The following is a 115,343-nucleotide window of genomic DNA, read 5'->3' as shown; positions in this document are numbered from 1 at the left end:
AAATGTCCGCCTTGTGGCCGCGCATGTTGTAGCTGGGGTTGTGGCCTGCGGCGAGCAGCCTGGGGTAGTCCGCGCTGGGTGAGCAGCCGTTGTCACTCGTGACGATGAAGAGCGTGTCCTTGGCGATGCCTGCATCCTCCGTGGCCTTCATGATCTGGCCGATGGCGTCGTCGGTTTCCATGACGAAGTCAGCGTAGAGGCTGATGCCGCTTTTGCCCTGCCACTTTTCACTGGGAAGGATTGGGGTGTGGGGAGAATTCAGCGGCAGGTAGAGGAAGAACGGCGCATCTTGTTTCGCTTTCGACTCGATGACTTTTTTCGCCTCACGCGTGAAAGTGGGCAGCACATCCTCGCCACGGAAGCCAGGGGAACCGGGGCCTTCGCGGGTGTAGCTCATGCGACCGCCGGCGTTCATGGCGAGTTTCATTTTTTCCGTGGGATTGGCCACGACGTGATCGTTTTCGATGAAGCAATAAGGCACCATATCCAGCGAGGCGCTGATGCCGAAGTAGGTGTCAAAGCCCACGCTGGTGGGACCGTTGGTGATCGGCTTGGTGTAGTCCACGTTGTTCACCTGATCGGCCTTTTCGATGTTCAGCTCCTCCGTGGGCCCTGTGCGCACCCAGTCCATGCCCAGGTGCCATTTGCCCACGCAATGCGTCGTGTACCCCTGCTGCTTCAGCATGGCGGGAACCGCCAGCCTCCCCTGCTCGATCAAGCGCGGGCTCAGACCGCCGAGCACGCCACTCTGCAGCTTCGAGCGCCAGGCGTAGCGACCCGTCATCACACCATAGCGCGTAGGCGTGCAGACGCTGGAGCCTGAATGCGCATCGGTGAAAATCATGCCCTCCTTGGCGAGACGATCGAAACTCGGCGTGGCGATCTTGCCTTCGGGATTGAGGCATTTCACGTCGCCATAACCAAGATCATCGCAGAGGATAAAGATGATGTTGGGTTTGTCGCCAGCACTGGCCGTGACGGCGAGAGCGAGGCACAGCAGGGTCGTGAGTAAAAGGAAGCGGTTCATTGGTTGAACCGCATTCAACGCGCTCAACCCTCCGAGCTATCGAGATATTCCAGGGCCTTGGAAAAACTGGCCTGGGTGAGGAAATGATTCAGCCGCGGCGGCAGCTGGGCGCGCAGTTTGAGATGCTCGGCCCCAAGCTCCTCCGAGACCTGTTTCAAGGCCTCCAGATGCGCCGCCGGATCACGGTCCCGAAACGCATGGTCGGCGATGAGAGCGAGGCGACGCTGAAGAAGAGCGCGCAGTGAATCAAACGAGTTCATGGTTACTGGTTCTTGTGGCGATAGTAACTGACCACCAGTTTTTCGCCGGGTTCCACCTGAAAGGAATATTGCTTGAGCAGGTCCGACAGGGTTTCGAGCATCCAAGGGTAGGTAAATGTAGCCCCGTTTTTGGTGAAAAGAATGTCATCGGCCAGATACACAGCCGAGTGAACCACCCCGCCGGAAGGTTTGGAAAAGAAAGCGATGTCTCCATAGCGGGGATCCCCTGCGGCAGGAATGTAATCCTCCTTCAGCTTCTGCATGAAGTGCGCAGGATTGCTCATCTGCTGGTCCGCCACATCATTAAAAAAGTTAAACGGAGTCCAGTGGCAGTCACGCAAGGGGGCAGGACCGTTCAACGGATTGTCCGGCATGGGATAAACAAACAGCTGGGAGGAGGGCAGCGGCGGCAGCAGGGTGACGACACCCAGCATTCCACCGTTGGGAGCGTCCGCGATGGATTCGAAAATCGTGCGCACGTCCGTTCCCTTGATGCCTTTGCCCCAGTAGTTTGCCAGGGCGTTGATGTCCATGCCCTGCTTGATGCGGAGGCGCATGGTCAGCGTGCGCTGACAGGTCAGTCCGCGCATGAAATCCCGCTTTTCCTCATACGTCGGCAGCTGGGCCAGCACCACCGAGAGCCCGCTGAAGACCAGGTAGTCGCCATGCTCGCAGCAGAGCTGTTTGAAGAGCATCAGAGTATGCTCACCGCTGGGCGCATTGCCAAAGCGATCCCCCAGCGTGTCCTTGTGAATGAAGGTGATCTGGCCGCGGTTTTCAGGGTGCTGCAACAGCGCCTGGTAGAGCTTCTTGCGCGGTCCGGCGGGCAGAGCGAGAAGAGTCTTTGAAGCAGGCCGCATTTCCATGCCCTGAGCGTTTTGCACCAGCACATCCGGCTCCATCAATTCTGCCCGCAGACTGGCCGGCATTCCGGTGGATTCGAGCAAACGCTCCACCTCGCTGTAATGAGCATTGGGAAAGACCCAGACAGTCCCGTTTTCTTCGAGCTTGCGCAGCGGCAAAAGTTCTTCGGGCGCGGCGATGGTGAACGGCGTGTAGTAAACCTCCCCCCAAGGGCCTGGGCGCAACTGATCCCCCAGCACGGCAGCAGTGAAGCTGCCGGATTCCTCTGCGTGATCATACCATTTCATCAACGCGGCACCCAGCAGAATGCCTATTGTCAGTAAAGCAGCTCGTGAGAGGTTTTTCTTGAAGGATGTCTCTGACTTTATGGGCGCTGCTTCAGTACTCGGCATTCAGTTTTTGGGGGCGCGCTATGTGCCATAGAAACTACGTGCCTCCAATCTGAATCCTCTTCATTTTTTGCGGTTGCTTGAGGCAGCCCTACCTTGCTCAGAGTATTTAGGCGCCCTTGAACAAGGGAATGATTGGCGCAGGCCGATTTAAGCGTCCCACCGAACACGCTTCAGAGCTTCGGCAGCGGTGGCTTGATCGGAGCCATCTGGCCGCTGACGATGCCATGGGCTTTGGTTGGGCGTTTGTAGATTTTGTCACCGCAGGCGATGAAAAGCTCGCTCAGATCTTTGCCGCCGAAACACACGTCGAGTGGCTGTTTCGGAGTCGGGATGATGAAGTTCACGCGGCCGGCTTGATCACAGACCTGGATGCCCAGCGAAGTGGCGACGTAGAGCCAGCCGTTGGTGTCCACGCAGAGAGCCGCCAGGTATTTCCGATCGATCGGAGCCGCTCAAGCCGACACAGCCATTCGCCGTTGCTGCAGAGGTGCGGAGATGCTTGGTGCAGCACTCGACAGTCATCCTGTCATATCGACCGGCACGCAAATCTGCGTCTGGTCAGGCGAGAGACACGGCTGCGGCCCGGGGCCCCAGCCACCGGTGAAGCGATTGCGCAAATCACCAACAGTGCCATCTGCCCTGCTCCAGAAAATCATGTTCTCGCTCCAGTCCGTGGCATAAGTGGCGCCATCTGAACTGCAGCAGATGCTGCGCATATTTGGAGCATCGTTAAGCGTGCCTTGTTTGATGATTACTGGATTTCCGAGCTGATCTCCATCGGCATTGATGGTGACCAACCGGTCCGCATTTTGGTGATTTTCGGCTCGAGAAACGGCAAGACGCAGATTGCCATTCTGTGTCACGGCGGCGGCTCGAATGCCTGACCATTTGGTTTTGACCTCGCTGAGTGAGTGATCTTTCACCCGATAGAGTTTGCCACCACGATTCAACAGGTACAGCGCACCGTCCTGGGTGGAAAATATCTGCTGGTCGGCCCCGCGGAACTCATCGGAAGAGTTTTGGACTTGTGTCACCCACTCCCCTTCCCCGACCACCTCATACCCCTTCCACTTCGACTCCCCTTTCGCATTCGCTTTGACCTCGATGTTCGTCTGCCAGTCTCGCCAGAGCCAGCGGAGGACGTCGGGGAAGATTTGGGAGGCATGCTTGGCGTTGTGGCCGCCTTCGCCCCAGGCGTGGTTCACGTCGTAGCCGGCCCAGGTGAGGCTGCGTTCCATCATCTGATTGGCCATCCACCAGTCGCCGCAGTAGAGGTTGTTATCACCCGTGCCGGACTGGAGAAAGACGCGGAGAGGCTTGGGCTCGAATTTGCGAACGAGAACGGGCAGTTGGTCCGCGCCATGAATGCCAACATAGGTGCCCACACCGGTGAAGACACGGCGAAAGCGGTCAGGGCGGTGCCATGCCACCATGAAGGCGCAAATGCCGCCGCTGCTGTTGCCGGAGATGGCGGCGTGATTGGGATCGGAGCTGAGCTGGATGCCGTGCCTTTTCTGGATGGCAGGCAGGAACTCATCGAGCAGGAACCGCGAGTAGGTGGGCGAGACGCTGTCGTACTCGTAGCTGCGGTTGAAGCGCGGCAGGGCCTTGTCATTCGCCGCAGGCACCACACCTGGCTTGATGAAGATGCCCACCAGCGGCGGGATGTCCTTTTTAGCAATGAGATTGTCGAAGACGACGGGAGCCTGATAAATCACACCGTCCTGAAAAACCATGAAGGCAGCGGGCTTGGTTTTGTCAAAACCGGCAGGCAGATAGATCTGGTATTCACGCTGGGTGCCGGGAAAGAGGCTCTCCTCCTTCGCCGTGTAGTTTTCTTTGATGAGGGCACCTTTGGGCACGCCCGGCTGCGGCTTGGAATCTTCCGTGAGGGGAAATTCCGGTTCTGCGGTGAATGCCGTGAGGGAAAGAAGCAGGCTGGCGAGGATGAAACGCATGCCCCCATGCTGGCAGAGGCCGCCATGGGCCGCCAGCCTGAATTTGCGCTCGCCATTCCATGAATGAAATACCTATGCCAGGACCTTGAGTTCGGGCTTGTTTCAGCGTGGGCTCCGGCTAGCATGGGGCAGCTTATTTCACCCCCTTCCATCATCCATTTGAAACCCGGTTTCGTTCTCGCTTGCGCACTCGTCAGCGCGGGGCTTGCCATGTCGGCCCCGATGGCCGAGAAGCGCACGGACGATCCCGGGGCAAGTGCTGAGATTTCTCTGCTGCGTCTGAACTATGAACGCGATCTGATCGAAGCCAGCCTCGCGCCGGTCAAAGAGCAGATCACCACGCTGGCCACCTTGGAAAAGCAGTTCGCCGCTGAGCGTGACTACGACGACGCCATCACCGCACGCGATGAACGCAAACGTTTGCAAAACGAACTGGCCCGCCTGGACAAAGAACTGCTGCTGCTGCAAACCCGCGAGCAAGCGCTCAAAAGTTCCCTCCTGCCAGACCGCATCAAGCTTCCGATCGATACCGCCACTCTGAGCGGCCTGCGGCTCGAAGGCGGAGCCATCACCGGCTGGTCCAAGGTCGGTGCCACCGCCACCTGGAAGCTGCCCGCACTGCCCCCCGGCGGATATGAAGTGATGCTGCGCTACCGCTGCGGCACAGCGGAGGGTGGCAAACTGCTGATCAAAGAGGCGCGCTTCACCCTGACCACCAGCATCGAGACCACCCTCAAGGGCCCGGAGGAGCGCAGCGCCGGCACACTCAAGATCAGCGACGGCTCAGGAACGCTGACACTTTCCGCACAAGCGCTGGTCACCGACAATCTCATGCAACTGCTGGCCGTGGAACTCGTGCCGGCCACCCGATGAAGTGCTCACTGCCAGTTTTGATTTTCACGCTGCATGCCTGCACGGCATTGCTGGCGCAAACGCCCGCAGCGGAGCCGGCCGCCCTCACCGCCACACGCACGGCATTCATGCGCCAGGTGATGGCGGATTCGCAACTGCTCACCCAGCAGTACGAGCGTGCGCTGGCCAAAGTGGAAACAGAGGTCGCCACAGCCGGTGACTACGAGGAAGCGCGCGCCATACGCCAGCGGCGCGAGCAGTTGCAGGCGCTCTATGCAGGGACGGTGTCCAGCCTCGCCACCCCCATGCCCCTGACTCAGGCCCGAATGATGGGATCGGCCCAGGCCTCAGGCGAAACGCTGGGCGGCTGGCGCTCCAGCGGCAGCGGCGCGGAGTGGCAGAATTTCCGCCTGATGCCGGGCGGCTACCATCTGGAATTTGAGGCCAACATGAGTGATGCCCCCGTGGCAGGCAGCATCTATGCCTCATCCAAATTTCAGCCACAGCAAAAGGCCTTGTTTGAATTCGACGAGGTGACGCTGCTGGGGATCGCCGCGGAAAATCACCGCACTTTTGAAATCACCCGCAGCACGGATGAGACAACCTTCACCACCGTGCGTGTCGGGCCGCTGACTTTCAGCCGCGCTCCTGTCACTCTGCGCCTCACCGCTGCAGATGGATATCCCGCCAACATCATCCGCATTCGCAACCTGCGCCTGGTGCCCGTCACGGACGCCGCCGGCACAAGCCCAGCCACTCTCCCACAGACCAGTTCCACCAACGCCATGAAGCTGGCCAGCACAACGCTGAAGGACGCCATCGAAACGGCCAGGACCGAAACCGCCGCCAAGTATATCGACGAATTAAACGATCTCGCAGTGACCAAGCCCGCGCTGAAGGGACAGATCAATGCTGAAATCCGCCGGGTGCAGAGGCTGGGAGATCAAAAAGCGCGTCAAACTGGCATCAACGCCATCACCACGACCAGTGGCGACTTCAGTGGGTTTGAAGACATCAGTGAGGCGCGCCTTGCGGATGATGAACCGATTTCCGGTGAACGCTTCATGGTGGTCTACGAAGGCCGCACTGTGATGGTGCGCCTGCTGTGGATCGATTGTGCTCCGCTGGATGAAACTGACCAGTCTGGAGTGAAGCGCTTCGCCAGGCATTTCAACATCGAGAATGAGGATGTGCCGTCCGTGGGTCGTACCGCACGCGAATTCACCGCCAGTTATCTGCGCAACAAGCCCCTGCGTCTGCTCATCCGCCCGGACCGTGACAAAGACGGCACCATGGCCGCACTGCTGTTTCTGCCCAATGTGGGCTTGTATCAAAATGTGCTGGTCAATCACGGGCTTGCCGCGGTGGTGGCGCCTGCGCGCGACCAACAGCACAGCGCCATGGAGCGGGCTTTCCTCTCCACGTTGAGCGCCATTGAAAACACTGCCAAAAAGCGTCGCCCTCCTCCGGGTGCCTGGGCGCTCTCGGAAGAGAATCAGGGAGGGAAGCAGCCATGAAGCACCTGCTCATGATCACCGCGATGTTGCTTGCTGGCCATGCCCTGGCCCAGCAACCGGCAGCTACACCTGCGGCACCTCCACCTGCGGCACCTCCACCTGCGGCACCTCCATCTGCTGCACGACTTCAGCAGATGGAAAGCATCTATCAGAAGGAGCTCAGCGCACGGCATATCCCCCTGCTGGGCAAGTATCTTCTCGAATTGCAGCGGCAGGCCGCCACCGCCACTGACAAATCAGCCTACACCGCTGAGATCGCCCGCATCCAGCAGATCATCAGTGCAGGCGGAGTGCTGGATCTGATCGCCACCCAGCAGGCGCAGTCCGGCACCATGCCCATGCCTGCCACACCGCCAACCCCGGTGCCCATCGAGCAAAAGCAGGCCCTCATCGCGCTATCACCTGCGCTGGCTCAGGAGAGCACTCCCAAAGCACCGGCAGATGCGCAAACCGCCACCATCGGAGAGATCACATGGCGCATCGAATTCATCGCTGCGGGCACCTATGACATCCTGGTGCATTATGCCTGCACGGAACTGCGGGAACCGTTGAAGATCGTGGTCGAGTGCAACGGGCAGAGGCTCGAAAAGGAACTGGAGGTCGAGCGCGTGACCAAAGACGCCCAGACTTTCCGCATCCTGAGGCTCGGCAGCCTCACCTTGACCAGCGACCTTCGCGGCGAAACACTGCGGCTAAGCGCTGGCGATAAAGCCAGCCCGCACCTCATCGTCAAAAGCCTGCTCATCACCCGGCCGCGTCCTCCCGCCCTCAATCCCTAGCGCCATGCGTTTTGTTTTTCCGTTCATCCTTGTTGCCTTCGCCCTGGGCACGCTGCCTTCATGCAAGCGCATCGAGGCCAAACTGCGCCGCCTTGCCGAGCAGAGCGGCGTCACCCCGAAACCGCCGCCGCCCAAACCCGAAGAACCTGTACTGACCGCCGAAGAGCAGGCGATCGAAAAGAAGCTGCAGGAGACCGCGCTGCTGGCGGCCGCCGCACCTGTGCCTGAGGTCCCGGCAGCCCCGGCCTTTGAGCTCAACAAATCCTCCATCGTCTCCATTCTGGGCTACCATGATTTCAAGGATCGTGGCGGCAGCCCCATGCTCATCGCCGCACCCAAGTTTCGGGCGCAGATGCAGGCCATCAAGGACTCCAAGATCCCTGTCATTTCTTACAGTGACATGATGGCCTGGAAGCGGGGTGAAAAGAACATTCCAGAAGAGGCCATCGTCATCACGATGGATGACGGCTGGGAGGGCGTTTACACCTATGCCTATCCGGTTCTGAAAGAGTTCGGCTTCCCCTTCACCATCTACCTCTACAAAAATTATGTCGGCGGCGCTGGCCGTTCAATGAGCTGGGAGCAGATCAAAGAAATGATGCAGCATGGCTGTGAAGTCGGCAGTCACAGCGTCTCCCATGCGAGCCTCAAGAGCCCCCCCAAGAACCTGAAGACGGACGCTGACAAGCAGCAGTGGGTCTTGGGCGAACTCAAGGACTCGCGCGAATTTCTGGAGCAAAACCTGCACATCAAGTGCCTCTCCTTCGCCTATCCCTACGGCAACTTCGATGACACCATCATGGAAACCGGGCTGCAGATCGGCTACGAATCTCTCGTCACCGTGAACGGTCAGAAAGTCACCTGGGACACGCCCAACGGCAAGCTGGGCCGTTACATTGTGCATGGTGACAACGACATCAATTTCAAGCTCGCCACCAGCTTCCGCGGCCGCGGTGATGTGGGTTCCAATAAATTCCTCGTGGCCGATGCCAAGGACGACAAGGGCGAACAGCTCATCCAGCTGAAGCCCAAGCCTGATGCCGTCATCACCGAACGCCGCCCCCTCATCGAAGCGGACTTGAAAAAAATCGGCACCATCCTGCCGGAGAGCATCAAGCTGCGCATCGCCGGTCTCGGCACGGTGCCGGTGGATTATGACCCGGCCACCATGATCGTGCGCTTCCAGTTCCCCTACAAACTGCGCCGGGAGGATTGCGCCTTGAGCCTCAGCTTCCAGCGTGACGCCACCCAGCCAGCCGAAGTCGTGAGCTGGCGCTTCAAGATTGACCTTGAAGCGGCTTACATGCCCCCCTCCACCCCACCCGTCTCACAGCCCTGATTCGTCCCGCCTTCGTGGTTGCCATGCGTAGGCTGCTGCCGACTATCCCGCGCCCCTTACTTTCCCCCGATGTTCTCCGCCCTCTCTGAAAAACTCGAAAGCGCCTTCAAAAAGCTGCGTGGCCAGGCCCGCATCAGTGAATCCAATGTCAGCGATGCCATGCAGGAAATCCGCCTGGCCCTGCTGGAGGCGGATGTGGATTTCAAAGTCGCCAAAGAACTCGTCGACACCGTCAGCAAGCAGTCAGTCGGCGCGGAAGTGCTGCTCAAGGTTTCGCCCGGGCAGCAGATCGTCAAAATTTTCCACGATGAACTGGTCAAGCTGCTGGGCAGTGATGCCAGCGCCCTGAACCTGGAGCCGCCGCAGCGCATTCTGATGACCGGCCTCAATGGTGCCGGTAAAACGACGACCTCCGCCAAGCTGGCCAACTGGCTCAAGAAGCAGGGCCGCCGCCCGTTGCTCCTCGCGCTGGATCTTTACCGCCCCGCCGCCATCAAGCAGCTGCAGGTGCTCGGCCAGCAGCTCAATGTCCCCGTGTTTGCACCTGCCGAAGGTGAAACAGATCCGGTGAAAGCCGCCAAGGCCGCCATGGCCTGGCTGAAGGAACAAGGCAGCGGCATCGCCATCTTCGACACCGCCGGCCGTCAGGATCTCGATGAAGATCTGCTCGCGGAACTCAAGCGCGTGCGTGCCGTGGTGGAGCCGAATGAAGTCCTCCTGGTGGCAGACGCCGCCACGGGCCAGCAGGCGGTGAGCGTGGCGCAGAAATTCAATGCCGCCGTCGGCATCACGGGCCTGATCATGACCAAGCTCGATGGCGACGCCCGTGGGGGTGCCCTGCTCTCCATGCGTCAGGTCACCGGCTGCGCGGTCAAATTCCTCGGTGTGGGTGAAAAGGTCGAGCAGCTCGAGGTTTTCCACCCCGACCGCATGGCGCAGCGCATCCTCGGCATGGGAGACGTGGTGGGCCTGGTGGAGAAAGCCGCCGAAGAGATCGACGAGAAGGAGGCCATGAAGCTGGCCGCCCGCATGCAGTCGAACAAATTCGATTTCACCGACATGCTCGCCCAGCTGCGCATGATGAAGAAGCTCGGCCCCATCGGCGGGATCCTCGGCATGCTCCCGGGCATGGGCAAGATGAAGGACATGATCGGTCCCGACAGCGACCAGCGCATGAAGCACGTCGAGGCGCTCATCCTTTCGATGACGCCGAAGGAGCGGCAGCGTCCGGAAATCATCAACGGCCAGCGCCGCAAGCGCATCTGCAACGGCGCAGGACGCCCGGTGATGGAAATGAACCAGCTCCTCAAGCAGTTCGAAATGATGAAGAAGCTCATGAGCAACAAAGGCATGATGGCCCAGATGATGGGCGGCATGATGGGAGGAGGCGGCGGTGGTGGCATGGGAGGCCTCGGCGGTCTGGGTGGAATGCTCGGAGGCGGTGGCGGCGGCAAAATGCCCAAACTCCCGCCCGGCATGAAGTTCCCCGGCAAATTCTAACCCTCCTTTTTCACATTAGATCATGAGTTCCCCTTTCCGCATCGGAGTCGCCGGAGTTGGCGCCATTGGCAAAAACCACGCCCGCATCATGGCCGAGATCGCCGCCAAGAGCGACGGTGCCATCACCTTCTCCGCCGTATATGACGCCGATCCGGCACGCGCCGCTGAATTTGCTGCACAGTATGGCACCCAGGCCGCCAGTGACCTCGCCGACTTCGCGCAGCGTGTGGATGCCGCCACCATTGCCGTGCCGACGATCTTCCACCGCAAAGTCGCTGAGCCGCTGATGCAGGCCGGCATTCATGTGATGGTGGAAAAACCCATCAGCGAATCCTACTCGGAGGCGCAGGCCCTCATCGAACTCGCCAAAGCCAAAAGCGTCATCCTGCAGGTGGGCCACATCGAGCGCTTCAATCCGGTGCTGCTCCAGCTTGAAGAGCGCATGGACAACCCGCGCTTCATCGAGGCGCACCGCCTCTCCCCCTTCCCGAACCGCAGCATCGACATTGGCGTGGTGCTGGATCTGATGATCCACGACATCGAGATCGTGCTGCATCTGGTGAAGTCAGAGCTGATTCAGGTGGATGCCGTCGGCATTCCCGTTTTGACCAAGCGTGAGGACATCGCCAACGCGCGCCTCAAGTTCGCCAACGGCTGCATCGCCAACATCACCGCCAGCCGCATCAGCCCGGAGAAGATGCGCAAAATCCGCGTCTTCCAGAGCGCGAGCTACCTCAGCCTGGACTACCAGGAGCAGAGCGGCTGGATCTACCGCAAGGACGGCATGCAGATCGTGCGCGAAGCGGTGGAAGTGGAGAAGGACGAACCGCTTAAACTGGAAATCGCCGCCTTTGTCGAATGCGCCCGTCATGGCCGCCGTCCGGTCGTCACCGGGCAGGAAGGTGCCGAAGCCGTGCGCATCGCCTTGGAAATCACCGATCAAATCGAGAAGAACGCTGCGCTGGGCGCCTCATGAACCGCATCTTCATCATCGCAGGTGAAGTCAGCGGCGACACCCATGCTGCGGGACTCCTGCGTGAATTGAAAACGCTGGAACCCGACATGAAGGTCATTGGCCTCGGGGGGCCGAAGATGCGTGAAGTCGTCGGTGAAGGCGTGGAGGACTGGGTCGAAACCGCAGGCGTCGTCGGCCTTTGGGAAGTGGTGAAAATGTACCGCTATTTCAAAGAGAAGATGGATGCCGTGCTGGATTCCATCCTCGATCAAAAGCCTGAGGCGGTGATCCTCGTGGACTATCCCGGCTTCAATCTGCGTCTGGCCAAAAGCCTGCGCACCGCCGGTTACAAGGGCCGCATTCTCTACTACATCAGCCCGCAGGTCTGGGCCTGGAAAAAGGGCCGCGTGAAGACCATGGCGCAGGTGCTCGATCTCATGATCTGCATCTTCCCCTTCGAGAAGGAGTTTTATGAGAAGAGCGGCCTGCGCACCGAATTCAGCGGCCACCCCATGGTGGACCGCGTGGTGACGCTGAAACGTGACTGGAAGCGCGAGCCCGGGTTCGTCGGCTGGTTCCCCGGCAGCCGCCACAACGAAGTGCGCCGCCTGTTTCCCATCATGATGGACGCGGCCAAGATCATTAGGGAGGCCGTGCCCAACGCCCGCTTTGTCGTCTCGGCGGCCAACGAAACGCTTGCAGGTTTCATGCGCAACATGACCGACGAGCACGGCATGCCCGAAGCCAAACGCTGGATCGAAACCGGCACCGTCTATGACCTGATGCAGCGCGTTCAGGCCGGTGCCATCGCCTCTGGCACCGCCACACTGGAAGCCGCCTGCTTCGGCCTGCCCTACACACTGATCTACAACGTCAGCTGGCCCACCTACGTCATCGCCAAGCTGGTGGTGCGCATCAAGCATCTGGGCATCGTCAACATCCTCGCCAAACGCGAAGTGGTGAAAGAACTCGTGCAGGGCGATCTCAACGCGCAAACACTCGCCGAAGCCACGCTGGAATTGCTCACCAACAATGCCCGGCGCGAGCAGTTGCAGCAGGATCTCGCAGATGTCGTCGCCACGCTCGGCAGCAGCGGAGCTTACGCACGTGCCGCCAAAGCGGTGCATGAAGCCTTGTAATGCCTTCAGCGGTTGGTCACTCAACGGCGTTCAAAGTCTGCAGAAGTCATACCATGCTCAAATGAAAACAGGTCTGTTTCTCGCTGCCAGGGCGTGCGGGCTTTCTGGAGCGTAGGTCAGCCGTGTTTGGCGGGCGGAGCTTCCGCTGCCCCAGCGCCCCCTTCGCCAAACCGCCCGACTGCGAGGGGCCTCGCAAGGCTCCAGCGCTTGCCGTGTGCTCAAGGCTGCCAGAACGCTTGCAGCCTCAAGACTCCTGCCTCACGCTCATGGACGGATCCATTCTTCGCACTACGTGCTTCGAAGGACACGCGGGCTCTCGCCACGTCCATCCTACATCCCGGCATGAAGCGCCTGCCCGATGCTCTGCTTGAAATACAGGCCCGTTCATTCAGACTCGTTTTCTGTTTTTAGACACCAATCTGCGGCAGGTTCCAGACGTTCTTGGCGTATTCCAAAATCGTGCGGTCGCTGCTGAACTTGCCCATGCGGGCGGTGTTGTGGATGGCCATCTTCTGCCAGCGGGGCTGGTCACGGTAGGCTTTGTCCACTTCGGCCTGGCAGGCGGCATAGCGATCGTAGTCAGCCATGACGAGGAAGGGATCGCCATGGGAGAGCAGGCTGTCGCGCAGCGGTTTGAATTCGTCCTGGTTGCCGGTGAAGTAGTCGGAGGCCAGCCAGTCGATGCTGAGACGCAGGTCTTCGCTGGCGTGGTAGAAGTCCCAAGGATTGTAGCCCTTGGCATAAAGCTCGGTGACTTCTTCGACGGTGAGGCCGAAGATGAAGATGTTTTCCGGCCCCACTTCTTCGAGGATTTCCACATTGGCACCATCAAGCGTGCCGATGGTAAGTGCGCCATTGAGGGCCAGCTTCATGTTACCAGTGCCTGAAGCCTCCTTGCCTGCGGTGGAGATCTGCTCGGAAAGATCAGCCGCAGGAATGATGCGCTCGGCGATGGAGACGCCGTAGTTCGGGATGTAGATGACTTTCAGCTTTCCATTCACGCGTGGGTCATGATTGACCTTGGCCGCAAGGGCATTGATGGCGTGGATGATGTTCTTCGCGAGGTAGTAGCCGGGAGCGGCCTTGGCGCCGAAGATGAAGACACGGGGCGCCATGTCGAAGTTCGGATCGGCGATGATCTTGCGATAGAGAGTGACGATGTGCAGCAGGTTGAGGTGCTGGCGCTTGTATTCGTGCAGACGCTTGATCTGGACATCAAACAAGGCATCCGGGCTGACGCTGACACCACAGGTGTCCTGAATGATCTTGGCCAGGTGGACTTTGTGCCCACGCTTGATGGCCTGGAATTTTTCCTTGAATGAGGCGTCGTCGGCAAACTTGTCGAGCGCAATGAGCTTGGTCGAATCCTTCAACCAGCCGGCACCAATGGATTCGGTGATGAGGGAGGAGAGCTGCGGATTGCACACATCCAGCCAGCGGCGGAAGGTCACGCCGTTGGTTAGATTGAGGAAGCGCTCAGGATACAGCTCAAAGAACTCCGGGAAAAGGCGCTCGCACAGCAGGCGGGTGTGCAGCGCGGCCACACCGTTGGTGGCGTGGCTGCCCAGCACGGACATGTGCGCCATGCGCACTTTTTTCCCGCCACTCTCTTCGATGAGGGAAAGCGCCCGCTTCTTCTCTCCATCCCCCGGCCAGCGCGCCTCGACGTCACCGTCGAGAAAGCGCTGGTTGATTTCATAGATGATCTGCAGATGGCGCGGAAGCACACGTTCAAACAACGCCGCGCTCCAGGTCTCCAGTGCTTCGGGCAGCAGCGTGTGATTCGTGTAGGAGAAGGTCTTCTGGCAGATTTCCCAGGCCTGGCTCCATTCGAGCTTCTCTTCATCCAGAAGGATGCGCATGAGCTCTGGAATGGCGACGGCGGGATGCGTGTCATTGAGCTGCACGGCCGCCTTGGCAGGAAACTCGCTCCATGGCAGATCGTAACCGCCTTTGAACCGGCGCACGATGTCGGCCAGCGAGCAGGCGACAAAGAAGTACTGCTGCACCAGACGCAGCTCCTTGCCGCTCTCGGTGGCATCATTGGGGTAGAGCACTTTGGAGACGGTTTCGGCGATGGCCTTTTCACGCAAGGCCTCGATGTAGCTGCCTTCGTTGAAGACTTTGAAGTTGAAGTCTTCATCCGCCTGCGCCTGCCAGAGTCGCAGCACGTTCACAGTGTTGCTGTCATAGCCGACGATAGGAATGTCCCACGGCAGACCCAGCAGGCATTTGGTTTCAACCCACTCGTGGTGCGGCCGGCCAAACTCGTCGAATTTTTGGATGGTATGGCCGTAGAGATGCACCGTCTGGCGGTAGGAGGGTCGCGCAATTTTCCAGGGGCTGCCATCACGCATCCACGCGTCGGGATGCTCGACCTGCTTGCCGTTGACGAACTCCTGGCGGAACAAACCAAACTCGTAGTGAATGCCATAACCGATGGCTGGCAGATCCATGGTGCTGAGCGAATCCATGAAGCAGGCGGCGAGACGCCCCAGGCCGCCGTTGCCAAGCCCCATGTCAGGCTCCTTCTGCACCAGGGTGTCGAGATCTTTGCCCATTTCAGAGAGCGCCACTTTGGTGGCATCGTAGATTCCGGCATTGCGCAGATTGTTCTCAAGGAGGCGGCCCATGAGGTATTCGAGCGAGAGATAATGCACGCGCCTCACCCCCTGGGAACGATGCTGACGGCGTGACTGCGTGGCGCGCTCCATGACGCGATCCCGCACGGCGAGCGATGTGGCGACATACCAGTCGTTCTCGCTGGCTGTTTCAATGTAGGCCCCCAGGGTGAAACGCAGGTGATTGGTGATCGAAAGCTTAAGGCTGTCGGTGGTGTTGAGGACGGCGCAGTTGGCGAGGGCTTCCATGGGATAGGCAGAGTTGAGAATGAGTTACCAGGTCAACCACTTGGGAGGATCGACCGGCGCGATGAGGAGAGTGATTTCTCCTTTGGGCGTTTTGGTTTGGTAGTAAGATAGCAGGATGCTTGCCGGGCCACGTTTGAATTCCTCAAACTTTTTCGTCAGCTCCCGTGCCACCACCACCCGATGCTCCGGCGCAGCCTCCGCCAGAATCGCCAGCGTATCGACCAGACGGTAGGGGCTTTCGAAGAAAATACTGGTGCAGTCACGCTGCAAGGCGGCGGTCAGCATGGTGGTGCGGGCCCCTTTTTTGTGAGGAAGAAAACCACCAAAATAAAACGGCGTGGTGGGCAGGCCTGACGCCGCCAGCGCCGTGAGGACGGCGCTGGGGCCGGGAATGCTCTCCACGTGCAGACCAGCCCCGACCACTGCCCCGACGAGGCGCTGTCCGGGATCTGAAACCGTGGGCATGCCCGCATCCGAAATCAGCGCCACGCTGCCCCCCTGGCGGATATGCTCCAGCAACTGGGGAATGCGATGCGCCTCATTGTGTTCATTGAGGCTGATGAGCCGCGCACGAATGTCATGATGCTTGAGAAGCATGCCCGAATGACGGGTGTCTTCGCAGGCCACCAGATCGGCGATACGCAGGGTGTCGAGCGCGCGCTGCGTGATGTCGCGCATGTTGCCGATGGGCGTGGCCACCAGGTGGAGGCCCGGAGCCAAACGCCCCGTGGCGACCACGGGCTCCAGCATTTCATCATCTGCACCGTCTAACTGCTCAGCGGCTGAATCCGGTTCCGACGACATGGTGCGGACAGATGATTACCAGCCTTCGGAAATCTGATCCGAAAGATTGTTGGCCAGACGCTGCGCAGCGTCTTCCAAGAGCTGAGTTTCTGACAGTTGAAGATTGGCTTCAAGGATGATGTAAGAATCAGCAGTGGCGTTGCCCGTATGCAGCACCTTGCCAGAGGCGGTGTCCGTGACGGTGAACAGGCAGGTCAAAGTGGCCATGATCTGCGAGCTGCGCAGAACGTTGTTAAGGTCAGAACGGAACTGGGTGCGGTTGATGTTCGCAACCTTCCCCTGCAGCACCGCTTCAGCCTCGCTTTTGGCCACGATCTGATACGAGCCGTGGTTTTGCAGCTGTTTAATGACCGCGTTCGTCACCAGCGAGGCAAGTCGGGGCTCCAGCGTGAGATTTTCAAAGGTGGGCACCGCGAGCTTGGTGACGTGGCTAAGATGGGCAGGCTTGTGTGCGCCCAAGGTGTAGCCCGCGCAACCGGAGAGCATGAGGCAGCCAGCTGCCAGCAGAAGAAAAAGCGATTTCATCCAAATAATTTAAGAAGTGACCAGCCCAGTAATGGAGTGCTGCAATGCCCGTGCAAGAATTATGACGCGGGCTTCGTCGTGGAAGGCACGGGCGGAACTGGCGGCGCTGGCACCGCTGAACCCGGTGCGCGCGGCAGCATGGAGGGCACACCTGGAGATGGTGGAACAGGCAGCAAGGCCGGTTTTTCAGTCTCAGGCACCGGTGGCAGCAAGGAGCCTGCTCCTGGCGTGGTGGCCCCCGGACGGAGCGGCAGCGTCGGCTCCTGCAAAGGAATCGGCACGAAACCTTCGTCTCCCGTGCGCATTTTCGGCTTCTGGCTGAGGCGGGCCAGCTCCGGAGCCAGCGGACCGACATAATCATCACGCGCCTTCAAGTTCTCCGCCGTCAATGAGGTGTAGTCCTGACCCGGTCCCTTCTTGGCATCTTCTACACCCGCAGGGTCAGCGGCGGCGAGTTCGGCCAGCATGGTGCGCGCCTGGGCGGAAACTTCGGGAGAGCCAAACTTGAGCGCTTCATTGAGATAGATGGCCGCAGCCTTGGTTTTGCCGACACGCTGATAAAACTTGGCCACGGTGAGCGATTGATTGGCCTCGGCGGTGTTGACCTGATGCAGGATCATTTCAGTCTCCTGTTTGCGATCTCCTCCGGGATTGGTGGCGATGTAGGTGCGCAAGGCATCACGGGCGGCCAGCAGGTTGGAGGCATCTTCACTGCGCTGTGCAGCAATGTTGCTGATGGAGCCAATGCGGAACTGCGCTTCAGCCGCCTGGGATGTGTGCGGATAGTTTTCCACCACCTTGTTGTAGGCGGCGACGGCCTTGTCCTTCTCCTTCAGGTCCTGCTGGATTTCAGCGATGCTGAACTGGGCCAGCGGGGCATATTTGCCAAAGGGAGCGTTCTTGATGATCTTCTCGTAGAATTTGATCACCTCAGACGAGTTCATCTTCATGCTGATCAGCAGCATCCCGCGCTGCTTTTTGCCACCTTTCGCCTCTTCGGCGATCTCATACTGCTTCTCGATGGCCTCGCTGAAATGCGGGCTGTCACGGTAGGATTGAATGAAGGTCTGGAACGCTTCAAACGCATCGTCCATCTTGCCGTTGTGACGGATGATGACGGCATTGTGGAAGGAAGCCTCCGCCGCGCTCGGGGTGAAGGCGTATCTTTTCACAATCTCCTGATACAGCCCCTGTGCCTTGCCGACTTTGCCAGCGTTCTCAGCCTGACGGGCCTGCGCCAGCATGGCCGAGGCGGCGAGTTCCTGCGATTCACGCTCGCTGTCCACAGGCACCACCTTGTCCTTCTTGCCTGAAAACGGCCAGAGCGCGGAGGATGCAGTCGTCAAAGCAAGGAATGAAACGGCACATGCCAGAAGGACTGGCAGGCGGGCGTGGGGGAAGAAATTCATCGCCTCAGTTATAAGTTCTAGTTAAGCATGCGTCAAGGTGGCAACACGCCAGTCTCACTGCGCCCTCACGGCCCTTGTTTTGCCCCCGCGCCCGGTTTATGGGACCCCCGTCATGCGCTTTTTGCTGCTTCTCGCCCTCACCTTTCCCATCTTGGCCCAGTGCCAGAAAGTCTCATCCGCCCCGGCTGGGTATCGAGCGCTGCGGAATCTGGACTATGTCGGCGCTGGCGATCCGCGTCAGATGCTCGATCTCTACCTGCCTGAGGTCAAGGCAGACAAACCGCACCCGCTGCTCGTTTACATCCATGGCGGCGGCTGGGAGGCCGGCAGCAAGAATGAGGCGGATGTGCTGCTGGGACTCATCCAAGGCGGCACGCCCTATGCCGGGGCCAGCCTCAACTACCGCCTCACTGACCAAGCCCAATGGCCCGCTCAGATTTTTGACTGCAAAGCAGCCATCCGCTGGCTGCGCGCCCATGCGAAGGAATACAATCTCGATCCCGACAAGATCGCCGTGTTCGGCATCTCTGCGGGCGGACACCTCGTCAGCATGCTTGGCGTCACCGGCGGAGTGAAGGAGCTCGAAGGAGAACTGGGCAAACATTTGGACCAAAGCAGCCGCGTCTCCTGCGTGCTCGACTTCTGCGGCCCGTCCGACTTCCTCACCTTCGGCGGCAAAGGCAGCGTCATCGACCCTGACGATCCCAAAGGTGCGCTGGCCAAGCTCATCGGCGGGCCGCTGAAGGACCGCCGGGAAGAGGGCCGCAAGGCCTCACCCGTCACTTACATCACCCCGGACGACGCCCCCTTTCTCATCATCCATGGGGACAAGGACCCCCTCGTCCCCTACGCGCAGGCCACGGAGCTTGATACCGCACTGAAAGCAGCACACATTTCCTCCACGCTGGTCACTGGCTCAGAAGGCGGCCACGTCTTCTTGAGTGGCCCGCTGCTGGAACGCATGTACGCCTTCAATGCCCGCCACCTGTTCGGCAAAGACGTCCAAATCCCCGAAGGAGCCGTTCCTTCCAAGTAATCCCCCAGCGCAATCGTCCCGGCTGCCCCCCTCTTTTTCAATGACCGACACCGAAATCAAGTCCGCCATCCTCGACATGGGCCGCCGTGCCCGTGCCGCCTCGTATGCCCTCGTCAAGCTGACGTCCGAACAAAAGAACGCCATCCTCGTGGCCATGGCAGACGAGATCATGGCCCGTCAGGAGGCCATTCTCGCCGCCAATGCGCTCGACCTCGCCCGGGCGGAGCAAAACGGACTGAGCAAGGCCATGATCGACCGCCTCACGCTTGATCCAAAGCGCCTCAAAGCCGTGGCCGATGCCGTGCGTGAAGTCGCCCTTCTGCCCGATCCCGTGGGTGAAAAGCTCACCGACTGGACCCGCCCCAACGGCCTGCACATTCGCAAAGTCCGCGTCCCCATCGGCGTCATCGGCATCATCTTTGAGTCACGCCCAAACGTCACCACAGACGCCGCCTCCCTCTGCTTCAAAACCGGCAACGCCACCATCCTGCGCGGAGGCAGCGAGGCCATCGACAGCAACCGCGCGCTTGCCGCCGCACTCCAGGCCGGAGGCGAACGCGCCGGACTCCCGCCCGACAGCATCCAGCTCATCCCCTTCACCGACCGCGCCAGCGTCGAGCACATGGCGCAGATGGATCAATACCTCGACCTCATCATCCCACGCGGTGGCAAAGGCCTGATCGAAAAAGTCGTGGCCACCGCGCGCATGCCCGTCATCAAGCACTACGACGGCGTCTGCCACGTGTATGTCCATGTGGATGCGGATCTCGACATGGCCGCAAACATCATCGTCAACAGCAAGTGCCAGAAACCCGGCGTGTGCAATGCCCTCGAAACCATCCTGGTGCATGAGGATCTCGCCGCCACATTTTACCCGCTCGTGGGTCAGCGTCTCTACGAGGCCGGGGTCGAAATCCATGCGGATGCCACGGCACTGCAGCACCTCGGCGTAGAGGCCCATCCGGCCAGGGAGGAAGACTGGAGCACCGAGTACCTCGACCTCATCCTTGCCGTCAAAACCGTCAGCGGATTGGATGAAGCCATCGCGCACATCAACCGCTACGGCTCCCACCACACCGACAGCATCATCACCAAGGACCGCGCCGCCGCCGAACGCTTCCAGCATGAGGTCGACAGCGCCGTCGTCCTGCACAATGCCAGCACACGGTTCAACGATGGTGGCGAATTCGGCTTCGGCGCCGAGATCGGCATCTCCACGGACAAGCTGCATGCGCGAGGCCCCATGGGGCTGGCCGAGCTGTGCAGCTACAAATACCTCGTGGATGGCAGCGGGCAGGTGCGGGGCTGAGCCCACAATCCATCTCCCCAAAGAGCCAAACCGCCCGAAGCAGCAGTCATGGACAGCGCCTGCCCCTTCCCAGGCATGGCATCTTTCTTGCGCGCATTTGCCCGGCGCCGCGCATCTTTGCTTGCGGTCTCGTGCGTAACCGTTCTCTTTGCAGGGCTTAATTTCCAGCAAGGCCACGCAGTTGCGACAGGCTTTTCATGTCCCTATGAACCCTCTGTTCTCCCGTCTTCTCCCCCTGTTCCTTCTCGCCTGCGCCTCCGCATCGGCGGTGATCCCTGATCCGCTGCCGAAGGCACCTGAACCCATTGATGACATCCTGCGGCTGCAGATCTTCCTGGACACGCAGCTCTTCGGACCGGGCAAGCTGGACGGTCGTCCCGGGGAGTTCACCACGAAGGCGCTGAAGCGTTACCAGAAATCCCATGGGCTGCCTGAGACGGACATGGAAACGCATGCGCTGGACCTCTCCAGCGTGCCGGAGATCTACACCACCTACACGATCCGCGAAGAGGATCTCAAGTTCGTCGGAGAACTGCCCCGCCAGCCGTCCGCACAGAGCAAGAAGAAGTACCTGCCCTACGACTCCCTGCTTGAGTTTTTGACCGAACGCTTTCACTGCGCGCCGGAGATGCTGGAGTTCATCAACAAGCCCCTGAAGCTGGACACCCTCAAGCCAGGCGATGTGGTCAAAGTCCCTGCGGTGCAGCCGTTCCTCATCGAACAACTCACGGAAATTCCCAAACTCCCTGAAGTGCCGGAATTTCTCACTCGCGTCATCAAGATCGACACGCGGGAAAAGGTGCTCGACCTTTGGGACGGTGACAAGCTGCTCGCCACTCTGCCCATCACGCCCGGCAGCGGCCATCTGGCCACCCCGCCCGGCACCTGGCGCATCCTGGGCATCACACAGATGCCCACCTTTCGCTGGGACAAGAGCGTGCTCGAATACGGCGTGCGCAGCGGCAACTTTTACGAACTGCCCATCGGCCCAAACAACCCTGTGGGAGTCATGTGGATCGGCTTGAACCGCCCCGGCATCGGCATTCACGGCACGAACTCGCCGCAGAATATCGGCCGCACTTCCAGCCATGGCTGCATGCGCACCGCCAACTGGGACGTGGTGCGGCTGGTGAAGCTGATCACCCAGGGCATGACGGTGATCATTGAAGGTCCGGCCCCTGAGCCACGTCCGGTCGTGATCGCCAAGGCGCTGCCTGTGGCCCCTGCTCCGCCACCACCCGCACCCAAGCGCGGCTTCTTCTCCAGACTGTTCGGCAGGAAATAGAGATGACGCTCAATTGGGCCGCAGCGTGATGGAACCCGAATCCTTGACCTTCCACCCCTGCGGTGAGCGCGTCATCTGCTCAAACTGCATGGCCCAGTAGCGAATGGTGTTCATGGCATGACCATAGGGCTGATAATCCCGCAGATTGATGAACGTCAGCTTGTCGCTCTCGTTGTCAGCAAACTGGAAGAAGGCCCGGCCTGACACGGAGTCCACCACCTTGCCCTCGATCGCCATGTTGCCTTTGGTGAAATACGCCGCCAGTCCGATCACGGGCGTCACCACAAACTTCAGCACCGTGACCACCGCGTTTCCCTTGGGGCTGGTGGGATTGAGTTCAGTGATCGCCAGTTGCAGCGTCAGCGTATCTTTGCCGGGCTGGCTCACGAGTCGGTAGAGCGGCGTCGGCGAGTGACGGAAGGCGGCCACAAACTCCTCACGCAGGCGCACCGCCACATCCACCTCCCGGCGCTGCACCCCGCCCCAGGCGACCTCGCCGGAAGAAAAGGCCCGGTTCAGCGGACGCAAATAACGCAGCGTCACCGGAGCGATGAAGAGCTTTCGCTTCGCCTTTCCCTGCGCGAGCAGCTGTGGATCAGGCGTGGTCCAGATTTTTTGAAACCCCAGCTGAGCACGGGCATCCTGCGCCAGCCATGGCTGCTCAAAAAAAGGCGACAGACCGACGGGCTGCGCTTTGAGCATGCGATTCGTCGAACTGCATGCAGGCAGCACCAGCAGCAGCGCGAAAATGGAGTGCGAAAAACGCATGGTGGATGAGTCCCCGATAAAGACACAGAACCCCACTGTTCCGCAATACCAGACCATTGCAGCCGTACAAAAGATGCCCTGCCTCAACGGATTTAGCTTTTACCGCCCACGCTTTCTGCCGAACATCGGTCATCAGTCCTTTCATGCCACCAGCCACCGTTCATATCGTGATTCCCTGCTATCAGGAAAGCGGGCGCATCGGACCTTTCCTCACGGAATTGTGCGCGGTGACGCATGAACTCGGAGGCGTGAGCATCCAGGTCGTGGAGGACGGCTCAGACGCAGAGGAGGCTGCACGCATGCGTGACATCGTCACCCCGCTCTGCCTCCAGCACGGGCATCTGCTCACCCCCATGTTTCTGCCTCAAAATCTGGGCAAAGGCGGTGCCGTGTATGCCGGCTGGGATCAGGCTCCTCCGGTGGACTGGCTCGCTTTCGTGGATGCAGACGGCTCCTGCTCCGCCACTGAAGTCGCCAATCTCATCCATCGTGTCCGCCTGCAGCCTTCCCCGCTCACGGCCGTGTTTGCCTCCCGCTGGGATCAGACCAGCTCCAAGGTTCAGCGGCAGTGGAAGCGCCGGCTCATGGGCCGTATCTTTGGCACTCTCGTAGCCACCCTGCTGCGCATCCCCATTCACGACAGTCAATGCGGGCTCAAATTCGTGCCTCGCTCCGCCTATCTGCGCATCGCCCCGACCCTTCGCATTCATGGTTTTGCCTTTGATGTCGAGCTGCTCGCCGCCCTGCATGACAGCGGCTGCGGATTTGAGGAAGCCTCCATCGCCTGGCATGAAACCCCCGGCGGCCATGTGCATTTGATCCGCGACTCGTTCCGCATGGCACGGGATGTTCTCGCTATCCGCAAACGCCGCGCGAAACGCTGATTCGTAGTGCAAGCGTCCCGCTTGCACCATGCGGACAGCCCCGATTTGGTATTACTCCCACTTCAACTCGGTGCCCGCAGGCAGCAGGCGCACAGCACGGGCGATGTCCCAGTTCGTCATGCGAAAGCCGCCGATGCTTTCCTGCTTCGTCATCATGCCGGGGATGCTGGTGCCGTGCAGACCGTAGGGCAGCGGTTTGGGATCACTGCTCTTGGCCAGATTGATCCAGACAATGCCCACCGGATTGTTGGGTCCGGCAGAGAGCCGGTAGGGCACAGTCATCGGTGCGGCAGGATCACCAGTGCTCGATAGACGAGGACGCGCAACGACATCGAGAATCTTCCACGTCTTGCGCCCGCGCAGTCCGGGGCGCGCCGCTGAGACCGGCATGCTGGCAATCACGACGTCTCCCCGGCGAATGATCAGCCGGTTCACTCCCAGCATGCTGGCGGAGATGGGGGCCGCAGGATCGGCGGCAGGCTGCAGGGGCTCCGCCAGCGCATTTTCAATTTCGAACGGCATCACATTCGGCACTAGAAACACCGCACCGGGCACATTGGCATTTTTGACGCCAGGATTGATATGCCGCAGGAACGACTCGGCGGCATGAAACCGCTCGGCCACAAACTCCCATCCGGAGCGGTAGGACATGAAAGTCTCATGCGTCAGCTCTTCAAAAGTGGGTGGCGGCTCCACAGCCTTGCCCTTCTTCTTGCCTCCGGAAGCGCTGCCGGGATGAGGTGAGATCCAGCGCATGTCCGCTGCCGTGAGCACATACTCGACATAGGGGCCGCCAATGGCTTTCATCGCGGCGGAGGGCTTGCCTTCCGGAGTGTGCAACTCTCCAGGATGTGCTTTTTCAAAGGCCTTGTACGCCGCGTCATACACCGGCCCCGCCGTTCCATCAATCGGACCGATGGTGAATCCCTGCCGGTCCAGAAAAGCCTGAATGAGCACCAAGGATGCAGCCCCCCAGGCCGCAGGTGGCAGCGCACGGTGAGGTTTCGTCGCGATCAAAACCGGTGCCTCCTCCTTCACGGGGCTTGGTGCTTTTTTGGGCTTCTCCTTGGGCGGGTTCTTGGCCGCCGCTTTTTCGGCGGCCACTGCGGCAGCGACCATGGCCTTGATGTCACTCTCCCCGGGAACTTTCACCACCTGACCGATGACGATCCGGTCATTCTTCATGTCATTGAAGATTCTGAGCTGGTCCACCGTCACGCCATTGGCACGCGCGATCTTGGTGAGAGAGTCTCCCTTCGCCACCACGTGTTCGATCATCGCCGCTGGAGGACCTTGGGGGGCGACCTTGATCGCAGGCGTTATTTGGGCCCCAGTTCCAGGCGTGAACTGAGCACCGGGCTTTGCCCCAGAAGCTTCCACCGGCACATCCACCGGCAGGCCCCAGCCAGCGGCATCCGAAGGCTCCACCAGCCAAGGCCACTTCACCGCCAGCTCCAACCCGGGCTCAATGGTGGGAATCGCCGGCTTCACCGTTTCCACCTGGGCCATCATCATTCCTGGCAGACAAACCGCCAGCACGGGCACAACACGAAGCCCCCTCGTGAACTTCGATGGCAAAAGTTTCTGCATCATGCGGCATTCAATCCGCATTTGCTGCATTCACAAGTTTCTGTTCACACCGGCGGGGGAAAACCTCCGCGAGTCCTATTTCCCCAGCACCTGCTTCAGCACCTCGATGCAGCGCTCGTTCTGCGGCATGGTGCCGATGCTGATGCGCACCCATTCGGGAAGCTTGTAGGCGGCCATGGCGCGGACGATCACGCCCTTGTCCATCATGGCTTTGAAGACGGCGTTGCCATCGCCGACTTTGACGAGGACGAAGTTGGCGTAGCTGGGGATGTATTCGAGACCCATCTCGCCAAACTGCTGCTGCAGGTAGGCGCGGCCTTCGTCGGTGATGGCCTTGGTCTTGTTCTGGTGCTCTTCGTCGAGCAGTCCGGCCAGCGCACCCGCCTGGGCGATGGAGTTGAGATTGAACGGCTGCCGCGTGCGCTGCAGCACGTCGATGAGCTCCTTGTTGGCAATGCCGTAACCGACACGCGTGCCTGCGAGCCCCTGGATCTTCGAGAACGTGCGCAGCAAGATGACATTGCGCCCCTCGCGAACGTACTTGAGCGTGTCCGGCGGATTGTCGAGGAACTCATAGTAGGCCTCGTCAAACACGACGACGACATGATCAGGGACCTTGGCCATGAAGCGGTCAATCTGCTCCTGGGTGACGAGCGTGCCCGTCGGATTGTTCGGATTGGCAATGAAGACCTCCTTCGTGTTCGGCGTGATGGCGGCGGCCATCGCATCCAGATCATGCACGTAGCCGGGATCCGGCACTTCAATGGTGTCAGCACCAAACACCTTGGCCATGAGCTTGTAGACCAGGAAGGCGTGCTCGGCGGTGATGATGTTGTCGCCGGGCTTGAGGAAGGCGTGGCCGATGAATTCGATGACTTCATTCGAGCCGCAGCCCATGATGATGTTGCCCATTTCCAAGCCGAATTTTTCCGCCAGCGCGTTGCGCAGCTTCCACGAAGCGCCATCCGGATAGATATTGACCTCTTTGACGGCCTCCTGCATCGCCGCAATGGCCTTGGGCGACGGCCCGAGAGGGTTCTCATTGGAGGCGAGCTTGATGATGTCCTCCGGCTTCAGGCCGCGTTCACGGGCCACATCTTCGATGGGCTTGCCGGGTTCGTAGGCAACGAGGTCTTTGAGCTGTGGGTTGGCGTAGTTCCAGATGGACATGGTGGGTGGCTTGGAGATCCTTTTCTTGGACTGGGATGGCGGCGAAGGCAAGTCCGTGTAAAGTCTTCATGAGACTTCGTTTAATCACCCATGCCAATCCAGCTTCCCGACACCACGGAACTCCTCCAATCCCTCGGCACCGCCACCGGTCTGGGGCTGCTCGTCGGCTTGCAGCGCGAGTGGGTGCAAAACCGCGTCGCGGGCATCCGCACCTTTGCCCTGCTGACGCTCCTCGGCGCGCTGACCGGCCTGCTTGGCAATGCCTACGGCAGCTGGGTGATCGCGGCCGGGCTGCTCGCCTTTGCCTGCATCGTGGTGTTTGGCACCTGGCTCAGCCTGGCCTCGCGTGAGCCGGACTCCGGTCTCACCACGGAAATGGCGATGCTGGTGATGTTCGTCGCGGGCATCATCACCATGCTCGGGGAGCGGCTCATCGCCGTCATGATTGCCGGTGGCGTCATGGCGCTCCTGCAGAGCAAGAAGGCGCTGCATGCGATGGTGCGGCGCTTTGGTGAGGATGATCTGCGCGCCATTGTGCGTCTGGTGCTGCTGGGCCTCGTGATTCTGCCCGCGCTGCCGAACCGCGAGATGGGCTATCTCGGCGTGCTCAACCCTTTTGCAATCTGGCTCATCGTGGTGCTCATCGTGGGCATCAGCCTTGCAGCCTACATGGCGGAAAAATACCTCGGCGGCTCCGAAGGAGCCGCCTTGGCGGGCATCCTGGGCGGGCTCATCTCCAGCACCGCAACGACGGCCAGCAGCGCACGTCGCAGCAAAATTTCCACTGCCGGCAGCCTGTCGCTCGCCTCCATGGCCTTGATTGCCTCCGCCGTGGCGTTTGTACGCCTGCTCGGGGAGGTGGTGATCGTCGCTTCCGATCACATCCGCGAACTTCTGCCACCGCTCATCGCCATGATGTTATGGGTCGGGCTGATCGCCGCCGTGGCGCATCGGCTGGCAGCACATGCCGACTCAGAACCGGTGGATGAGCCCCCACCGTCCGAACTGAAAAATGCAGTCGTCCTCGGTCTGCTCTATGCGCTGGTGCTGGTCATCCTGGCCTACACCCGCCAGCACAGCAGTTCCGCCGGCATGTACGTGGCTGCATTTCTTGCCGGCCTCCCGGACATGTCGGCCATCACGCTCTCCACCTCACGGCTGGTCAACACGGGGCACCTCGAAACATCCGTCGCCTGGCGCATGATTCTCGTCGGCGGCATGGCCAATCTGTGTTTCAAAATGTTTTTTGTGATCGCCCTCGGTTCACGTGCCTACATCAAGCCTGCATTGCTCGGTCTGCTGCTGTCGGTCGCAGGAGCCGGGGCTATTCTGGCGTTCTGGCCCTGAAGTCTGGCCATCCGCTCAAAGAATGCAGGATGAATCACAACGACATGCTGCTGCACGACGTAAATATTAACCATCATGCCCGCCGAATTTAAAGACTACTACGCCACGCTCGGCGTCGCTCGCGACGCCAGCGCGGACGAGATCAAGAAAGCCTTCCGGAAACTCGCCCGCCTCTACCATCCCGACACCGCCAAGGACAAAAAGACCGCCGAAGCCAAGTTCAAGGAGATCAACGAGGCCAACGAGGTGCTCAGTGATCCGGAGAAGCGCAGGAAGTATGACACCCTGGGAGCCAACTGGCAGGACGAAGGAAACTTCCAGCCCCCACCGCGCGGAGCGGGCGGCCATGAACAGGAGTTCCACTTTGGCGGCACCGGCTTCAGCGATTTCTTCGAGCAATATTTCAGTGGCGGCAGCCGCTATGGCTTCCCGCAGGGCTTTGAAGAAGAAGTCCCCACCGGTGCCGCAAAGAAAGGCCGCGCACGGCGAGGCCATGACATCGAGGGCGACATCCTCGTCACGCTGGAGGAGGCCATGCACGGCACGCAGCGGCCCATTTCGCTGCAAACTGTGAACCGCCAGACCGGTGCGGTGCAGACGCACAGCTTCGAGGTGCGCATCCCGCCCGGTGCCACCGATGGACGCCGCATTCGCGTGCCCGGCCAGGGCGAACCCGGCCACAATGGCGGCCAGGCGGGAGACCTCTATCTGCGCGTGCGCCATGCCGCCCATCCCGAATTCACCACCGAAGAAGCCGATGTGCACCATGATCTCGACCTCGCTCCTTGGGAGGCGGTGCTGGGCGCGGAGGTGATCGTGCCCACCCTCGACGGCTCCATCAAACTGCGCGTCCCCGCCGGCAGCGAAAACGGCCAGAGCCTGCGCGTGCGCGGGCGCGGCCTGCCCAAAGGCAAGTCCGCCGAACGCGGCGACTTCTTCGTCAAACTCCAGATCGTGCTGCCGACCAAGCTCGGCGATGCCGAGCGCACGCTCTGGGAGCAGCTGCGCAGCACCTCCACCTTCAACCCACGCGCCTGATATGAGCGACTTCACACCTCAAACCTACTCGCTGGAAATCCTCGCCGAGACGACCGGTGTCTCCACGCAGATGATCGTGCAGTATCAGGAACACGGCATCATCCATCCGGACTTCGATGACGAAACCATACGCACCCTGCGCCGCATTGAGGCGCTGCGCGAAGCCTGCGAGATGAACCTCAACGGCATCAAGCTGCTCACGCAACTGCTCGATGAAGTCGAGCAGCTGCGCCAGGAACTGCGCATCAGACGCTGAGATCTTACGTGAACTGCGTCACCCCGGGCACCGGCATCGGCGTTGGCTCAAATTTGTCGCCAAACTGCAGATTGTCAGGCGCGAGATCCTGCTTGGAGGACAGCATCGCCAGCGCCACACGCGTGGATTTTTTATCCTTCTCTCCTGCAGGTGCAGCCTCTTCCTTCCAGAGAATCTTCTGCCCCGTGTAGGCGGCTTCACGTCCCATGATGGCAATGAGCGTGCTGCTCATCATGCGGTCTCCGTCATTGATCACCTCGCCTTTGCGGATGGCATTGAAGAGCGCCTGATGCTCCAGGTCATACATGTTCTTCTCCTCACCGCGCCAGCGCCAGCGCTTCTCACCGTCGATGAACGGCGCAGAACCTTTGCCGATGACCAGCTTGCCTTTGGTGCCCTGGATGTTGTCGATGACTTCGTTGTGGCAGCCGTTGATCTGACGGTTGGTGATGTGGCAAAGAATGCCGCCATCCCATTCAAAGGCGCAGTGGAAGTGGTCAAAGATGTTGCCGCCTTCTGCCTGACGCTGGCGCCCGCCAGTGGCGATGACGCTGACAGGAGGAGTGTCCTTCATGGCCCAGCAAATTTTGTCGAGGCTGTGCACCGCCTGCTCCACGAGGCTGTCACCGCTGAGCCAGGAGAAATTGTACCAGTTGCGCACCTGCCACTCCACATCGCCCATCCCGGCGGGGCGTCCTGCCGCAGGCGGCATGACTTTGACCGGGCCGGCATAATAGGTCGCCAGAATGCTGGTGATGTCGCCGATCTGACCTTCATGCAGCCGCTTGTAGCATTCGATGCGGCTGGTGGAGTAGCGCCAGCAGAAGCCCGCCACGAGGTTCAGCTTCTTCTGCTTCGCTTTTTCGACCGCCGCCTGGGCCACACGATAGCCTGCCGCATCCACCGCCATCGGCTTCTCGCAGAAAATGTGCTTCCCTGCCTCGACCGCCGCCGTGAGGTGCAGCGGGCGGAACCCAGGAGGAGTGGCCAGCAGCACCACATCCACGCCGCAGTCGATGAGCTTTTGATACGCATCCAGCCCCGTAAATTTCTTGTCCGGCTTCACATCGACGCGATCTGGAAAACTCGCGGAGAGATTCTTGATGCTGTTCTCGATCTGCGTGTCGAACGCATCCGCCATCGCCACGATTTTGGAATTGTAATCCGCGCCCAGCGCCTGCGCTGCAGCCCCTGTCCCACGGCCACCGCACCCGATGAGGCCGATCTTCAATGTCTCATTCGAGTCCGCCTTCTGCTGCGCGAGCAAGCTGCCTGCGGAGGTGAAAATGGCCGGAGCAAGCAAGGCTCCACCACTGGCATTGAGAAAACGACGACGTGAAAAAGCGGAAACGGCTGGGTCAGACATGGGTACAGAGATTGGTTGCAAACAGAGTTGAGATTTCGGTATGGGAAAGGCAAACCTTTCAGCGAAAGGGCATATTGCCCAGCCCGTCAGCAGGCCATTAGGAAGCCCCTAATGAATGAAACCGAGCACTGAAAAGACATCGCCCGCAAGGGTGCACAGCACCCTCAGACATGCCGTGGGATGATCTTTGTCAGGCCGGATGACTGGGGCGGATGTCCATCGTTGTCGAAATTGCTCAGCGGCTGCGTTTCCACCCGGCTGATTTCGTCATCGGGCGAAGGCTGGAGCAGCGCATCCACCAGGAGCTGCGTGTCTTCCAGAAAGGTCAGCCCGGCGCGGCGCAAAAAGTCCACCTCCGAGGCATGCGTGTGCAGCGTGATCAGCAGGCACTCCCCCTGAAACAAGGCCAGCACAAAGACGCCCTCATAGCCGAACCAAAACGTGTTCACGTCACGGTCGCCACCACTGCCAAAGTGCGCGCGGGCATCATGCAGGGCCTGCAGGAGACGCTCGGCACGAAACTCCTCAAATGGGAGCAGGTTGATCAAAATTTGCCGCCGCCAGCACAGCAGCAGACCATTCACCGAACCAGCATGCTTCAGTCGTTCGAGGGCAGACCTCAGGGAGGGTGTGATAGATGCAGCCATGGGTTTATGCCTCCAGGGAATTGGCACGGGTGAGAAGTTCAAACATCGGCATGCGTTCGCCGATGTGGGCGCCAGCACCGGGATCTTGGGCATCCGTGCCGGCGTCGAAATAAGCAAAATTCAAAGTGAAATCCTCCTCCTGCAGCGTCCCCATCCAGGGCGCTCCCAGTTCCAGGCACTCACCCACTTTCAGTCCAAAGTGCCGCAGCCCTTGGAAATCAGCAGCGTAGTTGTTCACGGCTTCCTGACCGCTGTCACTGGAGACAAGCCCATCTTTCAGGGTGAAGAGTTGCAGGGGGAGAGGGGTTGCCTCGGGTGCGCTCATGGGGATATTCAAGTTGTCCCTCTTACGTCTCAAAAATCCGCTGATGAGGCAAGCATAATCCACGGATGAGACAAAATAGAAATCCCCTGCCCGATTGACACTGCGACCCTTCGCTTTCTTTCGTCCATCTCTGCGCTATCTCTACCTCCCCATGACCGCCGTCGCCCCCAGTTTCAAAATTGGCAATGAAAAGCTCATCAAGGTGCTGCCAAACGCCGCCAACCGTCTCCTTGGCCTGCTCAAAAAGCAGGGCCGCGCTGAAAACGGCGCCCTGCGCGTGGCCGTTGTCGGCGGCGGCTGCTCCGGCCTGCAGTACAAAATGGATCTCGTCGATGGCCCGGCCAACCGCGACATCATGGTCACCTCCAGCGAGGTACGTGTCGTCATCGATCCCAAGAGCGCCCTCTTCGTCTCAGGCTCCGAGCTCGATTACAGCGATGACATCCAGAGCGGCGGGTTCAAAGTGAAGAACCCCAACGCCGTCGTCACCTGCTCCTGTGGTGAAAGCTTCTCCGCCTGAGCCCCATGTCGAACGCCTTTGCCCTCCTCGGCCTGCCGCGCATCGCCGCACTCGATGCCGAGGCGCTCCAGCAGGCCTGGCTGGCGGCCAGCCGCAGCGCGCATCCCGATCAGCCCGGGGGAGATGCCACCCGCGCAGCAGAGATCAACAACGCCTACGAGACCCTTCAGGCCCCCGAAAAACGCATCAAGCATTTGCTGGATTTGCATGCCGTGCCTTGGCGCGCGGTTCCCATCGACGATGCGATGATGTCGCTCTTTGGCCAGTTGGGCCCCGCACTGCAGAGCGTCGCCACTTTTCTCAAGCGCAAACAGACTGCCACATCCGCCCTCGCCAGGGCCCTGCTCGCCCCCGATGAAATGCGGCTGCGTGAACACCTTGAGACTCTCGGCACCACGCTCGATGCCCGGCGCACCACCCTGCTGGCAGACCTGCCCGCCTATGACTCCCGCCTCAGCGCGGGGGACACCACCGCCCTCGCCGACCTGCAAATCCTCCAGGCACGTCTGGCCTATTTCAGCAAATGGCAGGCCCAGGTGCGCGAGGCTTTGCTGAGTTTAATGTGAGCCCTGTTTGCCTTCCGCAGGCACTGGCTCAGCCATGCCCTCGCGCACCCGGCGCAGGCACTCGTCCGGGCTGGCATCCATCGGCAGCGTCAGCGGCTGTGACTGAACGCGCAGATGCCGCACAGCCCCTTCACGGCGGACATGGGTCACCTCGATGTTGTGGGCGGCAAAGAAGCGCACCACGTCCTGATTGCTGGCGTAACGGCTCATGGCTGCAAGGTGGCAGATTAAAAGTCCCCACCACCGCCGAAGTCGCCGCCACCCGAATCACCACCGCTGTCGAAGCCGCCTGAGTCATCGCCAAAACCACCGCCTGAGCTGGTGTAGTCCGTATCGGTGCCGGAGAAGCCGCCATCACTGTGGGACGTGTCCATGGAGTCAGCCCCAAAGGAGGAAGCGGAACTGTGGGAGCCAAAGAATTGATCATACATCCACATGCCGGCAGCAGCGCCGAACATGCTGCCCATCATGTTTTGGAAAAAGCCGCCACCACCATAGCCTGGCTGGCCCATGCCGCCGCCGCCACCGACGCCACCGCCTCCACCGGACATGGAGCGGAACAGCCCGCGGATGAGGCTGAAGCCCACCCAGATCAGCAGCACGATGCCGATCGTCGGCAGCCAGGATGAGCCACCCTCCTTTTGAAAGGCGTGCGCTTTGGAACTGACAGGTCCGGCAGCGCCGTTGCGGTGCGCGCTCATGGTCGTGGAAATGAAATTCACGGCATCAATCAGCGCGTCATCATTCTTCTTGTTCCGCAGCTGTTCGAGCATGCGCTGAATCAGCGTCGTGCGGTCCGCCAGTGTGAAAGCCTGGCGCTGAGTATCCGTGCCCAGGACGACCTGCAGATGCGCAGGCTGTTTCACGAGCAGGATGAAGACGCCGTTCACTTTCTTCGAGCGCGCAAGCTGCTCCGCCCACTGCGAAAAACCACGGTTCGTGGCGGCCTTGTCCGGATGGATCACGGTGGCCTTCATCTCTTCAGGCACCGCGGCGAAGGTCTGCACGGCGATGTCCTTGTGCAGCCGGGTGGAGACGTCGTTGATCGTGCCGGCGGCGTTCACCTTGGCGAATTCAGAAAAGAAGGCTCCGTCATCTTGAATTCCACCGGCGGCAGCGCGTGCACCAGCGGTGCCGAGCAGAAGCGTGGCAGCGAGAGCGGGGAGGAATAAACGGCGTGTGAGTGTGTTCATGGCGGGAGAAGAATACGGCGGGATCATGATCCATGGATACGTGCCGTGCACCTGCGAAACGCGCCTGTTTTTGTAGTCGCTTTCCGGGGCGGCTCAAGTGTGACAAAAACGTAAACAGTGCACAAACACATTACAATGCGCACCTTTACCGGCACACAGGCTGTGTGGACGTTGGTTCATGGAAAAAACAACCTGTCTGGAAGTTCTGAAACAAGGACCCTATGCTTGGAACAGCTTTCTCCTGGATGAAGGCCTCCAATCGGCCTGCTTGAGCGAGGCAAACCTCGGCGGCGCGGATCTGCGCCGCGTGAATCTCGCCCAAGCAGATCTGCACCTCGCGAACCTCAACGGCGCCGACCTCAGCCTGGCCAATCTGCGCGGCGCAGACCTCAGCCTGGCCGACCTCAGAGGTGCGAATCTCAACGGCGCAGATCTCAGTCTGGCCAATCTCGAAGGTGCGGACATGCGCGGGGCCAAATGCACCGGCGTGCAGCTTCTGGGGGCGGACCTCCGTCGTGCGAACTTCCACGACACCGACCTGCGGCGCGCCAATTTTGCCAACGCCAATCTATGCGGAGCAGACCTCAGCGGCACACGTCTGATCCGGGCAAACCTTTTGGGTGCTGACCTCGGCGGCGCAGATCTCACCGGCGTGGTAATGCTGGAAGGCAGGCCCGCTGCCTTGCATGCCAGCGCCTAGCCGGCATGCACAAATTGCGTCTGCTTTGCGCGATTTGGGGACTGCAAGGGTGGGGGTGCTGGGCTCGGATTTGCTAGGAGGAAGGGCGCTCAATCACCCTCACACACGACAACACCATGCCACGCCCCTCTCGTTACTCCCCTGCTGAAAAGGCCGCCATCGTGGCCGCCGCACGTTCCCGGATTCGCCAGGGAGAAAGCTGCAAAGAAATTGCCCGGCGGCTGGGCGTGAATCAGCCCTCCCTCAGCGGCTGGCTGCGTGAATCGACCCTCGACATGCTCTACCCGCCGCTGCCGCCCTGCATGCCGCGCAATCGCTCGGCATGATGTGCGCAGGTCTTATTTCTTCTTCACCTGCCACTGGTCATCAAAGAAATCAGCCGCCACCACCTTGCCGGCAGACTCGGCGCTCGGTGGCTGGGTGATGTCCAGAATGGCCCAGTCAGGGAGCTTGGGGTTTTGCAGTGAGTTGGTCCTGTCATGCGCCTCACGGAAAGTGAGGCCGGAGTTGATCACCACTTCAAAGCCCGGCGATTTCAGACAGGGATAAACCAGGAGCGGCACATGGGTCTTGGCGTCAAACGACTGCCCGCCCATCTCCACCTTCTTCGCGTCCCATTGCACTGGCAGCGATTTGGCCAGCTGCCTGAGGCAGGAATTGGATTCCGGCGTGCCCCAGAAGATGAGGCTTTGCGTTTTGCCGGCTTCGTAAATGTCCCCCACATCCGATGCCTTCACCACACGGGCATCGCCACGCATGAGGCCCTTCCAGCGCTTGAGGAAATGCGCCGCTTCTGCGTTCACCCAGGCATCCACCGCAGGCGAAGATGATTTTCCATCTGGCAGCACCACCAGAAAGCGCTTCATGAAGCTCGCATCCATCGGCCCTGGATGCGCGCCCGCCTTGCCCCCGGCTGGAGTGTCGTGCTGAAACGGCTCTGCATTGCCAAAGTCACGCCACACTCCATTCTCCTTGATCAGCCGGCAGAAAGCCCCCGCCACTTTGGGCCCAGGACTCAGGAAGGTCTCGAACTGCGGTGCCACCGGACCCGCCTTGAGCTTCAGCGTGGTGCCATCAATGTTCACTTGCAGCGATCCCCCGCCCTTCCGTGCCTGCGGCGGTGGATAGAACACGATGCGCGTCACATTCTGCGTCTTCATCTCGATCGTCTGCCCGTCCGTGACCTTGGCTTCGAGCCGTGCCTCCTTCCAGCTCTCCTCCATGCCGTGCAGGTTGAGCCACTTCACGCGGCCGTAAAACGGTGTCTTCGTCTGGATATGGATTTCGTCTGGAAACAGGTTTCGCCCCTTGGCGACCTCTTTCTCAATCCATGCCTGCACCTCCTTGATCGTTTCGGGATGGTACTTGTGCGGCATGCCGGGGCCGATGAGATGAGGCGGGTGCAGGTCCTGCTTCGCCAGCACCTCCATCATGTACTCCGCTGAATCACGCTGCGCATCCACCTCGCCGCTGTAGCTGATCAGAGGCACATTGAAAAAATTCCGCGCATAGTCCGGCACATCATACACACCCCACAGCGTCTGCTCATACCAGGCCGGATACTTTTCCGGCGTGAGTTTTTGATAACGCTTCACATCCGCAAAGCCCGCGCCCGTATGCACGCAGGCCCACTGGTCCGGATAATGCGCGCCCATGTGCCATGCACCCGCGCCGCCCATGCTGAAGCCCGCCAGCGCCACTCGGTTCGTGTCCACATTGAACCGCTTCATCGCATCATCACGGCACTCAAACACATCCGTCTCACCGGCGCTCTTCCAGCCATTGCAGTAACGTCCGAAGGGATGGATCACGATCGTGCCCGCCGGCTGAAACTGTCCCGGCTTCTTCGCCATCAGCTTCGAATACACAAACGGCAGATCCGTGGCGGTGTCTCCCCGTCCGTGGAGCCAGATCCACATGGGCACCGGCTTTTGACCCGCGCCAAACTCCAGGCCTTCCGGCACCTCCACCCCGTACGGCTGTGGTGAATCGTCAATTTTCGAATAGTAGCCCAGCACCTTCTGCCCGCTGCCGTTCATCCAGGGCGTCTCTTTTTTTCCCAGCGACACGATGCGCTTCTTAGCCTCATCGAGCAGCGCCATCGCCTTCTTCACCCCGTCCTCCGGCTTCTTGTCATACCACTCGTCAAACTCCAGTGCGTAGCGCACGGCTTTGAGAAAAATGTCCGCATCCGCCGCACGCGGGTGCTTCTTCACCGCTTGGAAGGACTGAGTCACTGCCGCCAGTTCTTTGGCAATGCCCGCCTCCTGCTCGGCTGAAAGCGCTGCGGTCGGTTTCGGTGGCAGACTGCCTTTGAAAGAGGCCGTGGCACCCGTGGGACTGAGCTGTGCCTGAGCAGCCACCACCCACAGGGAGAGAAAAAGAAAACATTTCATGGAGAAGATTAAACGCCGCCCTGCGCGGTTTTTAACCGCGAGTTGCCGTCTGTTTGATTTCTCCGGTCAGCTCAGCTTCCCTCGAACCCACGCCCCTCTGTTGCGTCTCTACTCAAATGCGCTCAAGCCAGACTGAACATCGCGCATCCAGCGGTGTCAACCATGCCTGATGTTCTGGAGAGTCCGCCCTTGGACTTCCTTCACCCCGCTTTGAGCCAGTTGGCAAACACGCCACTCGGCACCGCAGACACCCCCTCGGCACCCTTGAGCAAGATCTCCCCGCTCTCCACGGCACCGCCAAAAACGCTGAATTCCTGCCGCATAAGATTCTGCAACGTCGTGGGCAAAACCGCCCCCTGACGGCAGCAGAGCAAGACGCCAATGGGCTTGTCGGACAGCAGGCCGCTGACTGTGCTCAGCAACGCACCGAGATCACGCTCGAGCTCAAATCCGCCACGCTTGGCATCCTTGGGAGTGTGCGGATCGATCACGATCAAATCATAGCGGGTCGTTTGTGTGCGTTCACGCTGGGCAAATTTTACCGGATCATCCACGACCCAGCGGATGTCCCGGTTGGCCAGCGTATTGAGCGCAGCATGTTCACGTGCGCGTTTGATCGCGTCTGCCGAAACATCCACGTGGGCCACAGCGGCCCCCGCCTGCGCGGCTGCGAGCGTGAAACCGCCAGCCCCGCCAAAGAGGTGCAGCACACGCGCCGGACGGCGCTGCTGCTCGGCAAAGGCGGAACACTGCGCGCCAACCTTGCCCCACAGTTCCTGCAATTCAGGAGCCAGGCCGCGCACGCCGCCTTGAGGAGAAAGCAAAAAGCGCAACGTTCCGATGCGCAGCTTCAGCGGCTCCTTCACCTCACGCTTCAGCTCCACGGCCTTGCGCCATTCTGCCCCCGGAAGTTTGCGCCGCCACCAGGCTGCATGGGAGGCACGCGAAGAAACAAGCGCGCCCAGCTTTTCGAGCACGCGGCCTCCGCCGCTGTCGAGGAGCTCAAATGATTGATTTTCTGCTTCACCTTCCATGACGATGCTGTTGCTCAGTGCTTGTTCTTTTGACCGGGATCATGACGCGCCTTGCTTCACAAAGGAAGCACGGCAAGCCCCTTCCCTTCCAAGGCCGCCCGCGCCTCCTTGGCGGACTGCGCTTTCAGCCTGCGCTTGTAGCAGCTTCTGAAAAACTTGGAGATGAAATCATTGCCCTGCGGCGGAAACGGCCGCCTTTTCAAGTTGGCCTTGATGCCTTGGTCGCGCAGAAACTTGATGGCCTGGGGCTTCCAAAACTGGCCTTTAACCGACTCGACATAAGACACGACCTTGGGGGATTCGTCGTTCATGTAGAAAAGTCCGGGTTCACCTTCAATGTTGAGCTTCCGTAAACGGCTCTCAGCTGCCCAGATGGAACAACCAGGCTCCAATATCTGATTCAAAAAGGTTTTCTTCCACAAGGACAAATTGAGTCCTGCGCGCAGATTCCCTTTCTCGATCCGGCGCAACGAAGTGTTATGCATCGCTTCACCCAGATCGCCATGCTGGTCCACCGCCAGATACCTGCCACCGGCTTGATCCAATTGCTCAATGCATGCGGTCATCGCGGAACTTTGAATGTCGCGATCCACCAGGAAATCATCAAGCCACACAAAGAGGTTCTCCTCCTTGATGGATTTCAGGGCACCGATGAGGTTGTCTGACCAGCTTTTATCCTCCCCCACAGGAATCGTGACCACCCTGGGATCTTCAAAGGTGCGATGGTTTGAAATGAGATAAACTGGAAACGGAGAGGCCTCCCAGTGCTTGAAGAAAAAATGGAAAAAAATAGGCCATAAATCCGAATAACCGTCGCAGGAAGAGATGACAGTGGCGGCATTCTGCGTGTTGAGATTGAGTGGCATGAAGCTGAATGGAGAATTTAGTACGCTGACGCACAATCCGCAATCTGTTAGCTCACTTTAAATGGTGATCGGACCTCGGCGGCAGGGGCATTGGGGCATGTCCGGCAAAACGATCAAGGGACACAGATGTGCGGGGAATCACATTGAGGCTGAGAGAAGTGCCCTTTTAAGATGAGCTAATTTGGTTGCAGCGTGTTGATTGTCTGCTTTGTAGAATACTGATTTTATTAATTCCTGTAATATTCATACATAAAATGGTGACCTCAGCCGCATCAATTCAACTTTTGCCCCTGATGCAAAAGTAGAGTGGCCCGCCTCCTCATTTGATGCCATTCAATCCATTCCATGAAATCCTTCAGCCGCCGCATACATGATCTTTATGCGAATCTGCGGTCTGCAGTTCGGCTTTACCCGAAAATTGAGTCTTCCCCACCGAATTCGGCCAGCCTCACGGTCATCCCGTTGATCGAAGCCGGCTCGGAGGAGGTCCCCTGCGAATTGGAGGCGCGGTTTTTCAATCAAACCGCAGCCACTTCTGTGATACGGTGGCCCGCAGTCAATTTCCACCACATACGCAACGCCACGGTCGTGGGTGATCAGGCCAGCATTTTCACGCCTGAGGGCAGGTGGCTGCGTGTCTGCCCCAGCTTTGACTTGCTGCCTCTGAGCAAGGTGCGGCAGCCCATCAGCATCGGAGCAAGCAAGGTGACCACGCCGTTGTTTCACCTCTCAGGCAGGGACCACGAAAACCACGGCCACTTTCTCTTTCAGCACATGCCCCGCTGGATGGCGGCGCAAAAGAAAATGCAGGAGTTGAACCCTCATTTTAAAGTTCTGGTCGCCAAAGGCCATCTGAAATGGCAGTCCCGCTACCTGGTAAAAACCGGCCTCACCCAGGACCAGATCATCGAATGCAGCGACGGCACCACCCGCTGCAATGATCTCTTTTATGTCCCACAGCTTCGGGGAGTCCAAGACTGCCTCTCCCGGCCGCAGGACTACCGGGCCATGAACGAATACTTCCATCGTCCTCATGCCAAAACCGGGCCGTCCCTGTTCTTGTCCAGAAAAGATGCTCCCAACCGGTATCTGCTCGATGAACCCGCCGCCATCGCCGAAGTGGAAAAAGTGTTCGGCAGCGTTCGTGTGATTGAGCTCTCCAAGACTCCTTTGGACGAACAGATCGACCTGGTGTCCAAAGCTCCGGTCATTGTCTCTCCGTTGGGACAGGCCCTCGCAGTTTCACTCTTCGCAAAAAATTCAGTCATCATCAACCTGGATGGCGGCACTGGCCCCGACGCATGGGGCGACGCCTTCCGCGACGTGGCCAACATCTGCGGCAATCAGGCCATCTCGTTGTACTCCGGCTCCTCCAGGACCCAGGACGGCTCCTTCACATTTCCACCGCACGATCTCAACCAGATGCTTGAGAAAGTGAAAAAGCTCACTCAGTAGGATGCGCATACTCCTCGTTAAACTCCGCCACATCGGGGACTCCCTGCTGCTGACTCCCACGGTCAAGGCTGTGCAAGATGCCTATCCCGATGCGCAGATCGACGTCGTCGTGCGCGCAGGAACGGAAAGCATTTTGAAAGGCTGCCCCAGCATCCACAAAATCTACACCACGGCCTCGCCCGAAAAAAGCAAACGCTCCGGCGCGAGCTTCTTGAATGATCTGCGGCTGCTTGCAGCAATCCGCGGTGAAAAATACGATCTGGCCGTGGAGATGGGCAACAACGACCGCGGACGCACCATCGTCGGATTGAGCGGTGCCAAAAAACGCTGTGCCAACACCCACGTCTATCAGATCGCCTGGCCATGGAAATGGCTCATGACCCACCTGGGCAGCAGCGAGTGGTCAATCATCCACCGCGCACAGGCCGATTTTTTGAATGTAAAAGACTTCCTGGAACTGCCGCAGCAGGAGCCCGGCCCGCTGATATTCGAAAGAAGCGCCACCACGGCACCGCCATTCCCTCTCGCACCCGGCAAGCCGCTGGTCATCTTCCACCCTGGCACACGCTGGCAGCGCAAGCGCTGGAATGAGAACCACTGGATCAGTCTGGGGACGGCTCTGATCGCGCAAAATCATCAAATCGTCATCAGCGTCGGCCCTGACCCGGAGGAGATCGCCCTGGGTCAGCGGCTGGTCCAGGCCATCGGACCGGGATGCATCAGCACCGAAGGAAAAACCCAATGGAATCATCTGGCATGGCTGCTCTACCAGGCCCGGCTGTTTGTAGGGGTGGACACTGCGGCCATGCATCTTGCCGCAGCCACCGGAACTCCTACCGTGGCTCTCTTCGGTCCTGATTCGGACGCCCGAAACTGGTCCCCCTGGAAAACACCCCACAGGCTCATTCATTTCAATTCAGATGAAGCCAGCACACTCCCGGAGGTCATGGCCGCCGCCGCCGGCTTTCTCGCCCCCCGCCCCCTCAATTCATGAAGCTTCTCGTTTTACCCTTTGGTGATGCGGCTTGCGCCAGCACCCATTATCGGGTGCTCCAGTATCTGGACATGTTGAAAAAGGATGGCATCGAGTGTGAAGTTCTGGCCCCCGGAACCATGCCCTCGCCGGCAAAAATTGCGGAATCCGACACAGTCTTGGTGCAAAAAAAGCTGTTCTCATCTCGTCAGGTGCGAACACTCAGGAAGCACGCGAAGCGGCTGCTGTTTGACATCGATGACGCCACCTGGCATCCCCATGGCCGGAAACACAGCTGGTGGACGCGCTGGCGCACCAACCGCCGGTTGGAAAGCATTGTGCGGGCGGCAGACGTGTCTCTCGTAGCAAATCAATACATCGCAGGGCATCTCAACGCATTGGGTGGCAACGCCCGAGTACTGCCCATGGCCTTGAAAGCCGCAGATTGGCCGCCTTCCAAGGCAGCTGAAAGCACGCGAATCAGACTGGGTTGGTCAGGAGCCCCAGTCAATTTGCACTATCTGGAAGCTCTGGAACCCGTGCTGACGCAAATCATGCGTGAACACCCCGAGGTGGAACTTGCGGTATTTTGCGGCAAACAGCCCTCTTTTGCCAGTTCACTCCCCTATCTGCACCTCCCCTGGCGCCAAGGCGGTGAGCGTGAAGCGGTTCAAAGCTTTCACATCGGTCTTCTGCCGCTGCCGACGGATGATTTCTCACAAGGCAAATCCCCCATCAAAGCGCTGCAGTACATGGCGGCCGGCATTCCCACGATTGCAACACCGCAGGCGGGCTCTCTGGAGATCGGAGAAGGATCGGACAGCATGTTATTCGCTGAGAATCCGCAGCAGTGGAGTGAAAGGCTGCGTCAATTGATCCAGGATTCTGAAATGCGTGGAAAGATGGGCGCGAACGCTCGTGCGGCCTTTGAAGAGCGCTTCTCCTCCACGCGAACCTATTCACGCTGGAAGGACTTCCTCCTCGGAACATGAAGAAGCCCAGTGTCATCGTGTTGTCCGATCAAATCAGCGGCGGAGCAGCGACGCTGGCGAATCTTCTCGCCAGCGATCTTGCAGAGCGTGCGGAGTTCGATGTGGAGCGCTGGCATTTTTCACCGCCGGCACGGAGCGGCTTTTTTCCTGCAAATCTGCGCGAACTTTCGCTCAGCCCAAACCGCAAACGACCCGTTTGGGAACGCGTGGTGAAGAATTTCTCACGCAAACTCGCAGCTCGCTGGCGCAGTCAGCGCCATGAAAGCGCGCTGCTGCGTGCAGTTGAAATCGCCAAGCCCGACCTGATTCACATTCATAACATTCATTCCGCAGATCTGAATCACGGCACACTGCTGAAACTCCCTGCGCACATTCCACTCATCTGGACAATCCATGATTTATGGCCGCTCAAGGCGCATGCCTGCTCCTGGCTGGAATGTGATACGGGAGAACGATATCGTTATGAAATCGGACCTTGGAGCCGCTTTGAGCTGCTTGAGACAAGAAACCGCCTGCTACAGCGTGGCAATTTAACGCTAGTGGCTCCCTCAGCCTACGTGGCTCGGGTGATGCGTCCGCTCACCCGGCGCTACCGCATGCACAATGAAATGGTGCCGCATGTGGTCCGGAAAGAGTTCCTGGTGCCGCAAGACTCTGCAGCCAGCAGAGCCAAATGGAATCTTACGGACGATGTCTTCTGGCTCGGCGTAGGGGCCACCTGGAACAACAACCGCAAGGGCATGGATGTGCTCTGGAATGCACTGTCACAGATCGACTGCAAGGGATTGGGACTTCTTGTGTGGGGGCAGCCGCCGACGATTCCAGAGTTGAGCGGATTGACGGTAAAAATCGCGGGATCCGTAGATTCTGCGGAGACGCTGGCGACCCTCTATGCAGCCGTTGATGCGTTTGTGTGTCCCACGAAAGGTGACACCGGGCCGCTGAGCGTTTTAGAAGCGATGGCAGTCGGCACAGTGCCAGTGGCCAGCAGCGTCGGGGGCATTCCGGAACGAGTGAAACATGAAGAGCGTGGGTATTTGTTCCCCAGCCAAGATGCTGCGGCGCTGGCGGCGCTGATTGAAAAGCTGCGCAGCAGGCAGCAGCCTTTGGAACAGATCGGACATGCAGCGAAACTCAAACCCTTCAATACACGAAGATTTACCAACGCCTGCTCCAAGCATGAACACGACGCAGCCACTTTCGCGAATAGCCGTGACCATTCTTGCCTATCGCCGGGCAGAAAAGCTGGAGCAGCTGCGTCTGGCCCTGCGCAGCTTTCCCACCGCCGAATTGTTTGTGTTTTGCGACGGAGCACGGGGCGAATCGGATGCAGAGGCATGCAAGGAGACGCAACAAGTGGCAAGACGATTTCTGGAGGATCATCCCACAGCCAAGATTGTGGTGCGTGAGCGCAATCTGGGACTGAATCAAAACATTGTGCAGGGCATCACGACCGCCCTGACCGCGGTCCCCTTCACCGTCGTTTTGGAAGAGGATGTCATACCACAGCCTGGCCTGTTTGAATATCTGGCGCAGGCCGAGGCCGCGTATCGCAACGAGGCCAGAGTTTTTTCAATCGCAGCGTTCCATCCCATCGTTAACGACGAGGGACCGCTGACCACGTTTTTTTCCCGGCGCTTCTTCTGCTGGGGCTGGGCCACCTGGGCAGACCGCTGGCAATCCATGCTGCCGCGGCTGAAGGGGACCACATGGCCCTATGAGCACTACTGGCAGATACCGTCCTGTATGGGCACCGACTGCCAGTGGGCACACCGTCAGCATCGAATGGGACGCAAAGCGATGACCTGGGACCGTCTCCTCGCATTGTGGACTTTGAAGCATGACTTGCTCCACCTCTGCCCAAGCACCCGTTTGACGGCGAACATTGGACTCGATGGCTCGGGAGAAAACTGCACGGCGGATGACCCCGCTCAACGGCTCTTTAAAAGCGCGAATTCCGTCGATGGGGCCGTCTGGGAGTTTCCAAAAAAACTCTCGCCAACTGAAGCCATGGATGAAAAAATCCGCGCGTACTTCACCAATAAGTCGCGCGGCTATTGGGACCAAATTCGCAAACGTCTAAATTACGAACTGGCTCGAATGCGCGGGCTGAAGAAATATGGCTTATGACGCCCGACATCTATTACATCCATCGCGGTAAAATCCCCCGTTACCTGCTTTGTTCGATGGAGAACACGCGTGTCTTCAATCCCGATGCGCGCATCTTTCTTCTGGGTGACGCCTCACACCCCCGTTTCAATCGACTGGGTGTCACCTTGATCCCCTTCGACACGCTGCCTCACGAAGATCTCGATTTTTTTCAGGCTTCCTACCGGCACACCTCGGGCAATCCGGAGGCATTTGAGCGCTTTTGTTTTGCCCGGTGGTTTTATCTGCATGAGGCAGTCCGGGCCAATGGAACAGAGATCGCCATCCATCTTGACAGCGACTGCCTGATTTTTGATTCGGCCGATGCGCTGGCGCAAAGGCTCCTGCCTGAAAAGGCCCTGTGCTATTTCGGTCCGGATGGGAACCCGCATCTGGCGCTCTTTCGACCGGAAGGTATTTCCGGAATGGCGGCCACCTTGCGCACGCTTTTCCAGACGGATTATTATCGGGACTGGGCCCAGATGAACTGGAGAGAAATGCGGCGCTTCTTCTGCGACATGGCGGGGCTGGATTATTATGTGCAGCAAAATCCGGGTGCGGTGTTTGATCAAACCGAATGGCCTGATGCCATCGTGGAGCAGACCATGTCCGTAGCCCATGGTTATGCCCTGTGGCCCGGGCGCAAAAAAATGAAGCGCGTGCAGTGGCGGATCGAGCATGACAAGCTTGTCCCCTATCTCACCCGGGTGGTAGACGGCAGCCAGGTGCGCGCTCTGGCGCTGCATTACAAGGGTGCCAGCAAGCGCTACATGCGCAGGTTCAACCGGGTCTCCGATTTCGCGGTGGCTCAAAAAATCCGCTGCTTTTTGAACAATCAGATTCCGCCGATCAATCGCTCGACGCTTATTTTGAAGGGCTCGAATCCGACTTGAGATGATAAAGAAAGTCGTGGTGGCTCATCTTGGCAACCATGTCGTATTCAGGGGACAGGAACGCGTTGATGTCGTCAAAAAAGCGCGCCTCCACCAGAATGTAGCGCGGCTTATACTTGGCGAGATTCATGCCTTTGAGGACCTCCAATTCGTAGCCCTCCACATCCAGGGAGAGCAGATCGATTTGCTTCAGTCCTGTCTGCTCATCCAAAATGGACTCCAAAGTCCGGGCCGGCACTTGAACGGTGTAAGAACCCGCGAGCCTTTTGACGCGAATGCCGTCTGCAATGTGCTGGTCCTCCATCTCCTGAGTCTTCATGGCCCCCTTCACAAGGGACATCAGGTTGGCGTAACGCATTTCAATGAACTTGTCCGTGCAAGTGTTGGAAACGAGCGCGCAGTTATAGACATTGGATTTAGGCCGCTCTTTTTTGCATTTTTGAAAAAGCTCGGGCATCCCTTCCACAAGCACGCCGCGCCAGCCTCTGAACCTCTCCAGGAAGTAGGTGTTGCTCTGTGAGTAGCCGTCATTGGCGCCGGCCTCGATAAAGAATCCGTTGGTGAAATTCAGGTATTTTTCCAGCTCACGATCAATCCCCCCGAGACCTGGATGAGAGTATTTGTCCGAGCCAAACATTTCATGCAGGCGACGCCTGAGTTTCCGCTTAACATTGCTGAACATGCCCATAGTATTCTCCTCTGTGTTGCTATGAAGCCCGCTGCTACCGTGACCAGCAGTCAGGCAATTTCAGGGTCGGGTTTGGTGTGTTGTCGAAATCCAATGGATGGGGGAAAACCAGTTTTTGAGATGACTCCCTCATACGATCCTTTCGCAGAAAGGTAAACTCCATTACTGGCGGAATGGAGAGGCCGTGCTTCACGACGGGGCCGCGGCAGTTGTTGGGGTGTATGTGCACACAAGCATGTGTGTGCAGCAACTTTTCAAAGGCACGTCCGGCAAGTTTGAAAAATCCCTGGTTCCACAGGGCATCCAAGGTGTGAAATTCGATGATGATGATCCTGAACCTGTGCATCAGGTGATCGGAAACATTCAAAAGCGTTTCGTATTCAAAACCCTCGATGTCCATCTGCAGCAGCAAATCGGAGTTTGGTTCCAGATTCGATGACGCCACCCATTCATCCATCGTTATGAAGTCATTTGTTGAATAAGACCCAACAAACTTTTTGATGAAATGGAACTTTTCATGGGTGGATGCCGGACCTTCCACGGATTTGTCGGCCATGAAGACCTGCATGCCTAGATCGGCACAGGATTTTTCAAAATCAGAAACGCTGCACACACCGGGAGAGAGGCAGGCGGAGATGCCAGACAGATCGTCAGGAACCAGATAGCCGCCATCACCATCGGGTCCCATGCGGATCAATTGATGACCAGAGGCACGCGGACGCAAAGCAGCGATAAGACTCTGCATCTGCCCAACACTGGTTTGAGCAGTGACCATCCTCTGGTCAGACTCCAGGATTTTTCGTGCAATTCGTTTTAACAGGCCCATCGTGAAATGAAATGACAGCGGTGATGATGAAATATGACTGACTATGCGCTGCGGGCTCATCCTCGCGCTTGCAGCGGCACGCAAAGAATCAACTTGCTGGAAAAAAAACGAATAACTACACTCCTGTGATGTCTTGGACAATTGTTTTGTGCTCTGAAATCAAGCCTTTTTGGGAAAACCGCATTTGTAGCCATGACTACGCGCTGCAGTTCCCTGGTGCGGGATGGATTCCCTATTTTGCCGAGAAAGTGAAGCAAGCCGGACACACCTTTTTGACGAGTGATCTAGCCCTGCAGGAGATTGCGGAAGGAAAGCTGGCGCCTGAGCGCACGATTTTGATCAGCGGTGAACATGCGAAGCATGGTCTGGAATTGATCAAGCAGGGATGCCAGCCTGGCGTCATGATCTGTGCGGAGTCGCCGATGTTTGCCCGCAAGTTTTATGAGAGGATCCGTTTTTACTGTGATCCTTATCCGATCAAAATTCTTTTCCAGGGCACGATCAACCAGTTCTACCCCAACGACGCTCTGGCGCACCGCACACGATTTGCCATTTACCGCAGGAGTGACGGGTTCTTGCCAAGCCTGCGGTGGTCTGAGCGCAAGCCCATAGCCATGGTGGCGGGCAACAAGTACTGGAGGCACCCTCTGGAACTCAAGAGGCTGCTCAAAAAGCCGGGCAGCATTTTTGGCTGGATCCGCAGCAAGTTATGCCTGAGCAATTCGCCAATCAACCGTCACACGATGAAGCACCAGCTGCACGACTACCGGCTGAGTTTGATCCATCACTTTGCAGGCAAGGGACTCGACCTCTATGGAAGAGGCTGGGATCAAGTCAAGAACCTGCCGCTCGTCTGGCGCCGGCGACTTGGGCCCGTGCTCAGCAAGCTGAGTGCGAAGCAATGCGCGGACAAACACGAAACCATCTCCCAGTATAAGTTTTGCATCGCTCTGGAGAATATTGCCGCGCCGGGTTACCTGACGGAGAAGATCATCGACTGTTTTGTGGCGGGAGTGGTGCCGTTGTACCTGGGTGATCCGGATGTGACTTCACACATTCCTGAAGGAAGCTTTGTGGACCTGCGGTGCTTTAAAACGCTGGCCGAACTGGAGAAGCATCTGAATGAGATGACGGAAGAGCAGGCGCAGGAGATCATCCGGGCGGGAAGAGCCTATTTGGAGAGCGAGGCCGGCCAGGAGCATGACTATGAGGGGATGGCCTCGCGCATATTCGAAAAAGTGGCGAAGCAGTTTTCACTCACTTGAACCAAGTCACCAGTGACTGCAGGCGCTTGCGGATGGTGTTGCGCAGTTTCCCTGGCAGCACTGCTCTCACGAAGCGGTTCATGGTCGTTCTCTTTGCAACTGTGGGCTTCTCATGTGATGCCACCTGCAATTGAGGAAGCGGCACCGCGGGCTGGGAAGTCCATTCATTGTTCAGCAGAGCAGCTGTCAGTTCTTGATAGTACTTCTTCACGTCTGCAGAGCGTCGCTTCTCCCAGAAATGCAGGCAAAGACCAAAGCGCTGGATGAGCAGAGTGCAGTAGTGACCGAGCCAGGCTTCACCCACGGAGGATCTGGCATCTTGCAACACGCTGATCTCTTCGAGAAGTTCTGCGCCTTCGCGGAACATCCGCTGAGTCAAAAAATCGATCTCTTTATCCGGCGTCTGCTGGGCCTCCACCAACATGTACTGGCTGTGGCTGTGCATGAAACCCGCCACGGTTGGGTAGGAAAGATGGTGAACACAGCAGTCATCCGCGTATTCGATGCGCCCCACGCGAGATTTGTCACTGGCGGAAAAATTGGCGTGAATCCGGTCCTGTACTTTTGCGCGAGTGCGATGAACGAGAAACGGGTACTCTGTGACATCGGCCAGTTTTCCGTACGGCGTGTGGACGCCATACATGTAGCGCTTGCGGGGAACGAAGATCAAATCCAGATCCTGCCCGCGCTCCTGAAGAAGATTCCGACAACGCTCAACGAGGCGCTTTGTCGTCATTTCTGATGCCGTTGAAAAATAGATCCATTCACAACTGGCGGCAGCCACCATGGCGTGCAGATCATCCTGCCCCTGCGGTGCAAAAGGAAAGATCACATGCTTGACCTTTGCTCCGTATTCCTTGCAGATGATGCTTGTGCCATCGGTCGATGATTTATCGACAACAACCACCTCATCCGCCCAGGCAACGGCTTGATCCAAGACGGCACGGATGCGCTGCTCCTCATTGTAAACCAAGAGGAGAAAACTGATTTTGGGCGAGGCTGAGGCTTCCATGGTATGAGACTGGCAATAGCGACTAGGTGACTTCCATTCCCGCCGGCCTGGCGAAAGGCTCCATCTGAGAGATCAGCAGACCGGCTGTCATTTCAGGACAGGTGATCGTTTCCTGGAGCCAAAAGCAGTGGTTTTTGGCTGGCAGAAGGATGCTGAAAAGGGCCGAATTACTCATGCGTCATCTGGATGAAAATGCGTGAAGGGATTCCTCACTCAACCACCGCAAAAGACAGCCCTGTGTCCCATTGCACCCGCTGCAATCTGACGTTGGAGATGCCCAGAACATCCGCCAGGGCTTTTGTTTCTCCGGGGTAGGGAACTTGATTGACCTGATCAAAAACAATGACCGCGCCTTTGGGCATCCTCGGCACGACATGCTCCAGCGCCACGCGCGTGGGTTTGTAAACATCCATGTCCAGATGTAGAAGACTCACGACGAGATGCTGGTTTTCGGCGATGAATTTCGGCAGAGTTTCAGTAATGTCGCCTTTGACCAGTTTGATCTTTTGGATTTGGCCGATGAAGCGGTTGGAATCAAAGGCATCGATGGATTCCTTGAAGGATTCCACGTGGTTGTAGGCAAAGCCACCCTTCTTCAAATGGAGGGAAGGACTGTCGCCGGTGACGTCTTCTGCTGTGACTTCGGGGATGCCTTCAAAGGTGTCAAAACCGATGATCTCCCGGGTGTAATTGACAGGCTCGAGGATTGAGGAGAGATGCGCCCAGGTGAAGAGGCTCTGGCCGGAATTGACTCCGAGATCGAGGACGGAGCCATGCACATCGACAATGCGACGGAAGATGTCTGCATGAGCAAGGAACTTGGAGAGCCGCTGCCGACGAACGAAACGGCTGAAGCATTCCAACTTGCCGAAAGAGGTGCCCGGCGACTGATCGAAAAGCGTGCTGTAATGGTCGATGGCCTGAAGGTCGCGCTGGGACTGGCGATTCCATTCAGCCATGATGGATTCGTCATTTTTATGCTGGTTCATAGATTTATCGGCTTGAGTTGTGGGCGGGATTTCTAGAGGTCTTCGAGTGTGTGCAGATTCTGCAGGCGGAACAGCAGGGTCAGGCGAGCACGGTCAGGATTTTGATTCAAGGCTCCGGAATGGATGGTCTTGCTGTGGAAGACAGCGAGATCACCTGCCTGATAGGACTGCGGCACGACGATATCAAGGCGATCCACCTGATCCTGGCTGAGAGTGTAGTCGAATTTATTGACGTCGGAACTCTTTTCAAAGTGGAAGCTGTCTGCCGTGATGTGGGAGCCTTTAGCGATCTGCAGGAGCCCCATGGAAGCGTCTACATTGGAAAGAGGAATCCAAAAGGTGAAGGAGTCCTGGGTGCCGCGATTGTAGAGGTAATCATGGTGCCAGCGGATGTGATTTTTGGAATCTTCAAAGAGATCAAGCCGGACCTGGACTCGAGGCCAGACGCTGATGGCTGTTGTTTTCAAGAGGCTCTGGGACATCTCACGAACCTGGGGAAGAGAGCAGGCTGAGATGATGCTCGGCAACTGCTGGAGACGCTGATAGAGGATGGACTGCCAGTCGGGGCGGCGCTTCACAATTTCTACAAAGGGACGGTCAATCTCTGAGTCTGGGATTCCTGCGGAACTGACGCCGATTCTTGCCCCGACGGCATCGGCCAGAAGCCGAAGTTCGGCATGGATGTTGAGCAGGTTTTCAGGAGTGAGGAAACCTCGGACGAGGTCGTAACCATTTTTATCGCATTCCTGCAGTGTGTTCGTGCTCATGGGTGGTGGCGCATTTATTGAGGGTTGGTGGTAAGCCGGGTTTTAGGTGCTCTCCATGGCCGTGGGTGTGGCCATAGGCTCCATTTCAGAGATGGGCCGACCGAAGGCCATTTTCGGGTAGGCGTTGGCAGAAGTGTCGATCATGACTTCCAGGAGAAAGGGGCCGTCAGCGTTCTGCCAGCATTCATCGAGTGCGGAGTCGAGCATGGCGGGGTCAGCGACCTGGCGGGAGGGGATGCCATAGGCTGTCGCGACCTGGTGAAAGGCTGGCGCGGAATAGCCCCAGAGCGTGGATTGATAACGCTCGTCGAAGTAGGATTGCTGGAACTGCCGCACCATGCCGTGGCAAAGGTTGTTCAGGACGATTACTTTCACGGGCAAGTTCATGCGACGGATTGTCTGAAGTTCCTGAATGTTTAACTGGATCCCCCCATCTCCGGCGATAACGACGACGGGCTTCCCATCAGTGGCGAGAGATGCCCCGATGGCCGTCGGCAGAGCGAATCCCATGGCTCCCATACCGCCTGAGGTGAGAAAGCGCTGGTGGGCCTCAAGCTGGAGTGATTGCGCCGCCCACATCTGATGCTGACCGACATCCACCACATAGGCAGCGGCCTGGGCTGAGCGGGCGGAGAGGAGATGCATGAGGATGTTGGGATTGATGCCCTTCAATTCTTTGAGCTCTTCCGTGTCTGGCCAGGCGGACTTGGAGGCCTTGATCTGCTCCACCCACGACTGCGGCTGAATGCGCCGGCCTGTTTTTTCAATTGCGGCAGCCAAAAAGGGGCGGAGCTCGCTGACGTGAGCATGGCAGCCTTTGACGCGATTGTTCATTTCCCCGGCTTCACAATCGATGTGGTAGATGGTGCGCTGACCTTTGAAGCTTTCGGTATCTGCACCGGTCTGGCGCACATCCAGACGGCTTCCAAGAATGAGCATGAAATCACACTCGCTTACAGCGATGTTTGCCCAGCGGTTTCCATAGCTTCCGATCATGCCCACCCGCAAGGGATCTGCGGCGGGCAAAACATCCACTGCCATGAGTGAGTGGACGACGGGGACGCCCAGCGCATGGACGAGATCACGAAACTGTTCCGTGGCTGCGCCAGAGCGGATGCCGCCGCCTGCCAGAATGAGCGGACGCTGTGCCTGGTCCAGGCTTTTGAGCAACTGCTCCCAAAAAGCGGCCGATGCCTGACTTGGAACCTGTGCTGGTGCTGGGGGGGCTTCCGCAGAAAGTCGGCTGAGGTCTGTGACGACAGCCCGCTGGATGTCCATGGGAATGTCTATGAGCACGGGCCCTGGCCTTCCCTCCGTGGCAAGCTGGAAGGCTTCTTCAAGGCGTGCAGGAAGGTCGGCAACGTTGTTGATGAGCCATGCTGCTTTGGTGATGGGACGAGCCATGGAGACGATGTCGGTCTCCTGGAAGCCAAGCTGCCGGACGGCGAGCTGGCCTTTTTGCTCATGGGTATTGACCTGACCGGTGATGAAAACTGCCGGTGTTGAGTCGAAGTAGCAACTGCCGATGGCGGTCAGGAGATTGGTGGCACCTGGTCCGCTGGTGGCCATGGCGACTCCGGGGATGCCTGACATGCGGCCGTAACCCTCTGCCGCAAAACCGGCCCCCTGCTCATGATGCATGCTGACGATCTTCACGCCGGTGCGCTGATGGAGGGAGTCGAGCAGGAAGGTGATCATGCCGCCGATCAACTCGAACACATGAGTCACGCCGCGCCGCTCAAGATACAGAGCTATGTAGTCAGATGCTTTCATCAAAGGAAGGTACGAAGGGTGCGTTCAAAGCCTTCCGCCGGGGTGCGGGCGGGCTTCCAGCCGAGCTGGGAAATGAGACTAATGTCCGGGCAGTGCACGCTGACGGTGCTGGGCAGATAGCCGTCCTGGGCGCGGTTCTTGTATTCCACCTTGAGGCCACGTTCAGGGAAAATGCCGGTGAGAAGTTCAGCGAGCTCGCGAATGCTGAGCATGCCAGCGGGATTGCCGACATTGTAGGCGCGGCCTCTCTCTCCCTGCAAAAGAGCGGTGAAAAAGCCGCTGACAGCATCGCTGAGATAGCAAAAGGCACGCATGGCGCTGCCATCACTCATGAGGACTAGATTCCTGCCCTCGATAACGTCTCGAACAAGATCGGCAAAGATGCGCCCGTCATCCAGGGACATGCCTGGACCATAGGTGTGAAAGGGGCGGACGATGACGGCGGGCACTTGGAATTGAGCGGCAAAACTGACGGCCAATGTTTCAGCGGCCCGTTTGCTCTCAGCATAACAAGCACGAGAATTCAAAATGTCCAGATAGCCGTAGTCGCTCTCCGCCGTGGGTATTTTTTCTGCGGGCACCTGACCGTAAACTTCGCTGCTGCTGAAGAGCAAGAAGCGCTCGCTCCGCCACTCCTGAGCGCGGCAGAGAGCGTGCCATGTGCCGTTGAGATTGGCCGCCATGGTGCCCACAGGATCAGTGCCGAAGTATTTGGGGCTGGCCTGGCTCGCGGCGTGGATGACGAAGTCACAGGCTTTTTCCACAGGAATGCCTTTTGAAACATCTGCCTCCACCAGCACTAACATGGGGTCCTGAAGGTAGTCTCTGAAGCGTTCGCTGGCTTTAGCCTGGTTCCGAACGAGCCCAATGACCTGACAATCCAGCCTGCGGGTGCGGTTCAGCAGCAGCAGCGTTTCCACCATATAGGCTGGAAGCATGCCGCCGGCACCGGTGATGAGCACGGTTTTGCCGCGAAAGCGCTCCCAGTCCAGATCTTGAGCGGTGATGTGGGCGAGATCTTCTGCGACAACAGAGTGCATGCGAGGGCGGCAGTCTAGGCTGCAAGCTCGGTGAGCAGGCTGCTGTGTTTCTCCCGGTGAAGGAAGAGATAGTTTGTCTCGAGGGTGTCTTCGTTGACTGCCGGGCAGGGGCGCAGCCCGGCGGCGCTCACCGCCAGACAGTCGTAGCCATGACTGCCGAGGAGGTGGATGATGTCATTGGGGTGGTAGTCGAACTGCGCGCACCACTTGCGCAGCATTTCAGTGAAGATGGCAGGGCGGTCTTTGGAGATGAGTTTTTCCGCGCCTTTGAAGACGAAGAGCTCAGCGCCTTCGACATCGCATTTGATGAAGTCGGCGGTCATGTTCAGGTCATCGAGCCTGCGGACGGAGCAGCGGACTTCGCATGCATCTGGAGAGTCCAGATTTCGGGTCATGGAGGCGGCCTCGGAATGGCTGGGGTAGGTGAAAAAGACGAGTTCTCCGTCTTTGTCCGATAGTCCGAGGTTGTGGGCACGCACCTGATCCTGATGGTTGAGGGCCAGGTTTTTCTGGAGAGTGGCAAAGGTGGTGGGAATGGGCTCGAAAGCATCGCACTGCAACCCGGGAAACCAACTGGCCATGGCCAGGCTGTAAAAGCCTACGTTGGCACCAATGTCGATGCAGCGAGCTTTCTCTGCGCCGACGCGCGAAATGACCCGCCGAACGGCTTGCAGCTCTGCTCTTTCATAATCGCCGAAATTCAGCGTTTCGATGGGGGCGATGCGGGTGTCACCCTGCGGGCAGAGGATGCGCACAGGCGGGTCCCTGAACTCCATGACGATGCCATCCGCACGGATGCTGATCTCAGCGAGATTCACCTCCGCCAGCCGCTGGGCATAGCTGAAGAGGAGCTGATGGCTCGAATACATGGCGGTGATGAAATCGTGCTTCGAGATTTCACCTGAGGCGTAAGCCTGGAGGACGGGGGACATGCTCTGCATCAGTATTGTTGGGTGAAGGAGTGGAGGACGGCGATCTCATGGTCGAGCATCGCCTGAGTGAGGCCTGGATAGGTGCCGAGAAAGACCGCCTGATTCATGATGGCGTCGGCGCCGTCCATTTGTCCGACGACGCGAAAGGATTCCGGACGGTCTTTGCGCAGTTGCACAAACACGGGCTGCTTGAGCAAATTCCCACCAAAGAACATGCGATTTCCGATCTGGTGGGTGTTGAGGTGGCGGGCGAGCTCGGTATGGCTGAAGGGTGCGCCAGGCCGCACGCGGAGCATGAAACCGAACCAGCTCGTATCCACACGGCAGGAGGTGTCATCCCAAGTGAAACTGGATGCAGAAGTGGATGCCCCTGGCACCCATGCGGTGGCGTGCGTAGGCAGGCTGAAATCAAAAAAATCGGCGAGGTCTTCCAGCCCCTGTCTCAGGTACTGCCAGTTTTGTTTCCGCGCTTCGATGAAGGCGGGGAGCTTTTTGAGCTGCTGTCTGCCGATGGCGGCCTGGGGGTCAAGCGGCTTCAAATTATAGCCCAGATGGCTGTAGATATATTTGTGGTCATAGCCTTCAGGCAGTTCACCGAGCTGCCATTGGAAGCGCTTGCCGCAGGTGTTGTCGATGCCGCTGGCACACCAGCAGTCGCGTCCCCAGTCGCGGAAGCTTTCGGCATAGCTTTTCAAAGGAGCCCGGGAGACGATGTTCACCGCGCCGCCCTCCCCCATCGTTAGATGATGCGGGGGGTAGAAGGACTGAGTGGAAATATCTCCCCAGGCTCCCGTGGGTGCAGTGAGCACAGGAATGCCTGCTGCTGAATGGGTGATCTGGATGAGCGGATGGGTGCCGGACTCAGCGGTGCGCAGCAGATAGTCGAGACCCAGGGCACGGGCCTTTTCCACCGGCATGGTGTAAGTGCAGCCGAGGGCATCGCAATTATCCTCAATCAGCCACAGGTCGTACTTCCGGCAGAATGTGAGAACGGCGGCAATATCGAACGGATTGCCCAGCGCATGAGCCAGCATGACAGCCTTGGTTTTGCCGGGTGAGTGGGCCGCCTCGAGTTGGTCGACTTGGACATTGCCGGTGATCGGGTTGTTGTCGATGAACACGGGAATGGCACCGTTTTGCAGAATCGGTGCCACGGTGGTGGGGAAACCTGCCGCCACTGTGATCACCTCGTCTCCTGGCTGGATTCGCTTGTGGGCGGGCAGTTTGTGGGTGGTTAGCGCGGAAAGCGCGACGAGGTTGGCCGAGGATCCTGAATTCACCAGCAGGCTGTGCTTTACGCCCAACAGACCGGCCAGTTCCTTTTCAAAGGCGGTTCCCTCAGGTCCCAGGGTGAGCCAGAAGTCCAAGGTGGAACTTACCGCAGCCTCCACCTCATCCTCAGTAAAGACGCGTCCAGCATAGGGGATGGTTTCCCCGGGCACAAATGCCGGCCGCGCAGAGTCGGCACCAGGACGATTGGCCGTGTGCATGAGCGCCGAGTACTCGCGTGTCAGACGGAGGATTTCTTGTTTGAGGTCAGAGGGGGAACGTTTCACACAAAAAAATGAATCAGGTGGCCCATGGCAGGCGGGCGGCAGCGGCGGCGGCTGTGTAGTCAGTGATCTGCCGGGCAGTCAGAGCGGGGGCACTGGAGGAATTGAGATGAGTCTGATGATACCACTCTACCGTACGCGCGATGGTCTGCTCAAAATTCCAAATGGGCTGCCACTGGAGGAGGTGCCTGGCTTTGTCGGTGGCGAGGTTGAGCAAAGTGGCCTCATGCACGGCATTTGGGTCTGACTTGTCTTCCCAGGCGCCGGGCCAATGTTTGAGGGCTTCGTTGACGACGTCAGCGACGCTGCGGTTGGAACTGAGCGCGGGGCCAAAATTAAAGGCGCTGCAAAGTGGATTGAGTCCTGGCGCTTTCTTTTCTGCGGCCCGGTGAATGGAGGCAGCGAGGTGCAGGTAGCCGCTGAGGGGCTCCAGCACATGCTGCCATGGACGTGTGGCCACTTTATTGCGCACTGCGACAGACTCCCCTCGTGCGAGGGCACGAATGCAGTCAGGCATGATGCGGTCCAGCGCCCAATCGCCACCGCCGATGACATTGCCAGCGCGTGCGGAAGCGAGGTGGACCATGGAGTCCGCACCCGAGAAGAACGAGCGGCGATAAGAGCTGATGGCGATTTCGGCAGCGCCTTTGGACGCGCTGTAGGGATCATGCCCGCCGAGTGCGTCCACCTCCCGATAGCTGTGCACCCACTCGCGATTGTCGTAACACTTGTCCGTGGAAATGCACAGCAGGGTGCAGGGCCGGGCGGCGCTGCGAACGGCATCCATGACGTGCACTGTGCCCATCACATTGGTGGCAAAGGTGTCCACAGGCTGGGCATAGGAAAAGCGGACGAGAGGCTGCGCAGCGAGGTGAAAGACAAAATGGGGCTGCGTTTTTTCCACCAGGCGGGAGACGAGCCCCAGATCGCGAATGTCGCCGACGTGATGATCGAGACGTCCCGCGAGTTTCAGTTCATCAAAGAGCGCAGGCTGAGTATTGGGCTCCAGCGCGAGACCTGTCACCTCGGCCCCTAATGAGAGCAGCCATTCAGCGAGCCAGCTGCCTTTGAAGCCTGTATGGCCAGTGAGCAGGACACGCTTTCCGCGATAGGTGTCAGCGAATTGCATAGGGCCTACCAGATTTTCCAAGGAGCCTTGCCTTGCGCCCAGAGTTCGTTGAGGTGCTGCATCTCCTGGTAAGTGTCCATGGGCTGCCAGAAGTCTTCATGGCGATAGGCATTGAGCTGACCGGCACGAACGAGGTCGTCGATCGGCTTGCGCTCGAGCATGACCTGAGGGTCAGGGCTGAGATAGTCAAACATCTGGTGGCTGCACACCATGTACCCACCATTGACGTAAGCCTCTTCATACTGAGGCTTTTCGTTGAAGACATGAATGGTGTTGTCGTTCTCGATGCGCAAGGAACCGAAGCGTCCGGCGGGATGCACGGCGGAGAGAGTGCAAACTTTGCCCGATGCGTGATGCGCTGCAATGGAGGCATTAATGTCGATGTTGGAGAGGCCATCCCCGTAGGTGAGGAGGAAGGGCTCACCAGCCGGGATGTAGCGCTGGATGCGCTTCACACGGGCGGAGGTCATCGTGTGCTCACCGGTTTCAGCCAGGGTCACGGACCAGTCACTTCCATCATTTTTATCATGAAACTGCAGCGACGCATTTTGCCCGAGGGACAAAGTCACGTCTGAAGTGTTCCAAAGGTAGTTACGGAAGTACTCCTTGATGCACTCCCCCTTGTAGCCCAGGCAGATGATGAATTCCTTGTGCCCGTAGTGCGCGTAGGTCTTCATGATGTGCCAGAGGATGGGCTGGCCACCGATCGGGGCCATCGGCTTCGGGCGGAACTCGGTTTCCTCCCGAAGACGGGTTCCTTTACCACCGCATAAGATAACGACCTTCATATGTTTATGAGTCCAATTGACGCAAAATCAGGCGTGCGTGGCTAGACTTTTTTTGCTTCCTGCCGGTAAAACTCCAGAGTCTGGCGCAGGCCTTCTTCCCAGCCGACTTTCACATCGTAGCCCAAGCCCGAACGAGCAGCGCTAATGTCCGCCAAAGAATGGAGAACGTCTCCCGCGCGTGCGGGTTCGAATTTTGGCTGCAGCTGCTGGCCAGTCAGCTGGTTGATGTCTTTGACGAGCCGGATCAGATCGATGGAATGGCCGGCTGCCACATTGAAGACCCTGCCTGCGGCCTTCTCTGCAGGCGCCTCGGCGGCGAGCAGGTTCGCGGAGACGGCGTTGTCCACAAAGGTGAAATCACGCGCCTGACTGCCGTCACCAAAAATCACGGGGGGCTTGCCTTCCAGCATGAAGGTGCAGAATTTTGCAATAACACCTGAATAAGGAGAATCGAAAGCCTGGCGGGGTCCAAAGATATTGAAGTAGCGCAGCGCGACGGCTTCAAAACCATAGAGCTGATAAAAGAGCTGGCAGTAACGCTCACCGCCGTACTTTTGCAGCGCGTAGGGCGAAAGCGGCTGAACAGGAAGCCCTTCGTGTTTTTCGGGAACATCTGCGTTGCCGTAGATGGAGGATGAAGAGGCAAACATCAGGCGCTTCACGCCGGCATCGCGCGCGGCCAGCAGGACGTTGAGCGTGCCGTCCAAGTTTTGCGCATTGCTCTCAAGCGGTTCAGCGACTGACCGCGGCACCGAAGGAAGAGCGCCTTGATGAAAAACCCAGTCAACACCCGGCATCAGTTTTGCCAGCAGGGCTTGATCGCGAATATCCCCCTCCACGAGGTCGATCTTGTCTCCGGGCTGCTTCCAATGGAGATTGGCGGGATTGCCGAGAGAAAGATTGTCCAACACAATGACCTCAGCGCCTCTGCGGCAGAGTGCCTCGGAGATGTGAGAGCCGATAAAACCTGCACCACCTGTAACAAGAGCTTTCATGCTTTAAAATAATTGGATTTGCCTTTCATCAAGGCGCTGAGCGCATTGCGCGAATCTACCACCAGGCGTGCGTGCTCTGCGATGAGGGCAACATCAACGGCCTTGTGGTTGGTGGCCACGAGGACCAAATCGTAGTCTGCCAGCGTACCTGCCGCCAGCGCCACACTCTTACGCCCGGCGAAATGCGCGTGCTCCCGTGAAGGACGGATCACCGGCACATGCGGGTCGTGATAATCGACTTCCGCCCCCTGCTGTTCCAGGAGATCCCACAGCACATAGGCCGGGCTTTCGCGGTCATCATCAACGTTGGACTTGTAGGCGATGCCAATCATGAGGATGCGGCTGTCACGGATGGTCAGGTGCAGCGAGGCCAGCGCCTCTCCCACACGCTGAATGACATAGGCAGGCATGGCGGTGTTGACCTCGCCCGCCAGCTCAATGAAGCGCGTCTCCTGACCATATTCACGGGCCTTCCAAGTGAGGTAGAAGGGATCAATGGGAATGCAGTGCCCGCCAAGTCCAGGCCCGGGATAAAAGGGCATGAAACCAAAGGGTTTCGTCTTGGCCGCATCGATGACATCCCAGACGTCGATGCCCATCGCGGCATAGACGACTTTGAGTTCGTTCACCATGGCGATGTTCACGGCGCGGAAGATGTTTTCCGTGAGTTTCACGGCTTCCGCCACGCGGCAGGACTCCACCGGCACGAGTGTCTTGATCGCCCGGCCATAGACACTCAGTGCATGCTTCTGGCATTCAGGAGTAAAACCACCGACAATTTTTGGAATCACCGCGACATCGCTCTGAGGATTGCCGGGGTCTTCACGCTCTGGAGAGAAGGCGAGGTGGAAATCCACCCCTGCTTTTAGATTAGAGCCTGCTTCCAGCACCTCGCGCAATTCGGTGTCCGTGGTCCCGGGATAAGTTGTGGATTCCAAGACCACCAACTGGCCAGACTGCAGGTGGGGGGCAATGGCGCGACCGGTTTCCAGCACATAGGTGAGGTCAGGTTCGCGGTGTTTCGCCAGCGGTGTGGGGACGCAGATAATGATGGCTTCACATTCGCAGACTCGTGAAAAATCCGTGGTGGCGGAAAAGCGCCCTGCATCACACTGCGCACGGACGGTTTCGGAGGAGATGTGCAATATGTAGGTCTCACCTGCCTCCAAGGCTTTGATTTTGGCGGGATCAATGTCGAATCCAAGCACTGTACTGCCTGTCCGGGCAAATTGAAGGCTCAATGGCAGGCCCACGTAGCCCAAGCCGATGATACCTATAGTGGATGACGTCATGTAGAAATCAGAAATGTGAAAAGTGGATATGAAGGCAAGGGAGGAGGCTTGCGAGAACTTTTTTGCAAAAAGGAAGTGCCCCGTATGCCTCAGGCGTCACCTGTGACATCTGCATAAATTGAACATCCAGTGTTATAATCGTATGGATAGCACATGGAAAAAGCACCATTAAAATCCAGATGCCTTAATCCATCACACTTTAATAGTCTTTCAACTCAAGCACGTCACTAATAAACACCCGTTTTTAAGTTTCAATTTGCGCGAATCCGTCGCCAACAATTCATCGCAATAAACTGTTTTTCAACACTTTACGAACATGACCACAACCCAATCTGAACGCTGACGCATCCGCGAAGCCGTATCTTCGAGCGTGCACGGGTGGCAGGCATTGAAACGCACGCCTGAACCTTTGACCGCAGGCTGCTGCCGTTCGAGCTGCTGCGACTGGCGTTCACTTTGAGTCGTGAGCGAATTCAGATCGTCAACACGCACAGTTCACGTGATGGCTGGCTGGCGGGAATGGCCTCACGGCTGCACCCGATGAGCAGGAACAAAACACAGCGGATGTGCCGGGCTAGGCGTGAACTGGTGGAAAACTGGCACAGCCTCGATGCCATGCTGGATCAACTCAACGACATCTATGCAGACGACATTGACCGCCCTGCAGCATAAAAACTCTGCCTCCCCGGCAGGACCGGTCTTTGCTTGGAACTTCCCTCCAAAAAAGGTGTTGGCTCCATGCTGCTTGAGGAATAGAGCAGCGTGGATTTCATGGCTGATTCAAATTCTCTCAAACGCATCTGGCGTATTGCCCACTCCGAAGCCTCCCTGGGTTGGGGAGGGCAGGAACACCGAATTCTGGCGGAAATAAACGGATTCCGCCGCCGCGGCAGCGAGGTCTGGCTGATCGCCCCGATGAACAGCCAGATTTATCAACGTGCCAGCCAGGCAGGGGTGCAGGTGCTGGCCCAGCGTTTCAATCAGCGCTGCCTGCTGCCGTTTCACGTCCTCAGACTTGCCTGGTGGCTGCACCGCCAGCGCATTGAGATCGTGAATCCACACAGTTCACGGGATGGCTGGATGCTGACCCTCGCGGCACGAATCGCACGAGTGCCGCTGATCATCCGCAGCCGCCATTTTGACGTCCCGATTCCGAACAAATCGCTCAGCCGCCTGATGTATAAAGAGTGGAGTCATCACATCATTACGACCAGCCCCAAAATCACCAGCTCGCTGATTTCCACCTTTGATCTGGACCCGGAAGAAATCACCACGCTGCCTACGGGGGTCGATCTCGAACGATTCAAGCCGGAAGGACCCAAGGCAGATTTTTCAGCTTATGTGCCGTCACCGCAGACACCGCTCATTGGCATGATCACGGTGATTCGTGCCGCCAAGGGCATTCAAATCCTGGCAGAGGCGGTGCATCTGCTCAAAAGTCAGCACGATCTTCATGTCCACTGCATCATCGCCGGGGAAGGACCAGCCCTTGAGTATGTGAAGTCGGTGGTGTCGCAGTTCTCGGTGGTGGATCAATTCACATTTTTAGGCCACCGGGAGGACGTGCCCGAAACCATGCGTGCACTCGACATCATTGCCATCCCCTCGTTCCACGAAGCCATTCCCCAGTCAGGCTTGCAAGCCCTGGCCATTGGAGTTCCAGTCGTAGCCAGTGACGTCGGCGGCATTCCCAGCATTATCAAGCAGGGTGAAACAGGACGGCTCGTACCACCGCATGATGCACCCGCGCTTGCCGCCGCCATTCGTGAAACCTTGGAGGAAAAGGTCCGAACCCAGGCCCTGTGCCGCGCCGGACAGGAGTTTATCGTGAATCATCACAGTCTTGATACGATGCTGGACCGGCTGGAGGTCATCTATCGTCAGCACCTCGGCGAGCGTTGAGCCTTGTGCTGGCGCACTTTCACCAGCTATTATGACGGCAATACCCGGCATTTCCCACCCCTGATATATTATCGTTCATGCATCTTACGGAAGACCTTCAGTTCGCAGCCCTGGTTAAAAAAACACTCGCATCCATCTGGAAGTATGTCCTTCCCTACCGCGGTCGATTCGCGCTGAGCGTCCTGCTGGGAATGCTCAGCGCTGTGTTCAACGGATTCATGCTGATTGGTTTTCAACTGATCTTCTCACTGGTGTTGAAAGGCAAGACCCGCACGCTGGGAGAGGCTACTGAACTGCCGTTGATTGGAGAAATCAATCTGGCCAAGATGTTCGGGCTCGACGCTGATGCACCGATTGGTTTGACGGGTGTCATGATCGCCTGCGCGTTCATTCCAATTCTGATCTTTTTGCGCGGCTTTTTTGGTTATCTTTCCAGCTACATGCAGGCGTGGGTGACGAGCAGGGTGGCCTACGCGCTTCGCAATGATGCCTTTCATTGCGTGATGCGGCAGGCCCCGGTCTTTTTCAATTCCGCCAAAACAGGCGAACTGATGCAGACGGTCACCAACCAGACCGCCACGGTGCAGCGCAACGCCATGCAACTGATCCAAATTCTTGCGCAGCGTCCTTTGACCATCATTTCCATTCTGGTTGTCCTTTTTGCCCAGGATTGGTTTTTCACGCTCATGTCACTCGTCGTGTTTCCGTTGTGCCTCATGCCGATCATTCGCATCGGCAAACGGGTGCGTAAATCCGGCGCGCGTGAGGAGTATGATTCCAGAGAACTGATGGTGGCCATGCAGGAATCGTTTGCGGGCATCAGGCTGGTCAAAGCCTATGCCGGTGAAAAACATGCCGAGCAGCGCTTTGAACGCACCAATTTGAGCATGACACGCAACATGGTGCGCTGGGCCAAAGCCGTCGAATTTGTCGGCCCCTGTGTGGAAACCATTGCCTCTCTGGGCATTGCCGCAGGCCTGGTGTATGCGTGGGACCGTGGACTTGAGGCGGAAAATTTCTTCCTGCTCGTCATGGCGCTCACGCAGATCTATCCGCCCGTGAAGGAATTGAGCCGTGTGCAGATGATGCTGCAAAAAACCACCGTGGCGGCAGGCATGGTCTTCGAACTGCTTGAACGAACCCCTGATATTGTGGACGCGGCTGATGCGGTGGATATCGGACGCTCGCGGGGTGAGGTCCACTTCCAAAATACCGCCCTTTATTATCGTGAAAGCAACGGTGAAAGAAAGGAGACTCCAGCGGTGACAAACATCAGTCTCAAGCTCGAGCCGGGCAAATTTTACGCCCTTGTCGGCCGCAGCGGCGCCGGCAAAAGCTCCCTGTTCTCTCTCATGCTGCGCTTTTACGACCCGGACGAGGGTTCCGTCATGCTGGACGGATTGGATATCCGATCCATCACGCAAAGTTCGCTGCGAGCCAACATTGGCATCGTCAATCAGGACACCTTTTTGTTTCACGACACCATCCGTGAAAACATCCGCTATGGCCGACTTGATGCCAGCGAGGCGGAAATCATCGCGGCTGCAAAAAAAGCGCATGCGCATGAATTCATCGAGCAGATCAGCAATGGCTACGATGCCATCGTGGGTGAAGGCGGGTGTAATCTTTCCGGCGGCCAGAAGCAGCGCATCTCCATCGCCCGCGCCATTTTGCGCGATGCGCCGGTGCTGCTACTCGATGAAGCCACCTCAGCACTCGACACCGAGAGCGAAAAAATCATTCAGGACGCCATCCACACTCTGTCTGCTGGTAAAACAGTCGTCGCCATCGCGCATCGGCTTTCGACCATTCTTGAGGCAGATCAGATCATCGTCATGGACCAGGGCCGAATCCTCGACCGTGGCACGCATGCGGAACTGCTGGGCCGCAACGCGGTGTATCAAAATTTGTACAATCTTCAGTTCAGCACGGATGAACGGCGGGAAGCTTGAGCCTTCATCACAATCACCAAGGTGGCCAGGGCATCACGTTGAAGCCGACCTCTAAAAGGAGTCCGGCCCAACGATTCCGCATTGGTTAAGCGATTTCTTTACTGCTCTTCATTCACTTGTTTGAGCCAATGCCTGCATCAAAACTTGATCTGCCGCGCTTGAACAGCGAAGGGAATTTCCTGCATGATTCAAGGTCTCACCATCGCATCTGCCTCCATCCCGCCGCTGTTTGCGCTGCTGGCGCTGATGCTTGCGGGAGTGGTCATGGTTTCGCTGCTGCTGCTGCGTTTGCGGCAGTCGATGCTGGCAGGGTATTTCATCTGCGGCGTTCTGATCGCCAATTCCGGCGTGCTGGCGCTGCTCGGCGGCGGTGAATCGCACGAGCAGGTCTCGCAGATGGCAGAGTTCGGCGTGGTGCTGCTCATGTTCACGCTGGGGCTGGAGTTCTCCCTGGGTGAACTGCGCTTCCTGCGGCGACTGGCCTTCGCCGGCGGTGGCTGGCAGATGGCGCTTTGCATGGCGGTGGCCGCAGCAGGTTCGTATGTGTCGCTTTCAACGCCGTGGCAAGGTGCCGTGCTTGTGTCCGTCGCGCTCGCGATGAGCTCCACAGCGGTCAGTTTGAAGAGCTTTCAAGATCTCGGCCTTGAGGCCAGCCCAGGTGCGCGCATGACGCTGGCTGTGGCGATTTTTCAGGATCTTTTCATCATCGTCTTCTTCATGTTCCTGCCGTTGCTGCTGCCGCAGGGAGGTGAATCCGCGGCCATGCTGCCAAGGCTTGGCTCACTGGCGCTGCGTGGAGGCGCTTTCGTCATTCTGGCGGGCGTGGCCGCGAGATGGGTCATTCCCTGGCTGCTGAATGCCGTGACGCGCACACGCAGCCGAGAACTCTTCACCCTCTCGGTCATCGGCAGTTGTGTCGGCCTGGCCTTTGTCGGAGGTTTGCTGGGACTGGGGCTGGCACTGGGCGCGTTTGTCGCCGGACTGGCGGTCAGCGAATCCATCTTCAAGCACCGTATTCTTGCCGATGTGATGCCGCTGAAGGATCTCTTCCTCACGCTGTTCTTTGTCTCCGTCGGCCTCATGATCGACGTGAAGGCCGCCATGGTTTTGTGGATGCCGATTTGCGTGCTTACCGCGGTGCTCATGCTCGCCAAAGCAGGCCTCATCACCCTCATCGCGCGTCGTCTCGGACTCGCCCACAAGCAGGCGCTCATGGCGGGCATCGGCCTGTGCAGCGCGGGGGAATTTTCACTCGTGCTGCTGCAGAACGCCAGCAGCGCCCATCTTTGGAGCACGGACACCCAGCAGACGCTCCTGGCCGCGAGCGCGCTTTCCATGGGCCTCCTCCCTGCCCTGCTGAAGTTTGGCATACCGCTCGGCGAATGGCTGGTGAAGCGCGGCTGGGGGCGTGGCAAGCCGGTCAAGGCGGATGCCGGCAACCTGCGCCAACGCATCAGCGGCCTGACGGATCACGCCATCATCTGCGGTCATGGTCCGGTGGGCGAAAAGCTCAACAAGGCTCTGCTCGACTGCGGCGTGCGCACGCTGGTGGTGGAGCTGAACGCAGAAACGGTGCAAAAACTCAAGCGCCAAGGGCAGGCCGTGCTGTTTGCAGATGCCAGCCATGAGGAAACCTGGGAACTCACCCAATTGAAAAACGCCCGGATGGTGGCCCTCACCTTCCCTGATGCCACGGTCAATGCCCAGGCACTGGCCATGATCCGTGAGCATCGCCCGGACATCTCGGTGCTGGCCCGTGCACGCTTCAGTTCCGATGTGGAGCGCCTGAAGCGTCTGGGGGCCACGCAGGTCGTCAATGACGAAACGGAGGCCAGCCAGGCCATGGAGGATGCGGCGATCACTTTGCAGGGAGCTTGAGCATCATTTGCGCAGGCTCCCATGCCGCCTAGTCTGAGGGCAAATGTCCCAACGCCTCTTCCTCCTCGATGGCATGGCGCTGCTTTACCGCGCGCACTTTGCCTTCATCAAAGCCCCGATCCGCACCAGCGATGGATTGAACACGTCTGCGCTCTACGGCTTTGCCAACACGCTGCTCGACATCCTCAAGAACCAGCAGCCCACGCATCTCGCCGTGGCACTGGACACCTCCGCGCCCACGCCACGGCATGAGATGTTTCCGGCTTACAAGGCGCAGCGTGAGGAAATGCCGGAGGACATCAGCATGGCCATCCCGCAGATCAAACGTCTGATGGAGGCCATGAACGTGCCGATCCTCGTGCGTGATGGCTACGAGGCGGACGACATCATCGGCATCATGGCCAAACGGGCCGAGAAGGAAGGCATCGAGACCTTCATGGTCACGCCGGACAAGGACTTTGGTCAGCTCGTCTCCGAGCACGTCAAAATCTACAAACCAGGCCGCTCCGGTGCCGATGTGGAAATTCTCGGCGTGAAGGAAGTCTGTGAGCGCTGGGGTATCGAGCGCCCCGAGCAGGTCATCGACATCCTCGCGCTGATGGGCGACGCCGTCGATAACATCCCAGGTGTGAAAGGCTTTGGCGAAAAAACCGCCACAGCGCTCATCCAGCAGTTCGGCAGCGTCGAAAACCTGCTCGCCAACGTCGCCCAGCTCAAGGGCAAGCAGAAGGAGAAACTCGAAGCTAGCAAGGCGGATGCACTGCTCTCCAAGAAGCTGGCCACCATTTTTCACGATGCGCCTTATGAAGCGCAAGTGGCTGATCTTGTGATCAGGCCTCACAACGATGACGCGCTGAAGGCCTTCTTTACGGAGTTCGAATTCAATGCCCTGGGCCGCCGGCTTTACGGTGAGGAATTCAAAGCTGGTCGCAGTCGGAAAATGGAACAGGCTGCCAGCCAGTCGGCTGAAACCTCGTCTGCCCCGGAGGATCTCTTCGCCGCCCCTGCTCCTCCTGCTCCCGCCAAGCTCAGCACCATCGAAGACACGCCGCATGTCTATCACCTCGTGGAGACTGCTGAGGAGCGGCACAAAATCATCTCGCAGCTCGCTGAGCTAAAATCTTTTTGCTTCGATCTTGAGACCACCGGGCTCGATCCACGCGATACGCAGATTGTCGGCATCGCCTTTTCATGGCAGGCGCATGAAGGCTGGTTCGTGCTGTTTCCGCGCGAGAAGGCAGCCGCAAAAGCGGTGCTGGAGGAATTCCGTGCTCTTTTCTCGAATGAAGGTGTCGAGAAGATAGGCCACAACCTCAAGTTCGATCTCAGCGTGCTGCTCGCGCACGGAGTCGAAGTTCGCGGACCGTTTTTCGATTCCATGCTGGCGCATTCGCTGATCGACCCGGATCAGCGTCACGGCATGGATTACCTCGCGGAGTCGTATCTGCACTACACGCCGGTGCCCATCACGGCGCTCATTGGCACGGAGAAGAATGATCTCTTCAGCCAGTCCACCATGGCCGATGTGGCCGCAGAAGATGCCCGCAAAGTGGCTGACTATGCAGCCGAGGACGCCGATGTGACGTGGCAGCTTGCTGCGAAGATGCGCCTCGAATTGAAGGAGCAGCAGTATGTCTTCGACAAGGTGGAGAGCCCGCTGCTGCCCGTGCTCACCAAGATGGAGAACTACGGCGTGAAGATTGATGTTCAGGCGCTGCGCGAATATGGCGTCGAGCTGGACAGGAAAGCCGCCGAGTTGCAAAAACGCATTCAGGAAAACGCGGGCGGTCCCTTCAACCTCAACAGCCCCAAACAGCTCGGTGAAGTGCTGTTTGATCGGCTCAAGCTCATCGAGAAACCCAAGAAAACCGCCACCGGCCAGTATCAGACGAACGAGCAGGTGCTGCAGTCGCTCATGGGCCTGCATCCCATCATTCAGGACATCCTGGACTACCGTGAGGTGACCAAGCTCAACAACACCTACGTGGAAGCTTTGCCGCATGCGGTTTCACGTGTGACCGGCCGCATTCACACCACGTTTCATCAGCTCATGGCCGCCACCGGCCGCATGGCATCGACCAATCCGAACCTGCAAAACATTCCCATTCGCTCCGACCTTGGCCGAGAGATCCGCAAGGCCTTCGTTCCCGGCGAAGAAGGCTGGGTGCTGATGAGCGCCGACTACTCGCAAATCGAACTTCGTGTGATGGCGGCCCTCAGTGGTGACAAGGCCATGATCGAGGCCTTTGCCAAGGGGCTGGACATTCATCAGGCCACCGCCGCCCGTGTTTATGGCGTCGAACTCGACGGCGTGCTGCCCGAGATGCGCCGCACCGCCAAGATGGTCAACTTTGGCATCATCTATGGCATCTCCGCCTTCGGTCTGAGCCAGCGCCTTGGCATTCCACGCGGTGAGGCTGCGACCATCATTGAGAACTACTTCAAGCAATTCCCCGGTGTGAAGCATTTCATGGAAAAGATCGTCGAGGATGCCAAACAATCTGGCTACGTCGAAACTCTCACAGGCCGACGCCGCACCATCCGCGACATCACCAGCGGCAACGCCACGGTGCGCGGTGCTGCCGAGCGTGTCGCCATGAACACTCCCATCCAGGGCACCGCAGCAGACATGATCAAGCTAGCCATGATCAACGTCGATGCCGCCCTGACGAAGGCCGGTTTGCAAACCCGCATGCTGCTGCAGGTTCACGATGAACTGCTTTTCGAAATGCCTGGGAGCGAAGTCGACCAGGCGCGAACGATCATCCTTGATGCAATGAAAAATGCGCTGCCGCTGGAAGGCGTGCCGGTGGAGGTTGAGGCAGGGACGGGGCTCAACTGGCTGCAGGCGCATTGACCTAATCCCCGCTCTTCGGATCAAAGGCATCACGCAGGCCATCGCCCAGGAAGTTGAGGGCGAGGAGGCTGGCGGACATGAGGAGGGCGGGAAAAACGAGGAGCCACCATTTGCTTTCGAGCGGGTTGATGACCTGCGCGCCGTCCTTGAGCAGTGAGCCCCAGCTTGCAGCAGGGTCTTCGATGCCGAGACCGAGGAAGCTGAGGAAGGATTCGTCGAGGATGACGGCGGGAATGGTGAGCGTGAGGTAGGTGAGGATGATGGTGCTGAGATTAGGCAGCAGATGCCGGCGCAGCACGCCCACGGGGCTCTGACCCATGGCGCGCGAGGCGGTGACAAAGGTCATCTCCCGTAGCACGAGCACCTGACCGCGCACGATACGCGCCATCGTCAGCCATTCCACGAGGCCGAGGGAGACGATCATCACGAGCACCTTGGAGTAGGCCTTCACTTCGCTGATGTTTGCAGCCAGATCATTCCAATTGCGCGCCTGTGCAGCGAGGCGCCAGCCGTCGATCCATTCCTTCACATAATCGTCCAAGGCGGCGATGAGGATCATGATGAACAGAATACGAGGCACGGATTGCAGGACCTCCACGGTGCGCATCATCACGCCATCGATCCGGCCACCGGCATAACCGCTGATCATGCCGTAGAGCGTGCCGATGCAGAGACTGATCAGGGCACCGACCAACCCAACACCGAGTGACACGCGGGCACCGGAGAGCAGGCGGTAGAGCATGTCCTGCCCGTTCACATCCGTGCCGAGGACATGTGTGGCATGGGTTTCCACGGCATGCTGCATGGGCGGCACAAACGAGGCGCTGCTGGTGGATTTCAGTTCATCCGGCAGCAGCAGCGGCACGATGATGGCGATGAGCGACAAGCCCACGAGAAAACCGAGCGCAATGAGCGCCGCGCGGTTGCGCTTCAAGACCTGCCAGCCGTCCGGCCGTGCGATGGATGCTGGAGCGGCGGCTTCAGGCATAGAGTTTGATGCGTTTGTCCAGCAGCGTGTAGATCACGTCCACGAACAGGTTGAAGAGCACGAGAAGAACGCAGTAAACGATGACGGCACCGCCGAGCAGGAAGACATCGCGATTCTGGATCGAGTTCACGAAGATCATACCGGCCCCGGAGATGTTGAAGACGCTTTCGACGATCATCGAGCCAGTGAGCAGATGCGCCGCGAGCGGGCCGAGGAAGGTGATGACGGGCAGGATGGCCACTTTGATGGCATGCCGGGCCACGGCCTGTGTTTCGGTGAGTCCTTTGGCCCGGGCGGTGCGCAGGAAGTCGCTTTTGAGCACATCGAGGAGGCTGTTGCGCATCAAGCGCGCGACGTAGGCGATGTAGGGCGCTGCAAGGCAGATCGCAGGCAGGATCATCTGCGACGCGGTGCCCCAGCCGCCGACCGGCAGCCAGCCGAGCCACAAGGCGAAAACAGCAATCAAGAATGGCCCGCTGATGAAGGATGGAATGGAAATGGAGAGCAGTGCGCCGAACATGGCCGAGCGGTCGATCCAGGTGTCCTTTTTCATGGCGGCCAGGCTGCCAAGGAACACCCCGGCACAACTCGCGATCAGGAAGGAAAGCGTTCCCAGCGCGAAGGAGTTTGGCATTTTCTGGCGCAGCAGTTCGGAGACACGCCAGTCGCGATAGCGGGTGGACACGCCCAGATCTAGGTGAGCAATGGCTGAAACATAAGCCAAGTACTGTTGTGGGACACTGCCATCGAGATGGTAGCGGGCCAGCTTCGCCTTCATCACCTGGTCACTTACCGCTTTGTCCGTGTCAAAAGGCCCGCCTTTCGTGATCCGTGCGAGCACGAACGTGATCGAGATCACGCAGAAGATCACGATCACGCTGCTGAAGGCGCGGCGGAGGAGAAACGGAAGCATTGCGGAAGTGTCGAATGCCGGAGGCGAAATGTCGAATGGCAATCACGCCAGCCACCAGGCAAAGCTGCCACTGGGGACGGGCAGGACGCCGGCTGCGCCGCGAAGCTGCATTTCGCCATGCTCCACTTTGCCACTCTTGCGGCCAAACTGCTGCTGGAGGAGGTGATGCAGAGAAATGGGCGTGAGTTCTGGCGTGTGGCAGGAAAGCAGCACGCCGAGCGGCTCAGGAGACATGAGTTTTCCGAGCAGCGAGAGCAGTGGAGGAAGGTCGTTTTCGATTTTGAAGACCTCACCCTTGGCACCGCGACCATAGCTCGGCGGATCAAGGATGAGCAGGTCGTACTGCCGGTCGCGCCGCAGTTCACGCTCCAGAAATTTGGTCACGTCATCCACGATCCAGCGGATCGGTTTTTCTTCGAGGCCATTGAGGGCGGCGTTCTTTCGCGCCCAGTCAACCATGCCTTTGGAGGCGTCCACATGGCACACCTCGGCACCAGCATGTGCGGCTGCCAGCGTGCTGCCGCCGGAGTAGGCGAAGAGATTGAGCACCCGTGCGGGGCGGTTGTGGCGCTTGGCATATTCCGTGCAGACTTCGCGGATGCGCCGCCATTGGTCACGCTGCTCGGGAAAGATGCCGAGGTGGCCGAAATCGGTGGAGCTAAGCTGGAACTTGGTGCCATCGACCTCAATCGCCCATGTCTCAGGGAGCTTGTCGCGGCCGCGCCATTGATTGCCGCCGTCGCGGAAGAAAGTGGCGGTCACTTTCTGCCAGTCGGCCTTGGGCAGGGTCTGCTGCCAGACCGCCTGGGCACAGGGACGTGAGAGCACGACGCTGCCAAAGCGCTCCAGCTTTTGAAATGAGCCGCTGTCTAGAAGTTCGTAACCGTTGGAATCAGCCATGGGAAGTTTAGTCGGCCTCAGGCCGTGGATCGCGTGAAAGCAGGGCCTTCATGCCCTCCTTGGGGGATTTGCCCTGATGAAGAACGGAGTTGATCTCGTCGAGCAACGGCATGCGGACACCACGCACCTGCGCGGCACGGTGCATGCTGGCGGTGTTTAGCACCCCTTCGGCGACCATGCGGGTGCTGGCGATGATTTCATCCAGCGGGCGCCCCTGCCCGAGCATGACGCCCACGCGGTGATTGCGGCTGTGAGTCGAGTAGCAGGTGCCGACGAGATCTCCCACGCCGCTGAGGCCGTAAAAAGTTTCCACTTTGCCACCTTCGGCCACGCCCAGGCGCACCATTTCAGCCAGCGCACGTGTGACGAGCGCGGCGAGGGTGTTGTCGCCAAGTTTCAAGCCATGGGCGATGCCCGAGGCGATGGCATAGGGGTTCTTCATCGCGCCGGCCCACTCGGCGCCGATGATGTCGTCAGTGGTGTAGGTGCGAAAGAACGGCAGCGTGAAGCAGGCCTGCACCGCCTTGGCGGTTTCATCATCTGCACATGCCACGACGGCCGCGGTGGCAAGCTGACGCGCCACTTCTTCAGCGTGATTCGGGCCGGTCAGCACCGCCAGAGGAACACCCGGGATGGACTCACCGATCAACTGGCTCATGCGACGGCCGGTTTCGAGCTCGATGCCTTTGGAACAAGAGACCAGCACGCGAGCCTTGGAAGCCGTACCACTTTGAGCGACGAGTTCCGCCGTGCCACGCATCGCCTTGGAAGGAATCACAAACACGAGCATGTCCGCAGGTTGCAAAGCCTCCAGATCAGCGGTGACGGTGACCTGAGACGGAATCTCCAGACCGGGCAGGTAAGGGACATTGCGGCGGGTGTCCCGAATCTGCGCCATCAGTTCGACATCGCGCCCCCAAAACTGGACGTTCAGCCCACGCCAGGACAACAATGCTGCAAGTGCGGTGCCCCAGCTGCCGGCACCGATGACTGTGGCGGACTGAATCATGGCTGCGGCTTCTTTTTGGTGAAGGCCTTGCTCTCTGTACCGGCAATCAAGCGCTGGATGTTTGAACGGTGACGGGCGATGGCGAGGATCATCACCACGATGCCAAATCCGAGCAGCACGAAGTCCCAATGGCCCTCACGCCACATCTGAATGGCCATCGCCGTAGGCACACCGACGGCAGCCGCTATTGACCCCAGAGAGACATAACGAAAGGCAAAGAGGAATGTGAGAAAGCCAATCCAGCCGCCGAGCATCCCCACAGGTGAGATGCCTGCCAGAACGCCACCGGTGGTAGCGATGCCTTTGCCGCCTTTGAAGCCAAGCCAGAAGGTGAACATGTGGCCGATCACGGCAGCGAAACCGGTCAGCACCTTGCCGATGGAGATCATTTCAGGAGCAGCTCCCGTTTGGGCGATCCAGCCTGCCGCCAGCCAGACGGGGAGCCAGCCTTTGAGCATGTCGAGGATGAAAACTGGAATGCCGATCCCCTTCCCCAGCACACGGATGGCATTGGTGGCGCCGATGTTGCCGCTGCCGTGCTGGCGGATGTCGATGCCTTTCAAGCGACCGGCGAGATAACCAAAGGGCACAGAGCCGCAAAGATAGCCGCAGGCGATGCTGAGGAGTGTGGCGGTGGTTGTGGTCATGGCTTGATCAGGCTCCTAGTAGCCGAATTCAGCCTGCTCTGGCAAGCATTTCATCAGGCCGAAACCGGCGGAGGTCATTTTGCACCGTACTTTTCTTTGAGATACTGCACGGTTTCATCCGCCGTATCCGCCTGAATCATTACCAAATCCCCCGCCTGTGCGGATTCGAGGGCCAGATCAACCGACTTGAGATGACCGAGAATGGACTCGACGCGGCGGGTGCGTGGGGCGTTTTCCAGGCCGGTGGCAAGGAGCTTCATGATCTCGCCCGATTCACGACCACGCACATAGTCACCTTCGTAAAGCCAGGCTTCATCGAACTCCGCGCTCAGCATGCGCCCCTGCTCAATGATGTCGCTGTCCCGGCGATCTCCGGCGGAGCTGTAAACGACGATGCGACGCGCATTGTCAAACTGCCGCAAACCATCGAGCAAGGCGCGCAGGGCATCCACATTGTGGCCGTAATCAACGATGACGGTGATGCCCTTCAGATCGAGCACATTGAAGCGACCGGCATTTTGCTCGAGGCTGGGAACGAAGCTGCGCGCCCCCTGACGAATGAGGTCGTCTGCAACGCCCAGCGCCCATGCAGCCGCGACAGCGGCGAGGGTGTTTTCTACCTGGAAGCCGATGCGCCCGCCGTGGGTGAGTGGAATTTCACTCAACGGCATGAACAAATCCTCGTTCGGACCGGTGGCGCGGACGATGTTCCCATCCCTCACATAAATGACGCGCTCTCCCTGGATGCGATGGCGGACGATGATGGCATTTTCCGCATCCAGAGCAAAGAAGATGGTCTGGCGAGGATAGGTTTCCGCCATTTTCACAACGAGCGGATCCGCGGCGTTCAGCACGGCTGTGCCGTCTGCAGGCACGGCGGCAACGATGCACTGCTTCACCTCGGCCAGCTGCTCCGGAGTATCGATGTCATTGATACCAAGGTGGTCACCAGCACCGATGTTGGTAACGACGGCGACATCACAGTGATCAAAAGCCAGACCTTCGCGCAAAATGCCGCCACGCGCGGTTTCCAGCACGGCGGCATCACAGAGCGGGTAGGACAGGATGCTGCGGGCGCTCTTGGGGCCGCTGCAGTCGCCGCTGTCGATCATGCGCGAACCGACGAAGACACCGTCCGTGCTCGTCATGCCCACGCGCCATTGGTTTTGGGCCAGCAGATGAGCAATGAAGCGAGTGGTGGTGGTTTTGCCATTCACCCCAGTCACGGCGACGATGGGAATACGCCCACGGCAACCGGGTGCAAACATTGTGTCGATCACTGCCTTCCCCACGGGACGCGGCTCGCCTTCCGAGGGATACAGGTGCATGCGCAGTCCTGGACGCGCATTGAGTTCGATGATGACGCCATTGCGCGCACTGAGAGGCTGCGTGATGTCGGGTGCGATCATGTCGAGACCGCAGATATCGAGGCCGACCATCTGTGCAGCTTCGACAGCAGCAGCGCAAATCGTGGGATGCACTTCGGCGGTGCAGTCCACGGCGGTGCCGCCGGTGCTGAGGTTGGCATTGCGGCGGATGAGGATCATCCGGTCTTTTTCGGGGATCGATTCCGGGGTGACACCCTGCTCGGCAAGCACGGCCAAGGCGACGGCATCAATGCGAATGCGGCTCAGGGCGGCGGCGTGGTCGGCAGCACGGCGTGGATCACGGTTCTTCTCAGCAACGAGTTCCTGGATGGTGTGCTCGCCGTCGCCGATGACATGCGCAGGGTAACGGCGGGAGACAGCGATGAGTTCACGTCCGATGACGAGCACGCGGTAGTCCTCCCCCTCGGCAAACTGCTCCACAATGACCGACCGGCTTTCCTCGCGGGCGGCAGCGTAGGCGGTGGCCACCTGCTCACGAGTGTATAAATTCAAAGCGACACCACGACCCTGGTTTCCGTCCAAAGGTTTCACGACCACGGGGAGGCCGATTTCGTTGGCAGCGGCCCAGGCGTCGTCCGCATTTTTCACAGGGCGGCCCTGAGGAACCGGCAGACCGATCTCATTGAGCATTCGCAGGGTGAAGTCCTTGTCCTGTACGATGTCTTCAGAAATCGCACTGGTCTGACTGGTGGCGGCGGCGAGAATTTTCTTCTGTTTTGAGCCCCAGCCAAGCTGGACCAGGCTGCCTTCGGTGAGCCGAAGCACCGGGATGCCACGCAGACGTGCGGCGTCCACCATGGCCCGGGTGCTGGGCCCGAGGCATACTTCCTGAGCGAGCTCGCTGAGTTCCGTGATGGCCGCATTGACGTCCATGGTCTGGCCAAAGAGCGCCGCGTCGATCAACCGCCGGGCGAGTTCGAAGGCTGTACGGGCGACGGATTCATCATCAAACTGGGTGATGATGCGATACGTCAGAGGCTGGGAGGTGGGCATCACCTTGCCAAAGCTCACCTGAAGATCGGAGCGGCTTTGCAGATGCAGCGTGATGGACTGCAGCAGGGCGGCCAAGGTCTCCGCCTGCGGTGTCATGCCTGTTTCGTTAAGTTGCGATTCCAGTGCCGGCAGCCAGGAGAGCAGCCATGAACGCCAGTTGGTGATGTAGTCGGTCAGTTCGGGAAACTCCACCTTGCATTCGAGAACCGTTTCACGCGCCCAGAGATTCGGGCCGCGCAGCGCAAGGATTTTGCGAACAATGGTGGAGCGGAGTTCGCTGGATGGAGCAGTGATGGGCAAGCAGGGAAAGGAAAGCGCGGAATTGTCCACATACCTGCGGGAGGTCAAGGGAAACATCGGCATGAAAATGAGATGGCATGGGCATTCCTGCGCCACATTGGGGAAAAAACCGCCCCAGATTGACAAGCTCCGGTAACATCGGACTTTCGGCGGGTTTTACGCCCCGCCCTCATTTTGCCGCGTCCACTTTTCCAAGACCTTCCCGACCTTCTGCTTCAACATGCCGAGTCCAAACTGGCAGCCGGTGAGCGCACGGTCGCGCGGTTGATGACGGATTTGGATGCGGGCCTGCATTTCCGGCATGGACTCATCGTGCTGACGAACACCCGTCTGCTGCATTTTGAAGATGAGGGTGCCAGCCAGCCGCGTTTCGTCGCCTGGAAGCTGGCAGATCTGCAGGAGTTCCAACTGGAGGAAATGGGCGCGACCATCGCGCTGCACCTCATGGGAAACGGCACGCTCCTCGGCCAGTGGCGGGTGACTTCCGGCTGCCTGCGCCAGGCGGAGGCCTTTTTGGCCCGGTTCCGTGAGCAATGCCGGCCACTGAGCAGCGAGGCCACGGGCGCCGAAAACGGCGGCACTGATAAAGAGGACGATGAAGAGGAGATCTTTGCCGCTGAAGTTTCCGAAGAGGACATCCCGCCCGGGAAGCCGCTGCTGCGCCTGCTGAGTTTTGCCCGCCCTTGGTACCGGCTGCTGTTTCTCGGGCTGGTGCTGACGATGGCAAGCACCGGGGCGCAAATGATCGCGCCGTGGCTCACCATGTCGCTGGTGGATGACGTGCTCATCCCGCTGCAAAGCCAGACCGAGCTGGTGCATGTGCGCAAGGTCTATGTGTTCATCACCGAACTGGCGCTTGCTGCGCTGCTGACCTGGGCGCTGAACTGGGGGAAGACCTTCGTGGTGGCGCGCATCGCCGAGCATGTGACCAGCCGCATGCGGCGGGAGACGTTTGAGCACCTGCAGAAGCTTTCCCTGACCTACTTCAACCGCAAGCGCACTGGCGACCTGATCTCACGCATTGGTTCGGACACGGAGCATCTCTCGCTGTTTATCTCGGTGAACTTCATCGACTTTTTCTGTGACGTGCTGCAATTCATTTTCACGGCGGTCATCTTGTTCAGCATCAATCCCCTCCTGGCCGTGGCCGCATTGGGGCCTGTGCCCATCGTCGCCTGGCTGGTGCAGCGCGTGCGCGAGCATCTGCGCGGCGGGTTTGCCGCCGCCAGCCGTGCGGGCAGCCAGCTCACCAGCGTGCTGGCGGACACGATCCCCGGCGTGCGCGTGGTCAAGGCGTTTGCCCAGGAGCAGCGTGAGATCGAGCGCTTCCGCATGGCGGACAAGCACATCTTTGACACCAATGACCGGGTGAACAAGACCTGGTCGTTTTTCACACCGATGATCAAGCTGCTCACAGACCTGGGCCTGCTGATCGTGTGGGCGGTCGGCGCATGGAGCGTGGCGCATGACAGCATCACGGTGGGGGTGCTGACCGGCTTTGTGCTTTACATCAGCAGCTTTTACGAGCGCATGGACTCGATGAGCCGCTTCACCGCCTCCATGCAGCGCGCAGCCGCCAGCGCGCACCGTATTTTTGATGTGCTGGATGTGAAGCCGGACGTGCCGGTGCAGCGCAATGCGATCAAGGTGGGCCGTCTGCGCGGAGAGATCGAGTTCCGGGATGTGAAATTCCGCCATGGATCACGAGAAATCATTCGTGGCATCAGCTTGAAAATAGCCCCGGGCGAGATGGTGGGATTCGTGGGGCCGAGCGGCGCCGGCAAAACGACCCTGGTCAACCTGGCATGCCGCTTCTTCGAGGTCAGCGAAGGCGCGGTGCTGGTGGACGGCTTCAACCTGAGTGATGTCGATGTGATGGACTACCGCAGCAACCTCGGACTGGTGCTGCAGGAGCCGTATCTCTTCTATGGCACGATCGCGGAAAACATCGCCTATGGGAAACCGAATGCGACGCGTGCAGAGATCGTCGCGGCAGCGCGTGCGGCACGTGCGCATGACTTCATCATGCGGCTGGCGGACGCCTACGATTCGCTGGTGGGAGAGCGCGGCCAGCAGCTCTCCGGTGGTGAGCGGCAGCGCATCAGCATCGCGCGTGCGCTGCTTGTCGACCCGGCCATTTTGATCCTGGATGAGGCCACGTCCTCTGTGGACACCGAAACTGAGCGCGAAATCCAGGCCGCGCTGGATCATCTGGTCAAAGGACGCACCACCATTGCCATCGCGCATCGCCTGGGCACCCTGCGCAAGGCCAGCCGTCTGGTGGTGATCGAGGAAGGCCGCATCAAGGAAATTGGATCGCATGAGCAACTGCTGGAGAGCAGCGGCACGTATGCGCGACTGCATCAGGCCATGCTGGAGGTGAACCGCGCATGAGCACGCCGCAGCCACAGAACATTGAATTTTCCAAGGACAGCCAGGGAAGGCTGGTGCTGGTGGACCAAGACGGTGTGCGGCATGAGAATGTACATCCCGCCAAACTTTTCCCACTGACCGAGAAGGACCACTGGATCTCCATCCAGTCCGAAGGAGCGCGTGAAATTCTGTGCATCGAAGACCCGCAGAGCCTGCCCGAGCCTTCACGCACTCTGCTGCTTGAGGCGCTGGCCAGGCGCGACTTCGTACCCATCATCCTGGTGATCCACCGCATTGTGCGTCTGGCGAATGGACATGAATGGCATGTCACCACGGACCGGGGCGACACCCGTTTTGAAGTGGAGACGGATGAAAGCATCCAGCCCCTGGGCCACGGGCGTCTGGTCGTTATGGACAGGGGCAACACGCGCTATCTTATCCCCAACGTCGCCAAACTGGACCGCATCAGCAAACGCAAGCTGGAGCACTACTACTGACCTTGAACTCCGCCCCCCTCCCGCCAGCCACGGCTCCGCGTATCGGTTCGCTCGATGTCTATCGAGGCATCGTGATGTTTCTGCTCGGTCTGCGGCTGCTGGAACTGGATGAAGTGGCCCTGCAGTTTCCCGACAGCGCAGTCTGGCAGTTTCTCGGCCATCATTCCTCCCACATTCCATGGGTGGGCTGTTCGCTGAATGACCTGATCCACCCGTCGTTTGCCTTTCTGACCGGGGCTTCGCTGGTGTTCTCAGTTTCCGCACGTTCGAGAAAAGGCCAGTCGCAGTGGCACATGACACTGCACGCGCTGTGGCGGTCCGTCGCGCTGATATTCCTCGGAATTTTCCTGCGCAGTGTGGACTGGGACATGACGAACTGGACCTTTGATGAGACTTTGACCCAGACCGGACTGGGCTACATGGCGGTGTATGCTCTGGCTTACTGTGGCACACGCACACGCTGGACCTGGTTTGGCATCATCCTGACCTTCTCATGGCTGCTGTATGCCTGCTACCCCATCATGCCACCGCATGCCAATCCCGTGGACTTCAACACTCCCGAAGGCTGGCAGCATGATTTCACCGGCTTTTTTGCTCACTGGAATCACAACCGCAATGTGGGCTGGAGCTTTGACCGCTGGCTGCTCAACGAGTTCCCACGGGAGAGCCCCTATCTCGGATATCTGGGCGGTTACACCACGCTGAATTTTATCCCCACGATCGCCACCATGATCCTTGGGCTGATGGCAGGCACTTGGATCAAGCGAAGAGACCAGCCGGCCAGGCAGATCATGATCGCGAGTGTGGCCTGCCTTGCGTTCAGTTTTGTCCTGCACTTTGGCGGCATCTGCCCCATCGTGAAGCGCTTGTGGACACCGGCCTGGGTATTTTTCAGCGGTGGCGGCAGCCTGCTGATTCTGGCGGCGCTGTATCAAATCATTGATGTCAGACAATGGCGACGCTGGTCCTTTCCCTTCCTGGTCGTCGGCGTGAACTCGCTGGCCTTCTATGTGATGCGCCACACACTGGACATCTGGTTTCCCGAAACTCTGCAGAAACACTTCGGCACCCGCGTCTTTGATGTCTTTGGCCAGGAACTCAGGCCGGTAACCCTTGGATTCTGTACCTTCGTGGCTTTCTGGCTGGTGGCATTATGGATGTACCGCCGCAAGATCTACATCAGGCTATAAGGCCTGCAGAGAGCGGATCAGATCGCTGTGTGGCGCGAGCACAAATTTCGGTGTCTCCCGCGTGGCGTCCATGCAGCCCCCCTCAGCATAAATGCCACGACCGTCGCGGAAGCGATGCATGCGCTCAAAAATGCGGGCGGTGTTCTCGGGAGATGCCAGGGTCTCGGCCACGAGTTGGTCCACCTTGTGTTCGTCCATTTGCAACTCACCCTGCGCATCTCGAAAGGTGGCATGACTCCAGTGATGAATCTCGATGCACTTGGAGAGCAGATTGAAAGGCTGGTCGCGCTTCCAGAAATTGACAAACATTCCGCCGCCCAGATAGAAGACCCATGAGCCCTCAAAGCCGCGGACATCCGATGAATGGGAATCTGGATTGCGAAACCAGACGCGGTCTCCGGGCACATAGTAATGCATCGGAAGAGGCTCCTCCAGTGCGCCCAGTTCATTGAGGAAAACATCCTGAAACTGCTCGAATGAAATCGCCTTTTTCTCCCACTGTGCCTGCAGCTGGCTCAGCAGTTCGGGGTGACTGGTCCGGGCTTCCTCGGCAATCGCGAGCAGGATCACGTACTCGGTGGCACGATTGCAGGAGAAAGCATACACCTGTTCGCCCACCTTCGGCTGACAGGCTTTTTTCAGCGAGTCGATCAAAGGACTGCCGGGAATGAGCACAAAGCCTGTTTCTTCCGAATGACGCCAGCAGTCCACCGGACGCTCGATGGCGGACGTGTGGAAGTTCAGGCAGGTCCGGGAGGCGTTGATGACGATGTTCCGCCGAATTCTGACCGCAGCCATCAATTCCTCAGCGCTTGGAAACTCCAGCAACACTGGGCAATTCAGCAGCGTCAGCCAGATCTCGCGCAGCAGGTCATCCTCCCGGTGGCTGACATCCAGCTTGAGCGTGTCCGCAAGTCCGAGGGTGTCAAAGCCGGGCATCCATGCAGAGGCTTGAGGCTCGGCAAGGTGAAGCAGCAGGCAGGCTGCGCCAGAAGTGCTTTGCTCATGGCAAACCACCCAGGATTCAATCCCAAGACGACTCCATTCCGCAGATAAAAGCGACCTGCCGGTGGCGCTTCCTGAGGAGGACGCACAACGAATGCTAACACCCGATTTCATCCTCAGCCAAACACGGGGTTGTAAGCTGAGAAAAAGGAGGGCCAGGAATGACCACTTGGCTGAGTATGAATGAAGGGCATGAATTGAAGGCGTGTTCAGGCAGCACCTCTGCTGCATGTAGAACACGTGACTTCGCCCCACGTTCCTTCCTTATTTACGAATTTATTCGTAAGCACCCAGCCCTTTAATGATCGCCTGATCCGCCAGTCCATAGGCCCATGCGGCCCCCACGGCAGCGAGAACGTTGTGAACGTTGAAGCCAAAATGACCGGTGTGGGGCAGAGTCACCTCACTCAGAGCACAAAGACGGCGTTCACAGTCTCCTTCGGCCAGATAAATCACATCGTCCCGCACGAAGGCTGCGCGCCCGCCTTTGGCACGATGGGCAATGACCCCAGGATTATCCGCCACGTGCGAGAAGAACAGAACACTGCACTGGCAGTGCTCCGACTCCGCCATGCCAGCCACGAGAGCATCATCGGCATTGAGCACCGCAGTCCCCTCTGGCAGCACGACATCCACCACGCAGCGCTTCACCTTCGTCATCTGCTCCATGGTTTCGACGTAGGCGAGCCCAAGGTGCTCGGTGCCCACGTTGAGCACCACGCCGATCTGGCAGCGGTCATAACCGAGCCCCTCAAGAAGAATCGATTCAGCACTGCTCTCGCAGATGGCGATCTCCGTCCACGGATGAAGCAAGACCCCGCGCGTACCGCTGATGCGGTCACCCGTCTTTGTGGCAGTGAAGCGCTCGCCAAACTGGAGTCCGTCGCTGTGGCTCACCCCGAGGTATTTGCCCGTGGCTTTCATCAGATGCGCCAGCAGCTTGGTGGTGGTGGTCTTGCCATGGGTGCCGGTGATGCCGATCACAGGGATGCGGCCGTTTTTCCCGGCGGGAAACATCATGTTGATGATCGCCTCTCCCACAGGCCGCACTTCCCCCGTGGCCGGACGAAGATGCATGATGAGCCCGGGACTGGCATTCAGCTCCACGACAGCGCCGCCCTGGTCTTCGAGGGGTTTGCTGATGTCTGTGCACACCACATCCACACCGCAGATATCCAGCCCCGCCACCTGAGCGGCGATGGTGACGTGTTCACGGTTGCGCGGATGCACCAGACCGGTGACCTCGGTGGACCAGTTGGCAAAACGTGAGATCAGCACCCGCTCGCCGTCATTGGGAACCGAGTCCGGCTGGTAGTCCTGCTTCTCCAATTCCGATAGGATGGCTGGATCCCACTCCTCTGTGTCAATCTTGGACCATGGGCAAAAGTCACTCACGCCGCGCAGCGGATTGGTGTTGAGCTGGGTGTCCACCAGCACGCCAATAGTGTCAGTGCCGTTGCCTGTGATGATCGCGTGGTCACCGCGGCTGGCGGCAATCAGTTCACCGCCGACGACCAGCAGACGATGGTCATTGCCCGGTATGAACCGCTCCACCATCACCCCTTCACCTTCAGTCGCGGCGGTTTGAAAGGCGCTTTCCACCTGCTCACGCGTGGTGAGGTTGATGAACACACCACGCCCGTGGTTCGCATCCTGGGGTTTCACCACCACGGGAGTACCGATGTCCTCCGCCGCCTCCCAGGCATCATCAGGATTGGCAACGACCCGCCCTTCGGGCACAGGCACGCCGGCCTTGCTCAGCAGGGTGCGCGTCAGGTCCTTGTCCTGCACGATGTGCTCCGCAATCGCCCCGGTGCGGTCGGTTTCCGCCGTCCAGATGCGGCGCTGGTTCGCCCCCTGCCCGAGCTGGACCAGACTGCGGCCCTCGCGCAGCCGGCGCCGTGGAATACCCCGTGCTTCAGCAGCATTGATGATGGCGGTGGTGCTCGGCCCCAGGGCGTTGCGGTCCACCACACGCTTCATGCGCGCCACCGCATCGGCGATGTCGTATTCTTTGCCGGCATATCCGGCCAGGAGGATCTCACGCGCCTCACGCATGCAGGCTTCCACCACCGTCTCATCCATATATTCGATGACTACTTTGTACAGGCCCTCCACGCAGGTTTCACGAGCCTTGCCAAATCCGACGGTGTGACCTGCCAGTGTCTGGAGTTCCAGGGTCACATGCTCCAAAATGTGCCCCGGCCAGGTGCCTGTGTCGAGCCGCTGAAAAAAGCCGCCGCGTTCGCCAATGCTGCACCGGTGCTCGATCATGCCGGGGAACCACGTTTTGATCTGCTCGGCAAAACCGGGCACGAGGTCTGACGACGTGTCTTTGAGGCCACCCAGATCCACCCAGGCTTCCAGCACAGGATCGTTGATCCAGATGTTGGGTCCGCGGAGAAAGTGGATTTCACGAATGTCGAGATCGGTCATGGCGCGCCGATGTTACAAGCGAGTCTGCCGGTGGCAAGAACTCGCCGCTGGCAGATGATGCTTTGGTTTGTGCCGGATCGGCGGCACATAGCCCTTGCCTTCGCCGTCAGAACGCCTTGAATTCGCCACCCATGCTGATCCCCCTCGAAGACCTGTTTAATGATGTGATCGCCAAGTCCATGCGTGGACTTGGAATCAATGACGCCGAACTCGCCGCCCGCTCCGGCGCGAGTGTCGAGGACATCGCTGATGCCAAATCCGGCAAGGTGGATGACCTTGTGCTGCGCAAGATCGCCCCCCACCTGCAGCTTGAAGGCTTGTCGCTGGTGGCCATGGCTCACAATGAATGGCGTCCAATCCCCGTCAACGTGTCCGGTCTGGAACAGTTCAACACCACGTACCACGACATGACGGTGAATGCGTATCTCGTCTGGGACGCAGAAACGAAAAACGCGGTGGCATTCGACACCGGAGCGGACGCCACCCCCATGATCCACTTTATCCAGAAGAAGGGGCTCAATCTCAGCCTCATTTTCCTCACACACACCCATCCGGACCACATCATGGATCTCGCCAAACTGTCCGCTGACGGTGCCGTCACGGCCTTTGTACATGATAAGGAACCCTGCCCCGGTGCGAAAACCTTCAAGCTCAGCGACACCGAGGCGTGGGAATCCGGTGGTCTGCGCATTGAGGCACGCAGCACCTGGGGCCACTCGAAGGGCGGCATCACCTATCTTGTCAGTGGTTTGAAGCACCCCATCGCCATCGTGGGAGACGCCCTGTTCGCCTCCAGCATGGGCGGCGGCGTGGTTTCGTATGCTGATGCCCTCGCCACCAACCGGAAGGAGATCTTCACCCTGCCAGACAGCACGGTGATCTGCCCAGGCCACGGGCCCATGACCACCGTCGGCGAAGAAAAAGCCCACAATCCGTTTTATCCAGAGTTCAAATAAACCCAACCAGCCCAACCCATCATGTCCCAAACCGTAGCATTCGTCGGAGTCGGTAAAATGGGGGCCAACATGGCCCGCCGTCTCAAAGATTGTGGTTATAACGTCACTGCTGTTCTTGATGTAAACACCCAGGCAGCCGCCGATCTGGCTGCTGAACTTGGTTGCAAAGCCTGCACAAAGCTGGCCGACGTCACCGCCGCCGCCGATGTCATTTTCACCGTGGTGACCAACGACTCATCGATGCGCGGCATCTTCCTCGGCAGCGGGGACAGTTTGCTCACAAACGCCAGCGACAAGATTTTCATCAACTGCGCCACACTGTCTCCGGCGATTCATCGTGAAGTCTATGCTGCCGCGGAGGCTGTCGGTGCTCACAGCCTCGAAGCCTGCATGGCCTCCTCCATCAGTCATGCACGCGAAGGGAAGCTCTACCTCATGCTGGCGGGTGATGAAGCCACCTACCAGCGGGTGCAGACCATGATCGAGCAGATGAGCGTGAACCGCCGTTTCATCGGTGGTCCGGGCCGGGCTGCCGAAGTGAAAGCCCTCGTCAACATGGTGATGAACATCAACACCGCCGGTCTGGCCGAGGGTCTGGGACTCGCCGCCGCCCTCGGTCACGATCTGAACATGATCCGCGAGGTCTTCAGTCAGACCGGTGCCAACTCCCGCGTGCTGGAAACCGACAGCGCCGACATGGTGGCCCGCGAGCACGACTGCTGGTTCTCCGCCGAGCACGCCGCCAAGGACAGCGGGATTGCAGCCGAAGTGGCAAAGAGCGTGGGACTGAACCTGCCGCTCAATGACGCGACCAAGGCACAGTATGAGAAGATGGTCGCGCTGGGTCTCGGCGGACTCGATAAATCGGGCATTGCCGAGCTCACGTTTAAAGGACGGCACGCTTGAAGCTGACCCGTGGCGCCGCAGAGAGCCTGCTCTACTGCGGCGCAGCGCCCAACTTCAAGACTTCCAGCTTTTTGCCCACCTTGTGGCGTTGCAGTTCGCGACCGCCGGCAGAGGGGCGCATGATCAAGGTCTGACCGATGCGGACGGGAATCATCGCCTCTTCGCCAGCCTCCAGCGAGCGCACGAAGATTTCATTGTCGGCACCCGGTGACAGACCGAAAATTCGCACCGAACCCGTGTGGTTGTTGGTGATGACGACCTCGGCGGGATCACCCGCGTTAGGCGGAGGTTTGGCGGCGGTGGCCTCTGGCGGCAACGGCTTGAGCGGAGGCATGCCGGTGCTTTCGGGAACTGGCTGCGCGGTCCTGACCGAGGGCACCGATGCAGGCGCATTCGTTGCAGGAGAGCGGAGGCTGATGAACGCCGGCTCCTTGATTTCAGCCGCTTTGGCCGTGTTCGCGGGACGCTTGGGCTCCTTCGCGGCGCCGCAGTCAAACTGATCCAGCAGCTCCTCGCGGCGCACTTCAAGAGGCAGATCGCGATAGGTTTTCAGGGAGCGCCCGCGCCGGACCAGATTATCAATCTCAGGCGTACTGAATGTGGTGGGATCAAACGATGCCGTGCGCTGACGGTCGAGCGTTTCAAACTCCTGGGTCAGCACGCCCCGGCGCTGTAGCTTGAGGTTCAGATCTGTCTGAGCGGCACCTGCATTGCGATTAAACTGCGCCTGCAAATTCGCCACGTTTGCGCCCATCTGCACATTCTGGTTTTGAATGACCTGCATCTGCTGGCGGATCTGCTGAATCTCCGCCTGATGCTGCTGGATCTCCACCATGATGGCCTGCGTACCCGCGCCCGGCTGCTGCATGCCAGGGCGCATGCCCGGCTGCATCGTGGGAGATTTCGGCATCTGCTGCTGCGCAGCCCCCTGAAGCCGCACCTGGTCCTGCGCCATGCAAACGCTGATCTGCTGCAATCGCGCGTTCAGCGCCTGCAGTTGCACCGCATTGGCCTGCTGCTGCTGGGTGAAGCCGGTCACCTGAATGCGGTACTGCTGGTCAAACTGGTTCACCGTGGCCTGCAGCGTCTGGATGTCGGGATCAAGTGCGGCCACCTCCTTGCTGATCGCGGCCTGCCGCTCCGCCAGGCGTGCGACCTCTGCGTTGCGCTTTTCCGTAACGCCCGCCATCAGGGTGCTGCGCGCCGCATCCTCCGCAGCTTTGAGCTTTCCGTATTCAGCCGCCACATGGTCACGCCCCTTCGTGCATTCGGAGAGAAGGTCGCCTTTAAAGGCAGCGAGCAGGTCTCTTTCCAGCAGCACGGCATCGCCAGCGCCCACCTGATCTTTCCATGGTCCCTGGATCAAGCCCAGACCAACGCCGCAGACATGCGCCGTGTCCTTCGCCGCCTGGGTGGATGCACGAGTCGAATAATGATTCTGCGCCAGTGAGCGAATTTCACGAACGGCCTCAGCAGTCTGATGCAGGCACAGGTTCATCCAGAGCCGCACCTCACAGGCTCGGTCCCAGGTGGTGCTGTCGCTTTTCTTGCCAATCGCCGCCGAGAGGCTCTGCTGCGCTGCTGCGTAATCCCCCGCACTGAGCAAGGCGAGCGCATGGGCGTAGTTCACGCTGCCATCTTTGGGGTCCGCCTTCATCGCACGCTGATAGGCACGCTCCGCCGCGGCCTTCGCCTGTGGCGACGGCCCCCAGCCTTCGTTCACGATGGCGCGCACATAGCCGTGCAGGAGTTCGTTGCAGGGTGTGAGCTCAAAGATGACGTCTCCATCCTTGTCACACTTCACCGTCAGCTCCCCAGTGAACGGCTCACACTCGGGGGCGTCGATGGCGACGGTGTACCTTCCCTCCGCGAGATCCCTGGCGCTGTATTCGCCCTTCGCATTCGTCACGAAAGGTTGATTGAGCGGTGTGGGAAGGTTTCCCGCAGGCTGGAGCACGAGCCTGGCATTCGCCACAGGCACACGGGCATCATTCGAACGGTCATTGCCACTGCTGATGCGTTTCACGACGAGCACCGCCAGATCGCACTTCTCTCTTTTAGGCGGCGTCTTTGACAGGAGAAAATCATGCACGTATTCGAGGGTGCCCTGTGGCACGGTGAAGCCACGCCCGGCATCCTCCGGTGCAAAGCCGGCTGCGGTGACGCGATAAGCGTAATCGGCTGGCGGCAGATTTTTGATCTCGTAGTAGCCGCCGGGTGAGCTGGCCGTGGCAGTCGCCACCACCCTGCCACCCGGGCCTGAGAGCAGTTCCACTTTCGCTCCGGACACAGGTCCGAGGTTGTCGCCTTTTTCCGTCTGACCATACACCCGGCCATGCACAGCGGGCTGAACGATATTTGACTGCGGCGGCGAGCCGCCGGGCTTTGCCTCGCGGGTGAGGAGGAAGTCATGCACAAACTCGCGTGTGTCCTGCGGCATGGCAAAACCGCGCATTTCATCTTCATCACGGAATCCGGCTGCGGTGACCTTGTACCGATAAGCCCCCGCCGCCAGCGTGGCGATCTGGTAGTAGCCGTACTCGTTGGTCGTCACAGTCGACGAAGCGGCGCCCGCCTCACTTTTCAATTCGATCTTTGCATGGGCCACCGGGCCGAGGTTTTCGCCCCTTTCATCCTGACCGTAAACGCGACCATGCACGCTGCCATCCGCCGCAGGCAGCAGCGATGCGCCGAGGAGCATGAAAAGAGGCAGGAGCGTTTTCATGGCGTGTTGTCAGGAACGAGACGGACTCCGAGCACACTGACGGCGTCCGTCGCATCGGCGGTATTCAGTGTCACCATGTAGGTTAACGTGACATACATGGTGCCGGTGCCCGCCTGAGCGGTATAGGCGGCAAAATTAAAGGCCGGAGGTCCAGCGAATGAATAGCTGCCGCCATTCACAGGATCGAGCGGGTAGCCGACAAAGTTGTTTGCGGCCATGCGGTCAAACCGCAGCGGCATGTCCACCAGCAGCAAAGGCTGGGATTTGGCCAAGGGAACCGCCGGCACCAGGCTGGTGGTTTGGAGCGTGAAGAACGGCTGTGCACCAAAGGGCAGCGGCATCACATTGCCGGCCGAATTGCGCCGGATGGGGCCGCTGCTCAGCTCTGCACGCGCGAGCACCTGGGCCTTGGTGGCAGGTGAAGAACCACCCACAAACGCAATGTACGCCACGGCGCGCAGTCCATTGGCCGCCGCTGGCAGCGGCACCAGCCCCTCAAACCTGACAGTGATCATCTCGCTGCCATTGCCGGTGGGGCGTGCCGCCGTGCTCCACGCGGGCAGTGTGACTGCAGGGATGTTTTCATGACTGGCAAAGAGGAGACCAAAATGACTGCCATGCTCGGCGGTGAGGCTCCAGGCATTGCGAATGGCCAGCGGATCCGCCAAGGCCATGCCCTGCCATTTTAAAAAGGGCGGAGTCACTGCGGGTGTGACCTGAAAGCTTGGCGCTGGTGCATTGCCTGGGCCGAGCGGTGGCAGAATGCCGCCGCGTTTCAGCCCCACATTCGCCGTCGTCGTACCCGCCGGAAACAAGGGCAGCAGCGAACCATTGGCCGCTGTGATCACATTCCCCCAGGGACCCAGCGCTGTGACACGCGGCTGCACATACAGGTAGAGCGCTTCGGCGGAGCCGGCAGTCAGCAAACCGGCGATGGCAGCACGGTTGATGGGGGGCATCACCGCACTCGTGGCTCCGGGAAAACCACCGATCTTAGTCGCCATAGGAGTGATCAGCACCGGAGCGGCCTTGTGCGGCAGCACGGCAAACAGATCGACGCGCCAGGAGGCGATGCTGGAAGTGTTGCCGCCCACATTCCATGTCACGGTCACCGCATCACCATCACACACGATCGGTGTGGCAGGAGCAATACGCACCCCGCTGATCAGCGGTGCCGCAGGCGGCGGCAGAGGGAAGAGCAATTGAGCCAGTGCATTGAGCAGCGGGAACAGGTCGCCCCCCGGTGGCGGGTAACCACCCGGCAAAATCGTGCGAATCGGTGGCAGCAGCGGGGGCGGTGGGAGAGGAGGAATCGGAGGAACAATCGTCACTGGCGGTGGTTCTGGAGGCGGCACCGCAGGAGGAGGGCCTGGGAGCGTCATGCCGGACTTCCACACCGGCACCTCAGCCGCTGTGGCCGTGGGTCGCATCAGATCGCCCGCTTCATTGAAATAGGCAGCCGGTGTGAGCCAGAGCGCAGTCAGCGTCTTTTGGTCATCCGGTTTCTTATCACTGTCATAAACCACCTGGCCATCGGCCTCGATCTGCACGCTCTGCAGTTGCGCACGATCTGGAATTTTGTTCATCGGCGTGCCGCTGCCAATGATGCCCACGCCCGGGGCGCTCAGGACTTCTTTCGGCAGAGGACTCATCGCCAGCTCAAAGGCCGCGAGATCAAAGAGCTGCGGTTCATTGGCGTCCCGCAAAGGGTCCATCTCCGAGGACAGCAGAAACTTCCGTGCACCGGCCACGAGGTAGACAGGATTGCGCGTTCCCTGCTGCGGGCCTTTGCCGCCTGTGAGCGTGATGCGCAGATTCTCCACCTTGGTGCCCGCCGGTGGAGCAGGATTCAAGGCTTCATAATTCTCCTCAAACCACGGCACCGCCCCCACGACGCGACCACTCAGAGCACGGACCAGTGCATGAGTGGTCTTCAGCTCCGCTTTTTCCTCGTCGGTCAGATTCGTCGCATTCGTCTTCGCCTCATAGTCCGGCAGCAGCTTCATGAGACTGGCACGACTTGATGCCAGTTTCTCCTGAGCCCTCGCATCCACCAGACCATTCGCGGCAAAAAGCTTGCCATTCACCTCGATGCGGTATCCCGCCAGCACCCAGTCACTGCGCCCCTGTGAGGCAAAACCGACGCGCTGCAAATCGCCGCACTTCACATCGGCCAGCAACTGTTGAGAGGTGCGCAGCGCATCAAGACCGGCGTCATCTCCCTTCGCTGAAAATTCAAACGTCGCCATCTGCCCCGGCTGAATGGCATCCGCCAGGTCATCCAACGATGACTTGTGCGGAAACGCTGCAAACGAAGGCTCCCTCTTCACACCACCCAACGGATACAAGCGCAGCGGAAAGCCAAGCCCGAGATGCACATCCACGGGCTCGCTCAGAGCCGCCCCATCCGTACCAACCCCCAGCATGATTTTGATCGACGTCACTGCTTCATCTGCCGGCAAGGAGCCTTTCTCAAACGGAGTGCGTGGCAGCCCCTCGTGTTTCACCGGCACTTCAGCCTCTTCGCCAGCAGGCATGGCGGCGGCAGATTGTGCGGGTGGCATCGCCTTTGCCAGCAACGACGGATTCACCTTCGTCACATACAAGACACCGGCTCCAAGAGCTCCGCCCAATAGAAGCCCCATGAACAGCTTGCCCCATCCAGAAGCAGGCTTGGGGGAAGATGCAGGATCATCAGAGAAACCGTCGCTCATGGCATTTTCGGGGTTTGAGTCAGCCTGACTTCATACAGACCAACCTGCATGGAATTGGTTCGATATTACCTCCCAGTCTGGTGGAGGCGCAATCTCAATCTTAGGCAAGAATACCCGCAGCCACCTCGCCGCTGACATTGGTCAGCCGGAAATTTCGACCGCCATACGAATAAGTTAGTTTGGTGTGATCAAGCCCGAGCAAATGCAGGATCGTCGCATGCCAGTCGTGGATGTGCATGGGGTTCAGCTCGGCTTTGTGGCCCACTTCATCCGTGGCACCATAGGTGAGGCCGCCTTTCACACCACCACCGGCCATCCAGATGGAGTAGCCTTTGTGATTGTGATCGCGGCCATCCCCGCTCTGCGCATACGGTGTGCGGCCGAACTCGCCGGCCCAGACGACGAGGGTGTCCTTGAGCATGCCGCGTGATTTCAGATCAGTAAGCAGGGCGGCAATCGGCTGATCCGTGGAAGCACAGTTCGTGGCCAGCAATTCGCGCAAACGGTTGTGATGATCCCAGTTCCCGGGAGATGCGATTTCGATGAACCGCACGCCCGCTTCCGCCATGCGCCGCGCCAGCAGGCACTGCCGTGCAAACTGATCCTTCCCCTGCCCGATGCCGTAAAGTTTGAGTATGTGCTGCGGCTCGCCCCGCAAGTCGAGCACTTCGGGAACTTCGCTCTGCATGCGGAAGGCGAGTTCAAACGATTCAATGGCGCCTTCGATCTCCGGATGAAAACCATCACGCTTCAGCTTGCGCTCGTTCAAGCCGCGGATGAGATCAATCTGCGCCCGCTGAAGATCACGCGGCAGACTGGCGTTTGCGATGTTCTTCATAGGCGGCCCCGGAGCCGCATCCTTGTTTAACAAGGCCGCATAAAGCTCAGGCAGCTGCGACCCGCCAATGCGCGTCCCCTGGCAGATCGCCGGCAGAAAAGCGCTGCCGTAATTTTGCGCGCCGCCATTGTCCGCCGGAGGATTCAGCGTGATGAATCCCGGCAGATTTTCATTCTCGGTGCCGAGGCCGTAGAGTGTCCATGCGCCGATGGAAGGCCGCACAAACTGAAAGCTGCCGGTGTGCATCTGCCCGAAGGCCTGCGCATGGTTTGGCAGGTCGGTGTGCATGGAATTGATGATGCAGAGGTCATCCGCATGCTGGGCCAGCCTGGGATACAGCGTGGTCATCCACTGCCCGGAGCTGCCGAATTGTTTGAGAGGGTGCACCGGACCAAACAGCTTTGCTCCCGCAGAATCGCGGCCCAGGCTCGCCGTCTGGCCATCGCGCTTGATCAGTTCCGGCTTGTGATCAAACAAGTCCACATGCGAGGGCCCGCCGCGCATGGTGAGGAAGATCACCCGCTTCGCACGCGCGGTAAAATGCGGCGCCTTCGGTGCCAGTCCGCTCTTTGCCTGCGCCAGCGCTGAAAATGCCAGCCAGCCGATGCCGGACGACAGCGTCGTCAGCATTTCACGTCGTGTATGCATCGTGTTCATGGCCGGTCTCCTGCGGGTTTCAGTTTCGGATCATCGAGATCGAGGCGGTAGAGAATCTGATTGTAGTCGTAGCGCGGCGTGGGCTGCGCATGGTCCGCGAACTCCTTGGTGTAGGTGCCCTCAAAGCACAGCACCGGCGAGCCTGCAGGCGTGAATTCTGGATGGATGCGCGGATTGTAAAAAGTGTAGTTTTCGTGCGTGAGGATTTTCACCGCCGCGCCCCAGGGGCCGGTCGGAGCATCAGCCTCGGCATACCAAAGCTCGCCAAAGGCGGACGGTTTGCCACGGTTTTCCATGAACACGGTGACCCAGCGCTTGCGAAATTCATTCCAGGTGATCGAACCGCTGTGCGGCTTCACCCTGCCACCCTCTGCGGATGGCAGCGACTCCTGGGGTTTCAGTACCTCCCATGTTTTTTCATCCTGCCAGGCTTCAAAGGTTGCCGGGCAGCGCAACGTCGGCAGCGGATTGCCAAAGAGCACCCACTCCTTCCCTTGGGCGTCTTTCCAAAACGCGGGATGGCCCTCGGGCATCGGTGTCTGCTTCGGTGCCGCTTCGGATTTGGTCCAAAGCACGCGCAACAGATCGAAGCGGCTGGTGGCATCATTCCACACACACAGTCCGGACTCGTAAGCCTCCATCAGCGGCTTGATCTTCACATAGCTGCCGACGAGGTGCGGCGTGCCCTTTTTATCCGGCAGGCTCACATACGCGGTCACCCAGGTGGGACCGCTGCCTGGCATCTTTGCCACACCGCGCTGTCGTCCTTTTTCATCAGTGAAGTAGTCGAACTTCAAACGCAGCGGTGGCTCCAGCGATGCAAGAGGGTTCACGTCTGTGGTGGCGCTGCTCATGTCAAAAATGCCGAGCGGGTAGTTGGGCATGGTGGTGTCGCCCCAGGCCCAGAACAGCCGGCCGCGATGCACCGCGTTCTGCACGCTGTCGCAGCCGAAAATGCCGGAGTCTTTCCAATCGGTGGCAGCACCGAGTTTCTGACTCTCCGCAAACAAACCGGCTCCTGTGAGCCGCCCCAGGCGTTTGGCGATGTTCACCCGATTCACCTCAACGCGCAGCGTTTTACCCGGCTCAGGAGTGAGACGTACGCCCCGCATGCCAAAGCCGTCCCGCGGCACCTCGTAGCCATGACCGATGACATCAAACCACACCTGCTTTCCCATCAGCTCCGGGGCGTCCAGGGCGATGACTCCCGCGTTGTCTGTGACGAAACGCATTTGATGCGTGGTTCGCAACTCGATGAGCGGCACGGGCCAGCCGCCGCCTTTTTCCACCACCTCAATGCGGCAGGGTGACGACAACGGAGCGGCATGAAGCAGCGAAACCAGCAGGCACGTGGAGAGGATGAGAACGTGTTTGAACATGGGAATTTCAATCAATGAACCGGAACTCTGCGCTCGACAGCATGGACTGGCAGAAGGCCGCGAGGAGTTTGGATTGATCTGCGGTGTGGGTCTGGAAGAAGGCGTTCGCAAGCTGCTGTTCCTGCGCATCGGGAGGGCGATTGAAGCAGAGCAAAAATGCGCGGTGAATGCGATCTGGAAGGGTGGATTTCTCCAAGGTGAGACGCCGGGCGAGAGCGGCGGCCTGTTCCTGGACAAACGGCCCGTTGAGCAGGTAGAGCGCCTGCAGCGGCACGTTGGTCACATCGCGATCACCGGTGACGAGATTGGGATTCGCCACGTCGAACTGCTCCAGCACATCGGGCAGATGATCCCGCAGCACCGGCAGATAGACGGCGCGGCGCTTTGAGCCATCGAGATCCGAAGGCAGCTTGGTGTTGAATCCAATGAGCGACACCGACTGCCCGTCCAGCTCCGACACGAGTGAGCCAGGTCTGCGCGAAGCATCGAGCTCACCTGCGACCGAGAGCATCGAATCACGAATCACCTCCGCGTCGAGACGACGCTTGCTGGCTCGCCATAGCAGGCGGTTGTCCGGATCTTGATTGAAGGCTTCGATGCGATGTGCGGATGACTGGCGGTAAGTTTCCGACATCACGATTTCCTTGATCAGTTTCTTGACCGACCAGCCACCATCCATGAAGCGTAGAGCGAGATGATCGAGCAGTTCCGGATGACTTGGCCTCCCGCCGCTGAAGCCGAAGTTATCAACGGTGCGGATGATTCCTGCACCTAACAGGTGACGCCACACACGGTTCGCCATCACGCGTGCGGTGAGCGGGTTTTCACGAGTGACGAGCCACTGCGCCAGCTCCAGCCGTCCGCTATGCTCCTTCGGCAGGGAAGCCTTGATGCCCATGACCTGGGGAAAGCCGCGCGGCACCGTCTTCACCGGATGCGCAATCTCGCCACGATCATAAAGCTGCGAATCATAGATGTGCTTCGCGTCCTGCACACCCATGCACAAGGGCAGCGCCCGGCCTTGGTCATCGACGGTTTCAAGCTGCCCCTCAATGCCGCCGCGAGTCCAGAGAATGCGAATGAAATTGGTGAGGATCTTGTGATATTCGCCGCTGATGTCGCGGCCTTCGGCCTTCGCTTTGACGACGTACGCGTTTTGCGCAATCTCATCGGCGTTCAACCTGGCCAGGTCATTCTTGAGCTGCTTCACGCGCTCCGCCGTCAGCGTTCGGTTCGGGATCACCTGCCCCGGCAATTCCGGCAGGCGGATGAGGTGACCGTGGTTGTTGTTTTCGGAGTCGATCCAGTTGCCGTAGAAGGTCTGCGTGCTTTTGAAAATGCCTGCCAGCGCGTAGTAGTCCTCCATGCTGAAAGGCTCGGTTTTGTGGTCATGGCAGCGTGCGCAGGCCACCGAACTGGCAAGCACGGCGCGGGTGACGGTGTCGAGCTGTTCGTCAGCCACGTCGGCAGCAAACTGCGCCGGGTTCATTTCATTCAAGCCCTTGGGACCCATGGCGAGAAATCCGGTGGCGATGAGCAGCCGGGCGCGCTCCGCATCTCCCTGCGCTGGAAGGAGGTCGCCGGCGATCTGCTCGGTGATGAAGCGGTCAAACGGCACATCCGCATTCACCGAGTCGATCACGTAATCTCGATACCGCCAGGCGTGCGGGAAGGTCAGATTGGATTCACGGCCGTTGGATTCTGCATAGCGCGCCACGTCCAGCCAGTGGCGGCCCCAGCGCTCGCCGAAGCGCGGACTGCGCAGTAGTTCATCCACCGTGGCCTCCAGCTTCTCCATGGAAAATGCCGCCGCCTGCTCCGGTGTCGGCGGCAGGCCGATGAGATCGAAATACAACCGGCGCAGCACCACGACCGGTTCCGCCGCAGGTGCGGGTTCAATCCCCTGCTCCTTCAACTTCGCGCGAATGAATCCATCAATCGTTCCCGCCACCTTCTTGGGCTTTTGATAGCTCCAGAACTTCCGCCCGGACTCCACATCCACCGGCGGACGCTCCGCTGCCTTCACTGCGGATTCACGCGGATCAGCCGCGCCCGCTTTGATCCAGGTTTCAAAGTCCGCGATGACGGTGGACGGAAGCTGCGGCTTTTTTGGCGGCATTTCGAGATCGGGATCACTGTGCTTGATCGCGGTGAGCAGCAGGCTCTTGGCGGCATCGCCCGGCACGATGGCGGGCCCGGTGTCGCCGCCGGTGCGGATGCCCTGTCTGGTGTCGAGCATCAGGCCGCCCTTCGACTTGCCGGACTCGATGGAGTGGCATTCGTAGCAGTGCTTGACCAGCACCGGACGGATCCGGGACTCAAAGAACGTCACATCCTCCCCCCGCACGCAGCATGTGCAGAAGCAAACAATGAGAAATGGCAAAGCAGGCTTCATGGTGGGAGCAGCCGGAATGGAATTAATCAACGACTGTACCTGAAAAGCACCGGCCTTGTCACGCCGGGAGATTGCTTTTGACCACGGCCATGCTGGCGGCGAATTTGGCCATCACCACTTCGCGCGCCTTCTCAGCCTTCGCTTTGGATCCGGCGGGATCTTTCGCCATGGCGAGCACCGTGGCAGCCACGCGTTGCAGTTCGTCCTCCTTGTCGAGATCGAAAAGCCAGTCATTCAGACCAATGTCACGCCACATGTAGCCCTTGCTCGTCTGCTCGGCCCAGCGGCAGACGATGGCGGGGATGCCGTTGCCGATGCACATGATGGGGCTGTGCATCTCATGGCCAAAGAGTCCGGCGCTGCGGCGGTAGGTGCTGAGCGCCTCATCGGTGAGCCAGTAGTTCTCGCGCCAGACAACGCGCGGCTTCACGTCGCCGGGCAGCTTGTCGTAGAGCATCTCTTTGCCGATCTTCATCTGCGTCTTGTCCTCCGGGCAGAGCAGAATTTTGAGATCGGTGTTTTTGATCACGCTCACGATGGCGTCCAGCAGCGGCTTGCCATCGTGATCCATCATGGCCTTGTTGCGGGCGTCTTTTTTCTCATCAATGGCGGCCTTCTTCTCCGGCAGCGTCCAGTAGGGGGTGTTGCGCAGGCGTGGGATGCAGCAGAGAAACTTCCCTGCTTCAAGTTGATTGGCCTTCAGAAAGGCTTCGGCCTTCGCGTCGTCTTTCAGGTCCACGGCAAAGGCACCATCGGGGCCGAACTCCATGCGCGGGCAGCTGCAGCCCATCTTCTTCGCCAGCTCCAGGGACACCGAGTCACGGAAATAGACGAACTTCGCGCCGCTGAGCACATCGATGGTTTTCACCTGAGGCTGAGTCTTGCTCTTGGAACTCTGCTGCCCTGAGAAGGTGATGCCGTACACGCCGTAGGGCTTGCCCGTGGCCTGGCTCCATTTCACCACATCCGCCTGCGCCACCAGCGAGGGGCCTGAGCCGTGGAGCAGGAAGTCGCATTCCTCGAAGGACTTCTTCACATCCTCGCCGCGAATGACCTTCACCTTGGGGAATCGCGCCGCGAGCATCTCCCCGACGCCATTTTCCAGATTGCTCGGCCACAGCCTCACCTCCACGTCTGGCAGATGTTTTTCCAGCAGGGCCAGCACGCCCGGTGTGTGGGCGATGTCACCAATGTTCACCGTCTGCCATGACGACCTCAGAATGAGACGCTTGGGATTTTCAGCCGCGATGGCAGAGATGAATGGAAGTGCGGCGGCTGAGCGGATGAATTGGCGGCGGTTCATGAAGTGAATGGTTTTATGCAACGAGCGCCCGGCATGCAATCCCTCAAAAAAGACCCAGACATGCGTATTGCACACAGCCCTGCTCCGTACTCCATTATCCCCATGAACATCCGCCACCTTTCCAGCCTGCTCTGTCTCCTCGTGCTCGCCTCCTGCGCCACGCCTCCGGATTCTGAAACGAAGCCGCTGGGCGAGAACGTGCTGAGCAGGGACGCCATCCACGCCGCCAAGCATGGCCCCGTCGATTTCGTGGCGCATGTGAAGCCGGTGCTGGAGGCCAAGTGCGTCATGTGCCACAACCGCCAGGCGCTGCCCGGCCACATGAGCCTGGCCAGCCGCTCCGAAGCCCAGCGCACCAAGACCCTCGGCACCTACATCGTCCCAGGTCACCCGGAGACCAGCCTGCTGGTGGCCAATGTGAAGACCGTGCATCAAAACGTCAGCGTCATGCCCGCCGTGGGCGAGCGCCTGACCAATGACGAGTATGCCATCATCAACAAATGGGTGAAGGAAGGCGCGGCCTGGCCTGCGGGCAAGGCGGGCACGCTGGAGATCATTCGGTAATCAGAATTTCCGATACCCGGCATTCGCAATTCGTCTTGGCCCCTTGGAATGGGCATGCTCTACTGGGCGCATGGCAGACCCCCGCGCCCTCATTTCCAATCCCGCAGACTTGCAGCCCTCCACCGCCTGGAACGAGACGGTCTGGGCCTACACCAGCGAGGAGGAACTCGTCGATCACACCACGAAGGCCCGGCTCTGCGTGGCCACGCTGCTGCCCTTCAAGGACAAGCAGCCCGACTGGGATGGCTTCACGAAAAGCGTGCGCTGGATGCAGCAGTGCGGCGCGCACTACGGCGTGGAAATGGTCTTCGTGCTCAATGCGGACACCGGCTACATCTTTGATCTCAGCAACGAATTGTACGCCGAGGTGCTGAAGCGCTTCCGCGCGGAATTTCCAGAGCAGCGCTTCATCGCCGGAGTGACGGCACGCGGTGCGGAAAACGACACCGTCTTCAAAGCCGAGCGCTACTGGCCGCTGCTGGACATCGCGCAGGAGCATGACAACTGCGAGATGATGATCATGACGAGCAAGCTGCTCAACACGCTGGAGAATGAGCCGCGTCGCGATGCGTACTTCCAGATCGCCGAGCATCTCATCCGCCCCGGCCTCGCGCATGCGCTGGAGCCCTCCTTTGTGCCCTGGGCCACGCCGTTTGATCCTTGGCTGTTCCATGAGATCGCGCTGCACCCGGCTTATGTGGGTGGCAAGGTCAGCACGCTCGACGAGCCGCATTTCCACTACTGGGCCGCCATGTGCAAGGGGCTGAACCTGCCCTTCTCCCCGCACAGCGGAGACGACTATGGCATCGCCACCGCCATCAAGCTCGGCCTGCCGCTGCTCATCGGCGCAGGCGTCAGCGCCTGCCCGCTGATCTGTGCCGCCCGCGACATGTGGCTGCTGGACAGCGTGGCCGACAAGAAATTCAAGACAGGCACCGGGCGCTTTGACACGCGCGTCTATAAACTCTTCGAAGCCTTCCAGTCCTTCGAAGACCTCGTCTTCCGCCTCGACGACCGCATGAGCGCTTCTCCTTACAAGCACAGCACGGCGCATGTGCTGCACCAGCTTGGCCTCATCGAGTCTCCCGAAGCACATCCGGATTGCAAAGACCTGCGTGGCGCGGATGAAGCGCAGCGCATGGCGGAGGCGATGCGCAGGCCGAAGCGATTGGCGCAGAAACTGGGGATTCCGATGTTTGGAGTGTAAATCCTGCGTCGATACCCTATGGGCGTCCTCTGGCCAAATTCTCCCACCATTTCACATAGCTTTCGAGAGGTTGCTTCAAAGACGTATGTTCGTGAAGCCAGATCATCGGCATGTAAAATGTTCTGACAGGAGTGCCCATCGACGACATGACGTGATATTTTTCCACCAAAAAGGCAACCGGTCCCATGCTGAAGGCATAAAGCAATGGCAGCGCTACGAGGAGTGCTACGATGGCCAACGAACTGGAGTTCTGTCGTGAACTGTCTCCGTCGTCGTTGTTCATGGGTCATCAATCAAATCACACCCCTCCCAAAATCGCCTCCATCATCCTTAGCGCCTCGCAGTTCGGCTTCACGTCATGCACGCGCACAATGCGTGCGCCGTGCTCACGCGCATAGGCGCTGAGGGCGATGGTGGGCCAGAAGCGGTCTTCCATGACGTCGGAGTGCATGACGCGGGCGATCATGGACTTGCGTGAGACACCGACGAGCAGGGGCCGCTGCGTGGCGAGCTGCGGCAGTTCGCGCATGAGCGTGAGATTGTGCTCCAGCGTTTTGCCGAAACCAAAGCCGGGATCCAGCACGATGCGTTCGGGGTCGATGCCTTCGTTTTCCAGCACCCGCAGGCGGTTTGCAAAGTAGTCCGCCACAGCAGCAACCACATCGTCATACTGCGGATGGGCCTGCATGGTCTGCGGCGTGCCGGTCATGTGCATGACGACAAGACCCGCCCTGGATTCCGCAGCCACGCGCGGCATGGCGGCATCGCCGCGCAGTCCCGTGACGTCATTGATGATGTCCGCCCCGGCATCCAGCGCGGCGCGGGCCACGCTGGCCTTCATCGTGTCGATGGAAATGAGCGCCTTGGTTTGTGAGCGCACGGCGCGGATCACGGGCAGCACGCGGTGCAGCTCTTCCGTTTCGCTCACGGGCTCGGCCCCCGGACGGGTGGATTCGCCGCCGATGTCGAGGATGTCCGCCCCTTCCGCCAGCAGCGCGAAGGCATGCTCCACGGCGCGGCCCGGATCATTGAACCGGCCGCCGTCCGAAAAGCTGTCGGGCGTGACATTGACAATGCCCATGATGAGACCGCGATGGGTGAGATCGAGATCGTGGTTGCCAAATCGCCAGCGAAACATGGGTGGTGCGGGCGGCTCAGCCCGATGCCGGGTATGTTGAGGTGGAACGGGGTTCCGCCAAGTGGAAAAGTACGCGGAAAAACAGCCCGTGATATTGCCCGCACCGTTTTCCCGCTGCATGGTTTAAGGATGAAGCTCAACCCGGCCACCCTGCTGATCATCCTCCTCGCGCTCGGAGGTGCGGCGGCATTGTTTCTGGCGGGAGTGAAACCGGAGCCGCCGCCAGCGGCCGGCATTCAGCCCCCGGTGGCTGCGATGAAACAAGAAGCGCCACCGATCGACGTCACCAACAAGGCGGTGGAAGATCTCAAGAAGCAGATCGTGCTACTGGAAGGCCAGATCGAATATCTCCAGGGCCAGAATGACGCCCTGAAGGATGAGAATGCGCAGCTGATTCAGAAACTCGGCATGCTGGGCATGAAGGACGCGCCCAAGATGACGCCCAAGGATGACGATGTGCCACCTGACTTTGTGGGCATGGGCTTGGAGATGATGAAAATGCGCAAGCTCCATGCGCTGCCGCTGGTGACGACGGCGGTCAGCCAGGAAGAAGTGGAAAAAATCATCCTGGCCTGGCTCAAACGCCAGCAGCCGAATGAAGAAGGAAAGAAACTCGCACGAGGACTCGCTGCGCTGGGCTGGATTCCAGAGGCGATTGATCCCCTGCCCATGCGTGCGGCCTTGCTGGCGCGCCAGTTGGGCGGCTGGTATGACGATGAGTCGGAGACCATGTACACGATTGAGGCCTCCACGGCTTCCGGTCCTGCTGTGACTTCGAACGAGCCGCTGGGGATCGCCTTTGGGCAGCTGCTGCGTGAATACGGAAGCATTTTGTATCAGCCTCAGCATGGCCCCATGAAGACCGACATGCGGCTGGCGCGGGATTCATTGATCGCGGGAGACGCGGCGCTCACGCGCTTCCTGCACTCCCTGCAAAACCCGGCTTCCGAGTTGAAGGATGATCTGCCTGCGGAAGACCCGGATCATCCGCTGAACCAGGTGCCCATGCCGGCGTATCTGCGCGAGCTGGCGCTGTTCCCTTTCAGCCGGGGTTTTGATTTTGCGCAGACGCTGCACAGCGCCGGCAGCTTTCCGCAGCTCAATGCCGCCTACAGCCGCCCGCCCATCAGCACGGCGGAGGTCATCGAGCCGGAGATGTATCTCGATCAGGAGCGCCCCGCTCCGGTGGAAATCCAGCTGGGTGAAGTGAAGCTCAGGGGCGTGCTGCCGTATCTGGATGACTGCCTTGGCAAGTTTGCCTGCGTCACCGCCCTGCGCACCTACAACACCGATGAAGACGCCGCACTCGGCGCACGCGGGCTGGTGGCGGATCGGCTGCTGGCCTGGACGGCGGATGGCGGCGCCAAGCGCGACCACGCCGCATGGCAGACGCTGTTCATGGACAAATCCTCCGCCGATGCGTTTTACAAGGCGATGATCAGCTCTTTAAAGCAACGCTACGAAACCAAGGGTGAAAATGAATTCACCGCGCAGGGCCGGTTTGTCAGCCTGCTGCGCAATCGCAGCGATGCCGGTGTGGTGCTGATTGAAGCGGCCAGCGAGGAAGCCAGGGCCGCATTGAAACTATTGATGAAGTGATGACCGCAAAAAATGTTCTCTATTCAGGCCGCGTCCAGGGCGTGGGCTTTCGCTACAGCACGAAGCGCATTGCCTCAGGCTTTGATGTGACCGGCTGGGTCAAAAATCTGCCCGATGGCCGCGTGGAAATGCTGGCGCAGTCATTCGAAGCCGATGAACTGGACGCATTCCTCGAAGACATCCAGCAGAGCAGCCTGGGCTCTCACATCAAAGAACGCGAGGTCACAGCCATTGCCGCTCAGCCAAACTTGCGTGGATTCAGCATTCTGCGTGATTAACCTGTCCCCACCCGTATGAGCGCCACGCCCGCCGTTTCCGTCAACCATCTGACCAAGGTCTTCAAAGGCCACCTTGGCAAAGGCGCCTTTCGCGCCGTGCATGATGTGTCATTCACGGTGGAGGCAGGTGAAGTGTACGGCCTCATCGGGCCCAATGGATCCGGCAAATCCACGACGATGAAGGCCATCCTGGGCCTGCTCAATGCGACGGAAGGCGAGACCAGCATCTTCGGCATCCCGAGCACGGAAGTGGCCAGCCGCCGCAGCGTGGGCTTCCTGCCGGAGAATCCGTATTTCTACAAGCACCTGACCGGGCGCGAGACTCTGCACTTCTATGGCAAGCTCTGCGGCATGAGCGGGGATGAATTGAAATCCCGCGCGGAGGACATGCTGACGCTGACCGGGCTGGAAGATGCGGCCACGCGACGCGTGGGCGGTTATTCCAAAGGCATGCTGCAACGCCTCGGCCTGGCGCAGGCGCTGATCCATGAGCCTCAATTGCTCGTGCTGGATGAACCCACCGCAGGCGTAGACCCCTCCGGCTCGCGCATCATCCGGGATCTGATCATCGAGTTCCGCTCCCGTGGCATCACGGTGCTGGTGACTTCGCATCTGCTGGAGCAGATGCAGGAGGTCTGCGACCGCGTGGGCATCATGGCACACGGACGCATGGTGCGCGAAGGACGGCTGGACGAACTGATCGCCGTGGAAAATCAAACCGAGCTGGTTCTTGAAAACGCCTCCGCTGACCTGCTGGCGAAAATCGATGCGCTGGTGAAGGCCGAAGGCGGCGGCACGCGCCTGCTGCGCAGCGGCCACCCGCGCACCACACTGGAGCGCCTTTTCATCGAAGCCACGAACGAACCCAAAAAACCATGAGCCAAGCCTCCCCAAGTTCTGCCGCCGCCTCCGTGGCTCCGGTGCGCTTCTCACCCAAGCGCGTGTGGACGCTGGCCTATGCGACGATGACGCAGCTGATGCGGATGAAGATCCTGCCCTTCCTGCTGCTGTTCTGCGCGCTGGTCGCGGCCATGGGCTTTGGCTTTTCCACCATCAATCCCGAGCAGCAGCTCAGCCAGTTCAAGACCATGTCCCTGGGCGTGCTGCAGGTGTTCAGCATCGTCTTCGGCATTGTGGCCACCGCCCTGCTGCTGCCGAAAGACCTGGAGGACCGCACGCTCTACACCATCCTGTCAAAGCCGGTGCCGCGCTTTGATTATCTCATCGGAAAGCTTCTCGGAGTGCTGATGCTCATCGCCTCAGGCCTCATCATCATTGACGCGGTGCTGAGCCTGATCTTGTGGCTGCAGCAGTCCATGCTGTTTGCCTCCGTCGTGTCCCAGCTGCATTCGGAAAATCAGGATTCGCCCGAGGCTGTGGCGCAGATCCGCGAAATCGTGGCCCGGCAGGGGCTCACCTGGAATCTGCACTGGGCGGTGTGGGCCATCTTCCTGAAGGCCGCCGTGGTGACCACCGTGGCCCTGCTGCTGTCCTGCATCGCGAGTTCGACGCTTTTCACCATCGTCATCACCTTTTGCATCACCATCATCGGCCATGGCCATGCGATGATCCGGGAATTCATCTTCCAGCCCAATCTCGGCAGCATCGCCACACGCATCGCGACCTTTCTGCTGGCCTCCATCTGCCCCGACCTGGCACAGTTCGACGTCGTGGACAGCGTGGCCAACGGCGAGATCGTGCCATGGACAGCCGTGTATGAAATGACCGGCATCGCGGCGCTCTACATGACGGTTTACCTTTTCGTCACTCACCTGGTCTTTGTGGAGAAGGAACTATGAAACGAAAACTCCAGGCTGCTGCTGTGCTGCTGATCTTTGGTGTGCTGAAACTGCCGCTGGAGCAGCGGGTGACGCATGATCTGCGCACGATGCATCTGGTGGATGAGCCGCTGCATCTGGGCGTGAAGGGCAACATGGGACAGATGGGGCTGGCAGCAGCGTTCGGCGGTTTGCGCGGGCTGATTGCCACCGTTTTCCAACTGCGCGCGCATGTGGAGTTCACGCGGGTGAACTGGGCGCAGGTGGACAAATACTATGGCTTTGTGACGCAGCTCCAGCCGCGCAATGCCCGCTACTGGGAGGAGGCCTCCTGGCACATGGCCTACAATGCGGCCTCCTATTACCTCTACAACAAGGAGCTGAAGCCCGGCCTGCGTGGCACCTTGTTCCATGACTATGTGAAGCGTGGCATGGACATTTTAGAGGAGGGTTTGAAGCTCATGCCAGACAATCCACGACTGTGGCAAAAGCTGGGAGATCTGCACTGGAACCGCACCAAGGACTTCAAAGCCTCTGGCGACGCCTACCTGAGCTCATTTCAGCACGGCGGCCTGAATTTCACCGAGCGCTTCGCCGGCTTCGCCTATGCGCAGGCAAACGATCCTGACTCATGGTCCAAAGGTTACGCCATTTTGAAAAAGCTCTACGACGAGAAAAAGGCCACCCCCGGGCTGATCGAATTCCTGAAGATGCTCGAACACAACCTCCACATCCCGGCGGCTCGGCGCATTCCTGATGCGGGTCCGGTAAGAACCATCCCAGATCCTCAGTCCGGTCCCCAGCGGCAATAGGCTGGTGGCCTAGCTTGGTTGACATCCGATGCTTTCGGGTGAATTTTCACATTGTTCGAACCAATGCATGCCAAAATAGACATCCCCCGCAAGTCGATCTACCGCCTGTCGATCTACCAGCGCTGCCTGCAGCGTCTGCGTGAGAACCAGGTGGACACCGTATCGTCTGCCGCATTGGCAAAGGCAGCCGGGGTGAAGTCCACGCAGTTGCGCAAAGATCTGGCGTATTTCGGCCAGCTCGGCACCCGGGGGCTGGGCTACAATGTGGACGCCCTCAGCGGCACGATCGGGGATGTGCTGGGGCAGAATAAGCTGCAGCCGGTCATCTTGGTCGGCGTCGGGAATCTCGGTTCCGCGCTGCTGCGCTATGGCGGTTTCCGCAAGGAGGGTTTTGAAGTCGCAGCTGCATTTGATCTCTCTCCACGCAAGCAGCCGCAGGTCAGTGTGCCTGTGCTGCCGATGACTGAAATGGCGGAATTCATCCGCCGCCAGAATGTGAAAATGGCCATCCTCACCGTGCCCGCCAGCAATGCCCAGTCCGTGGTCAATGATCTGGTGCAGCACGGCATCCAGGCCATCCTGAACTTCTCCCCCACCGTCCTCGATGTGCCGGAGAATGTTGTGGTGAACAGCGTGGATCTGGCCGTGGAGCTGGAGAATCTGAGCTACTTCATCCGCTGATCCTCCTGGGAGCGCGGCATTCCAATGCCGCTCTGGTCGGGAGCCGATAAAGCTTGTCGAGCATCAAGCATCCAACGCAAAGGACCCCGAATGGCCGCGAATAATCACGAAGGGCGCTGGGCTGGACTCTGATTCACGGTTATTCGCAGACATTCTTCTGCATTCGCGTTTTCACGACTGAGAATGAGTTGAAGCAATCGCGCTGCGGCATGCGTTGATGTCGGACTCACCATCCGACCCTCACCATGCTCCGACTTCTCGCTGCTCTCTTTGCCCTCGCCACCACCGCTTCTGCGGCCCATCCGTTTCTCTGCTGCGACTACGGCGGCGGCAAGGTCTGCGTGGTTTCCGCCGAAGGGAAAATCGAATGGCAGTGGGACTGCAAGGCCCCGCAGGACTGCTGGAAGCTGCCGAATGGAAACTACCTCTTCTGCTTTGTCAGCGGGGCGCTGGAAGTGACGCCGGACAAGAAGGTCGTGTGGGAGTACAAGGCACCGACGGATGTGAAGGTGGAGGTGCATTCCTGCCAGCCGCTGCCGGATGGCAAGGTGATGATCGTGGAATGCGGCACCAGCCGCATCATTGAAGTGGATCGCGCCGGCAAGATCGCCAAGGAGATCAAGCTGACCGCAGCGCCAGAGATCAAGCTGCACAACCAGTTTCGCGGCACGCGCAAACTCGCCAACGGCCACTACCTCGTCTGCTTCAAAGGCGAAGGCAAAATCGTCGAACTTGATGGCGATGGCAAGGTGCTGCGCCAGATCAAGGTCCCTGGAGATCCGCATGAAGTCGTGCCCCTGCCCGAGGGCGGCATGCTCATCACCTGCGGCGACGGCCATCAGGTGCGCGAACTCGATGCCAAAGAAAACGTGGTGTGGGAGCTCGCTGAAAACGACATCCCCGGCTACACGCTGCGCCTCATGGCCGGCTGCCAGCGCCTGCCCAATGGCAACACCGTCTTCTGCGTCTATCTCGGCCACGGCCACATCGGCGAGCAGGCTCAGGTCATCGAAGTCACGCGCGACAAAAAGATCGTCTGGGACGTGGCCGACCACGCCCAGTTCAAGACGATCAATCAGATCATGCTGCTGGATGTGCCCGGAGACGTGACGAAGGGCGAGATTCTGCGCTGAGGTAGGAATCGTATCCGCGTGCGCTTTGCGTTTTGGAGTGCGCCGGACCTCCGGCGCTTTTCGCATGCCCTCGGCCTCTCGGAAAACTCCAGAGGACTGGAGCAGTCCAAAACGCTGTCGCGACTTTCGTCAGCTCTTGACCGATCTCAATAACTCCGCGCAAACACCACGCGGCGTGAGCTTGGCTTGCCGGTGAGGAAGCACTTGCCTTCTTCGGCAAACTGGTCGCCGTGCGGGACGCAGCGGATGGTCACCTTCAGGTCTTTGCTGAGGGTGTCTTCATCGTCGCTGCTGCCGGCCCAGTGCATGAGGGCGAAGCCGCCTTCGGAGTCTTCCGCGAAGAAGGCTTTGAACTCCTCCAGCGTTTCGAACTTCTTCATGTTGGCGTCGCGCAGGGCGGTGGCACGGGCGAGCAGCGCATCCTGGATTTCCTGCAGGCGCTCAGTGACAGACTGGAGGAACTCTTCCTTGGGCACGAACTCCTTGGCCTTCGGTCCCTGATCGCGGCGGCAAACGGCCACGCTGCGGTTGGTGATGTCGCGGGGGCCCATCTCGAGGCGCATTGGCACGCCCTTCTTGATCCATTCCCAATTCTTCGCGCCGCCCTGGAGATCGCGCTTGTCCACGTGCACGCGCAGCGGCTCACCGGCGAAGGTCTGGGCGCGCAGCGTCTGCGCCAGGGCTTCGCAGGCGGCGATTACTTCATCGCGCGTGTCCGCTTTCGGCGTGACGGGCAGGATGACGATCTGATTCGGTGCCACGCGTGGTGGGATGATGACGCCATCGTCATCGCCGTGGGCCATGATGACCGTGCCGATCATGCGCGTGCTCACGCCCCAGCTCGTGGTGTGGGCAAGCTGGCGCGTGTTGTCACGGCCAAGGAACTGGATGTTCGCGGCCTTGGCGAAGTTTTGACCGAGGTAGTGCGACGTACCGGCCTGGATGGCCTTCTTGTCCTGCACCATGGCTTCAACGGTGAAGGTCTGCACGGCACCGGGGAAACGCTCGCGCTCGGTCTTCTCGCCAGGGATGACGGGGATGGCGAGGTGATCGCGCATGAAATCTTCGTACACCTTGTGCATGGTGCGCGTTTCCGCGATGGCTTCCTCCGCCGTTTCATGGGCGGTGTGGCCTTCCTGCCAGAGGAACTCGGCGGTGCGCAGAAAGAGGCGTGGGCGCATCTCCCAGCGCATGACGTTGCACCACTGGTTGATGAGCAGCGGCAGGTCGCGGTAGCTTTCCACCCAGCGGGCGAAAGCGGCGCCGATGATCGTTTCCGAAGTCGGGCGAATCACGAAGGGCTCGGCCAGTTCACCGGTGGGGATCATCTTGGTGGTGCCGTCCGGCTGCTTCTGCGCTTCGAGGCGGTGATGCGTGACCACGGCGCACTCGGTGGCAAAGCCCTCGGCGTGCTGCGCTTCTTTTTCAAGATAGCTCAGGGGGATGAGCAGCGGGAAATAGGCGTTCACGTGGCCGGTTTCCTTGAATTTCAAATCGAGCTGGCGCTGGATGTTTTCCCAGAGGCCGTAGCCCCACGGCTTGATCACCATGCAGCCACGCACCTCGGAGTTCTCCGCCATGTCGGCGGCACGAACGACCTGCTGGTACCATTCGGGAAAGTCTTGGGCACGTGTGGGGGTGATGGCGGTGGCGTTGCTCATGGAATAATTGGGGACGCGCAGGATAGAAGCATTCGGCGGGCGGTCAATGACCGGGTGGCGGCATGATGCCCGTTCGGGCGAGCCCCGATGCTCTCGCCAGTTCCAGTTCAAAATATCTTCTTGGCCTCGCCTATGCGCTTCCGCCAGTAATAGGGCCGACGCTTGGAGTGTGCGACTGCGAGGATGACCACACGGCCCTTCCAGATCATGAATGGCAGGTAGTATTCGCCAAACTGAGGTGCGAAGTTCACCCTGCGGACCACACCTCTGCGGATGTTGTAATGCAGCGGGTTTTTGGTGATCCTGATCCGACAAATCCGAAAGCAGTCAAGAAAGGCGTCAGCCAAATCTTGCCCGATCGCTTCGTAATATTCAACGACCTCGCCCAACTCCTGTTCGGCAGCAGGATGCAATTCCGTCGGTCTCACGCAGCCGCCGTGTGATTGGCACGTCGTTGCGCAAGTTTCGCCCGGATTCGCTGCTCTGCGTCCTCAGCAGAAACCAGCTCAACCGTGCCGTCCTCAACTTCCTTTACGCGAGCATCAATCTCGGCATCCCACGCGGCCTCGACAGATTCCTCGTCGTCCCCTTCGGCCATCGGGGGATCAAACTCCCGGGCGAGGTCACGCCAAAGATTGAACCGCTCCGCCGACGGGAGCGCTTTGATCTCCTGCTTGATGTGTTCCAGCGTTGGGGTCATGCCCCCAAATTAACGTTTTTGGGCGCGGTTGTCGAGAGGCACAATTGGTTTCAGGATCTCGTCCCACTTCCTCCCCCCGCCCCAAAAAAATCTTCATTGCCCTGCAAGACTCGGGCCGCATCGACTGACTATTTCGTTCTTATGCGCTCCCTTCTCTGCCTCGCCTTCCTCACGTCGGCTGCTTTTGCTGCCGATACTCACAAGCTGACCCGTGTTTATGAAAAGCTCCCCACGGAGCGCCCTATTGCGCTGGCGATCCCGGAGGATGGCAGCGGCCGTGAGTTTCTGGCGCTGCAGCGCGGACAGATTCTGATCCTGCCGAAGGACGAGGCAGACAGCGAGGCGAAGACCTTCCTCGATCTCTCCCCGCGTGGCATGGAGGCGAAAGACGGCTTCTTTGAAGAAGGGCTCAACGGCCTGGCCTTCCACCCGAAGTTCAAGGACAACGGCCTCTTCTACCTCTGCTACACCATGCAGAAGCCCAAGCGCCTCGTCATCACCGAGATGAAAGCCAATGGCGACAAGGCCGATGAAAGCACCGAGCGCTCTCTGCTGGAAATCCCGCTGGTGAACTGGAACCACCACGGCGGCAACATCGTGTTCGGCCCGGACGGCTTCCTCTACATCGGCGTGGGCGACAACTCCAAGCGCAACGGCGAGCTGAAGATGTCCCAGCTCAATGCCACGCTCTACGGCAAGATCCTCCGCATCGACGTGAACAGCCGCGAGTATTCCAAGGCCTACGGCATCCCCGCCGACAATCCTTTTGCCAGCGGCGTCAACGCCCTGCCGCAGATCTATGCGAACGGCATCCGCAATCCCTGGGGCCTGAGCTTTGACGCCAAAGGCCACCTCTGGTGCGCTGATGTGGGCCAGGACATCTGGGAAGAAATCAACTGGATCACCAACGGCGGCAACTACGGCTGGAACTTCCGCGAAGGCCCCGCCGCCTTCCCTCTCATGACCGACACGCCGCCCGCAGACGCCAAGTTCATCGAGCCCATCCATGCCTACAACCACGGCGAAGGCCTCAGCATCACCGGTGGCATCGTTTATACCGGCAAGGCACTGCCAGAGCTGCAGGGCGCCTATGTGTATGGCGACTTCATCCTCGGCAAAATCTGGGCGCTCAAGACCGACGACAGCGGCAAGAAGCTGAGCAACGAACAGATCTACACCAGCCCGCAGACACCTGCCGCTGATCCCAAGAAGAAGCCCACCGTGCTGGTCAAACCGACCGCCTTCTGCGCCAACGCCGCCGGAGAGATGCTCGTGCTCGACTGGAACGGCGCAATCTACAAGCTGGGCAAGTAAAACGTATTTCCCAATTCGTGAGTGGTAGGGCGAGCTGCGAAGCTCGCCCTATCGTTTATCCCCCGGATCCAATGATCATGGAGCGGGCCCCGTCGATGAGATGGGCGATGCTGTTGGCGAGCATCTGCATTACGACGAGAGCAACCACCAGCCACAACGCCCCCAGCACCACAGCCTCCACGCAGGCCCCTCTGCCCCGCAGCCAGACAAAGGCAGCACTCTCACAGGACTTGGAAACAGCCCTGCGACAAGGACGCCCCGCCATTCCACGCATACCTTTGGTGCATTTATCCCCGCCAGGAAGATTGAATGTCAGGATTGCCCTTCTTGACACATTTCTTGGCCATCGCCCCTCTGACGAAAGTCTTCACTCCCCACGTGCGTAATTCAGGACGCCATCCACCTATGATGCCCAAAACCACCCTTTCGCTGACTTGCGCGGCCTTCGCCGCAGTGTCCCTTCATGCCCAGGACGCTGCCGAAAAAATCACCTATCAGGATCACATCCGCCCGCTGCTGGAGAACAAATGCTTCTCCTGCCATAATCCCGATAAAAAGAAGGGTGACCTCGATCTGACCAGCTTCAGCGCCCTCATGAACGGCGGCGGCGGCGGGTCCGTGGTGGATCCCGGCAATGTGGACAGCAGCCGCATCTGGAGCACCTGCGCCAAGAAGGAAGAGCCCTTCATGCCACCGGAAGGCGCACCGCTGGGGCCCAAGGATCTCGATCTCATCGCTGCCTGGGTCAAAGGCGGCGTGCTCGACACCAAGTCGAGCATCGCCAAGAAATCCGCCAAGCCCAAGGTGGACATGGCCGTCAGCGTCACCAGCGGCAAGCCGGAAGGCCCCATCGCCAAGCCGGAGCACGTGCTGCTGGAGCCCGTCATCGTGACTCAGCACACCACCGCCATCACGGCCATGGCCGCCAGTCCGTGGACTTCGCTGATGGCTCTGGCTGCGCCCAAGCAGATCCTGCTCTACGACACCGACACCAAGCAGCTCGTCGGCATTTTCCCCTACACTGAAGGCTATGCGCGCAGCCTGCGCTTCAGCCGCAATGGCTCCCTGCTCATCATGGGTGGTGGTCGCGGCGGCAAAAACGGCCACGCCATTGTGTGGGACGTCAAAACCGGCAAACGCATCACCGAAGTCGGCAAGGAGTTCGATCAGGTCATGTCCGCTGACATCAGCCCCGACCACAAGAGAATCGTGATCGGCAGCCCTTCGAAGAAGGTCAAAGTGTACAGCACAGCCACCGGCGAAGAGGAATACGTCATCAGCAAGCACACCGAGTGGGTCATGAGCACCACCTTCAGCCCGGATGGCGTGCTGCTGGCCACCAGCGACCGCAACGGCAATGTGAACGTCTGGGAAGCCGAAAACGGCGGTGAATTCTACATCCTCGGCCAGCACAAGGCCTCCTGCGTGGACCTCGCCTGGCGCGCCGATTCCAACATCCTCGCCTCCTGCTCCATGGACGGCACGATCAGCACCTGGGAAATGAACGAAGGCAAGCTGGTGAAAAACTGGGCGGCGCATGGCGGCGGCGTGCAGTCCGTTTCCTTCACCCCCGATGGCAAGATCGTTTCCTCCGGCAACGACGGCCTCGTCCGCGTCTGGGACATCAATGGCAACAAAGTCGGTGAAGCCCCCAGCCAGGGCGATCTCGTGACCAAAGTGGTCTCGCTCTTCGATTCCAAAAATGCCATCTCCGCCAACTGGCGCGGCGAAATCATTCAATGGTCCTTTGGGGCCACGGCGCTCAATGAGAACGGGCGTTACACCAGCAATCCTTCCCTGATCGCCCAGCGCATCGTGCAAACCGAACAGCGTCTGGCCGAGCTCACCACCAAGCTCCCCACTCTGCAGGCAGCCATCAAAACCGCCGAGGCCGACGCCAAAGCACGCGATGAAGCGCTGGCCAAAGTCCGTGCCGAAGTGGCCGCCAATGAAGCGCGCAGCAAGAACCTCCCTGGCGAGATCGCCAATGACGAGAAAGCCCTGGCTGCACTGAAAGCCGCCCGCGCCAAGGCCGAGCAGGACAAGGCCGCCCGCACCGCCGCCATCAAAGCCCACGCTGAAAAGTCCGCCAAGATCGCCGCGCAGGAGAAAGAACTCGCCCCGGTGGCGGCTGAAGCTGCCAAACTGGCCGCCGCCAATGCGGAGCCGCAGAAAATTGCCCCCGTGAAGGCCAAAGCCGATCAGCTCGCCGCCGCTCTCGCCAAAGCCAAGGCCGAGCTGGGCGCTGCACCTGCCGCCCCGGCGGATCTCGACAAGCTCATCGCCGAGACCGACGCCAAGATCAAAGCCACGGCGGACGGCATCGCGGCCAAGAAGGCCGAACTGCCGAAACTGCCCGCCTTGGTGAAGGCCGGACCGGACCGCATCAAGAATGCCGAGTCCAATGCAGTCACTGGCAGGACCAACCTCGCCAGCGCGCAGAACGCAGTCAAATCCGCCAGCACTGAGATCGGCATCCTGCAAAAGGTGCCCACCGCATTGAAGGCCGCGCAGTTCAACACCGGCGTGCTCGCCGAGAAGGAAAAACTCGCCAAGCTCGAAGCGGACTTCACCGATTTCACGGAAGCCAAAAAAGACGCCGAAGCCGCCAAGGTCTCTGCCGCTGCACGCATTGAAGAATCGAAAAAAGCCATCGCCGCATCCACCGCCGCCCAGCCCGGTCTGGAAGCCACGCTGAAGAAAGTGCAGGGCGAGCAGGCCGGCCTCGAAACCGCCATCAAACCCGCCCGCGATGCAGACGCCGCCGCTGCTGCCAAGGTGAACGAGCAGAAGGCCATCATCACCAGCAAAGAAGCTGAAATCGCCGCCGCTGCGAAAGCGAAGGACGAAGCCATCGCCGCAGCCAAGAAAGCCGCCGAGGACATCGCCAAGCTCATCGAAACGAAGAAGAAGAGCCTCGCGGAAGTGAATGGCAAACTCGCCGCTCCTGAAAAAGCTGTGAAGGCCAAACAGGATGCCGTGGCCCCGAAAGACGCCGCCCTGGCCGCCGCCAAGAAAGCGCATGCCGATGCCACCGCAGATCTCGCCAGCAAAGCCAAGGCCGACAAGGATGCCGAGGCCGCGCTGGCTGCGACGACTGCCGCCCAGACCGCTGCTGAAAAAGCCCTGGCCGACACCCGCGCCAAGCAGAAGCCTGTGACGGATGCCGTGACTGCTGCGAAGAAAGAACTCGCCGCCAAAGCGGGCGATCCCGCCCTCACCGCCAAAGTGGCGACAGCCGAGAAAGCAGCAGCAGACACCGCCAACGCCATCAAGGCAGCGGAAGCTGACGTGAATGCGAAAAAGAATGCCAAAGCCAGCGCTGTGAAAGCCCATGACGTGGCTCACGCCGCCAACAATCCACAAAGCGTGAACAAAGCCCTGGCCGCGATCAAGACGGCCGAGCAGCAGCTTGCCCAGGCGAAGAGCGAACTCGCCGCCGCTGAGAAACAGGCCGCCACACCCCGTGCCCAGCGTGACGCCATCCAGAAGGAGATCGAAGCCCAGTCCAAGGCCCTCGCTGAGAAGCAGGCCGCGCCGGCTGCGATCGAGAAGGATTTTGCCGCCAAGATCGTGCCGCTGAACGCCGCCATCGCCGCTGCGAAGACCGCGCTGCCACCGCTGGAGCAGGCCTACGCCGCCGCCCATGGCAAGCTGGACGCCGAGCAGAAGGTGCTCGACGCCAAGAAGGCTGATGTCGCGAAGGCGAACGGTGAACTGGAAGGTGCCAGGAAGAAGAAAACCGACGCCGAAGCCACCATCGCCGCCGCCACCAAGGAAATCCCCGAGAAGGACAAGATCATCGCCGAAGCCACCGGTGAACTCGCCAAGCTGCAGCCGCAGCTTGAGCCGATGCGCACCAAGGTGAAGCAGATGAACGACCAGTATCTGACGATGCTGCCGAAGTGATTCCCCGGGAGCGCGGCACTCCGATGCCGCCTTCTCAGCGATTTCGTCAGCATTCGTGTCCCCAAGGACCTTGTGTTGCCAGCAAGGAATTGAGTTTCAAGGCCTCTGACCAGAGCGGCATCGGAGTGCCGCGCTCCCTGCCCCGCTCAGCGCTGCGCAGCTCCCACGCAGCGGCGCTGCTCAGGCCCAGTCCTCCGCCTTCTGCACCAATCCAGCCTTCACCGGATTCTGCATGCACGTAGGCCACGACATTCTGGTAATGCGTTTCATCCCATACATAGCGGTCCCAATAATCTTCAAGCCAGAACGCCCCTTTCCTTCCTAGCAGCCTGTTGATCCTCGTTGCTGTATATCGCTTCCAACTTTCCACCGCATCGCTCAACGCATACCCGCCAAGCATTTGCACAATCAGATGAACGTGGTTCGGCATCACCATCCAGGCATGCAGTCGGTAGCGCTCTCCGTCGAAATGCTTCCACGCATCCACAACCAAGCTGGCGCATTCAGGCCGGTTCAGCACACATGAGCCATGCCCTGCGTCAAGCCATTCCTCCACCCCCTTCCTTAGGCGGACCTCGGCATTCTCGCCCTGTTCATCGCATTCGCGGCGAAGGCGCTCCATCACTTCTTTCGGCAGCGCATCCGCCTGCCGGTAAGTCACCATCTGAATGTGAAGGGTGCTTTCAAAGTGCGGCAGATAACCGCGGGCGTGCCAGCCACGATTGGGAGAATGCAGCATGCACGGAATTGAAGCGGATTCACACAGCTCTGTCAGCAGGGAAAATTGACGAACTAGGACACTCCCAGGGAGCGCGGCACTCCGATGCCGCTCTGGGCGAGTGACCGCAAAACGTGCTTACCTGCTCATGCCGCTCTGGGCGAACGGCCACAAAGAATCCTTCCTCGCCCCAGCCTCGCGGAAGACGGCGTCAAAGCTTGCTTTGCTCGCGCTGGGGAATGCCGGAGGCGCAGACGGTGCGGCATCGGAGCCGAGCGCAGCGAGACAGACGAACGAAGTGAGCCCGAAGGGTGAGCGCAGCGAATCAATGCCGCGCTCCCAGGGCCTTCCTGGCGTTTGAAAAACATCTAGACACCTGGCATGGGGCGCGGCTACAGGCCGGGCACTCATGAGCGTCTATCAGGTCACCCGCGAAGGTCAGAATCTTGGTTCCTTTGAAGCCGCGCAGATTCAGGAAGGTCTGCAAAACGGCCAGTTTCTGCCCAGCGACTGGGGCTGGCGCGAAGGCATGTCCGGCTGGAAGGGACTGGGTGAAATTTTCGACGGCTTTTCGGCTCCGCAGAACAAGCCCGCTTTATCCTCCTTGAGCGCTCTGGTCAGGAGATCCCCGGCCTCCAAGCCAGCCGAAAACATCAACCCCTATGCCGCTCCCGCCTCCCACATGGCGGTCTCACGCACCAGCGGCGAGATCCCGTCTGACGTCATGCTGGAGCTTAAAAACACCCGGCCCTGG

Annotated in this window: 100 protein-coding genes (1 of these 100 running past the window's edge); 47 read left to right on the top strand and 53 right to left on the bottom strand. The window is 59.4% G+C overall.

Annotation, left to right across the window (positions count from 1 at the left end; translation table 11 throughout):
- The 5 genes from ACILSL_RS09735 to ACILSL_RS09715 all read right to left on the bottom strand — a co-directional run.
- A protein-coding gene (locus ACILSL_RS09735; protein ID WP_395731823.1) for an arylsulfatase crosses the window boundary here: on the bottom strand, positions 1-1,027 show its 5' portion. The gene continues 557 nt to the left of window position 1, outside the view; 1,027 of the gene's 1,584 nt are visible here — the first part of the coding sequence; it begins with the start codon at positions 1,025-1,027; the stop codon falls past the left edge of the window.
- Between the two features lie 23 nt (positions 1,028-1,050).
- Positions 1,051-1,287, bottom strand: coding sequence for a hypothetical protein (locus ACILSL_RS09730; protein WP_395731822.1), 237 nt, complete (start codon positions 1,285-1,287; stop codon positions 1,051-1,053).
- A gap of 2 nt (positions 1,288-1,289) precedes the next feature.
- Positions 1,290-2,438, bottom strand: coding sequence for a hypothetical protein (locus tag ACILSL_RS09725; protein WP_395731821.1), 1,149 nt, complete (start codon positions 2,436-2,438; stop codon positions 1,290-1,292).
- Between the two features lie 275 nt (positions 2,439-2,713).
- Complete coding sequence (locus ACILSL_RS09720) at positions 2,714-2,956, bottom strand: hypothetical protein (RefSeq protein WP_395731820.1); 243 nt, start codon at positions 2,954-2,956, stop codon at positions 2,714-2,716.
- A 105-nt stretch (positions 2,957-3,061) separates the two neighbouring features.
- Entirely contained in the window at positions 3,062-4,501 is a 1,440-nt protein-coding gene (locus tag ACILSL_RS09715) for an alpha/beta hydrolase (protein ID WP_395731819.1), read from the bottom strand.
- A gap of 159 nt (positions 4,502-4,660) precedes the next feature.
- Here ACILSL_RS09715 and ACILSL_RS09710 point away from each other — a divergent pair, with 159 nt between their 5' ends.
- The 7 genes from ACILSL_RS09710 (at position 4,661) to lpxB (ending at position 12,582) form a co-directional block, all read left to right on the top strand.
- Complete coding sequence (locus ACILSL_RS09710) at positions 4,661-5,374, top strand: hypothetical protein (RefSeq protein ID WP_395731818.1); 714 nt, start codon at positions 4,661-4,663, stop codon at positions 5,372-5,374.
- Positions 5,371-6,870: a thermonuclease family protein gene (locus tag ACILSL_RS09705; RefSeq protein ID WP_395731817.1), complete on the top strand. Its 1,500-nt coding sequence runs from the start codon at positions 5,371-5,373 to the stop codon at positions 6,868-6,870. Before ACILSL_RS09710 ends, ACILSL_RS09705 begins: the two co-directional genes overlap by 4 nt.
- Entirely contained in the window at positions 6,867-7,649 is a 783-nt protein-coding gene (locus ACILSL_RS09700) for a hypothetical protein (RefSeq protein ID WP_395731816.1), read from the top strand. The genes ACILSL_RS09705 and ACILSL_RS09700 overlap by 4 nt, the downstream gene beginning before the upstream one ends.
- Before the next feature lie 4 nt (positions 7,650-7,653).
- Positions 7,654-8,988, top strand: a complete 1,335-nt coding sequence (locus ACILSL_RS09695; protein ID WP_395731815.1) for a polysaccharide deacetylase family protein — start codon at positions 7,654-7,656, stop codon at positions 8,986-8,988.
- A gap of 69 nt (positions 8,989-9,057) precedes the next feature.
- On the top strand, positions 9,058-10,488 hold the full coding sequence (gene ffh / locus ACILSL_RS09690; protein ID WP_395731814.1) for a signal recognition particle protein: 1,431 nt from the start codon (positions 9,058-9,060) through the stop codon (positions 10,486-10,488).
- A 22-nt stretch (positions 10,489-10,510) separates the two neighbouring features.
- Positions 10,511-11,464 (top strand): Gfo/Idh/MocA family oxidoreductase, encoded by a 954-nt coding sequence (locus ACILSL_RS09685; RefSeq protein ID WP_395731813.1) that lies wholly within the window; start codon positions 10,511-10,513, stop codon positions 11,462-11,464.
- On the top strand, positions 11,461-12,582 hold the full coding sequence (gene lpxB / locus ACILSL_RS09680) for a lipid-A-disaccharide synthase (protein WP_395731812.1): 1,122 nt from the start codon (positions 11,461-11,463) through the stop codon (positions 12,580-12,582). The genes ACILSL_RS09685 and lpxB overlap by 4 nt, the downstream gene beginning before the upstream one ends.
- 407 nt (positions 12,583-12,989) lie before the next feature.
- Here lpxB and ACILSL_RS09675 read toward each other — a convergent pair whose 3' ends face one another.
- The 4 genes from ACILSL_RS09675 to ACILSL_RS09660 are packed head-to-tail and all read right to left on the bottom strand — an operon-like array spanning position 12,990 to position 18,190.
- Positions 12,990-15,452 carry a glycogen/starch/alpha-glucan phosphorylase gene (locus ACILSL_RS09675; RefSeq protein ID WP_395731811.1) on the bottom strand — a complete coding sequence of 821 codons (2,463 nt, stop codon included), beginning with the start codon at positions 15,450-15,452 and terminating at the stop codon, positions 12,990-12,992.
- A 24-nt stretch (positions 15,453-15,476) separates the two neighbouring features.
- A complete protein-coding gene (gene rsmI / locus ACILSL_RS09670) occupies positions 15,477-16,256 on the bottom strand; it encodes a 16S rRNA (cytidine(1402)-2'-O)-methyltransferase (RefSeq protein ID WP_395731810.1) in 780 nt (259 codons plus the stop codon).
- A 15-nt stretch (positions 16,257-16,271) separates the two neighbouring features.
- Positions 16,272-16,781 (bottom strand): LPS assembly lipoprotein LptE, encoded by a 510-nt coding sequence (lptE, locus tag ACILSL_RS09665; RefSeq protein WP_395731809.1) that lies wholly within the window; start codon positions 16,779-16,781, stop codon positions 16,272-16,274.
- 59 nt (positions 16,782-16,840) lie between these two features.
- Positions 16,841-18,190, bottom strand: a complete 1,350-nt coding sequence (locus ACILSL_RS09660) for a tetratricopeptide repeat protein (RefSeq protein WP_395731808.1) — start codon at positions 18,188-18,190, stop codon at positions 16,841-16,843.
- 112 nt (positions 18,191-18,302) lie between these two features.
- On the opposite strand from ACILSL_RS09660, the gene ACILSL_RS09655 reads away from it, so the two are divergent.
- The 3 genes from ACILSL_RS09655 to ACILSL_RS09645 all read left to right on the top strand — a co-directional run bounded on the left by ACILSL_RS09655 (position 18,303) and on the right by ACILSL_RS09645 (position 21,820).
- Positions 18,303-19,226 (top strand): alpha/beta hydrolase fold domain-containing protein, encoded by a 924-nt coding sequence (locus ACILSL_RS09655; protein WP_395731807.1) that lies wholly within the window; start codon positions 18,303-18,305, stop codon positions 19,224-19,226.
- Between the two features lie 40 nt (positions 19,227-19,266).
- Positions 19,267-20,535 (top strand): glutamate-5-semialdehyde dehydrogenase, encoded by a 1,269-nt coding sequence (locus tag ACILSL_RS09650; RefSeq protein WP_395731806.1) that lies wholly within the window; start codon positions 19,267-19,269, stop codon positions 20,533-20,535.
- Positions 20,536-20,740: 205 nt separating this feature from the next.
- A complete protein-coding gene (locus ACILSL_RS09645; protein ID WP_395731805.1) occupies positions 20,741-21,820 on the top strand; it encodes a L,D-transpeptidase in 1,080 nt (359 codons plus the stop codon).
- Positions 21,821-21,829: 9 nt separating this feature from the next.
- On the opposite strand, the gene ACILSL_RS09640 is transcribed toward ACILSL_RS09645, so the two are convergent.
- On the bottom strand, positions 21,830-22,588 hold the full coding sequence (locus ACILSL_RS09640; RefSeq protein ID WP_395731804.1) for a DUF3313 family protein: 759 nt from the start codon (positions 22,586-22,588) through the stop codon (positions 21,830-21,832).
- A 143-nt stretch (positions 22,589-22,731) separates the two neighbouring features.
- Here ACILSL_RS09640 and ACILSL_RS09635 point away from each other — a divergent pair, with 143 nt between their 5' ends.
- Entirely contained in the window at positions 22,732-23,472 is a 741-nt protein-coding gene (locus ACILSL_RS09635; protein WP_395731803.1) for a glycosyltransferase, read from the top strand.
- 51 nt (positions 23,473-23,523) lie between these two features.
- On the opposite strand, the gene ACILSL_RS09630 is transcribed toward ACILSL_RS09635, so the two are convergent.
- Together ACILSL_RS09630 and hisC are read right to left on the bottom strand one after the other, a co-directional pair.
- A complete protein-coding gene (locus ACILSL_RS09630) occupies positions 23,524-25,065 on the bottom strand; it encodes a LysM peptidoglycan-binding domain-containing protein (RefSeq protein ID WP_395731802.1) in 1,542 nt (513 codons plus the stop codon).
- A gap of 72 nt (positions 25,066-25,137) precedes the next feature.
- The gene (gene hisC, locus ACILSL_RS09625; protein ID WP_395731801.1) at positions 25,138-26,232 is read right to left on the bottom strand and encodes a histidinol-phosphate transaminase; all 1,095 of its coding nucleotides are present in this window, start codon (positions 26,230-26,232) and stop codon (positions 25,138-25,140) included.
- Between the two features lie 90 nt (positions 26,233-26,322).
- On the opposite strand from hisC, the gene ACILSL_RS09620 reads away from it, so the two are divergent.
- The 3 genes from ACILSL_RS09620 (at position 26,323) to ACILSL_RS09610 (ending at position 28,873) form a co-directional block, all read left to right on the top strand.
- Positions 26,323-27,579, top strand: a complete 1,257-nt coding sequence (locus ACILSL_RS09620; RefSeq protein ID WP_395731800.1) for an MgtC/SapB family protein — start codon at positions 26,323-26,325, stop codon at positions 27,577-27,579.
- 75 nt (positions 27,580-27,654) lie between these two features.
- Positions 27,655-28,617: a DnaJ C-terminal domain-containing protein gene (locus tag ACILSL_RS09615; RefSeq protein ID WP_395731799.1), complete on the top strand. Its 963-nt coding sequence runs from the start codon at positions 27,655-27,657 to the stop codon at positions 28,615-28,617.
- 1 nt (position 28,618) lies between these two features.
- Positions 28,619-28,873: a chaperone modulator CbpM gene (locus tag ACILSL_RS09610; RefSeq protein ID WP_395731798.1), complete on the top strand. Its 255-nt coding sequence runs from the start codon at positions 28,619-28,621 to the stop codon at positions 28,871-28,873.
- Between the two features lie 4 nt (positions 28,874-28,877).
- Here the strand turns inward: ACILSL_RS09610 and ACILSL_RS09605 are convergent, their stop codons facing one another.
- The 3 genes from ACILSL_RS09605 to ACILSL_RS09595 all read right to left on the bottom strand — a co-directional run bounded on the left by ACILSL_RS09605 (position 28,878) and on the right by ACILSL_RS09595 (position 31,211).
- On the bottom strand, positions 28,878-30,239 hold the full coding sequence (locus ACILSL_RS09605; RefSeq protein WP_395731797.1) for a Gfo/Idh/MocA family protein: 1,362 nt from the start codon (positions 30,237-30,239) through the stop codon (positions 28,878-28,880).
- A 164-nt stretch (positions 30,240-30,403) separates the two neighbouring features.
- Positions 30,404-30,886 (bottom strand): hypothetical protein, encoded by a 483-nt coding sequence (locus ACILSL_RS09600; RefSeq protein ID WP_395731796.1) that lies wholly within the window; start codon positions 30,884-30,886, stop codon positions 30,404-30,406.
- 4 nt (positions 30,887-30,890) lie between these two features.
- On the bottom strand, positions 30,891-31,211 hold the full coding sequence (locus tag ACILSL_RS09595) for a hypothetical protein (RefSeq protein WP_395731795.1): 321 nt from the start codon (positions 31,209-31,211) through the stop codon (positions 30,891-30,893).
- Between the two features lie 151 nt (positions 31,212-31,362).
- Here ACILSL_RS09595 and ACILSL_RS09590 point away from each other — a divergent pair, with 151 nt between their 5' ends.
- Positions 31,363-31,731, top strand: coding sequence for a HesB/IscA family protein (locus ACILSL_RS09590; RefSeq protein WP_395731794.1), 369 nt, complete (start codon positions 31,363-31,365; stop codon positions 31,729-31,731).
- A 5-nt stretch (positions 31,732-31,736) separates the two neighbouring features.
- Entirely contained in the window at positions 31,737-32,297 is a 561-nt protein-coding gene (locus ACILSL_RS09585; RefSeq protein WP_395731793.1) for a hypothetical protein, read from the top strand.
- Here ACILSL_RS09585 and ACILSL_RS09580 read toward each other — a convergent pair.
- Both ACILSL_RS09580 and ACILSL_RS09575 read right to left on the bottom strand, forming a co-directional pair.
- Positions 32,289-32,507 carry a hypothetical protein gene (locus ACILSL_RS09580; RefSeq protein WP_395731792.1) on the bottom strand — a complete coding sequence of 73 codons (219 nt, stop codon included), beginning with the start codon at positions 32,505-32,507 and terminating at the stop codon, positions 32,289-32,291. The genes ACILSL_RS09585 and ACILSL_RS09580 overlap by 9 nt on opposite strands.
- A gap of 17 nt (positions 32,508-32,524) precedes the next feature.
- Complete coding sequence (locus ACILSL_RS09575) at positions 32,525-33,490, bottom strand: hypothetical protein (RefSeq protein ID WP_395731791.1); 966 nt, start codon at positions 33,488-33,490, stop codon at positions 32,525-32,527.
- Between the two features lie 178 nt (positions 33,491-33,668).
- Here ACILSL_RS09575 and ACILSL_RS09570 point away from each other — a divergent pair, with 178 nt between their 5' ends.
- Together ACILSL_RS09570 and ACILSL_RS09565 are read left to right on the top strand one after the other, a co-directional pair.
- Positions 33,669-34,190, top strand: a complete 522-nt coding sequence (locus ACILSL_RS09570) for a pentapeptide repeat-containing protein (RefSeq protein WP_395731790.1) — start codon at positions 33,669-33,671, stop codon at positions 34,188-34,190.
- A gap of 116 nt (positions 34,191-34,306) precedes the next feature.
- Entirely contained in the window at positions 34,307-34,516 is a 210-nt protein-coding gene (locus ACILSL_RS09565; protein ID WP_395731789.1) for a transposase, read from the top strand.
- 12 nt (positions 34,517-34,528) lie between these two features.
- On the opposite strand, the gene ACILSL_RS09560 is transcribed toward ACILSL_RS09565, so the two are convergent.
- The 3 genes from ACILSL_RS09560 to ACILSL_RS09550 all read right to left on the bottom strand — a co-directional run bounded on the left by ACILSL_RS09560 (position 34,529) and on the right by ACILSL_RS09550 (position 38,486).
- The gene (locus ACILSL_RS09560) at positions 34,529-36,586 is read right to left on the bottom strand and encodes a prolyl oligopeptidase family serine peptidase (RefSeq protein ID WP_395731788.1); all 2,058 of its coding nucleotides are present in this window, start codon (positions 36,584-36,586) and stop codon (positions 34,529-34,531) included.
- Positions 36,587-36,786: 200 nt separating this feature from the next.
- Positions 36,787-37,620, bottom strand: a complete 834-nt coding sequence (locus tag ACILSL_RS09555; RefSeq protein ID WP_395731787.1) for a class I SAM-dependent methyltransferase — start codon at positions 37,618-37,620, stop codon at positions 36,787-36,789.
- 56 nt (positions 37,621-37,676) lie between these two features.
- Complete coding sequence (locus ACILSL_RS09550) at positions 37,677-38,486, bottom strand: hypothetical protein (RefSeq protein ID WP_395731786.1); 810 nt, start codon at positions 38,484-38,486, stop codon at positions 37,677-37,679.
- Between the two features lie 345 nt (positions 38,487-38,831).
- Here ACILSL_RS09550 and ACILSL_RS09545 point away from each other — a divergent pair, with 345 nt between their 5' ends.
- Genes ACILSL_RS09545 through ACILSL_RS09520 form a run of 6 tightly spaced genes read left to right on the top strand, consistent with a single transcriptional unit; the run spans position 38,832 to position 44,947 of the window.
- Positions 38,832-39,941 carry a glycosyltransferase family 61 protein gene (locus ACILSL_RS09545; protein ID WP_395731785.1) on the top strand — a complete coding sequence of 370 codons (1,110 nt, stop codon included), beginning with the start codon at positions 38,832-38,834 and terminating at the stop codon, positions 39,939-39,941.
- A 1-nt stretch (position 39,942) separates the two neighbouring features.
- Positions 39,943-40,935, top strand: coding sequence for a putative lipopolysaccharide heptosyltransferase III (rfaQ, locus tag ACILSL_RS09540; RefSeq protein WP_395731784.1), 993 nt, complete (start codon positions 39,943-39,945; stop codon positions 40,933-40,935).
- Positions 40,932-41,906 (top strand): glycosyltransferase family 4 protein, encoded by a 975-nt coding sequence (locus tag ACILSL_RS09535; protein WP_395731783.1) that lies wholly within the window; start codon positions 40,932-40,934, stop codon positions 41,904-41,906. Before rfaQ ends, ACILSL_RS09535 begins: the two co-directional genes overlap by 4 nt.
- Complete coding sequence (locus ACILSL_RS09530) at positions 41,903-43,315, top strand: glycosyltransferase (protein ID WP_395731782.1); 1,413 nt, start codon at positions 41,903-41,905, stop codon at positions 43,313-43,315. The genes ACILSL_RS09535 and ACILSL_RS09530 overlap by 4 nt, the downstream gene beginning before the upstream one ends.
- Positions 43,263-44,036, top strand: coding sequence for a hypothetical protein (locus ACILSL_RS09525; RefSeq protein WP_395731781.1), 774 nt, complete (start codon positions 43,263-43,265; stop codon positions 44,034-44,036). Before ACILSL_RS09530 ends, ACILSL_RS09525 begins: the two co-directional genes overlap by 53 nt.
- Complete coding sequence (locus tag ACILSL_RS09520) at positions 43,964-44,947, top strand: hypothetical protein (RefSeq protein WP_395731780.1); 984 nt, start codon at positions 43,964-43,966, stop codon at positions 44,945-44,947. Before ACILSL_RS09525 ends, ACILSL_RS09520 begins: the two co-directional genes overlap by 73 nt.
- Here the strand turns inward: ACILSL_RS09520 and ACILSL_RS09515 are convergent.
- Together ACILSL_RS09515 and ACILSL_RS09510 are read right to left on the bottom strand one after the other, a co-directional pair.
- Positions 44,919-45,584 carry an FkbM family methyltransferase gene (locus ACILSL_RS09515; RefSeq protein ID WP_395731779.1) on the bottom strand — a complete coding sequence of 222 codons (666 nt, stop codon included), beginning with the start codon at positions 45,582-45,584 and terminating at the stop codon, positions 44,919-44,921. The two genes, ACILSL_RS09520 and ACILSL_RS09515, sit on opposite strands and share 29 nt — an antisense overlap.
- 85 nt (positions 45,585-45,669) lie before the next feature.
- Positions 45,670-46,521 carry an FkbM family methyltransferase gene (locus ACILSL_RS09510; RefSeq protein WP_395731778.1) on the bottom strand — a complete coding sequence of 284 codons (852 nt, stop codon included), beginning with the start codon at positions 46,519-46,521 and terminating at the stop codon, positions 45,670-45,672.
- Between the two features lie 188 nt (positions 46,522-46,709).
- Here ACILSL_RS09510 and ACILSL_RS09505 point away from each other — a divergent pair, with 188 nt between their 5' ends.
- Complete coding sequence (locus tag ACILSL_RS09505; protein ID WP_395731777.1) at positions 46,710-47,726, top strand: glycosyltransferase family 10 domain-containing protein; 1,017 nt, start codon at positions 46,710-46,712, stop codon at positions 47,724-47,726.
- Here ACILSL_RS09505 and ACILSL_RS09500 read toward each other — a convergent pair.
- From ACILSL_RS09500 to ACILSL_RS09450, 11 genes are all read right to left on the bottom strand, one after another.
- Positions 47,719-48,738 carry a glycosyltransferase gene (locus ACILSL_RS09500; protein WP_395731776.1) on the bottom strand — a complete coding sequence of 340 codons (1,020 nt, stop codon included), beginning with the start codon at positions 48,736-48,738 and terminating at the stop codon, positions 47,719-47,721. The two genes, ACILSL_RS09505 and ACILSL_RS09500, sit on opposite strands and share 8 nt — an antisense overlap.
- Positions 48,739-48,947: 209 nt before the next feature.
- Positions 48,948-49,727 carry a TylF/MycF/NovP-related O-methyltransferase gene (locus ACILSL_RS09495; protein ID WP_395731775.1) on the bottom strand — a complete coding sequence of 260 codons (780 nt, stop codon included), beginning with the start codon at positions 49,725-49,727 and terminating at the stop codon, positions 48,948-48,950.
- 32 nt (positions 49,728-49,759) lie between these two features.
- A complete protein-coding gene (locus ACILSL_RS09490; protein ID WP_395731774.1) occupies positions 49,760-50,494 on the bottom strand; it encodes a phytanoyl-CoA dioxygenase family protein in 735 nt (244 codons plus the stop codon).
- A gap of 42 nt (positions 50,495-50,536) precedes the next feature.
- On the bottom strand, positions 50,537-52,267 hold the full coding sequence (locus tag ACILSL_RS09485; protein WP_395731773.1) for a thiamine pyrophosphate-binding protein: 1,731 nt from the start codon (positions 52,265-52,267) through the stop codon (positions 50,537-50,539).
- Positions 52,267-53,307 (bottom strand): NAD-dependent epimerase/dehydratase family protein, encoded by a 1,041-nt coding sequence (locus tag ACILSL_RS09480; RefSeq protein ID WP_395731772.1) that lies wholly within the window; start codon positions 53,305-53,307, stop codon positions 52,267-52,269. Before ACILSL_RS09480 ends, ACILSL_RS09485 begins: the two co-directional genes overlap by 1 nt.
- 14 nt (positions 53,308-53,321) lie before the next feature.
- On the bottom strand, positions 53,322-54,239 hold the full coding sequence (locus tag ACILSL_RS09475; protein ID WP_395731771.1) for an FkbM family methyltransferase: 918 nt from the start codon (positions 54,237-54,239) through the stop codon (positions 53,322-53,324).
- Between the two features lie 8 nt (positions 54,240-54,247).
- Complete coding sequence (gene rfbH / locus ACILSL_RS09470; protein ID WP_395731831.1) at positions 54,248-55,729, bottom strand: lipopolysaccharide biosynthesis protein RfbH; 1,482 nt, start codon at positions 55,727-55,729, stop codon at positions 54,248-54,250.
- A 79-nt stretch (positions 55,730-55,808) separates the two neighbouring features.
- Positions 55,809-56,921 carry a CDP-glucose 4,6-dehydratase gene (gene rfbG / locus ACILSL_RS09465; protein ID WP_395731770.1) on the bottom strand — a complete coding sequence of 371 codons (1,113 nt, stop codon included), beginning with the start codon at positions 56,919-56,921 and terminating at the stop codon, positions 55,809-55,811.
- Positions 56,922-56,926: 5 nt separating this feature from the next.
- A complete protein-coding gene (rfbF, locus tag ACILSL_RS09460; protein WP_395731769.1) occupies positions 56,927-57,709 on the bottom strand; it encodes a glucose-1-phosphate cytidylyltransferase in 783 nt (260 codons plus the stop codon).
- A 41-nt stretch (positions 57,710-57,750) separates the two neighbouring features.
- Complete coding sequence (locus ACILSL_RS09455; protein ID WP_395731768.1) at positions 57,751-58,704, bottom strand: SDR family oxidoreductase; 954 nt, start codon at positions 58,702-58,704, stop codon at positions 57,751-57,753.
- Positions 58,701-59,996, bottom strand: coding sequence for a nucleotide sugar dehydrogenase (locus ACILSL_RS09450; RefSeq protein WP_395731767.1), 1,296 nt, complete (start codon positions 59,994-59,996; stop codon positions 58,701-58,703). Before ACILSL_RS09450 ends, ACILSL_RS09455 begins: the two co-directional genes overlap by 4 nt.
- Positions 59,997-60,452: 456 nt before the next feature.
- Between ACILSL_RS09450 and ACILSL_RS09445 the strand changes: the two genes are divergently transcribed.
- From ACILSL_RS09445 to polA, 5 genes are all read left to right on the top strand, one after another.
- A complete protein-coding gene (locus ACILSL_RS09445; protein ID WP_395731766.1) occupies positions 60,453-60,668 on the top strand; it encodes a hypothetical protein in 216 nt (71 codons plus the stop codon).
- Positions 60,669-60,767: 99 nt separating this feature from the next.
- Complete coding sequence (locus ACILSL_RS09440; protein WP_395731765.1) at positions 60,768-61,898, top strand: glycosyltransferase; 1,131 nt, start codon at positions 60,768-60,770, stop codon at positions 61,896-61,898.
- A 77-nt stretch (positions 61,899-61,975) separates the two neighbouring features.
- Positions 61,976-63,850, top strand: a complete 1,875-nt coding sequence (locus ACILSL_RS09435; protein ID WP_395731764.1) for an ABC transporter ATP-binding protein — start codon at positions 61,976-61,978, stop codon at positions 63,848-63,850.
- 183 nt (positions 63,851-64,033) lie between these two features.
- Positions 64,034-65,728: a cation:proton antiporter gene (locus tag ACILSL_RS09430; protein ID WP_395731763.1), complete on the top strand. Its 1,695-nt coding sequence runs from the start codon at positions 64,034-64,036 to the stop codon at positions 65,726-65,728.
- Positions 65,729-65,771: 43 nt separating this feature from the next.
- Positions 65,772-68,585 carry a DNA polymerase I gene (polA, locus tag ACILSL_RS09425; protein ID WP_395731762.1) on the top strand — a complete coding sequence of 938 codons (2,814 nt, stop codon included), beginning with the start codon at positions 65,772-65,774 and terminating at the stop codon, positions 68,583-68,585.
- 1 nt (position 68,586) lies between these two features.
- Here polA and ACILSL_RS09420 read toward each other — a convergent pair whose 3' ends face one another.
- From ACILSL_RS09420 to cphA (ACILSL_RS09395), 6 genes are all read right to left on the bottom strand, one after another.
- Entirely contained in the window at positions 68,587-69,573 is a 987-nt protein-coding gene (locus ACILSL_RS09420) for an ABC transporter permease (RefSeq protein WP_395731761.1), read from the bottom strand.
- Positions 69,566-70,486 carry an ABC transporter permease gene (locus tag ACILSL_RS09415; protein ID WP_395731760.1) on the bottom strand — a complete coding sequence of 307 codons (921 nt, stop codon included), beginning with the start codon at positions 70,484-70,486 and terminating at the stop codon, positions 69,566-69,568. The genes ACILSL_RS09420 and ACILSL_RS09415 overlap by 8 nt, the downstream gene beginning before the upstream one ends.
- Positions 70,487-70,528: 42 nt before the next feature.
- Positions 70,529-71,386, bottom strand: coding sequence for a class I SAM-dependent methyltransferase (locus ACILSL_RS09410; RefSeq protein ID WP_395731759.1), 858 nt, complete (start codon positions 71,384-71,386; stop codon positions 70,529-70,531).
- Positions 71,387-71,393: 7 nt separating this feature from the next.
- Positions 71,394-72,395 carry an NAD(P)H-dependent glycerol-3-phosphate dehydrogenase gene (locus ACILSL_RS09405; RefSeq protein ID WP_395731758.1) on the bottom strand — a complete coding sequence of 334 codons (1,002 nt, stop codon included), beginning with the start codon at positions 72,393-72,395 and terminating at the stop codon, positions 71,394-71,396.
- Positions 72,392-73,042 carry a glycerol-3-phosphate 1-O-acyltransferase PlsY gene (gene plsY, locus ACILSL_RS09400; protein ID WP_395731757.1) on the bottom strand — a complete coding sequence of 217 codons (651 nt, stop codon included), beginning with the start codon at positions 73,040-73,042 and terminating at the stop codon, positions 72,392-72,394. Before plsY ends, ACILSL_RS09405 begins: the two co-directional genes overlap by 4 nt.
- A 74-nt stretch (positions 73,043-73,116) precedes the next feature.
- Entirely contained in the window at positions 73,117-75,723 is a 2,607-nt protein-coding gene (cphA, locus tag ACILSL_RS09395) for a cyanophycin synthetase (protein WP_395731756.1), read from the bottom strand.
- 174 nt (positions 75,724-75,897) lie between these two features.
- Between cphA (ACILSL_RS09395) and ACILSL_RS09390 the strand changes: the two genes are divergently transcribed.
- From ACILSL_RS09390 to ACILSL_RS09380, 3 genes are read left to right on the top strand one after another with little or no spacing between them, the layout of a single operon-like run.
- Positions 75,898-78,117, top strand: a complete 2,220-nt coding sequence (locus ACILSL_RS09390; RefSeq protein ID WP_395731755.1) for an ABC transporter ATP-binding protein — start codon at positions 75,898-75,900, stop codon at positions 78,115-78,117.
- Positions 78,114-78,593, top strand: coding sequence for a DUF1854 domain-containing protein (locus tag ACILSL_RS09385; protein ID WP_395731754.1), 480 nt, complete (start codon positions 78,114-78,116; stop codon positions 78,591-78,593). Before ACILSL_RS09390 ends, ACILSL_RS09385 begins: the two co-directional genes overlap by 4 nt.
- Before the next feature lie 2 nt (positions 78,594-78,595).
- A complete protein-coding gene (locus ACILSL_RS09380; protein WP_395731753.1) occupies positions 78,596-79,783 on the top strand; it encodes an acyltransferase family protein in 1,188 nt (395 codons plus the stop codon).
- Here ACILSL_RS09380 and ACILSL_RS09375 read toward each other — a convergent pair.
- Both ACILSL_RS09375 and cphA (ACILSL_RS09370) read right to left on the bottom strand, forming a co-directional pair.
- Positions 79,778-80,722: a hypothetical protein gene (locus tag ACILSL_RS09375; protein WP_395731752.1), complete on the bottom strand. Its 945-nt coding sequence runs from the start codon at positions 80,720-80,722 to the stop codon at positions 79,778-79,780. The two genes, ACILSL_RS09380 and ACILSL_RS09375, sit on opposite strands and share 6 nt — an antisense overlap.
- A 342-nt stretch (positions 80,723-81,064) precedes the next feature.
- Positions 81,065-83,224 carry a cyanophycin synthetase gene (cphA, locus tag ACILSL_RS09370; RefSeq protein WP_395731751.1) on the bottom strand — a complete coding sequence of 720 codons (2,160 nt, stop codon included), beginning with the start codon at positions 83,222-83,224 and terminating at the stop codon, positions 81,065-81,067.
- Between the two features lie 131 nt (positions 83,225-83,355).
- Between cphA (ACILSL_RS09370) and ACILSL_RS09365 the strand changes: the two genes are divergently transcribed.
- On the top strand, positions 83,356-84,180 hold the full coding sequence (locus ACILSL_RS09365) for an MBL fold metallo-hydrolase (RefSeq protein WP_395731750.1): 825 nt from the start codon (positions 83,356-83,358) through the stop codon (positions 84,178-84,180).
- Between the two features lie 21 nt (positions 84,181-84,201).
- Entirely contained in the window at positions 84,202-85,086 is an 885-nt protein-coding gene (locus ACILSL_RS09360; protein WP_395731749.1) for an NAD(P)-dependent oxidoreductase, read from the top strand.
- 31 nt (positions 85,087-85,117) lie between these two features.
- Here the strand turns inward: ACILSL_RS09360 and ACILSL_RS09355 are convergent, their stop codons facing one another.
- The 6 genes from ACILSL_RS09355 to ACILSL_RS09330 form a co-directional block, all read right to left on the bottom strand.
- On the bottom strand, positions 85,118-87,811 hold the full coding sequence (locus ACILSL_RS09355; protein WP_395731748.1) for a carboxypeptidase regulatory-like domain-containing protein: 2,694 nt from the start codon (positions 87,809-87,811) through the stop codon (positions 85,118-85,120).
- Positions 87,808-90,525 (bottom strand): hypothetical protein, encoded by a 2,718-nt coding sequence (locus tag ACILSL_RS09350; protein ID WP_395731747.1) that lies wholly within the window; start codon positions 90,523-90,525, stop codon positions 87,808-87,810. The genes ACILSL_RS09355 and ACILSL_RS09350 overlap by 4 nt, the downstream gene beginning before the upstream one ends.
- 100 nt (positions 90,526-90,625) lie before the next feature.
- Entirely contained in the window at positions 90,626-92,011 is a 1,386-nt protein-coding gene (locus ACILSL_RS09345; RefSeq protein ID WP_395731830.1) for a DUF1501 domain-containing protein, read from the bottom strand.
- A 5-nt stretch (positions 92,012-92,016) separates the two neighbouring features.
- On the bottom strand, positions 92,017-93,399 hold the full coding sequence (locus ACILSL_RS09340; protein ID WP_395731746.1) for a hypothetical protein: 1,383 nt from the start codon (positions 93,397-93,399) through the stop codon (positions 92,017-92,019).
- Between the two features lie 7 nt (positions 93,400-93,406).
- Positions 93,407-95,794 carry a PSD1 and planctomycete cytochrome C domain-containing protein gene (locus ACILSL_RS09335; RefSeq protein WP_395731745.1) on the bottom strand — a complete coding sequence of 796 codons (2,388 nt, stop codon included), beginning with the start codon at positions 95,792-95,794 and terminating at the stop codon, positions 93,407-93,409.
- A 58-nt stretch (positions 95,795-95,852) separates the two neighbouring features.
- The gene (locus ACILSL_RS09330) at positions 95,853-97,097 is read right to left on the bottom strand and encodes a polysaccharide pyruvyl transferase family protein (RefSeq protein WP_395731744.1); all 1,245 of its coding nucleotides are present in this window, start codon (positions 97,095-97,097) and stop codon (positions 95,853-95,855) included.
- Positions 97,098-97,199: 102 nt separating this feature from the next.
- Here ACILSL_RS09330 and ACILSL_RS09325 point away from each other — a divergent pair, with 102 nt between their 5' ends.
- Both ACILSL_RS09325 and ACILSL_RS09320 read left to right on the top strand, forming a co-directional pair.
- The gene (locus tag ACILSL_RS09325) at positions 97,200-97,661 is read left to right on the top strand and encodes a c-type cytochrome domain-containing protein (RefSeq protein ID WP_395731743.1); all 462 of its coding nucleotides are present in this window, start codon (positions 97,200-97,202) and stop codon (positions 97,659-97,661) included.
- 70 nt (positions 97,662-97,731) lie between these two features.
- Complete coding sequence (locus tag ACILSL_RS09320) at positions 97,732-98,868, top strand: hypothetical protein (protein ID WP_395731742.1); 1,137 nt, start codon at positions 97,732-97,734, stop codon at positions 98,866-98,868.
- Between the two features lie 16 nt (positions 98,869-98,884).
- Here ACILSL_RS09320 and ACILSL_RS09315 read toward each other — a convergent pair whose 3' ends face one another.
- The gene (locus ACILSL_RS09315) at positions 98,885-99,151 is read right to left on the bottom strand and encodes a hypothetical protein (RefSeq protein ID WP_395731741.1); all 267 of its coding nucleotides are present in this window, start codon (positions 99,149-99,151) and stop codon (positions 98,885-98,887) included.
- Positions 99,152-99,166: 15 nt separating this feature from the next.
- Positions 99,167-100,006, bottom strand: a complete 840-nt coding sequence (gene folP, locus ACILSL_RS09310; protein ID WP_395731740.1) for a dihydropteroate synthase — start codon at positions 100,004-100,006, stop codon at positions 99,167-99,169.
- 129 nt (positions 100,007-100,135) lie between these two features.
- Here folP and ACILSL_RS09305 point away from each other — a divergent pair, with 129 nt between their 5' ends.
- The 7 genes from ACILSL_RS09305 (at position 100,136) to ACILSL_RS09275 (ending at position 106,287) form a co-directional block, all read left to right on the top strand.
- Positions 100,136-101,605, top strand: a complete 1,470-nt coding sequence (locus ACILSL_RS09305) for a hypothetical protein (protein WP_395731739.1) — start codon at positions 100,136-100,138, stop codon at positions 101,603-101,605.
- Complete coding sequence (locus ACILSL_RS09300) at positions 101,605-101,883, top strand: acylphosphatase (protein ID WP_395731738.1); 279 nt, start codon at positions 101,605-101,607, stop codon at positions 101,881-101,883. Before ACILSL_RS09305 ends, ACILSL_RS09300 begins: the two co-directional genes overlap by 1 nt.
- A 15-nt stretch (positions 101,884-101,898) precedes the next feature.
- Complete coding sequence (locus ACILSL_RS09295) at positions 101,899-102,762, top strand: ABC transporter ATP-binding protein (protein WP_395731737.1); 864 nt, start codon at positions 101,899-101,901, stop codon at positions 102,760-102,762.
- Positions 102,759-103,682 carry a hypothetical protein gene (locus ACILSL_RS09290; protein WP_395731736.1) on the top strand — a complete coding sequence of 308 codons (924 nt, stop codon included), beginning with the start codon at positions 102,759-102,761 and terminating at the stop codon, positions 103,680-103,682. The genes ACILSL_RS09295 and ACILSL_RS09290 overlap by 4 nt, the downstream gene beginning before the upstream one ends.
- Entirely contained in the window at positions 103,679-104,473 is a 795-nt protein-coding gene (locus tag ACILSL_RS09285) for a hypothetical protein (RefSeq protein ID WP_395731735.1), read from the top strand. The genes ACILSL_RS09290 and ACILSL_RS09285 overlap by 4 nt, the downstream gene beginning before the upstream one ends.
- 63 nt (positions 104,474-104,536) lie before the next feature.
- Complete coding sequence (locus ACILSL_RS09280; RefSeq protein WP_395731734.1) at positions 104,537-105,154, top strand: redox-sensing transcriptional repressor Rex; 618 nt, start codon at positions 104,537-104,539, stop codon at positions 105,152-105,154.
- A 245-nt stretch (positions 105,155-105,399) separates the two neighbouring features.
- Complete coding sequence (locus ACILSL_RS09275; protein WP_395731733.1) at positions 105,400-106,287, top strand: YncE family protein; 888 nt, start codon at positions 105,400-105,402, stop codon at positions 106,285-106,287.
- Between the two features lie 146 nt (positions 106,288-106,433).
- Here the strand turns inward: ACILSL_RS09275 and proS are convergent, their stop codons facing one another.
- The 3 genes from proS to ACILSL_RS09260 form a co-directional block, all read right to left on the bottom strand.
- On the bottom strand, positions 106,434-107,948 hold the full coding sequence (gene proS, locus ACILSL_RS09270) for a proline--tRNA ligase (RefSeq protein ID WP_395731732.1): 1,515 nt from the start codon (positions 107,946-107,948) through the stop codon (positions 106,434-106,436).
- 107 nt (positions 107,949-108,055) lie between these two features.
- On the bottom strand, positions 108,056-108,376 hold the full coding sequence (locus ACILSL_RS09265; RefSeq protein ID WP_395731731.1) for a type II toxin-antitoxin system RelE/ParE family toxin: 321 nt from the start codon (positions 108,374-108,376) through the stop codon (positions 108,056-108,058).
- A complete protein-coding gene (locus tag ACILSL_RS09260) occupies positions 108,373-108,648 on the bottom strand; it encodes an addiction module protein (protein ID WP_395731730.1) in 276 nt (91 codons plus the stop codon). Before ACILSL_RS09260 ends, ACILSL_RS09265 begins: the two co-directional genes overlap by 4 nt.
- A 141-nt stretch (positions 108,649-108,789) precedes the next feature.
- Here ACILSL_RS09260 and ACILSL_RS09255 point away from each other — a divergent pair, with 141 nt between their 5' ends.
- Positions 108,790-109,962 (top strand): PQQ-dependent sugar dehydrogenase, encoded by a 1,173-nt coding sequence (locus ACILSL_RS09255; RefSeq protein ID WP_395731729.1) that lies wholly within the window; start codon positions 108,790-108,792, stop codon positions 109,960-109,962.
- 405 nt (positions 109,963-110,367) lie between these two features.
- Positions 110,368-113,871: a c-type cytochrome domain-containing protein gene (locus ACILSL_RS09250; RefSeq protein ID WP_395731728.1), complete on the top strand. Its 3,504-nt coding sequence runs from the start codon at positions 110,368-110,370 to the stop codon at positions 113,869-113,871.
- 46 nt (positions 113,872-113,917) lie between these two features.
- Here ACILSL_RS09250 and ACILSL_RS09245 read toward each other — a convergent pair whose 3' ends face one another.
- On the bottom strand, positions 113,918-114,535 hold the full coding sequence (locus tag ACILSL_RS09245; RefSeq protein ID WP_395731727.1) for a transposase: 618 nt from the start codon (positions 114,533-114,535) through the stop codon (positions 113,918-113,920).
- 463 nt (positions 114,536-114,998) lie between these two features.
- Between ACILSL_RS09245 and ACILSL_RS09240 the strand changes: the two genes are divergently transcribed.
- Positions 114,999-115,343 (top strand): GYF domain-containing protein (locus ACILSL_RS09240; protein ID WP_395731726.1); only part of this gene is annotated, 345 nt, incomplete at its 3' end.

Source organism: Prosthecobacter sp., assembly GCF_044222345.1.
Taxonomy (GTDB): domain Bacteria; phylum Verrucomicrobiota; class Verrucomicrobiia; order Verrucomicrobiales; family Verrucomicrobiaceae; genus Prosthecobacter.
Note: the sequence above shows the minus strand (reverse complement) of the source record. Positions and strands in the feature narration are given on the sequence as shown.

Bases quoted from the DNA above. Each gene is read 5' to 3' on its own strand.
- ACILSL_RS09600 (WP_395731796.1), bottom strand. From the start codon at position 30,886: ATGGCTGCATCTATCACACCCTCCCTGAGGTCTGCCCTCGAACGACTG.
- ACILSL_RS09415 (WP_395731760.1), bottom strand. From the start codon at position 70,486: ATGCTTCCGTTTCTCCTCCGCCGCGCCTTCAGCAGCGTGATCGTGATC.
- ACILSL_RS09730 (WP_395731822.1), bottom strand. From the start codon at position 1,287: ATGAACTCGTTTGATTCACTGCGCGCTCTTCTTCAGCGTCGCCTCGCT.
- ACILSL_RS09480 (WP_395731772.1), bottom strand. From the start codon at position 53,307: ATGCACTCTGTTGTCGCAGAAGATCTCGCCCACATCACCGCTCAAGAT.
- plsY (WP_395731757.1), bottom strand. From the start codon at position 73,042: ATGACCACAACCACCGCCACACTCCTCAGCATCGCCTGCGGCTATCTT.
- ACILSL_RS09350 (WP_395731747.1), bottom strand. From the start codon at position 90,525: ATGAGCGACGGTTTCTCTGATGATCCTGCATCTTCCCCCAAGCCTGCT.
- ACILSL_RS09515 (WP_395731779.1), bottom strand. From the start codon at position 45,584: ATGTTTGGCTCGGACAAATACTCTCATCCAGGTCTCGGGGGGATTGAT.
- ACILSL_RS09325 (WP_395731743.1), top strand. From the start codon at position 97,200: ATGAACATCCGCCACCTTTCCAGCCTGCTCTGTCTCCTCGTGCTCGCC.
- ACILSL_RS09535 (WP_395731783.1), top strand. From the start codon at position 40,932: ATGAAGCTTCTCGTTTTACCCTTTGGTGATGCGGCTTGCGCCAGCACC.
- cphA (WP_395731751.1), bottom strand. From the start codon at position 83,224: ATGACCGATCTCGACATTCGTGAAATCCACTTTCTCCGCGGACCCAAC.
- ACILSL_RS09345 (WP_395731830.1), bottom strand. From the start codon at position 92,011: ATGCATACACGACGTGAAATGCTGACGACGCTGTCGTCCGGCATCGGC.
- ACILSL_RS09315 (WP_395731741.1), bottom strand. From the start codon at position 99,151: ATGAACAACGACGACGGAGACAGTTCACGACAGAACTCCAGTTCGTTG.
- ACILSL_RS09250 (WP_395731728.1), top strand. From the start codon at position 110,368: ATGATGCCCAAAACCACCCTTTCGCTGACTTGCGCGGCCTTCGCCGCA.
- rsmI (WP_395731810.1), bottom strand. From the start codon at position 16,256: ATGTCGTCGGAACCGGATTCAGCCGCTGAGCAGTTAGACGGTGCAGAT.
- ACILSL_RS09300 (WP_395731738.1), top strand. From the start codon at position 101,605: ATGACCGCAAAAAATGTTCTCTATTCAGGCCGCGTCCAGGGCGTGGGC.
- ACILSL_RS09655 (WP_395731807.1), top strand. From the start codon at position 18,303: ATGCGCTTTTTGCTGCTTCTCGCCCTCACCTTTCCCATCTTGGCCCAG.
- ACILSL_RS09455 (WP_395731768.1), bottom strand. From the start codon at position 58,704: ATGAAAGCTCTTGTTACAGGTGGTGCAGGTTTTATCGGCTCTCACATC.
- ACILSL_RS09620 (WP_395731800.1), top strand. From the start codon at position 26,323: ATGCCAATCCAGCTTCCCGACACCACGGAACTCCTCCAATCCCTCGGC.
- polA (WP_395731762.1), top strand. From the start codon at position 65,772: ATGTCCCAACGCCTCTTCCTCCTCGATGGCATGGCGCTGCTTTACCGC.
- ACILSL_RS09360 (WP_395731749.1), top strand. From the start codon at position 84,202: ATGTCCCAAACCGTAGCATTCGTCGGAGTCGGTAAAATGGGGGCCAAC.
- ACILSL_RS09285 (WP_395731735.1), top strand. From the start codon at position 103,679: ATGAAACGAAAACTCCAGGCTGCTGCTGTGCTGCTGATCTTTGGTGTG.
- ffh (WP_395731814.1), top strand. From the start codon at position 9,058: ATGTTCTCCGCCCTCTCTGAAAAACTCGAAAGCGCCTTCAAAAAGCTG.
- ACILSL_RS09280 (WP_395731734.1), top strand. From the start codon at position 104,537: ATGCATGCCAAAATAGACATCCCCCGCAAGTCGATCTACCGCCTGTCG.
- ACILSL_RS09590 (WP_395731794.1), top strand. From the start codon at position 31,363: ATGACCGCCGTCGCCCCCAGTTTCAAAATTGGCAATGAAAAGCTCATC.
- ACILSL_RS09700 (WP_395731816.1), top strand. From the start codon at position 6,867: ATGAAGCACCTGCTCATGATCACCGCGATGTTGCTTGCTGGCCATGCC.
- ACILSL_RS09335 (WP_395731745.1), bottom strand. From the start codon at position 95,794: ATGAAGCCTGCTTTGCCATTTCTCATTGTTTGCTTCTGCACATGCTGC.
- ACILSL_RS09660 (WP_395731808.1), bottom strand. From the start codon at position 18,190: ATGAATTTCTTCCCCCACGCCCGCCTGCCAGTCCTTCTGGCATGTGCC.
- ACILSL_RS09510 (WP_395731778.1), bottom strand. From the start codon at position 46,521: ATGAGCCCGCAGCGCATAGTCAGTCATATTTCATCATCACCGCTGTCA.
- ACILSL_RS09355 (WP_395731748.1), bottom strand. From the start codon at position 87,811: ATGAAAACGCTCCTGCCTCTTTTCATGCTCCTCGGCGCATCGCTGCTG.
- ACILSL_RS09340 (WP_395731746.1), bottom strand. From the start codon at position 93,399: ATGTTCAAACACGTTCTCATCCTCTCCACGTGCCTGCTGGTTTCGCTG.
- ACILSL_RS09675 (WP_395731811.1), bottom strand. From the start codon at position 15,452: ATGGAAGCCCTCGCCAACTGCGCCGTCCTCAACACCACCGACAGCCTT.
- rfaQ (WP_395731784.1), top strand. From the start codon at position 39,943: ATGCGCATACTCCTCGTTAAACTCCGCCACATCGGGGACTCCCTGCTG.
- rfbH (WP_395731831.1), bottom strand. From the start codon at position 55,729: ATGCACACGGCCAATCGTCCTGGTGCCGACTCTGCGCGGCCGGCATTT.
- rfbG (WP_395731770.1), bottom strand. From the start codon at position 56,921: ATGCAATTCGCTGACACCTATCGCGGAAAGCGTGTCCTGCTCACTGGC.
- ACILSL_RS09290 (WP_395731736.1), top strand. From the start codon at position 102,759: ATGAGCCAAGCCTCCCCAAGTTCTGCCGCCGCCTCCGTGGCTCCGGTG.
- ACILSL_RS09330 (WP_395731744.1), bottom strand. From the start codon at position 97,097: ATGAACCGCCGCCAATTCATCCGCTCAGCCGCCGCACTTCCATTCATC.
- ACILSL_RS09725 (WP_395731821.1), bottom strand. From the start codon at position 2,438: ATGAAATGGTATGATCACGCAGAGGAATCCGGCAGCTTCACTGCTGCC.
- ACILSL_RS09575 (WP_395731791.1), bottom strand. From the start codon at position 33,490: ATGAACACACTCACACGCCGTTTATTCCTCCCCGCTCTCGCTGCCACG.
- ACILSL_RS09570 (WP_395731790.1), top strand. From the start codon at position 33,669: ATGGAAAAAACAACCTGTCTGGAAGTTCTGAAACAAGGACCCTATGCT.
- ACILSL_RS09695 (WP_395731815.1), top strand. From the start codon at position 7,654: ATGCGTTTTGTTTTTCCGTTCATCCTTGTTGCCTTCGCCCTGGGCACG.
- ACILSL_RS09450 (WP_395731767.1), bottom strand. From the start codon at position 59,996: ATGACGTCATCCACTATAGGTATCATCGGCTTGGGCTACGTGGGCCTG.
- ACILSL_RS09640 (WP_395731804.1), bottom strand. From the start codon at position 22,588: ATGCGTTTTTCGCACTCCATTTTCGCGCTGCTGCTGGTGCTGCCTGCA.
- ACILSL_RS09550 (WP_395731786.1), bottom strand. From the start codon at position 38,486: ATGCCACTCAATCTCAACACGCAGAATGCCGCCACTGTCATCTCTTCC.
- ACILSL_RS09245 (WP_395731727.1), bottom strand. From the start codon at position 114,535: ATGGTGACTTACCGGCAGGCGGATGCGCTGCCGAAAGAAGTGATGGAG.
- ACILSL_RS09440 (WP_395731765.1), top strand. From the start codon at position 60,768: ATGGCTGATTCAAATTCTCTCAAACGCATCTGGCGTATTGCCCACTCC.
- ACILSL_RS09715 (WP_395731819.1), bottom strand. From the start codon at position 4,501: ATGCGTTTCATCCTCGCCAGCCTGCTTCTTTCCCTCACGGCATTCACC.
- ACILSL_RS09320 (WP_395731742.1), top strand. From the start codon at position 97,732: ATGGCAGACCCCCGCGCCCTCATTTCCAATCCCGCAGACTTGCAGCCC.
- ACILSL_RS09530 (WP_395731782.1), top strand. From the start codon at position 41,903: ATGAAGAAGCCCAGTGTCATCGTGTTGTCCGATCAAATCAGCGGCGGA.
- ACILSL_RS09645 (WP_395731805.1), top strand. From the start codon at position 20,741: ATGAACCCTCTGTTCTCCCGTCTTCTCCCCCTGTTCCTTCTCGCCTGC.
- ACILSL_RS09580 (WP_395731792.1), bottom strand. From the start codon at position 32,507: ATGAGCCGTTACGCCAGCAATCAGGACGTGGTGCGCTTCTTTGCCGCC.
- ACILSL_RS09430 (WP_395731763.1), top strand. From the start codon at position 64,034: ATGATTCAAGGTCTCACCATCGCATCTGCCTCCATCCCGCCGCTGTTT.
- ACILSL_RS09560 (WP_395731788.1), bottom strand. From the start codon at position 36,586: ATGAAATGTTTTCTTTTTCTCTCCCTGTGGGTGGTGGCTGCTCAGGCA.
- lptE (WP_395731809.1), bottom strand. From the start codon at position 16,781: ATGAAATCGCTTTTTCTTCTGCTGGCAGCTGGCTGCCTCATGCTCTCC.
- ACILSL_RS09260 (WP_395731730.1), bottom strand. From the start codon at position 108,648: ATGACCCCAACGCTGGAACACATCAAGCAGGAGATCAAAGCGCTCCCG.
- lpxB (WP_395731812.1), top strand. From the start codon at position 11,461: ATGAACCGCATCTTCATCATCGCAGGTGAAGTCAGCGGCGACACCCAT.
- ACILSL_RS09630 (WP_395731802.1), bottom strand. From the start codon at position 25,065: ATGATGCAGAAACTTTTGCCATCGAAGTTCACGAGGGGGCTTCGTGTT.
- ACILSL_RS09490 (WP_395731774.1), bottom strand. From the start codon at position 50,494: ATGAGCACGAACACACTGCAGGAATGCGATAAAAATGGTTACGACCTC.
- ACILSL_RS09595 (WP_395731795.1), bottom strand. From the start codon at position 31,211: ATGAGCGCACCCGAGGCAACCCCTCTCCCCCTGCAACTCTTCACCCTG.
- ACILSL_RS09555 (WP_395731787.1), bottom strand. From the start codon at position 37,620: ATGGAAGGTGAAGCAGAAAATCAATCATTTGAGCTCCTCGACAGCGGC.
- ACILSL_RS09255 (WP_395731729.1), top strand. From the start codon at position 108,790: ATGCGCTCCCTTCTCTGCCTCGCCTTCCTCACGTCGGCTGCTTTTGCT.
- ACILSL_RS09500 (WP_395731776.1), bottom strand. From the start codon at position 48,738: ATGGAAGCCTCAGCCTCGCCCAAAATCAGTTTTCTCCTCTTGGTTTAC.
- ACILSL_RS09420 (WP_395731761.1), bottom strand. From the start codon at position 69,573: ATGCCTGAAGCCGCCGCTCCAGCATCCATCGCACGGCCGGACGGCTGG.
- ACILSL_RS09650 (WP_395731806.1), top strand. From the start codon at position 19,267: ATGACCGACACCGAAATCAAGTCCGCCATCCTCGACATGGGCCGCCGT.
- ACILSL_RS09385 (WP_395731754.1), top strand. From the start codon at position 78,114: ATGAGCACGCCGCAGCCACAGAACATTGAATTTTCCAAGGACAGCCAG.
- ACILSL_RS09545 (WP_395731785.1), top strand. From the start codon at position 38,832: ATGAAATCCTTCAGCCGCCGCATACATGATCTTTATGCGAATCTGCGG.
- ACILSL_RS09295 (WP_395731737.1), top strand. From the start codon at position 101,899: ATGAGCGCCACGCCCGCCGTTTCCGTCAACCATCTGACCAAGGTCTTC.
- ACILSL_RS09615 (WP_395731799.1), top strand. From the start codon at position 27,655: ATGCCCGCCGAATTTAAAGACTACTACGCCACGCTCGGCGTCGCTCGC.
- ACILSL_RS09585 (WP_395731793.1), top strand. From the start codon at position 31,737: ATGTCGAACGCCTTTGCCCTCCTCGGCCTGCCGCGCATCGCCGCACTC.
- ACILSL_RS09410 (WP_395731759.1), bottom strand. From the start codon at position 71,386: ATGGCTGATTCCAACGGTTACGAACTTCTAGACAGCGGCTCATTTCAA.
- ACILSL_RS09485 (WP_395731773.1), bottom strand. From the start codon at position 52,267: ATGAAAGCATCTGACTACATAGCTCTGTATCTTGAGCGGCGCGGCGTG.
- proS (WP_395731732.1), bottom strand. From the start codon at position 107,948: ATGAGCAACGCCACCGCCATCACCCCCACACGTGCCCAAGACTTTCCC.
- ACILSL_RS09685 (WP_395731813.1), top strand. From the start codon at position 10,511: ATGAGTTCCCCTTTCCGCATCGGAGTCGCCGGAGTTGGCGCCATTGGC.
- ACILSL_RS09705 (WP_395731817.1), top strand. From the start codon at position 5,371: ATGAAGTGCTCACTGCCAGTTTTGATTTTCACGCTGCATGCCTGCACG.
- ACILSL_RS09275 (WP_395731733.1), top strand. From the start codon at position 105,400: ATGCTCCGACTTCTCGCTGCTCTCTTTGCCCTCGCCACCACCGCTTCT.
- ACILSL_RS09635 (WP_395731803.1), top strand. From the start codon at position 22,732: ATGCCACCAGCCACCGTTCATATCGTGATTCCCTGCTATCAGGAAAGC.
- ACILSL_RS09405 (WP_395731758.1), bottom strand. From the start codon at position 72,395: ATGATTCAGTCCGCCACAGTCATCGGTGCCGGCAGCTGGGGCACCGCA.
- folP (WP_395731740.1), bottom strand. From the start codon at position 100,006: ATGTTTCGCTGGCGATTTGGCAACCACGATCTCGATCTCACCCATCGC.
- ACILSL_RS09365 (WP_395731750.1), top strand. From the start codon at position 83,356: ATGCTGATCCCCCTCGAAGACCTGTTTAATGATGTGATCGCCAAGTCC.
- hisC (WP_395731801.1), bottom strand. From the start codon at position 26,232: ATGTCCATCTGGAACTACGCCAACCCACAGCTCAAAGACCTCGTTGCC.
- ACILSL_RS09565 (WP_395731789.1), top strand. From the start codon at position 34,307: ATGCCACGCCCCTCTCGTTACTCCCCTGCTGAAAAGGCCGCCATCGTG.
- ACILSL_RS09610 (WP_395731798.1), top strand. From the start codon at position 28,619: ATGAGCGACTTCACACCTCAAACCTACTCGCTGGAAATCCTCGCCGAG.
- ACILSL_RS09305 (WP_395731739.1), top strand. From the start codon at position 100,136: ATGAAGCTCAACCCGGCCACCCTGCTGATCATCCTCCTCGCGCTCGGA.
- rfbF (WP_395731769.1), bottom strand. From the start codon at position 57,709: ATGAAGGTCGTTATCTTATGCGGTGGTAAAGGAACCCGTCTTCGGGAG.
- ACILSL_RS09475 (WP_395731771.1), bottom strand. From the start codon at position 54,239: ATGTCCCCCGTCCTCCAGGCTTACGCCTCAGGTGAAATCTCGAAGCAC.
- ACILSL_RS09375 (WP_395731752.1), bottom strand. From the start codon at position 80,722: ATGCCCGGCTTTGACACCCTCGGACTTGCGGACACGCTCAAGCTGGAT.
- ACILSL_RS09435 (WP_395731764.1), top strand. From the start codon at position 61,976: ATGCATCTTACGGAAGACCTTCAGTTCGCAGCCCTGGTTAAAAAAACA.
- ACILSL_RS09605 (WP_395731797.1), bottom strand. From the start codon at position 30,239: ATGTCTGACCCAGCCGTTTCCGCTTTTTCACGTCGTCGTTTTCTCAAT.
- ACILSL_RS09495 (WP_395731775.1), bottom strand. From the start codon at position 49,727: ATGAACCAGCATAAAAATGACGAATCCATCATGGCTGAATGGAATCGC.